The organism is Serratia sp. CY40230, assembly GCF_052168835.1.
Classification (GTDB): domain Bacteria; phylum Pseudomonadota; class Gammaproteobacteria; order Enterobacterales; family Enterobacteriaceae; genus Serratia; species Serratia nematodiphila.
Map to the genome: position 1 here is coordinate 1 of NZ_JBJNLX010000001.1, position 114,499 is coordinate 114,499.

Genomic DNA, 114,499 nt, shown 5'->3' on the forward strand with positions numbered 1-114,499 from the left:
GCCTCGGCGATCTGTTCGCGGGTCGGCAGCAGCCCTTCGCGGTTCAGGTGCGCCCAGCCGTAAAACTGGCAGGTCGCCAGCTCGACGTCGTCGGCATCCAGCTGGATCGCCAGTTCGATAATGCGGTCGATCTGGCCGATATTATGGCGATGCAACACGAAGTTGAGCACCATCGGATAGCCGAGCGCCTTGACTGCCCTGGCCATCGCCAGCTTCTGCTGAAACGCCCTGGCGGAGCCCGCCAGCGCGGCGTTCAACGTTTCGTCGCTGGCCTGAAAACTGATCTGAATATGATCCAGCCCGGCGTCGGCGAAGGTTTGCAGCTTTTTCTCGGTCAGGCCGATGCCGGAGGTGATCAGGTTGGTGTAAAACCCGAGATCGCGCGCGGCGGCGATCAGCTCGGGCAGGTCTTTACGCACCAGCGGCTCGCCGCCGGAGAAGCCGAGCTGCACGCTGCCCATCGCCCGCGCCTGGCGAAACACCTCTATCCACTGCGCGGTAGTCAGCTCTTTTTCCTGCGCGGCAAAATCGAGCGGGTTGGAGCAGTACGGACACTGCAGCGGGCAGCGGTAGGTCAGCTCCGCCAGCAGCCAGAGGGGCGGATTCACCGCCGGCGCACGTGGTTCAGTCACGGAAGGTCACCCATTTTTGTTCGTAGGCGCGCTGGAAAAACTCCAGCACGTCGTCCGCCAACCCGTCGGCGCCGGGGAAGCGGGCGTTCAGCTGGGCAATGATGCCGTTCAGCGTGGTGTGGCCGTCGACCAGCTGCAAGATGGCGGCGGCGCTGTCGTTCAGCTTGGCCATGCCTTCCGGGTAGAGGATCACGTGGCTGTTTTGCACCGGCTCCCATTGCAGGCGGTAGCCACGGCGGAAGACGGGGGTGTGTTCAGGATTCAGCGTCATTACACCAGCCTCTGGTTGTGCCAGACCCGCGCGGCGGTCACGCTGTGGTAAGGCGGGCGGTTCAGGGTGTAGGCCATGCTCATGGCGTCCAGCATGCTCCACAGAATGTCCAGCTTGAACTGCAGGATTTCCAGCATGCGCTGCTGCTTTTCAACGGTATCGCAATAGTCCAGCGCCAGCGCCAGGCCGTGTTCCACGTCGCGGTTGGCCTGGCCGAGGCGGCTGCGGAAATAGTCGTAACCGGCAGCGTCGATCCATGGGTAGTGTTGCGGCCAGCTGTCGAGGCGCGACTGGTGGATCTGCGGCGCGAACAGTTCGGTCAGCGAGCTGCAGGCGGCTTCCTGCCAGCAGGCGCGGCGCGCGAAGTTGACGTAGGCGTCCACCGCAAAGCGCACGCCGGGCAGCACCAGCTGTTCAGAAAGCAGGGCGTCGCGCTGCAGGCCGACGGCCTCGCCGAGGCGCAGCCAGGCCTCGATGCCGCCTTCACTGCCGCCGTAGCCGTCGTGATCCAGAATGCGCTGCACCCATTTACGGCGAGTGTCCGGCTGCGGGCAGTTGGCCATGATCGCCGCATCCTTGATCGGAATGCTGGTCTGATAGTAGAAACGGTTGGCCACCCAGCCCTGGATCTGCTCACGCGTCGCTTCGCCGTTGTGCATTGCGATGTGGTACGGGTGGTGGATGTGGTAATAAGCGCCTTTGGCGCGCAGCGCCGCTTCAAATGCCTGCGGCGTCAGGGGGCGTGGTTGCGTCATGGCGATTCCCTACAGTTCGATGTTCATGCCGTCCCAGCTCACTTCGATGCCGGCGGCGGTCAGACTTTGCCGCTCTGCCGAGTCTTCATTGAGGATCGGGTTGGTATTGTTAATGTGGATCAGGATCTTGCGTTTGGCGGGCAAGGTGCTGAGCAGGGCCGCCAGCCCGTGCTCTTCCGCCAGCGCCAGGTGCCCCATGTCCTTGCCGGTGTTGCGCCCCACGCCGGCGTTGGCCAGCTCGTTGTCGCGCCACAGCGTGCCGTCGATCAGCAGGCAGTCGGCGCGGCGCAGCCAGGGCATCAGTGCTTCGTCCGGTTCACCGAGGCCCGGCGCATACAGCAGGCCGACCCCGCGCGCGATATCTTCGATGAACAGCGCCACATTGTGGCCCGGCAGTGGGCGATCGCGGTACGGCGAATAGGGCGGCGCGTTGCTGAGCAATGGAATGGCGGTAAAGCGTACGTTCGGGCAGACCGCCGTGTGAAAAGGTTCGCCGGGCGTCACCGGGTGGTGAATCAACCCGCCGTTCCAGTGAGAGAGCATGGGAAACACCGGGAAGCCGGTGCTGAGATCGTCATGCACTTCAGGGGTGCACCAGACGTGGTGCGGGCAGCCCTCACGCAAATTGAGCAAGCCCGCGCTGTGATCGATCTGGCTGTCGGTCAGCACGATCGCGCCGATACCGGTGCCGCGCAGCACGTCGGGATTGTTCAATTCGGGCGAGGCCAGCAGCTGATGGCAAATGTCCGGGGAAACGTTGCACAGTACCCAGTTTTTACCGTCGTCGCTGACGGCGATGGAAGACTGCGTGCGGCGCGTGGCGTTGATGCTGTGGCTGCGAACGCCCCGGCAGTTATCGCAGTTGCAATTCCACTGGGGAAAGCCGCCGCCCGCCGCCGAGCCGAGAACTTTTATCTGCATGTCTGAACCAGAAAAAGAAGGAAAGAAATGCCCGCGCGAAAGGCGGGCAGACGGGCGATTAACGGTTGGAAATGTACAGCGTCACTTCCAGCCCCAGACGCAGGTCAACAAACTCAGGTTTAGTCCAGGTAGTCATAGCGGTGCTCCTTTGCATGCATCGTGATAGTTCGAAGCCAATGAGAAAGATTCGCATTAGGCCGGCCCAATGTTGGCGAAATGTGACGAAGATCGCAACCTTTAAAGCGTAACCGGGTTATTCACCCCAGGTGGCGGCGAGCACGTTCAGCCAGTTGCGCCAGGTCAGCTTCTCCAGCAGCCGGTTATCGAACCCGGCCTGCGCCAGCGCTTGCGTCAGGCGCGGTAGGCCTGCGGCGTCCTCTAACGGTTGCGGTACGTTGACCCCGTCAAAATCAGAGCCAAATCCCACGCGATCTTCACCAAGTTTAGCGATCAAATACTCAACGTGTTTAACAATTTCTGTTAGGTCTGTCGTTGCACTGTCACGTTTACCGTCAGCGCGCAGGAAGGCGGTGCCGAAATTGACGCCGACTATCCCGCCGCTCTGGGCGATGGCCTCCAACTGTGCGTCGGTCAGGTTGCGCGGCTGCGGGCAGAGGGCGTGGACGTTGGAGTGGGTGGCGACCAGCGGTGCGCGGCTCAGCGCGGCGGTTTGCCAGAAGGTTTTCTCGTTCATGTGCGAGACGTCGATCATGATGCGGCGCTGGTTGCAGGCGCGGATCAGCGCCTCGCCGGCCGGCGTCAGGCCGGGGCCGGTATCGGGGGAGCCGGGGAACGGCCCGCTGACGCCGGTGCCGAAGGCGTTCGGCAGATTCCAGAATGGCCCGATGCTGCGCACGCCCAGCCGGTAGAAGGCCTCCAACTGCGTCAGCTCCGCATCGATCATGCCGGCGCCTTCGATATGCAGCACCGCGGCCATTTGCCGGTTGAGGCGGCACTGTTCTATCTCGGCGGCGGTGCGGCAGATGCGCAGCCGCCCCTGAGAAGCCTGTTCCAGCTGATAAAGGATAGCGATCTGCCGTTCGGCGATCGCCAGCGGATCGAAGGCGGCCTGCGCCTCCTCCGGCGTTTGATTACGCATCTGGGCGATATAGCTGACCGGGGGAATAAATACCGCGAACAGCCCGCCGCAGAATCCGCCGCGCTGCATGCGGGAGAAATCGAGGTGGCCCGGCGTGACGCGGGAATAAAAGGCGGCGACCGGATCGTCGTCATGCTGTAGCCACAGGTTGAGCAGCAGATCGTTATGGCCGTCGAACACCGGCCAGAGAGGGGGAAGCGTCATGGGCATTTCACTGAGTCAGGCATCGTGAATGCTATGTTCTCCCATCGCGCGAGGGGGAACAACCCTCAGGCTATGGGGGTTTTGCCGTCGGCTGGACCACTCGACGTCCGCAGGGCAAAATTTAGTGACATTGTCACTATTCGCAAAGCGGTTCCTGCACGCGTTGGCGGCAGACCGTCAGCAGTAGCTGCCGCAGCCAGCGGTGATCCGCCTCGGCGTCCAGGCGCGGATGCCACATCTGCGAGACGGTGATGGGCGGCGTTCTTACCGGCAGCTCGAAGACGCGCAGCGGGCCATCGGCAGGTTGAGCCTGCAGGAAAGAGGCGGGCAGCAACGCCAACAGGTTCGAGGCTTGCGCCACCGCCAGCGCGGCGGGAAAGCTCGGCACCACGGCGGCGATATGGCGTGCCAGCCCCAGCTCCGCCAGCGCGGCGTCTACCGGCCCGAGGATGCGCCCGCTGCGCGAGGCCACCACGTGGCCGCAGGCGGCGTAGTCGGCGGCGCCGATCTCGCGCTGCTGCGCCAGCGGATGTGCGGTTCTCATCACGCCGACGAAGCGATCGCGGAACAGCGCCTGCAGGCGGATTTCCGGGCCCATGTCACCCAGCACGCCGATCTCCAGATCGACCAGACCTTCACGCAGGGGGCGGTCGCTTTTCTCCGGCTTGGGCGCAAAGCGCAACCGCACCCGCGGCGCCTGTTCGGCAGCGGCGGCGATCAGCGCCGGGCCGAAGGCCTCGACGAAGCCGTCGTTGGCGCGCAGCGTGAAGGTACGATCCAGCGCGGCGGGATCCAATGCTCCCTGCGCCGGGCGCAACACAGCGCGCGCTTCGAACGTCGCGTGCCGCGCCCGCTCGCACAGCGTTTCGGCATAGGGCGTCAGCACCATATGACGGCCGGCGCGCACCAGCAGCGGATCGCCGGTGGCCGCGCGCAGTCGGCTGAGGGTACGGCTCATCGCCGAGGTGCTTAAACCGAGACGGCGCGCCGCGCCGGCAACGCTGCCCGCCGTCAGCAGCGCGTCGAGCGCGATCAGCAGGTTGAAATCCGGGTCGGTCATGCGTTTATCCTGTGGCGCTGGAAATAAGGGAAGGCGTTGGCTGCAGTATATCAGCGTAAACGCTGCGTCTCCTGCGATTGATGAGCAATAAAAAAGCCGATAACAAACGTTATCGGCTTTACAGGCAGGGGGACGACGTTACGCCGGCAGCTGCTGCGCGGTTTTCTCGACCAGCGCCAGCAACAGCTTGATGTCTTCCAGCGTCACGATTGGGTTCAGCAGCGTCATTTTCAGGCAGGTCACGCCATCGAACTCGGTCACGCCGACGTTGGCGCGGCCCGATTCCAGCAAGGCGTCACCGATGCGCTGGTTGAACAGGGCGACCGCCGCGTCGCCTTTCGCCGCCAGCTGCGCCGGACGGTAACGGAACAGCACGCTGGCCAGCTGCGGCTGCATCACCAGTTCCAGTGATTCCTGGTCGGCGATGTAACGCGCCACCTGTTGCGCCAGCGTGACGCCGTGATCGATGATCTCGGCGTATTGCTTCTGCCCCAGCGCTTCCAGCCCCATCCACAGCTTCAACGCATCGAAGCGGCGGGTGGTCTGCAGCGATTTGGAGACCAGGTTCGGCACGCCTTGCGCTTCGTCGAATTCGGAGTTCAGGTAGGCCGCCTGATAGCGCATCAGCTCGTAGTGGCGCGCGTCTTTCAACAGGAAGGCGCCGCAGCTGATGGTCTGGAAGAACTGCTTGTGGAAGTCCAGGGTGATAGAGTCCACCAACTCCAGGCCGTCCAGGTAGTCGCGGTACTGCTCGGAGAGCAGCAGCGCGCCGCCCCAGGCCGCATCCACGTGCACCCAAATCTGCTGCTCCGCCGCCAGCCGCGCGATATCGCGCAGCGGGTCGATCGCGCCGGCATCGGTGGTGCCGGCGGTGGCGACGATCGCCATCACCTGCTCGCCGTTAGCTTTGGCCTGCGCCAGTTTTTCCGCCAGATCGTTCACGTCCATGCGGGCGAAGCGATCGGTTTTCACCAGCGTGACGGACTGGTAGCCGAGGCCCATCAGCGCCATGTTCTTCTGCACCGAGAAGTGGGCGTTTTCAGAACAGAACACTTTCAGCTTGCGCAGATCGCCCACCAGACCGTCCTGCTGCACGGAGTGGCCCTGACGCGCGAAGAACGCATCGCGCGCCAGCATCAGCCCCATCAGGTTGCTCTGGGTGCCGCCGCTGGTGAATACCCCGGCGTCGCCGGGCTGGTAACCGACCTGGGCGCGCAGCCACTCGATCAATTTCATTTCGATCAGCGTGGCCGACGGGCTCTGATCCCAGGAGTCCATGCTTTGGTTGGTGGCGTTGATCAGCACTTCGGCGGCCTGGCTAATCACCAGGCTCGGGCAGTGCAGGTGCGCCACGCACTGCGGGTGGTGCACCGACAGGCTGTCTTTCAAAAAGTACTCGATGGCGCGCTCGATCGCCGCCTGGTTACCCAGGCCTTGCGGGGTGAAGTCGAGCTGGATGCGCTCGCGCAGTTCGGCAACGCTTTTGCCCTGATACATCTCGGGCTGTTGCAGCCACTGCACGACGGCTTCACTGCTCTGCGCGATCGCCTGGCGGTAAGCCTCGGCGCTGTGCGCCGAGGAAGCCAGAATCGGGTTTAACTTGGACATCGCGGTCATTCGCTCCACTCAGACTGGCTTGACGCCGGCGGCCAACAGCGCCTGCTCAAATTTATCCAGGAAAATACCCAGCTCATCATTGGTGATCAGCAGGGAAGGCAGCAGGCGCAGCACGCAGCCATTGCGCCCGCCGCGCTCCAGGATCAAGCCGGATTCGAAGCATTTTTTCTGCAGCAGCGCGGACAGCTCGCCATCGGCAGGGTAGCAGCCCATGTGATCCTGCGCCTCGTTCGGCTTGACGATCTCGATGCCGATCATCAGGCCCAGACCGCGGACGTGGCCGATCACCGGATAACGTTTCTGCAGCTCGGCCAGCTTGCCTTTCAGCCACTCGCCCTGAGCGGCCACTTTGTCGGCGACCTTATGCTCTTTCAGGTACTGCAGGGTGGTCAGGCCGGTGGCCATCGCCAGCTGGTTGCCGCGGAAGGTGCCGGTGTGGTGGCCCGGTTCCCAGGCGTCGAACTCTTTTTTGATGCCCAGCACCGCGAGCGGCAAGCCGCCGCCGACCGCTTTCGACATCACGATGATGTCCGGCTCGATGCCCGCGTGTTCGAAGGCGAACAGCTTGCCCGTACGGGCGAAACCGGCCTGAACTTCGTCGATGATCAGCAGAATGCCGTGTTCCTGGGTCACTTTGCGGATGCGCTGCAGCCACTCGGCCGGCGCAGGGTTAACCCCGCCTTCGCCCTGAACGGCTTCCAGGATCACCGCAGCCGGTTTACGCACGCCGCTTTCCACGTCGTTGATCAGGTTGTCGAAGTAGTAGGTCAGCGCCTTGACGCCGGCTTCACCGCCGATGCCCAGCGGGCAGCGGTATTCATGCGGATAAGGCATGAACTGCACTTCCGGCATCATGCCGTTGATCGCCGCCTTCGGCGACAGGTTGCCGGTGACCGACAGCGCGCCGTGGGTCATGCCGTGGTAGCCGCCGGAGAAGCTGATCACGCCGGAACGGCCGGTGTGCTTTTTCGCCAGCTTCAGCGCGGCTTCCACCGCATCGGCGCCGGACGGGCCGCAGAACTGCAGGCAATACTCTTTGCCTTCGCCAGGCAACAGAGAGAGCAGGTAATCGGAGAAACGATCTTTCAACGGGGTCGTGAGATCGAGAGTATGTAACGGCAAGCCGCTGGTAATGACATTTTGGATGCTTTGCAGGACGTCGGGGTGATTATGTCCAAGAGCCAACGTTCCCGCCCCGGCCAGGCAATCAAGATATTGATTATTCTCAACATCAGTGATCCAAACGCCCTGGGCTTTCGCAATTGCCAACGGCAATTTGCGCGGATAACTCCTAACATTCGACTCAAATTCGGCTTGACGCGCCAAATAGGTTTCATTGTTTCCGTTTAATGAGTTTGCAACTAAAGTATCAATACGGACTTTATCCGTCATCATATCTCTCCTACAACCGAAGGTCTCAAGACGCAACGATTGAATTAATGAATTAGAAAAGTAACTGCCTTGTGAAAAGCGCGACCAATATATGGCTTTTTCGCCTGGGACTCAATAGCCGATTTTGTTTTGAATTGTTTAGTTTTTTCTTAGGCTCATCAATATGTTGTTGATTTGTTGACCGTTGGTTTTGCCGGCAGAAAACAACATTTCTTTAACATTGCGTAAAAATCCTTTTCTGCTTTCCTTTGGCTGCTTCTTTAATGCATTTATTATTAAGGTGAATTTCCGATTAATAACATAAATAGAAAATAGCGGCTTATTTTCATCTATTCACCACCTTAAGTCCTATAGCGGTTATATACACAAAATTTGTGATGAATATAAGCGGTCGAGCGTTAAAAGCGCAGTATCCAGAGTGGTGATTTCTTGCAGATTTTACGTAGCGCGATCAAAACAGCGGGATTTTTGTGCGGTGCCGGCATGTCTGCCGGCGCCGCGGTCATTAACGTTGCTGTAACCAGGCATGATAGCGCCGCAGAGTGCGGCGGGTGCGCCACCGATCGATGAGCAGCGACCACAGCGGGGAGTAACGCACGTTGCGCGTCCGATCGCGGCTCAGAGCGTGCATGCGGCGCTTGATCAGCGCCATGCGGGCGAGCAGCGTCAGCGTTTTGTCGCGCCATTTTACCGGCGCGGGCAGCGCATGAGGGGCTTCGCCGGTTTGCCAGCGGCGCGGCAGATCGGGAATTTCCGCCATGGCGGTGGCGATGCCGACCACCGCGACGCCGCTGTTCAGCACCCGTTGCGCCACCGTCGGGCGGGTGATGCCGCCGGTGGTCATCACCGGCATGCGGGCTACTGCGGCGAGATCGCGGGCGAAGGTCAGAAAATAAGCTTCACGCGCCAGGGTACTGTCGTCTGCCGTTTCGCCCTGCATCGCCGGGCTTTCATAGCTCCCGCCCGATAACTCCACCAGATCGACCGGCAGTTCGTTGAGCATCAGCAACACCTGCCGGGCTTCGTCCGGCGAAAAGCCGCCGCGCTGAAAATCGGCGGAATTGAGCTTTACCGCCACGCAAAAACCTGGCGAGACCCGCTTGCGCACCGCGCGTACCACCTCCAGCAGCAGGCGGGCGCGATTTGCCAGCTCGCCCCCCCAACGATCGCTGCGCTGGTTGGCCAACGGCGACAAAAACTGAGAGATCAGGTAGCCATGCGCCGCGTGGATCTGCACGCCGGTAAACCCGGCCCGTTCGGCGGCGTGCGCGCTGGCGGCAAAGCGGGCGATCACCTCGGCAATCTGCGCTTCGCTCATGGCTTCCGGCTGCGCGAACGCTTTACTGTACTTACCCATGGCCATCGGAATGGCGGAGGGCGCCCAGGCGTTGCCGCCCATGTCGGCCATTACCTGGCGGCCCGGGTGGCTGAGCTGCATCCAAACCTGCGCGCCTTCCTGGCGCGCGGCCTTGGCCCAGGTTTCGAACGAGGCGAGCGGCGTATCCTGTTCCAGCACAACGCCGCCGGGTCCGGTCATGGCACGGCCGTCGATCATCACGTTGCCGGTGATGATAAGACCGGCGCCGCCGATACCCCAGTGGCGATACAAGCGCCATAGCGCGGGGCCAGGCAGTTGGCCTTCATCGGCCAAATTTTCTTCCAACGCGGCTTTGGCCAAACGGTTGGTCAGGCGGCTGCCGTTGGGCAGTGTCAGTGGGGTAAACATCGGGTTTGCGCTCCTGTCGCAGGGGGAATGGCGCTATACTAGGTTTAAAGTTAACTTTAAGGTCAATAGGGCATGAAGATCGGAGAATTGGCGGAACGGGCCGGCGTGGCTGCCTCGGCGATACGCTACTACGAGCAGCAGGGCCTGCTGCCCAAAGCGGTGCGCGGCGTTAACGGATATCGGGTGTATAGCGAAAGCGCGCTGGAGCGGCTGCACCTGATCCAAATCGGCCAGAATCTGGGTTTTTCGCTGCAGGCGATCCAACGTGTGCTGGCGCTGCAGGGCAGCGCTTATGAGGATGGGTTGATACAGGGCGTCGAGACCCGTCTGGCGGAAATCGAGCGGATGTTGGTCACGCTGAATGAACAGCGAGAAGCATTGCTGGCGACCCGACTTACCTTGCTGGAATCCGGCGTGGCGGGGTTATGCCAGGTCAAAAATGAAAAGTTGGCCGGTGCGTGGCCGGCCTGCACAGATTAGCGGCGTTTAAAGGCGGAGCGCCCGGCATATACCGCCGCGGTGCCCAATTGGTCCTCAATGCGCATCAGCTGATTGTATTTTTCGATGCGCTCGCCGCGGCACGGCGCGCCGGTTTTCACATGGCCGGCTCGCATCGCAACCGTCATATCGGCGATAAAGCTGTCGACGGTTTCGCCGCTGCGGTGCGAGATAAAGGCGCCCCAGCCGTTTGCCTGGCAAAGCTGCACGGCGGCGAAGGTTTCGCTCAGGGTGCCGATCTGGTTCAGCTTGATCAGCGCGGCATTAGCCAACCGTTCATCAATCCCGCGCTGGATATATTTCACATTGGTGACGAACAGATCGTCACCGACCAGCTCCACCTGGTCGCCCAGGGCGTCGCTCAGAATACGCCAGCCGGCCCAATCGTCCTCGGCCAAGCCATCTTCAATCAGCACAATGGGGAAATCCTGTACCAGCCGCTGGTAATAGGCCGTCATCTGGGTTGCGTCCAACTCGAGGTTCTCGCTGCGCAGGCGGTATTTGCCGTCGGCGTAGAATTCACTCGAGGCCGGATCCATGCAGATAGCGATATCTTCTCCCGGTCGGTAGCCGGCTTTCTCTATCGCCTGCACGATCAGCTCCAGCGGCTGGCGGTTTGAGGCGACCGCCGGCGCGAAACCGCCTTCGTCGCCGACGCCGACCGACAGGCCTTGTTCCAACAGGATTTGGCGCAGCGCCTGATAGACTTCACTGCCCCAGCGCACGGCCTCGCGCAGCGACGGCGCGCCCAGAGGGGCTATCATAAACTCCTGAAAGTCCGCCCCTTGCCAACGGGCGTGCACGCCGCCGTTAATGATATTCATGCAGGGCACCGGCAGCAGGTTGGCGCCGATGCCGCCCAGATAACGATACAGCGGCAACTGCGACAATTGCGCCGCGAGGCGGGCGGCGGCCAGAGAAACGCCGAGCAGGGCGTTGGCCCCCAATCGGCTCTTGTTCTCGCTGCCGTCCAGCGCGATCAGCCGGCGGTCAATCTCCTCTTGTTGGCGCACATCCACCCCGCGCAGCGCCTCATTGATCGCCGTTTTGACGCTGTGCACCGCCTCCAGTACGCCTTTGCCGCCGAAACGGTGCGGATCGCCGTCGCGGTGCTCCACCGCCTCGCGCGACCCGGTGCTGGCGCCGGAGGGGACCGAAGCCCGGGCCACGACGCCCGCCGCGCTCATTTCGACTTCGACGGTCGGGTTGCCGCGCGAATCCAGGATTTCTCTGGCGGTTACGCTTTCAATCTCATAGCTCATGGGTAGTCACCTCATTCTAGGGAGTTGGCACATGCTTTATCAGCACGTCGATGGACAAATGGTTAATGAACTCGAAGCCGAAGGAGGAAAAGACGCCGAACGGACGGTTCTGATGGCCTAACAGCAACAGATCGACGCCTTCGCGGGCAATCAGGGCTTCGACGTCTTTGAAGCGATGGATACTGACAATTGCGCGCACCTCCAGGGGGATTGAGCAGTCCTCCACCAGACGGCTGAGCATGGCCTTGGCGGCGATCACCTCGCTGGACTGGCGATCTTTGGTCAGCGAATCGCTGAGGTAGTCCAGCTCGGCATAGTCGGCGCTGATGTGCGCCACGGTAATGCGCGTATTCATCTGCTGATTGAGGCGTTCGGCATGATGCAACAGCAGCCGGCCGTCGCGTTCATCCTGTACCAGCAGTAAAGCATGTTGGTAGAGCGGCATGACTTATCTCCCTGCGTTAGCGATCTGGCGGGTTAACCACGGTAAAACCTCTTTTTTCCGGCTCGTCATGCCGGGCAGAGACACCTGACGAATGTCGAGCACCCGGTTCGGCGAGAAATACAGAGTGGAGCGACGGCAGGTGATATCGGTGACCAATAGCGCGGCCATCTCCAGCCCGGCTTCCTGCTTCGCGTGTTCAAGCGCCTGTTGCAGTGCGGGCAACAGCGGATCGATGTCGCTCATGGTCCGCACTTCTATCTGCGACAGCAGCAGCGAGACGCTCTGGATGCGGTAATTCTTGGCGTCGCGGTGCAGCAACTGCGCGGCGGATTGCCCCGAGAGATCGGTTTTGGCGGCGAGCAGCCCGGCGGTGAAGGCGTCATAGTCGACATGAGAAATTGCGCGCAACCGCGAGACCGCCAGCCGATCCTGTTCGGTGGCGGTCGGCGCGCTCAGCGCGACGGTATCGCTCAAAATGGCGCCCAGCAGCAGCGTGGCCTGGGCGGCGGAAAGCGGCATCGGCCTTTCCGCCGCCAGGATCTGCAGGATCACGGTGGCGCAACAGCCGACGGCGCGAACCCAGACATCGGGCGGGTTGCGGGTGATTAACGTGCCCAGCCGGTGATGGTCGATAACGCCGACCACATCGCTGTCGGGCAATGAGGCCGGCCCTTGTTCGACGTCGGTAAAATCGACCAGCCAGACTTTACGGTCACGGAGATCGCCTTTCAGCAGCGGAGGCGCTTGTACGCCGGCGGCGGCCAGTATGTAGCGGGTTTCCGGCGTCAGTTCGCCAAGGCGGAAAGCGACGGCCGGTTTGCCGAGGTGATTGAGCCAGTCCGCGACCACCAGCGCGCTGCAGATGCTGTCGCTGTCGGGATTTTTATGGCCGAAAACGTACAGCGGCATTTCCCGCGCGTCGGCATCGGGCTGGGGTGGAAAAGGGGTAAAGCGTGAGATTTCATTCATAGCGACTCCTGACATACCTGCCTAAAAAATAAAGCGAAGTTGTATATCAGGCGTCATCATCCGGTTCGAGCGAACGCGGCGGTTGGGAAAGGTGGGACACCATCACCTTGTGAACGACTGTAGCGCAGCGCGGTGACAAACGCAACGCCTGGCAAAGCTGGCGAGAATGCGCAATCGGATTGATACTGAGTGAGTCTATGATGGACAAGGATATTTGCCGCTAATCGACGGAAACGCTGAACGGACTCACGCGGCTATGCCGGGTCCGTCGGTGACACAATGGGAGACAACATGCTCGAACCCTGCTTCCCCGAAAACGAAGCCGAACGCCTGTCGGTATTGCATTCGCTGAACGTGCTGGATTCAAACTCGGTGGAAAAACTGGATCGCATCACGCGGTTGGCGGCGAAATACTTCGGCGTGACCATCGCGCTGGTGTCGCTGATCGACCGGGATCGCCAATGGTTTTTATCGCGTTACGGTCTGGATGCCCGGGAAACGCCGCGCAATATCTCGTTTTGCGGCCATGCTATCTTGCAACGCGAAGCGCTGGTGGTGCCCGATACCGCCAAAGACCCGCGCTTTTTCGATAATCCGCTGGTGATTGGCGGGCCGCGGATCGGTTTTTACGTCGGGCAGCCACTGCTGTCGCTCGACGGGTTGCCGCTCGGTACCCTGTGCATTATCGACAGCCAGCCGCAGCCGTTTTCCCCGGAACAACTGGCTGACCTGCACGATTTCGCTGCCGTGGTGGAGGAGTATTTGCAGAGCATTGAACGCCACGTCTATACCGAAAACCTGAAGTCCAATCTGCAACGCTCGGAAGCCCTGTTCGAACAGACCTTCGCCCAGGCGGCGGTAGGGATGGCGCTGGTGTCGCTGCAGGGGTATTGGCTGCGGGTCAATCCGCGCATCTGCGAAATGTTGCGCTATTCCGAGCGCGAGCTGATGGATCGCACCTTTCAGGACATTACCTATCCGCTCGATCTCAACACCGATCTGGAAAAACTGCAGCAGCTGCTGAGAAACGAGATCAGCACTTACTCGCTGGAGAAACGTTACTTCCGCGCCGACGGCTCGATCATCTGGGTGCAGCTGACGGTGGCGTTAAACCGGCTGCCTAACGGCAAGCCGGACCATTTCATCTCGGTTATCGTCGATATCAGCGAGCGCAAGGCGGCGGAGGCCGATCTGTTCGCTCTGCAACACGAGCTGGAACAACGCGTCGAAATCCGCACGCGAGAGCTGAATGTGGTCGTCAAGAAACTCAACGAAGAGATTGAAACCCGGGTGCTCGCCGAATGTCAGCTCAGTGCGGAGAAGGAGCGTTTGCGCGCCATTACCGACAACATGCCGGCCTTAATCAGCCAGATCGACGGCAATGAACGCTACCTGTTCGCCAACAGCGCCTACAAAACCTGGTTCGGGCTGGAGGAGGCCAGTCTCAGAGAAATGACGGTGCGCGATTTCATGGGGGAAAGCGTTTATCGGATAGCAAAACCGATGATCGAACGGGCCCTCGCGGGCGAAATGGTGAGTTTCGAGAATGAGCTCCAGACCCAGAAGGGGTTGCTGATGATCCACACCACGCTGGTGCCGTGTGAAGCGCAGGGGTTTTACATTCTGTCGATGGACATTACCGAGTTGAAGCGGCTGCAGCAGCGGCTGGAATATGACGCAACCCACGACATGCTGACCGGATTGACCAATCGCCGCGCGTTTCTGCGCCGGTTGTCGGGCACGCTGCAGGCCTGTTGCCATCAGCGGCAGATGGCGCTGTTGTTTATCGATCTCGACGGGTTCAAAACCCTTAACGACAGCTATGGTCATGACTTCGGCGACGCGATTCTGAAGACATTCGCCACATTGCTCAGCGCCTGCGCCGGCGAGCACCACAGCGTCTCGCGCCTGGCCGGTGACGAGTTCACGGTGATCCTGTGGCCGTTGACGGATCCGCGGCGCGAAGTCAGCGAATTTTGCGAAAATGTGTTGGCGCAACTGGCCAAAATTACGCAGATCGGGCCGCAGAAGGTACGGCTTTCCGCCAGCATCGGCGCGGCCATTTCCCCACGCGGCGATGTGACGGAGGAGATGCTGCTGACCCGCGCCGACGGCGCAATGTATCAGGCGAAATCGGCCGGAAAGGGGACTTATGCCATCTGCGAGCTGTGAGCGTGCAACGGTGGCGGTCTCAGGGTAAGCTGTTTTTTCTTTTCCTGTGAGCAGAACTCCGGATTTATTGCATGGCGTCAAATCATCAACATACCGACTGGCTCGAACTGCGGCGCGATGACGAAACCGGTATTGAGAGCGTCAACGCCCACTTTCAGGGGCATGCCTACGATCCTCACGATCATGATGAAATGCTGGTGGGCGTCACGCAGCAGGGCTTGCAGCGTTTCAATTGCCACCGCTCGCTGCATACCAGCCGACCGGGGCGCGCCATGCTGATCGAGCCGGGCGCGGTGCACGATGGCCATGCGCCGCAGGCCGAAGGGTTTACCTATGCGATGCTTTATCTGCCGCAGCGCTGGGTCTCCGACGCGATGCAGCGCCGCGGATTAGGGGACGCCTCAGTGCTGGAAGGCGCCTTTCACAGCACGTTGACCGACGATCCGATGCTGGCGACCGCGATACAACAGGCTTTTTTTGCGTTGCATCAGAGGGAAGGCCGGCTGGCGCGCGATCAAAGCCTGGACCAACTGCTGACGCTTTTGGCGCGGCATATACGCGTCAGGCCAACGTCCCAAAGCGATGACGCTTTGATTGAGATGAATCGTTTACGGGACTACTTGCACGAGCACATGGCGGATAATCCCAGTCTGGAGGAACTTGCGCTTCAGTGCGGCCTGGATCGTTTCCGTCTGACTCGCCAATTCACCCGCGCTTTCGGCCAGTCGCCGCATGCTTACCTGATCCGGTTGAGGCTGCGTGCCGCGCGACTGTTACTGGCGCAGGGGGAAGAGCCGGCGCAGGTCGCCATGCAGGTAGGCTTTGCCGACCAGAGTCATTTGGGCCGCTGGTTCCGGCGCGCCTACCGTTTATCGCCGGCGGCCTATCAACGCCAGTGCACAAACGTTCTATACCGCTGACTCGCTCATCGCCGATGATGTGCTTTTAACAGCACAACGGAGTAAAGCGAAACATGTTTGATACCAAGATAGCGTTTATCGTGCGTGACGATCTGCAAACCTGGCAGCGGCTGAACGTGGTGGCCTTTCTGGCGACGGGCATCGCCGCTGCGGCCCCGGAGATCATCGGCGAGCGTTACGTGGACGCGCAAGGCAGACGCTACGGCGGCATTTCCGGGCAGCCGATGCTGATTTTCGCCGCGGATCTGCCGGGCCTGCAAAATGCGCATCGTAAAGGGCTGGAACGGGAATTGACGCTGATCCCCTATGTGCACGCCATGTTCTCGACCGGGCACGATGAAGCCAACCGGCAGGTTTTTCTCGCTGAAAACGCGGACAATCTGGATTTGGTCGGCCTGGCGCTGCGCGGGCCGAAGAAAGCGGTGGATAAGGCGATAAAAGGGCTGACGCTCCACGCCTGAGAATACCGTTAACGCGGTGCGCTTCCAATACGGCGCTTAGGCCTGGAACGTCTGCAGCCAGGCGGCGAATTTTCTCACGATCTCATCGTCCCGATCGCGCAGCAGCAGGGAGTAAACGCCGGTTCGGATAGTCAACGCCGGGAAAGGCGACACCAGCCGACCGGACGACAGATGTTTGGCGCAGAACAGGTAAGGTACGACGGCCAGCCCCAGGCCGTCTTCGGCCGCCTGAATGGCGGCGAAGGTATGGTCGAGCGTGAGCGGCGGCGGTGAGGCGTCCAGCGCCGTCGGGTAGGTATTCAGCCAGCTGTGCCATAAATCTTCCCGGGCGCGAATGCGGATGGCGGTATGCTCGCCAAGCTTGTCCGGCGCACTGACCGGCATGGCGCGCAAATAGCTCTGGCTGCAGACCAGCAAGCTGTCTTCCTGCAGGAAAGGGATCGCCTTCAGCCCGGAGAAGTGCGCGGGATCGCGCCGGATCGCCACGTCAAACGGCGTATTGCGATCGACGGCGCCGGTGCTGGTGGTGATATCAACCGCGATCCCCGGATGTATCTCATTGAATGCCGCCAGCTTTGGCATCAGCCAGTGCATGGTAAACGTCGGCAGGCTGTGCACTACCAGCCGCTGCCGGCCGGCGCTCGCTTTCAGCGCGCTTTCCGCTGCAAACAATTCGCTTATCACCCGAGACGCGGTGCGCGAAAAATTCTCACCGGCCGGCGTCAGCCGCACGGACTTGTGCGCGCGATAAAACAGCGTGATCCCCAGCTGTTCTTCCAGGCTGCGAATATGGCGGCTAATTGCGCCCGTGGTGAGAAACAGCTCATCCGCAGCGGCGCTGAAGCTGCCCAGACGGGCGGCGGCTTCGAATGCGGACAGGTGTGGCAGGGAGTGAACTTTTTTCATAGGTTGAGTTTAGCTCAACCAAATGAGGGACGAAAGATCGTTTGTCAGCCGTTGATTTTGCTCACTATTATGGCGCATCCTTCCCGCGTTGCCGAGTGCGCCATGTTAAGTTTCGTCCCGTCAGTTATCCGTGTTAGTCGAGTCATCCTCACCCATCGATGGACAGGGAGGTGGCGCTGAGATGCGAGCTTTCTTTCTGCTTTGCGTAAGCCGGGCAGGCCTCTGCCTGGGCACCATGATGTTCGCCGGCGCGCTGCCGACCATCAGGAGCGAGTGGCAGCTCGACGCCGCTTCGGCCGGCACGGTGCAGACAGTGTTCAGCCTGACCAACGCCCTGGCGCTGCTGGTGGCCTCCTGGTGGTGTGATTCGTTGGGCGCCCGCCGGGTTTATCTGCTGTTCTCGTGGCTGGGCGCCGCTGCGTTGATGCTGTTCGCCGTATTTGCCCATTCTTATCTCGGCGCGTTGGTGTTGATGGCCTTCGTCGGTTTGACGCAGGGCGGGGCTTATACGCCGGCGCTGCTGTTGGCGATGGGGATGAACGGTCCGGCGCGGCGCGGTTATGCCATCGGCATGGTGCTGGCGGCCAGTTCGCTGGGGTATTTTCTGTCGGTTTTCATCGCCGGTTGGAGCGCCATGCGCTGGGGCGCCGGCGTGGCGTTTTCTCTGTGCGCCGCCGGTGCGTTACTGGGAGCGTTGGCGGGATCGTTGGCCCTGGTCGGTTATCGGGAACCGCAACCGCGCACGCTGGGGAGGAAGACGAAACGTGAAAGCTATGCTATCACCTATGCGACCCTGCTGTTGCTGATCGGGTATATCGCCCACAGCTGGGAGCTGCTCGGCAACTGGGCCTGGGCGCCCAGCCTGGTCAGCGAGGCGTTGAGCGGCTTCTCTCTGGATCCGCTCAGCGCCGGATTGATCGTCGCGGCGGTGATCCACCTGGCCGGCATGGTGGCTACATTGATTGTCGGCACCGTTTCGGACTATTTCAATCGCGCGTCGGTGCTGATGTTTATGGGCGCCGCCGGCGCATTGGGTTCGCTTTTGATGGGGTGGTCGGCGGACTGGGGGCCGGGCTGGACGCTGCTGCTCGTCAGCATCGGCAGTTTCTTCATCCTCGGCGACTCCGGCGTGCTGTCGGCTGCGATGGCGGACAACGTGCCGCCGCAACAGCTTGGCAGCGTGATGGGCTGGCGATCGTTGCTGGGGTTCGGCATCGGTTCGTTCGCCCCGTTATCCTTTGGCGTGGTGATGGATACCACCCACAGTTGGGGCGCGTCTTACGCCGTGCTGGCCTGCGGCGGCGGGGTAGCCTGTCTGGCGGCATGGCTGCTTTGGCGACAACATTTGAAATGAGGCACGGGCATCATTAATGAATGGAACATCATCACGCATTATTATCGTGGGCGCCGGGATTGTCGGGGCATCGATCGCCTATCATCTTGCGCGTCAGGGGCAGCGCGTTATCGTCGTTGAGCAGGCGTATCCCGCGGCGGGGGCCACAGGCAGCTCGTTCGGCTGGATCAGCGAAGGCGTACCTGACGGCGCTCCCGACGCGTTTCTGCGGCGCGAGATCGTGGCTGACTGGGTGCGGCTGACGCAGGAGATCCCGGAATTGTGGGTGAATTGGTCCGGCGCGCTCAGCTATGGTCAGGCGCCGGCGACGCAAAACCCCGACAATCGGCGTCTGTCCTCCGCCGAGGTAATGGCGCTGGAGCCGGCGCTCGGGCGGCCCGATAGCCAGGCCTATTTTGCGGCGCGCGATGGCGCGGTCGATCCGCAAGAGGTAACACAGCGGCTGCTCGAACGGGTAGGCGCGTTGGGCGGCGAGTTGCTTCTGGGACGTGCGGTCAGCGGATTTCTGCGCGAAGCCGGTGGGCAGATAACCGGCATCGTTACCGATGAGGGCGCGATCGCCGCCGAACGGGTCGTGCTCGCCTGCGGTACGGGGATCTCGGTGCTGCTGGACGGCAGCGAATTCTCGTTGCCGATCGAGGCGTCGCCGGCAATTTTGTTGCGCTATCACGCGGCGGCGCAGGCGGTGAACACGCTGATTGCGGGCGACGACATCGAAGTGCGTCATGCGCAAAATGGCGATCTGCTCGCGGCGGAGGATTATCCCGCTGGCGGCAATGTCAAACACGTGGAAGAGGACGCGCAATCGGCGATTCAAAGCCGCCTGCACGGCTCGGCGCCATTGCAGCTGCAGACGTGTTCGGTGGGGCTGCGCCCCAGGCCGCGCGACGGTTATCCCATCCTCGGGCCGCTGGGCGCCACCTGTCTCTATGTGGCGGTGATGCATCCGGCCGTGATGTGCGCTCCGACGCTGGGTCGGCTGGTCAGCGACGAGCTGCTGCACGGCGTTAATCCCGCCATTCCTCGCGGCTACCGCCCGGCGCGATTCACTGATCGGGCTGCTGGATAATCTTTCCGGCTACGGATTAACACCGTAATGCGCTCAACGTTGCAGCGGTTTTTTGCGCCGTCGGCGAGGCTCTTATATATTTATTAGCATGCCTGAGGCAGGTTAGGCATGAAACGGCGGTCGATCGGGCCGCTGCAAGTACGACAGTTAATCCGTTCGCCAAGAGGCTGCGAGCCTGTGCTTTCGGTAGGGACAGCCGCCAATCGTTTCTACGGCGACCGAAGGCGGAGCAGCTACTCACCGGTCACGAGGACACTTACCATGCATAAGAGAACACTGGCGTCACTGCATTACGAAAACATGCCTTACGATGGGGTACACTTTCACATTTTGAAACGGGAGACGCCTGGCCATACGGCGTTGCTGAAGCTGGATGCGGGCAGCCGGCAACCGGCGCGTTTTCATCCAGGCTGGGTGAAACTGATGGTGCTGAGCGGTGAACTGAAGGTTGACGATCAGACGTTGCAACCCCATGAGATGTTGATCATTCCTGCCAATACCGCTTATACGGTACAGGCCATCACGGAAGTGATTTGTCTGGCGATTTCCGAGCTGGACGGCGCCGAGTTGGCCCGCTGATGAGATAACAACGTTGGATGGAGGAGAGCCTAGGCGCTCTCCTTATCCCTTCAGCAGTAAGCCGTCCCCCAGGCCGAGCTACCTGCTGATTGATGCGTACACCTCCTGATTATGCCACCGCGCTTTCCCTCTCCATCACTTTCGGCCGCGTCGCCCCCGCAACGAGCCGCCATCGCGCAGCGCATGCGCAACGTCATCGCCTCCGTTTTACGCAGAACGATGAAATTTTGGTGTAAATAGTGAGTTTCTTCGCATAAGGCCCCTGGTGTGGCTTGCGAGAACGTCACTATATGGAGGATCATGCGCTCCCTCTATCAAATAAAAGACATTCGCGTTATCAAAAGGGACAAACGATCATGGGATTCGAAGTCGACAACGCCGAAACGAAACGCATTGACCTCAGCAGCCACGAAAATTCCTCGTTCGAGGTGACGGGGCTGGTGAAACACTATCCGGCGGGCTTCGTCATTCCTTACCACTCGCATAAACGCTGTCATTTGCTCTATTCGCAACAGGGCGTTATGGCGGTCGAGGCGAGCAGCGGTCGCTGGATCGTGCCGCCCACCACCGCGGTTTGGTTGCGGCCGGGGGTAGAACATCAGATCGTCATGCAGAGCAACATCTGCGTTTACGGGATTTTGGTCGATGAAATCACCGCCGCGCGTTTGCCGCTGCGCGACGGCGTATTACAGGTTTCACCGCTGTTGCGAGAACTGATCGCCCAGTTGGCGACGCTGGCGCCTGAAGGGGCGGAGACCAAACGCAATGCGCTGCTCAGAGCGTTGTTCCTGGAGGAGCTGAGCCTGCAGCCGCAGCTGGCGCTGCATCTGCCTTGGCCGGTAGAGGCGAGAATGGCCGAAATTTGCCGGCAGTTGGTCATCACGCCGGCCGACGAACGCGGTATTGAGGCCTGGGCCGATTCACTGTCGATCAGCGTAAAGACCTTTCAACGCCATTTCAGCCAACAAACCGGCATCACCTTCGGCCAGTGGAAACAACGCCTGCGGCTGCTGTCGTCCATTCCGCTGCTGCTGGCCGGCAACTCGATCATCCACGCCGCCTTCGAAAGCGGTTACGAGAGTCACAGCGCCTATTCGGTGGCGTTCAAAAAACTGTTTGGCGTTTCGCCTTCGCGCTTTACGCTATAGCCTTATGGCATAGCGCGCTTCTCCTATAGATTGAAGCAACCTAATGACGTATAAAGCAAAGCAGTCAACTTCCGAGGCCGCGTCCCGTGATAAAAATTGTCGTGTATCTGATTCTCGCCGTGACGATCGCCATTATTGCGGCAAGAGTCCTCTTTCGTTTGCCGGATATTTCGCAGCGTCTGCCGCAGGCGGCGTTGCCGGCGGATCCTGCCGCGCTATTGCCGGCGCGAGCCGCCGAACTGATGGTGGCGCATCCCGGCCTGAGCGGCGTGGTGCCGCTGGTCAGCGGCCACGATGCATTCGCCAGCCGCCTGGCGCTGGCGCGAATGGCGGAAAGGTCGATCGACGCCCAGTATTACATCTGGCATAACGATACCTCCGGGCAGATCCTGCTGAAAACCCTGTATGACGCCGCCCAGCGCGGCGTGCGCGTGCGGCTGCTCTTGGACGATAACGGCGTCGCGATGGACGAGACCCTGGCGGCGCTGAACGCCCAGGAAAACGTCGAGATTCGTCTGTTCAACCCATCAACCGTGCGCACGCCGAAGTTGGCCGGCTACGCCTTTGACTTTATGCGCATGAACCGGCGCATGCATAACAAGTCTTATATCGTCGATGGCGCTGTGGCGATCATCGGTGGCCGCAACATCGGCGACGAGTATTTCCAGGTCGGCGACGAAAACTATTTCCTCGATCTCGACGTGTTGAGCGTCGGTAACGTGGTGGCGGAAACCGCCGAGGTCTTCGATCGCTACTGGAACAGTGCTTCGGTGTTTGGCGTTGAGCAAATTATCCGAGGCAAAGGCAATCTTTCTGCTTTCCTGACGCAGGCCACCGCGACCGAAAGCAGTGACCGGGCTCGCAAACTGGCGGTGCAGCTGGAAACCAGTGCAGTGCGCTTTCGCGATGGTGCCGTGCAGCCGGAATTCACCCAGGTCGAGCTGGTGGCCGACGATCCGGCGAAGGGATTGGGCAAAGCGTCGCGCGATCGTTTGATGGTGACGCAGCTGGGCAAGATCATCGGCGGCGTCAACCAGCAGTTGGAGCTGGTTTCCGCCTATTTCGTGCCGGGCCGGGAAGGGGCGAGCTTTTTTGAATCGCTTGCCAAACAGGGGAAATCCATCCGTGTGCTGACCAACGCGATGAACACCACCGACGTGCTGGTGGTCCATGCCGGCTACGCCAAATACCGACGTGAGCTGCTGAAGGCGGGCGTCGAGCTGTTCGAGCTGAAATTGCGCGCCGGCCAACCGACGGGGCGCAAGGAGCTCAAACCGCTGGGGCTGTCCGGCGCGGCGCTGCACGCGAAAACCTTCGCCATCGATGACAAACGGGTGTTTATCGGTTCGTTCAATTTCGATCCGCGCTCGGCGCACCTGAACTGCGAAATGGGCTTTTTGATCGACAGCCCGACGCTGGCGGCCGACACCCGCCAACTGTTTGATGGCCCGCTCGAGTACGCCGCCTATCGGCCGACATTGACGCCCAAGGGTAAAATGGTGTGGAACGAAGCCTTCGAAGACGGCCACACCGAGGTGCACCAGCAAGAACCCGGCGCCGGCTGGGTAAAACGCATCGTTCTCACCGTGGCCGGCTGGCTGCCGATCGAGTGGATGTTGTAAGGGCGGCGAATGCCGCCGACACCCGTTAAGTCAACTGTTGCAAGGAAACCTATCCTGCGCTTATCGGTTGGCTTCAGCATCACCAGAGAGTTTAAAAGTAAACAACGCTGTTTCATTAACGCTGCCTGGTATCCAGCAGCTGCGTGCGATAGCGCTTTTGGTGTCGCGATAGATCTCCGGGGTGCCCGTTAGTACGATATTTCTGGCTTTACCCTTATCATCAACATCAAACGTTGCGCTCACTTCGCCTTCACGTTTTTCAGCCTTCGCAGAGGCGGAATAGTATGGCCGCTCATAAAAGACTTGGCCGTCGCATCCCAGGTTAGGCGGTTGCTTTGCCGCTGGAACATTGCTGCCTGCACGCCAGGCATAGACGCAATCGTTCACCGCACCGGCTTTTTCACAGCCATCAGGTTGCAATGGCGCGCAGCCGGCAAGTGCCAGGCTCAGCGGGATGAGGGTGAATCGTGACATGGCGTTTCCTGCATGTTCTATCAATCAGATAACGCATATTTTCGCTTAGCGCAGGGTATTTAGAAAGAGAAATTATGCGGCTTTCGCTAGGGTGTTAACCATTCTTTTCTTAAGCGATGCTCTACTCGAAAATATGAAGGTAAATAGTTTGTCGGGGTGGGGTTAATTCTTCGGTTAATTATATTTATTATTTTACTTCGCTATTGGAACTATTGCTTAAAGTGATTGCTTCACAAGAAATTAAAATAGAAAAAATAACCGTTTTGATTATTCTTTCTTGTAATTACCTCGACAGAAACCAAAGGATCTTCCACCATGCGCATGATGAAAGCCGCCGCCTTTATCGACAGGGGGAGAATAGAACTCATTGAAAAGCCGATTCCTTCTCCTGGCCCCAACGATGCTTTGCTCAAAATAACCACGACGACAATCTGCGGTACCGATATTCATATTCTTAAGGGCGAATATGCCGTGCCTCACGGATTGACCGTGGGTCATGAGCCGGTTGGGATTATAGAAAAGCTCGGGAGCAATGTTAAAGGCTTTAATGAAGGGCAGCGGGCGTTGGCCGGCGCCATTTGCCCCTCTTTTACATCCTATGCCTGCCAGGATGGATTTCCTGCCCAGGACGGAGCCTATTTGCCGGAATGCCGTTGCCACGGATATAAAGCCACGGCGGGTTGGCGCTTCGGCAATGTTATCGATGGTACCCAGGCTGAATATGTACTGGTGCCTGATGCTGAAGCCAATCTGGCGCTCATACCGGACGGTCTGACGGATGAACAGGTGCTGATGTGCCCGGATGTGATGTCTACCGGTTTTAAAGGCGCGGAAAATGCCAACATTAAAATTGGTGACACGGTGGCCATCTTCGCCCAGGGGCCGATCGGTTTATGCGCCACTGCGGGCGCTCGTCTGCAGGGCGCCAGCCTGATTATTGCCATCAGCAGCTCTCCCGAAAAGCTGATGATGGCGGGAAAGATGGGGGCAAACGTCTTGCTGAATTACAAGGAAACCGATGTGATTGATGAAATATTCAAGATTACGGCGGGGCGTGGTGTGGACGCCAGCATCGAGTGTTTGGGGACGCAAGCCACCTTCAATCAAGCGCTGCGGGTGTTAAAACCCGGCGGCACCTTATCCAGCCTTGGCGTTTATAGCGAAGACCTCCATCTGCCGGTGAGTGCACTTGCCTATGGGTTGGGCGATCATACGATCCGTACGGCTCTGAGTCCCGGCGGCAAGGAGCGGATGCGCAGAATGATGAACGTCATCCAGCATGGCGGTTTGGATCTCCGGCCGTTCGTGACGCATCGCTTTCGGCTGGAGAATATCGCAGAGGCCTACGCGTTGTTCGCGGAGAAACGCGATGGCGTGATTAAGTTGGCCATCACGCCATAAAGCCCAGCGATACGGTTAGCGGCGGATTATTCCCCGTTATCCTTGAGACTGACCGTCGCCGTGCGGCCGGCGATCAGCTCGACGCCGTGGGGAATGGTGTCGATCGCGATGCGCACCGGGATGCGCTGCGCCAGACGGATCCAGCTGAATGTCGGGTTGACGTTGGCGAGCAGAGTGCCGGCGGCGGTGGTGCGCTCGCTGTCGTTGATGCCGGCGGAAAGCCCGTCGACGTGGCCGTACAGCGGCTGCCGTTCCCCCATGATGCGGATCACCACCTTGTCACCGTTCTGGATGCGGCCCAGCTTGGTCTCTTCGAAGTATCCGGCGATGTAGAAACTGTTGGAATCCACCAACGCCATGATCGGCTGACCGGCGGTCGCGTAAGCGCCGGGGCGCAGGGAGAAGTTGGTGATCACGCCATCCACCGGCGCATAGAGATCGGCGCGCTGCAGGTTGATGCGCGCCAGCGCCCGATCCGCCAGGGCCTGATCCAGATTGGCCTTCGCCAGCGATTGGGCATCGCGGCGATTGTCGCGTTCCTGTTGTGAAATAGCCGACTGCAACGCCTGATAACGCCGGTTTTCGCGCTGGGATGACGCCAACTGGACGTTGGCGCGCTCCACGGCGGCCTCGGCCTGATCCAGCGCGTTGCGCAGCCGTACTTTGTCCAGGCTGAGCAGCAGCTGCCCTTTATGCACCATCTGGTTGTCGTGAATGTGCACGGCCTCCACCTTGCCGGAAACGTCCGTGGCCAGCGGCACCACGTCGGCGCGGATCTTGCCGTCGCGCGTTTGCGGGGCGTAGGTGTAATAAAGATAAAGCTGCCACAGCACACCTGCCGCGATCAAAACGGCAATCAGGGTCAGCGCGGGGCGTAGCAGAGCAAGGGTACGTTCACGAAACATGGGGGCCTCAGGGGGTGGTAAGCCATTTCAGGCCGTGGAAAAACAGCCCGGCCAGAATAAGAAACAGGGCGGTGTCGAACAGCGGGCGCTGCGCGACCCAGCGATAGACGCCCACCGCGTTGAGCGTCCAGGAAAGCGCCATGCGCGAGAAGAACGCGCACACCAGGCACAGCAGCAAGGGCGAGATGAATACGCCGTCAATGTTGATTTCACCGATCATGTCAGGGATTCCAGTGCAAAGCCGTGGGGAAGTGCAGCAGCCGTAGCCGGGTAAGCGGCCGCAGCGCGCGCCGATCGTTCTGCCGCCAGGCCTGTTGCAGACCGGCGTCGATCTGGCCCAGCAGCGCGGAGGGTGCCTCGGCGTGCAGAGAAAGTTGGCGGAACGCCGCCGGCAGACCGGCGTTCGGCGAAGCGCCAGGAGTGAGCCCGCCGGCCTGCTGCAGACGAATCAGGTCGATACCGGTTTTTAAGCGCATCAACAGCTGTGGGCTGCGATCGGCTTGCCCAACGACGGCCAGGCGGCTACCCAGCGCGGTGATGCGATCCAACGCGCGGGCCTGATAGCGCTGTAAGTCACGCTCCGTGATGTGGCGATTGAGGTGCAGCATCTCTTGCGCATCCTGCCGCATCAGCCGCGCTACGACTTGATCAGTGCCCCAGCGCCGGAACAGCGCGGCGCACAGGAATGCGAAATAGACGCCGATCAGCGTGCCAGTGGTGCTTTCCAGATACAACCCCATATTGTTCGGCGCATAGTGCCCCTGAAAGTTGACGTTGCTGAGCGACAGGGCGATCGCCAACGTCGCCAACGGGTTGCTCGCCGCCCACACGCCGAGCGGCAGCAAAAACAGCCCCATCACGATCAGGAAACTGCCGTAATCCCCGGCCAGCGGCAGCAGCACATAGCTAAGCAGGGCGCCGAGGACCATAGCGATAGTGGCGAAGCGGCCAAAAGTGGCGATGGTGGCGCCGGGATTGTCGCCGGCACCGAAGAAGGCGATAGCCACGATCCCCATCAGCACCATGTTGGCGCCCTGTTCCCAGCCGGTGAAATACCAGAGGCCGCACAGCAGGGCGTAGGTCGTCAAAATTCCGGCGAACATGCGCACCGCCATGCCGGTATCCGGCGGCGGCGAGAAGACGCGGCTGCGCATCATCTGCGCCTGCAGCGCCGCGGGCAGCGGCTCGCCGTCCAGGAATGCGTTCAACTGCTGTACCTCGGCCCACAGCGTTAACCACTGCTCAACCTGTTCAGCCAGCTCGTCGACGATCAGCGTTTCCCACGGCGACAGCGACGCTGCGGGTGGCAACAAGCTCACCGAGGGGGCAGCGTGCGGTGCGGATTCAACGGCCTGCCGCCGGACCTCATTCAGCCACGGCTGTAGGCGGGGGCGCAGACCGACCGGCAGTGCGGCGATGCTGCTGCCGATGGCCGAGAGCAGCGGCACGATTTGCAGTACGCGTTGCTGTATCGAAATCGCCGCCTGACGGGTGGGCTTATCGACCGAACTGTCATAGCCAAGGGTGGTCATCATCTGATTGAACGAGGCGATGTCGCCCAGCAAACGGATACGGTCCGCGTCGGCCTGGGCGTCGCCGCCCTTGCCGTCGAGGCTGTCCTCCTGCCAACGGGCCAGGTCAGACAGCCAGGCTTTCAGCCGCGTGCGCAGCACCGGCGCCAGCGACGATGGGAACAACACGCTGTCTACCAGCGTCACCGCCAAAATACCCAGGCAGATCTCCGTCACCCGCGTGACGACCATGGTGAACATCGTGTCCGGGTGATTGATGTAGGCGATGGCGACCAGCATCATGGTGATGGCACCCAGCTGGAAAAAGTAAGCGCGCGGCGTGCGATCGAGATAAGAGAGGCCCAGCATCAGTGACGATGACAGCCCAGCGGCGACGATCAACAGCACCGGCGTGTTGCTAAGCCAGGCCGAAAGGCCCAGCGTCAGCACGCCGGCGAACAGCGTGCCGCAAAAACGGTAGGTGGCGCGGGCGCGTACAGCGCCGCTGACCGGATTGCTCAGCACGCAGCAGGTCACCATTGCCCAATAGGGATTTTGCAGGCCGATGCTTTCCGCCAGCGCGAAGGCCAGCATGGCGGAAATAAACAGTTTCACGGCATACAGCAGCTGCGGTTTACCGATTCTCATGGCTCATTGCCGGCCTGTTGCAGATAGTGGCCTGCGCGCTCTTCAAACAGGCGCAGAATGCGCGTGGCGGTTTCAATATCTTCCAACGGCACGTCGTGCATCAGCTCGACTCGCAGCTTATCGGCCGCGGTTTCGACCTTTTTGGCCAGCTCGGCGCCGGCGGGCAGAATGCGCAGGGTTTTAAACCGACGATCGCCGGCCGACTCCTGCCGTTCGAGGAAGCCTAACGCGGCGGCCTGATCCAACAGACGCACCAGCGCACCGGGATTGACGCCGACTTCTTCCGCCAGATCGCGCTGATTGATGCCCTGCGGATTGCGATGCACCAGAACAACGACGGTAGCCAACGACATGGAGATGCCGGATTTGGCGATCGCCAGCGTCGCAGCCTGTTTCCACACCCGGCGAACCGGTTGCAGGGCGTTGGTGAGGGCATAGAGGGATTTTTCTTTCGATGACATGGGATACCTCGGCAAACAGTGTATATAGGTTAAATGGCAACAGTTGCTTTGGCAATTAATTTTAAACAATCGACTCAGAGACAGAAGGCAAGACATATGTGACGTCGTCACATAAAACAGAAGGGCTACATAGGCAGCCCGTTTGAAAGGTGGGTATTACAGCGCCTGAACGGGGTTCATCGCAGCGCCGGGGAAGGCCGTATCCTCACCGCGTTCACGCCACGGCGCCAGATCAGTCTGGCGATCGCCGCCATGCACGCCGAGCCGGCGTGTAACTCGACGCAGGAAGAGCTGGCCCGCATCGCCGGCTATTCGCTCAACGTTTCAAAGGGCTGGTTGGTAGCACCGCCATGGAATACCTCTCGCATTGGCGTATGCTGCAGGCGGCAGATCGCCTGCGGGCCGGTAAAGAAAACGTCGCGTCGATCGCCTACTCGTTGGGGTATGGCTCGGAAAGCGCGTTCAGCACCGTCTTCAAACGGGTGATGGCGCAGTCGCCGTTTCAGTATCAGCGGCAAATGCCGGCCGGGGCGAGTGAACCGGAGTGAAAGGGGGCGCCGCGGCCGTAGCCGCCGCGCCTGAGGCTACCTGCTGATCGTCTGCTGCAGCGCCTGAACGGAAGAGTCGATGCCGGCATCGACCGACATGGTCAAGTCTTCCATTTCCAGCGACACCCAGTCGTTGTAACCCATCATGCGCACTACCGAGAAGAATTCCTTCCACCACTGCAGATCCCGGCCGCAGCCGACGGCGACATAGTTCCAGGCCCGGCCAGCTACCTCGTCGATCGGTTTGGTCTCCAGCAGCCCGTTGATCTCGACGACGCCGCGCTCCAGGCGCACGTCCTTGCCGTGTACATGGTGAATCGCGGGTCCGAGGGCGCGGGCTACCGCGATGGGATCCGCGCCCATCCAGATCAAGTGGCTGGGATCGAGGTTCAGGCCCACCATTGGGCCAACGGCCTCGCGCAGCCGGAACAGCGTTTCCGGGTTCCACACCAGCATGGCGCTGAAGTTTTCCAGCGCAAAGCGCTCGACGCCGCACGCTTTGGCTCGGGCGACCAGCGCCTGCCAATAGGGGATCGCCACCTCATTCCATTGATAGTCCAGACAGTTTTTCACCGTAGGCGGCCAGCTGACGGTATAGGTGATCCAGTTGGGGATGGTGTCATGCGGGCTGGCCGGCGGCAGGCCGCTCATCATCACGATCTTCTTCACCCCCAGCAGGCCGGCCAGCTCCAGCGTATTGTCGGTTTGGCGCAGATGACGCTGCCCCAGCTCGCCCGGATCGAGCGGATTGCCGGAGACATTGAGCGCGGCGATCTCCATGCCGCGGCTGGCCAGCGCTTGCTGCAGCTGCCGGCGTTTGACGGGGTTGGCCAGCAGTTCCTCGGTATCCAGATGGGGCGCCGGGGACCAACCGCCGGTGGTCATCTCCACACCGCGCACCCCCAGCTCCAGCAGCCGATCCAGCATCGGCTCGAAGGGTAAATGGCCCAGGCTGTCGGTACAGAACGAAAGTTTCATGGTGCTTTCCTTATTGGTAATTAACCCAGGTGGCGCCGTTGTCGGCGGAACGAACGCAGTTCTCAATCCAGCGCACGCCTTCCAATCCGGCATCGATATCCGGATAGATCAGCGCGGCCAGCGTCTGCCGATCGCCGCGCTGACTGGCGCTGATGGCGATGGCGAACTTGAGGTAAATATTGGCCCAGGATTCGGCCAGCCCTTCGGTATGCAGCGCGCCGAGCCGCTCTTCTGCCAGCGCGCTGTCGTCCAGATAGGGCATGCCGTGGTGCAGCGTCTGGCTGGGCCGCCCCTGGATCTCATAGCGTAATTCGCCGGGTGTGGAATCACTCCATTGCAGGCTGGCGCGTGAGCCCACCACGCGGATGCTTTGGCTGTCCATCGCGCCCGCGTTGATGGCGGAGGCCCACATGCGCCCGACGGCGCCGTTTTCGTAGTGCATCAGCACCATGGCGTTGTCTTCCAGCGGGGCGCGGGAAGGGATAAAGCTCTGGCGATCGCACAGCAGGGAGGCAATTTTCATGTCGGGCATGACCAGCTGTGAGATGTAGAAGGTGTGGGTAGAGATGTCGCCCAGCACAAAGGAGGGGCCGGCGATTTTCGGATCGACGCGCCACTTTTGCGCCTCGAACGTGTCCGCGCTTTCATTGGCGTTGAAGCCATGGGTGTACTGCAATTCGACCATGCGTATTTCGCCGATGTCGCCGTTTGCACCGTAAAAACTGGCGGAGCTATGTCTGCTGTGGTGAATCTAGCTATTACAGCGGACTGTGTGTCGATGAACGCGGGATACTGCAGAAAGTGAACCCGGCATTTACCGCAGAAGATGTGCCGGTGAGATGCCGTTGTTGCACCTACACGTTCAACGAGGAACTCGTGCCCGTCACGGAAAAGAACTGGCAAAAGCCTTATGAGAAGGAGTCCTGGGAATAATCAGGTCTCACGAGTGTCATTCTGGTGCAGATTGACTGCCGGAGTTTGCCAGATTTCACGTAGCGCGATCAAAAAGGAGGGTATTTTGACCCATTTTGCAGAGTGGCACAGCCAAATCCAGGCGCTTGAGGTTGAACTGCATCAGCCGCCGGTGCGGCGCGATCCGCGGCGCGTCGCGGCATTGCTGCATGAAGACTTTGAAGAGATTGGTCGTTCAGGGCTGCGTTATGACAAACGCCAAACCGTTGCGGCGCTGGAAATGGAAACTGAACATCCGCAGATTTTTGCCGAAGGTTTTAAGCTGGCGCAAATCAGCGAAGGCGCCGTGTTGCTGACGTATAAAAGTTTTCAGCGTGATGCGCAGGGCCACGCCGTTCGTTGCACCGAACGTTCATCGATTTGGCTTCTGACAGCCAAGGCAGGTTGGCAGATGCGGTTTCATCAAGGTACGCCGACTAAGGGTTAAACTGAGATGGGGGCTTAAACATAAAAAAGGATATCCGCCTGATAAAGCCTTGGAGGTGAGGTGAGAAAGGACGGGCAGGATAACCCCGGTGCGTATCCAGCAATTCAATTTAACATAATATACATTATGCGCACCTATATGCAGGTATGTGGATTATGCCGTCCAGGCCATGATTCATGGGGTTTCACCTGTGGCCAACCAGGCCAGCGCCAACTGCTCGTGCCGTTGAATCAATTCATTTTTCAACCGGCCATAAGCCGCTGGATTTTGCCGGCAGCCTTCTGCTGCTTGGTATTTGATTGCCCTGTATTGCTGAGAACATCATAATGCTTGCGCAGATAATCTCTGAACGCCAAATGTCAGATCGCCTGTTCACTTCCCGCAATAAATGCATGCACTTGATGCGTGCGTTTGCCGTTTCCCTTGATGTCGTAACGCCTGCCGGCAATGTCGTTCTCGCCACGCGGCGTATATCCCATGTCATTCAAGCTATCCAACGCCGGCAGACTTTCAACCTCCAGCAATATATCAATCGTTGGGATCGTGATGATGCGCGCTGACATTTTCCACTCTAATAATGATGACCAGGCATGGTTTCCAATGGCGCATACCTGCCGGTATTGGCCAAAAACCCCCTGCTTTTTTGATCGCGCTACGTGAAATCTGATAAAACGTGGCGGCTACGATACTGCAGATTTCTCCAAAACGCGTCATTTAAGCGGGCAGTATTTGCACGCCAAATGCGCATTGGCGCGCGTTTCATTGCTTTCGGCGCCCACCACGGCGTTGGCTATACTGAATGGAAACATTTTTCCTCGCTCCAGGAGCCTCTCCATGTTTGATCATGTGAAATTTGGCGTCAGCGACTTTGCCCTAAGCAAAGCGTTTTTCCTCAATGCGCTGGCGCCGCTGGGTGTAAAAATCGTCGCTGAAGGCGAGCCCGGCTATGGCGTCGAACTTTGTCCCGATCGGGGGAATGTGTCATTGTGCCTGTTTCAAACCGACGAAAAGCCGGCGCATCTGCACCTGGCATTTGTCGCAAGCAGCCGTGAGCAGGTCGATGCGTTCTACCACGCCGCGCTAAACGCCGGCGGTAAAGACAATGGCGCGCCCGGTTTACGGCCCCATTACCATGCCCACTACTATGCGGCATTTGTGATCGCCCCGGATGGCCACAATATCGAGGCAGTTTGCCACAATCCGATGGAATAGTGTTTTTTCCAGTTAAAACAGCATGTTAATCGTGAGGTAATACACTGTATTTAACATAACATAATTGTGACATCGTCACTTAAAGTTACCCCGTCACGTCAATCCACTCCGCTCCCGTGATGCCGGCCAGCCGCTGCGGCGCAATTCTCACGCCTGAATTATCGCTGCCGCCTGCCGGAAGCACTTCACTGTAGCTGCACAGGCTGCGATCGCAGTAAACTCTCACCGTTGCCGGTGCGGCAAAGGGGCAAACGCCGCCGGGCGGATAGCCGGTCAGCGCCTCCACCTCCTCCGTCGGCAGCATACGTGCCTTTACGCCAAAGAATTGCTTGTACTTCTTGTTGTCGATTCTGGCGGTTCCCGCCATTACCAGCAGCACCACATCGTCGTTAACGCGAAACGAAAGCGTCTTGGCGATCTGCCCGCTCTCCACGCCAAAGGCTTCTGCCGCCAGCGCCACCGTTGCGGTGTTCTTTGCCAGCACCGTCACCGTCGTCTCCGGTGCGTGCTCGGCCAGAAAACGCTGAACGCGTTCTATGCTCATGCCCTGCCTCCTGATATTGCTAAGCCATTGATAATGCCGAAGTGATGGTTTCGGTTTTAACATCGCATGCTAAAAATGAGAATCAAAATTGTTCAAATCGGTGAATCTGAACAAAGCTTTAAGGGGCCAACGCCTTTTTTATCTATCATTTTTCATGGAGATAACCGTATGACCACGCAAACGACAGCAAGGCCTTCAACGGCCGCGGTGGCCGTCTATGAATGGCTCAATCCGATACCCTATGGATTTTTTACCGCGGCGCTCATTTTCGACATCATCTATGCCTGCACGGCGAATATTCAATGGGTCAATGGTGCCAGTTGGCTGATCGCCATCGGCCTGATTTTTGCCATTATTCCCCGGCTGATTAACCTGGTGCAGGTGTGGTTCGGCAGCGGCCGGCTACAGGGCTCATCGGTCAAGCTCCATTTCTGGCTGAATCTGTTGGCCATCGTTCTTGCCATTATCAACGCTTTCGTGCATAGCCGGGATGCGTATGCCGTGGTGCCGCAAGGCCTGGTGCTGTCTGCGATCGTGGTCGCGCTGCTGAGCTTCGCCAACATTCTGCTGGCCGTGAGCGCCCGCGCAAAATAAGGAGGTTTTCATGAAGCTATCATCCATCGCGATTGCGCTTTCGGCCGTGTTGGCGCTGGCCGGCTGCGATAACAGCGCCGTCATTTCGCCGGAACAACAAATGGGGCCGGATCCGGCGTTGCCGGCGGCGCAAGACTTCCTGATGCCACCGATGCAGGTGCCAAAGGGCGTGGGCTGGCAGCAAAACCAGATGCCGAAAGTCGCCGAAGGCTTGAAAATCGACAAGGTGGCAGACGGTTTGCTGCACCCGCGTCAGTTGCTTACCCTGCCCAACGGCGATGTTTTGGTGGTGGAGGCCAACGGGCCGGGCACGGAAGCGGTCAGCACGCCCAAGCAGCTGATCGCCGGGTTGGTTAAGGGCAAGTCAGGTAAAGGGGGAAAAGGCGGTAACCGCATCACCCTGTTGCGCCCAACCGCCGACGGCAGTTGGGAAAAGCATGTCTTCCTCGAGGGGCTCGATTCTCCGTTCGGCGTTCAGCTGATTGGCAACACCCTGTATGTGGCCAACACCGGCAATATCATGCAGTACGTCTATCAGCCGGGCGAAACGCGCATCAGCGATCCGGGTAAAGAGCTGGCCGATCTGCCGGACACCATCAACCATCACTGGACCAAGGCCTTGCTGGCCAGCCCGGACGGTAAAAAGCTGTATGTCGGCGTCGGCTCCAACAGCAACATCACCGAAAACGGCCTGGCCGTAGAGTACCGGCGCGCCGCCGTGCTGGAAGTGGACACCGCCTCCGGCGCCAGCCGCATCTTCGCCAGCGGCCTGCGCAATCCGACCGGGCTGCAGTGGGAACCGCACAGCGGCAAGCTGTGGGCCATCGTCAACGAGCGTGACGAGATCGGCGCCGATCTGGTGCCGGACTACCTGACCTCGGTGCAGGACGGCGGCTTCTACGGCTGGCCTTACAGCTATTTCGGCCAGCACGTCGATCGTCGGGTACAGCCGGCGCGGCCGGATCTGGTGGCGAAAGCTATCAAGCCGGACTACGCCCTCAGCTCGCACGTCGCGCCGCTGGGGCTGCTGTTCTACACCGCGAGCGCTCTGCCGGCCGACTATCGCGGCGGCGCCTTTGTCAGCGAGCACGGCAGCTGGGACCGCTCGCCGCTGAACGGCTACCGGGTCAGCTACGTGGCGTTTGAGCAAGGCAAGCCGGTCGGTAAACTCAAAGCGGTGGTCACTGGCTTTGTCTCCGACGACGAGAAGGAACTCTATGGCGCACCGGTTGGATTAGCGATCGATAAGGCTGGCGCCCTGCTGATTGCGGATGATGTGGGCAACACCGTTTGGCGCGTCAGCGCGAAGTGAAGTAGGAAGTCAATGAAGGGAGTTGCCTATCGGCAACTCCCTTGTTGTTAAACGGTTTTATTTCAGCTGGTTATGTTGCACTAGCTCATACTCGATGAAAGCGTTGATCATTGCCAAATAAGTTTTCTCAATAATTTCTTCGGGCAAATTGAAGTGTATTCCATTATTCCTCCTTAGCTTGTATTTATTTTAAGCGCTTGTCCGATAATATATTCATCAACAGGCCGTTGACCAGAAATAAAAGGTTTTAACATTTCGACATAAACCAGTACAATTCCCTCCCCTGTGTTAACCCTTTTTTTAGGTTGATTGTGTCGTTAATTCAGCCCCATGCATCGCGAAATCGGGCCGCCGCCTGGTTAGGGATGTTTGCCATTCTGATGTTGTTCATTGCGCCGGTGGTCTCGCGATCCCTGGAGCATGCGCGCGCCGGAAGTGCTGGAACGACCGTCATGGCGGATTGCGGCATGGATATGCCGATACATCACGAGATGCACTCGCCGCCGCCTGAACCTGAAAAAGCCGCGCCGCCGCTGATGCAGCACGGCGGCGGCCACCACAACATGGCGATGATGATGGACGACAGCGCCTGCGGCTACTGTGTGCTGTTGTTGCATGCGCCGCTGCTGGACGTGAGCCACGCCCCGCTGTTCTGGTCTCAATCTCTGGCTTCACGCCCGCCGCCGACTCATTATCTCGTTCCCCTGTTTGCCCACGTCGTCCATACCGAATTACAGCCGCGCGCGCCGCCCGTCTCTTTCCTCTGATTTAACAATAAGCCCATTGCCGTTCTCTGTATTGCCGTTGATCGCTTCAACCCGGCGGAATTAATTCGCCCAATGGTTAATCATCGAGACGACATTATTAGCCCGGTTATTTCCACGTTCAGGGAATTAACCCCCGTATTTACCGATGGTGATTTTCGCCAGGCCTCCCCGCGCCTGAATAATCCCTCGGCCAAGAACGGAAAAAGTTAGCTTAAGGAAAGATGATGTTTAAACCCGCTTATAAAAAGAACGCCGCCACCCGCGCCATTACCACCGCCATGCCGCTGTTCCTGCTGGCCGGCCACGCGGCGCAGGCGCATCAGCACCCTACCGACACACAGGTTAATGATGGCGACGTGATCACCGTCACCGCACCACTCTACTCTCCGCTGACCATCGTGACGTCACCGAAAACTCCGCGCCAGCCGGTGCCCGCCAGTGACGGTTCGGACTATCTGAAAACCATTCCCGGCTTTTCTCAGATCCGTAACGGCGGCACCAACGGCGATCCGGTGTTCCGCGGCATGTTCGGTTCGCGGTTGAAGATCCTCACCGACGGTTCGGAAATGCTGGGCGCCTGCCCATCGAGAATGGACGCGCCCACCTCTTACATCTCGCCGGAAAGTTTCGATCTGCTGACCATCACCAAAGGGCCGCAGACGGTGCTGTGGGGGCCGGGATCGTCGGCGGGTACCGTGCGTTTCGAACGTGAACGCCCGCGCTTCGACAAGCCGGGCATCAAGGGCAGCGCCAGCGTGCTGACCGGCTCCAATGGCCGCTGGGACGAGAATATCGACGCCAGCCTCGGCGCTGAGCAAGGTTACTTGCGGGTGATGGCCAACAAATCCCGCGCCAACGATTATCAGGACGGCACCCATACGCGCGTGCCGTCGCGCTGGGACAAATGGAACGGCGATCTGGCGCTCGGCTGGACGCCGGACAACGATACGCTGCTGGAAGTGACCATGGGCCGCGGCAACGGCGAAGCGCGCTATGCCGGCCGCAGCATGGACGGTTCGCAGTTCAAGCGCGAAAGCCTGGGCATGCGGGTGGAAAAATCCAACATCGGCGAGGTGCTGGATAAGCTGGAAGCGCAGGTCTACTACAACTACGCCAACCACGTGATGGACAACGTCACCCTGCGCTCGCCGGGCAGCGGCGGCATGGGTGGGCACGGCGGCCATGGCGGCATGAGCATGGGCGGCCATGGCGGGCATATGATGTCCTCCGGCATGACGATGCAGCTCGATCGCCGCACCGTCGGCGGCCGCGTGATGGGCACCTGGCAGTGGCAGGACGTGAAGCTGGAAAGCGGCCTGGACACCCAAACCAACACCCACCGCAGCATGAGCCGCGGCAGTTGGGAAAAAGACGCCCAGTTCAACAGCTACGGCGCCTTCAGCGAACTGACCTGGTCCACCAGCGAACAGGATAAACTGATCGGCGGCGCGCGTCTCGATCGCACCCTGGTGGAAAACTTCCGCAACGGCGGCGATGCGGAGCGTTCAGACACCCTGCCGAGCGGCTTTATGCGCCTTGAGCACACGCTGGCCGAGCTGCCGCTGATGCTGTATGCCGGCGTCGGTTATACCGAGCGTTTCCCGGATTACTGGGAGCTGTTCTCGCCGAAGCTCGGCCCGAACGGCAGCAAGGATCCGTTCTCCAGCGTCAAGAGCGAGAAAACCACGCAGCTTGATATCGGCGCGCAGTATAACGGCAAGCGCTTCAACGGTTGGGTCTCCGCTTACCTGGGCCGCGTCGATGATTTCATCCTGTTCAAATACGATCCGCACAACGCGCGCCTCAGCCAGGCCGACAACGTCAACGCCAACATCATGGGCGGCGAAATGGGCATGGGCTACCAGCTGAGCGAACACTGGAAAACCGACGCCAGCCTGGCCTACTCCTGGGGTAAAAACACCCGCGACGGCCGCCCGCTGCCGCAGATCCCGCCGCTGGAAGCGCGCCTGGGGCTGACCTACGAGTACGGCGACTGGAGCGGCACCGGCCTGTGGCGTCTGGTCAGCAGCCAAAACCGCGTGGCGATCAACGAAGGCAACGTGGTGGGCAAAGACTTTGCCGAAAGCGCCGGCTTCGGCGTGCTCTCCGCCAACGCCGCCTACAAGGTGAATAAAAACGTCAAGCTGAGCGCCGGTCTGGATAACATCCTGAACAAGACCTACAGCGAGCACCTCAACCTGGCGGGCAACAGTGCCTTCGGCTATTCGGCCAACAGCGCGGTGAATGAACCGGGCCGCACCCTGTGGGCCAAGGTTAACGTCACCTTCTAAGCTATTCACCGGGCGATGGATAACCGTCGCCCGGTCAGGCGATATGCGATCCGGTTCTTAGGATATGAGTTTTAAGTTTTTCCCATTCGGTTAGGCGGCGATTACTATCATCCTCAGGTTAATCATTGCCCCGGAGGGAATATGCAAAAGATCACTCGTTTTCTGGCCCTGCTCGGCGAGCTGATGATCGAAAAAGCCGAAGACACCGCACCACAGGCTGTCCAGCCTGACGATCGTGACGACGCGTTGCCACCGCGCCTTGAGCGTGGCGTTCCGCTGGCCGACCGCTTCCTGTTCATGTAATTTCCCGCGCTGTTTCCGCTCACACTGAACGCACGATATGTTCGCGCAGCCACTGGTGAGCGGGATCCCGATGCGATCGTTCGTGCCACAGCATAGTCATTTCAAAACCCGGCACCGCCAACGGCGGCTTGAGTTGCTGCAATAAAGGGTGGTTGCGCGCCAGCCGCTCCGGCAACATCGCCACCAAATCGGACTGCGTCAGTACCGAGATCACAAAGAGAAAATGCGGCACGGAAAGCACCACGCGCCGCGTCAGCCCCACGTCCGCCAGCGCCTGGTCGGTGATGCCGTAGAAACCGCCGCCGTCCGGCGAGACCATCACCTGCTCCAATTCGCAAAATTGCGCCAGCGTCAGGTTTTCATGCAGCTTAGGGTGACCGACTCTGCCCACCAGCACATAGCGTTCACTGAACAGCGTACGCTGACGCAGACCGGGCGGCGCCCCTTCGCGGGTGTGAAACGCCAGATCGATCTCTCCCTGTTCCGCCAGTTTGGCGATGCGTGCCGGCGCGGTTTCCAGCACCGCCAGCCGGGTGCCGGGCGCCGCCGAGCGCAAACCGTTCAGCGCCGGCAGCACGATGGTGGATTCGCCATAGTCGAAGGCAGCCACTCGCCAGGTATCGGTCGCTACGGCGGGATCGAACGGCGTGGCCGGCGCCACCGCCAACTCAAGCGCCGCCAGCGCCTGACTCAGCGGTTCCCGCAGCTGTTCCGCTCTGGCGGTCGGACGCATGCCGCGCGGGCCGGGCAGCAGCAGTGGATCGTCAAAGATCGCCCGCAGTTTGGCGAGATGCACGCTGACCGCCGGCTGAGAGAAATTGAGCCGCTGCGCCGCGCGCGTGACGTTGTTCTCCGCCAGCAGTGCGTCGAGCGTCACCAGCAGATTGAGATCCAGCCGCCTTAAATTATTCATGGTTATACCTGGGATAATAGTAATTCATTTCTAATATACCTTGTGACGCCCTAACCTGCAGCTCTCACCCCAAGGAGTGTTGTTATGAATGTATTGATTGTTTACGCCCACCCAGAGCCACTGTCGCTGACCGGTTCACTGAAAAACTTCGCCGTTGAGCGCCTGGCGCAGGCCGGCCATCAGGTCCAGGTGTCAGACCTGTACGCCATGAAGTGGAAAGCGGCGATCGACGCCGATGACAGCCAGGAAGGCGCATCAGGGCCCCGTTTCGATCCTTCGCTGGATTCCCGGCGCGCATTCGCCAACGGCGTGCAAAGCGCCGATATTGAACGGGAGCAGCAAAAGCTGCGTTGGGCGGACGCGGTGCTGCTGCAGTTCCCGCTGTGGTGGTTCTCGATGCCGGCGATCCTGAAAGGCTGGGTCGATCGCGTCTATGCCTATGGTTTTGCCTACGGCGTCGGTGAACATTCCGATACCCATTGGGGCGACCGTTACGGCGAGGGTATGTTGGCGGGCAAACGGGCGATGCTGATCGTCAGCGCCGGCGGGTGGGGATCCCATTACGCCCCGCGCGGCATCAACGGGCCGATCGACGATATTCTGTTCCCTATTCAGCACGGCATGCTGCATTACCCAGGCTTCGAGGTGCTGCCGCCGTTCGTCACCTACCGCGCCGGTAAGACCGACGAGACGCGCTTTGCCGAACTGTGCGAGCAGCTCGGACAGCGGCTCGATAACCTGTGGCGCACCGAGCCGATTCCGTTTCGGCGGCAAAACGCCGGTGACTACCTGATCCCGCAGTTGACGCTGAAAGCCCATCTGGCGCCGGGGCAAGACGGCTTTAGCATTCACCTGAAATAGCGCGAGCCGCTCCCCTTATCGCGGCGCTGACACAGCGCCGCCCCCAAGGAGGAGTTTGGCGCCCAATCCCATCATGACCACGCCCGTAAATCTCTGCTGCCAGACCAACAAACGGGGATTGCGGGCGAGCCATTGCCCCACGGTGCCGGAGGCCATCGCGACAGAGCCCAGTGAAAGGATCCCGGCCAGCTTCTGAATGGAACCTAAAACGAGCAATTGCAACCAAACCGGCCCGTTTTCTGGGTTAACAAACTGCGGCAGAAAAGCAAACATGAACAGCAGCGACTTAGGATTGGTCAGGCTGTTAATTGCCCCTTCTTTCACCGCCTGCCACCCGGTCATCATCCGGGGTTTCAGCACGGCATCGGAACGCTGCCGGCTTACTTTCAGCATTTTTATCCCCAGCCAGACCAGATAGGCGGCCCCAACCCAACGCAATACGTCCAACGCCAGCGGATAAGTATGCAGCAAGGTGGCGAGACCGAGCACCAGCATGGAAACCTGCACCATGCCGGCGACAAAAACCATGCCGAAAACATTGAGCAGCGCGATACGGCGGCCTTGGCCGATACCCCGGGCCAGCGTGAGCATCATGTCCGGTCCGGGAGACAGTTCCAGGAGGGTGAGTGCAACAAGAAAAGCAATAAACGTTTCGGCCGAAGGCATGGGGTTATCACCGGCTAATCATAGGAGACGGTAATCATATTCCTCCCCGGACATTCGCAACAGCACTATCAGGCGCATCCGGGGCGTGTCGTTAATTCAGGCCGGCGAGAAATGCCCGATAGCCCTGCGCGCTGCTGTCCAGCTCGTGCTGCTGAACCTGCTCTGCCGCCCCGTCCGAAGCGGCTTCCTTGCCGTAAAAGGCAAAGAACGAAGCATAGTCGGCCCGCACGTAACCGGCGGTGACTTCAAACGGCCGGAAGATTTCCTCCAGCGAGTAGCGATAGCGCCCTTCACGCGCGTAATCTTCTGCGCGCACGCCCGCCGTGACCGCCAGCGCCAGTTTCTTGTTCTGCATCTTATAGCCGCTGCGGGAACCGTAGGCCCAGCCGTAGGTGAGCACGTCGTCCAGCCATTTTTTCAGCAGCGGTGGGCTGCTGAACCAGTAAATCGGGAACTGCAACACGATGTTGTCATGCGCTTCAATCAACTGCTGTTCTTTGGCGACGTCGATCTGCCAGTCCGGATAGGCCTGATGCAGTTCGTGCACGGTATACAGCGCCGGATAGCGGCGCAGTTCCTCCAGCCAACGTTTGTTGACCACCGAGTTCGCCATATCGGGATGGGTCACGACCACCAAGGTTTTCATACTGAGTTCTCCAGTCAGGTGTTTCGACGCATCTTAGGGTATGCTGACAGAATGTAAAATACGCACACTCACGACACATACTTACCCTGGAGAAAGTGTAAATGACCGCCGAATCCCGCTGCAGCCCAACGGGCATCAGCCTCGAAGACACCGGCTATGGCTATACGCTGTCGGTGATCAACGGCAAATACAAAATGATTATTCTCTACTGGCTGGCGCTGTATAAGCCGGTATTGCGCTTCAACGAACTGCAGCGCTGTATCGGCACCATTTCGTACAAGACGCTCAGTTCGACGCTGAAAGAGCTGGAAAAAGATCGGCTAGTGGTGAGAAAGGAGTATCCGCAGATCCCGCCCAAGGTGGAGTACAGCCTGTCCGAGCGCGGGCGTTCGCTGATCCCGGTGATCGACATGATGTGCCACTGGGGGGAACAGCACCGGCCGGAACCGCCGGTGCCATAAGGGGCTAGTTGTCCGCCGCCGCTGAGGTTGCCGGAGCGGGTTCATCGTGCTCGACCAACGCGTCTGCCGGCCGGCACTGGCGCAGCGTGCGCACGCTGCAGGCCACCAGCACGCCCAACAAGGCGGCGAACGCACCGAACGACAGCACGCTCATCAACGGGGTGAACACCCTGCCCAGAACGCCGAGCCCCAGCGCGCCGATCGAATCGCCGGTCACGTCCTGTGCGGTGCCGAGGCTGTTCACCCGCCCCAGCAGATGGTCCGGCGTGTTGCTCTGGATCAGCATGAACTGCAGAAGTGAGGCGATGGCATTGGCATAGCCGTAGCACACCAGCGCCAACAGCGCCGGCGCCAGATGGCTGAACAGCCCCAGCGATGCGATGGCGGTGAACGCGACGATAGCGGCGGCCAGGATCAGCACGCCAGGGCGAGAGAAACGCCCCACCCAACCGCTGGTCAGCGCGCCCAGCATCGCACCGAGCGGCACTGCGGAGTACATCAGGCCAATTGAGGAGGCCCCGACGTGGTAAGCGTCCTGCGCCAGCGCCGGGAACAGCACCCTGACGGCGCCGACGATGCTCATCAACATCCCCAGCAATACCACCGAACCCACCACCTTATTGCGCCAGACAAACTGGAAACCGCTGCCGAGCGCGCGCAGCGGGTGTTCCGGCTCCTGCTGCTGCGGCAGCAGCGTCGGCAAGCGCACCAGCGGCACAAGGGTGCCCAGCGTCCCGGCCGCCGCGACGGCGAAAGCGAGACCGACGCCGCCGAACACGATGATAATCCCGCCCAGCGCCGGCGCCAGGATCGCGCCGATGCGCACCGTCACCATGCTCAAGGCCCCCGCCGCCGCCAGGTTTTCACGCCCGACCAGCAGCGGGATCACCGCCATCAGCGCCGTCATGCCCAGCGCGCCGAAGAAGCCGTCCCAGGCTGCCAGCAGGTAGAGCGCCCACAGCGAAGGCGCCGGGGCGAAGGCGTTCAGACTCAGGGCGACAAAACCCAGCCCACAGGTGCCGCGCGCGAACAGGATCAGCTTGCGGCGATCGTAGCGATCGGCGAGTACCCCGCCCAGCATCAGGCCGATAAACATGCCCACCCCGTCCAGCGCTACCGCCACGCCCACCTGCAACGTGGAGCCGGTCATCGCCTGGATCTGAATCGGCACCCCCACCGCCAGCATGCCGAGTGAAAACACCGACAGCATGCGGGCGCAGAAAATCGCGCGAAAATGCGCATTGCTTCTCAGCAAACTGAAATCAAGAAAAAAAGAAGGTCTGGCCATAGTGTCCTGCATATCATGTTTTAGTACGGGCCGTGGCGCACGCCCCGGCCCGGTTGCGTTATACCAACCCGTATTGCCGCGTCAGCAGTGAATGCAATAGCGGCCCTAGCGTCTCCAGCGAGGCCGGCGACAGGATGTCTGCGTGCTCGCAGCCTTGGTGATGGCAGATCAGCCCATCCAGATACGGCGCCCACATGGCGTTGATATCCATCTCTGGCGGCAGCGTCCGGTCGGCGACGAACAGCGTCGCCGTGCCGTGGAAACGCTGACTGCGCGCCTGAGAAAGAAGGCGCACCGCATCGCGGTAGTTGGCGACAATACTGTCAAACATCGCCGCCTTCTCCGCCATCAGCGCCGGATCGCCATGATCTTCCGCCATAAACTCGGCCTGCTCCTGCGCCACCTCCTTCTGCGCCTCCTCCTCGGTGGGGCCGGTCCAGTCCTGGCCTTCCGGCGGATAGGTATCCAGCATGCCGAGGAACGCCACCTCCTCCCCCTGCTGCTGCAGACGCGCGGCCATCGAATGCGCCAGCGTGCCGCCGAGCGAATAGCCCAGCAGGTAGTAAGGCCCCTGCGGCTGCAGGCGGCGCAGAGTGGCGAGATGACGATCGACCATCTGCTCAATGTCTTCGCAGGTGGCGATGGCACCATCCGGCCTTGGCGACTGCAGGCCGATGATCGGGTAACTCCCCGGCAGATACCGGCTCAGCCCCGAGTACTGCCAGGCGAAACCGGAAGCCGGGTGCAGACAGAACAGCGCCGGGCCTTGGCCGGCCCGCAGCTGCAGGCATTCGCCGACGCCGCGGCTTTCGGCCGAGTTGGCGGCCTGCGCGTCATCAAGCAGATGCGCCATCTTCTCCAGGCTGCGGGCGAACATGATTTGCCCGACGCTCAATGGCCGAGGGACGCGCCGCCGCAATTCCGACGCCAGACGCATCGCCAGCAGCGAGTGGCCGCCCAGTGCGAAGAAGTCGTCGTCGGCGTACACGTTTTCACGGCCCAGCAGTTCCCCGAACAGTGCCGCCAGCAGGCGCTCGCTGTCGCTGTGCGGCGCGCGGCCGCTCTGCGGGTTCAGCTGCGGCCGCGGCAACGCCTTGCGATCCAGTTTGCCGCTGGCGCTGAGCGGGAAGCTGTCGGTCATGACATAGCTGACCGGCATCATATGCGCCGGCAAACGCGCCTCCAGCGCCTGATGCAGTACGGCGGTATCCAGCGTCACGCCCGGTTGGGCGATCAGCCAGGCGACCAACTGCCGCATATCGGCGCCGCCCAGTCCCGTCGCGCCCTCGCCCAGTTCGATGGCGTGCACCGCCGCTTGCGCTACCCCCGGCTGCGCCAGCAGCGCCTGCTCGATTTCACCCAGCTCGATGCGCTGGCCGCGGATCTTCAGCTGATCGTCGCTGCGGCCCAAATACTCGACGCTGCCGTCCTCCAGCCAGCGGGCGATATCGCCGGTGCGATACATGCGAGCGCCGTTGCCGGCGGGATCGGCGACAAACCGCTGCGCCGTTAATCCCGGCCGATGCAGATAGCCGTCGGCCAGCTGAATGCCGCGCAGGTAGAGATCGCCGGCGCAGCCGACGGGCACCGGCCGCAGCATGGCGTCGAGAATGCTCAGTTGGGTGTTCCAGACCGGTTTGCCGATCGGCACGCCGGCGCCGCTCACCGCCGCCAATGCCTCGCCGGACGCCGGTTGATAGGTAACATCAACCGCCGCCTCCGTCGGGCCATACAGGTTATGCAGCGGCGCGGCAACCAATGCCTGATAGCGGGAAGCCAGTTCACACGACAACGCCTCGCCGCTGCAGAACACGCGTTTCAGGCTGGCGGCGGCGCGCTGCGGCGCCCGTTCGTTCAGCGCCTCAACCCAGATAGCCAACATCGACGGAACGAAATGCAGCGTGGTCACGCCATAGTCGTCGATCAAGGTCGTCAGCGCCTGCGGATCGCGGTGCGCCTCCGGCGGCGCCATCACCAGACGCGCGCCGACCATCAGCGGCCAGAAGAACTCCCAAACGGAAACGTCGAAGCTGCACGGCGTTTTCTGCAGGACCACGTCCTGCGCATCAAGCGCATACTCATGCTGCATCCAGAACAGACGGTTGACGATCGCCCGGTGATTCACCACCACTCCTTTCGGCCGCCCGGTCGAACCGGAGGTATACAGCACGTAGGCGGGATAATCGCCGTTCCCCGCCGGTGGGCACGGCGCAGGCACACGCCCGCTGTCATCCAGCGCATCGAACCGCAGCGTCGGCGCCAGCGCGGCGAAGCGGGCATCCAAGGTGCTCTCGGTGATAATCAGCCGTGGTTTGGCGTCCTCCACCATGTAGGCCAGCCGCTCGTCCGGATAGCCGGTATCCAGCGGCAGCCAGGCGGCGCCGGTCTGCACAATCGCCGTCAGCGCCAGGCTGAGGCGCACGGAACGCGGCAACGCCACCGCGACGATATCGCCCGGCTGAATGCCGGCCGCCGTCAGCCGTTCGGCCAACAGCGCGGCCTGGCGCTGCATGTCACGGTAGCTGAGACTGTGCCCGGCGTCCTGCAGCGCGATGCGTTCCGGCGTGCGCCGCGCTTGATCGGCGATCGCCTGATGCAAGGTGGTGTCCGCCACCGCCTGCCCGGTGCGGTTGACCGCCGCGACCAGCGCCTGCTCCTGCGGCGTTTGCAATTGCCAGCGCGGCAGCGGCAGATCCGGCTGCGCTATCCATTGTTGCAGCAGCGCCATCAGCCGTGCGGCGAAGCGTTCAGGCTGCGGCACCGAATCGCGGTACTCCATCAGCAGACGCAGGCGCTCGCCCGGCAGCACCAGCAGCGTCAGCGGATAGTGGGTATAGCCTTTGTTACGGATGGCATCGCAGCGCAAGGAACCTGCGCCGCCAAGCAAGGCGTCGTTGTCCGGGTAGTTTTCCACCACCAACAGCGTGTCGAACAGCGTGCCCGCCCCGGCCAGATGCTGGATCTCCCCCAAGCCCAAATCGTCGTGCTCCAGCAGTTCAATCTGCCGATGCTGCAGTTCGGTCAATTGATCCGTCAACGAACGGTCATGCTGCAGACGAACCCGCACCGGCAGCGTGTTGCTGAACAGGCCAACGTGTTCCTCAATCCCTTCTATCTGGCCAAAGCGGCCGGAAACCGGCGAGCCGAACACCACGTCCTGCTGGCCGCAACAGCTGGCCAGCTGCAGCGCCCAGATGCCCTGCATCAGGGTATTGAGCGTCAGCCCGCGTTCGCGGCACAGGGTCAGCAAGCGCCTTTCCTCGGCCGGCGGCAGCGTCATTTCCAGCTCATGCACGCGATCGTTATGCGATTCACCGAACAACAACGTCGGGCGCACATCCTGCAGCGTCTCACGCCAGAGGCGGCGCGAGGCGTCGGCATCCCGCGCGGTCAGGCGGCGCACGATATCGGCGTAGTTCGAGCGCAGCGGCGGCAACGCCTGCTCGCCTTCACGCAGGGCCAGCATCAGATCGTTGAGCACCACCGGCGTCGACCAGCCGTCGACAATCAGATGGTGTGCGTTAAGGAACAGCGTGTAGCGTTCGCTATCGCCGTGTTTGATCCGCAGCGCATGCAGCATCGCGCCCGGCTGGTTAAACAGATCGCGCTGCAGCTCTTCCTGTTCCAGTTCATGCAGCGCCTGCGCTTCTTGCTCTTCGGACAGCGGCGGCAGCTTACGGCTGTCCAGCGGCCAATGGCTTTCCTGCGGTATCAGCTGCAGCGGTTCGCCCTCGCGGTTGAACCGGGCGGCCAGCTGCGGATGGCGGCGGATCACCGCATTCAGCGCTTGCTGGAGTTGATGTTCGTCCAGCTCGCCGCAGAGGCTCAGGCGCGTCAGCGAGTTATAGCTGCCGCCCTGCTGCGCCGTCTGCGCATGGAACAGCAGGCCATGTTGCAACGGCAACAGCGGCAGCGCCGCGGCCAACGGCCCGCACTCTTGCTCCCAGGCGCGCACCGTCTCATCGTCAACGTTCGGCTGGGCGATCTCGGCCGCCACCAACGTTGCCGCCGCGCGTTCGGGATGACGCTCGGCAAACTCGCACAGTGAACGCACCGCTTGCTCTATGCCGCTGTGCAGCTGCGCAATGTCGCTCTCGCTGAAAATCGCCTCCAGCCAGCTCCAGTTGATCGCCAGGCAGGCGCCGTCGCGCCGCTCTTCGACAAAGATATTCACCTCCAGGCCATACGGCAGCGCCTGCTGCGCATCCTGCGCCACGGCGAAGGCGTCGCGGAAGCGGGTTTGGCTGCGTTGCGGCGTCCAGTGCCCCTCATCCTGGCTGAAACGCCCGAGGTAGTTGAATAAGATCTCCGGTGCATTGCGCTGCGCCAGCGCCGCCAGTTCGTCACGCTGCGGATGCAGATAACGTAGCTGGCCATAACCGACGCCGCGATCGGCCACCGCTCGCGTCGCCCGTTTCACCGCACGCACGGCCTCATTGTGCTCAGCGTCATGCAGTTCAATGTGCAGCGGATACTCCGCCGTCAGCCAGCCGACGGTGCGGGCCAGATCGAGTCCGTCGTCCAGTTCGGCGCGGCCGTGCGACTCCAGAGAGAAACGCAGCGAAGCGGCCTGGAAACGGCGGCGGCAGGCCTGAGCCAGCGCGCACAGCATGATCTCTTCAACCTGCGCGCGGTATCCCTGCGGCAATGTGCCGAGCAGCGCGGCGGTCAGCCGGCTGTCGAGCAGCGTGCGTTTTTCCGATACGTCGCCAGTGCGATCGCTAAGCGGATCCAGCGCGCGTCGCCCCAAACGCGGTGCGCCGTCCGCCAGCATCCGCCGCCAGAACGGCAGCTCGGCTTCCCGGCGTTCAGCGTCGGCTCGTAGGCGTGCAGACCACTCATAGAGCGAGGTTTCTTCCGGCGGCAATGTGATCCGCTGCCCCTGCATGGCGCTGTCGGCCACCTGCCGCAGCTCGTCGAGCAGGATGCGCCAGGAAACGCCGTCGACTACCAGGTGATGGATCGCCAGCACCAGCCCCAGGCTCTGCCCGTCGCGCTGCAACAGGATGCCTTGCATCATGGTGCCTGCAGCCGGTTCGAGATGGTCAAGTGCGGCATCAAACGCCTGTTCCGCCGCTAACTCCAGCTCACCGGATACGTTATGAACCTGCATCAGTTCACCGCCGGCGGCGGTTTCAACCACCAACTGCCCCTCGCGGATCCACGCGCCCAGCGCCGGGTGCGCCGCACGCAACTGCTCCAGTGCATAACGCAGCTGTTCCGGCTGCAGCTCAGCAGGCACGCGCAGAAAAACCCCGTGCGCGAAGCGACGATGCATATCGCCCGTCTCGGCAAACCAGTGCAGGATCGGCAGCCCGTCGATCGGGCCTTGTTGCACGCTGCGTGCAGCCTGAGAGTCTACGGCCAGCGGCTGCATCGCCTGCGCCATGCGCGCGGGGGTGTGCAGCGCGAAGATCTCGCGCGGCCGCAGCAGATACCCTTTGCGCCGCAGGGCGGTGCCCAGCCCCATCGCCGAGATGCTGTCGCCGCCGAGCGCGAAGAAATCGTCGTCGGCGCCGATGCGATCCATCCCCAGCAGCTGCGCCATGGCGCCGCAAATCAGCCTTTCCTGCTCGGTGGCCGGCTCGCGAATGCTTTGCGCCAGCGTCTCCTGCGGTTTGGGCAGCGCCTGGCGGTCAATCTTGCCATTCACGTTAAGCGGCAGCTCCGGCATCACCACCAGGATCGCCGGCACCATATAATCCGGCAGACGCTGCGCCAGCTGCCCCAGCAGTTCGCTTTGCAGCGAGGGTGAGGCACGGCGCGCGTCATCCTGCACCGAGCAATAGCCGATCAGGCGATAGGTGGCACCGATCGGCTCGGCGATCGCTACCGCCCGCCCCACGTCCGGCAAGGCGGCCAAGGCGCTTTCCACCTCACCCAGCTCGACGCGGAAGCCGCGCACCTTGATTTGGTGATCGGTCCGGCCAATGAACACCAGCTGGCCCTCCGCGCTCCAGCGCATCAGATCGCCGCTGCGGTACATCACCTCGCCTTCGGCGAACGGATTGGCGACAAAGCGCGCCGCCGTCAGATCCGGGCGCCGCAGGTACCCGCGCGCGATGCCTTTGCCGGAAATGTACAGCTCGCCCGCCGCGCCGATCGGCACCGGCTGCAGGCGGCCGTCGAGCAGCCAGACTTCGGTATTGGCGAGGGGACGGCCAATCACCGGCTGTTCGGCGGCCATGACCGGCGCGCCGAGGGTATCGACGGTGTATTCGGACGGGCCGTAATAGTTGTGGATCTCCACCTCCGGATGCTGCTGCATCAGGTTCCACAGCGTCGGCGTTGCCGCCTCGCCGCCGATCATCACGAACGCCGGCAGCGGGAACTGCCCCTTCAGCAGGCCGCAGTCCACCAGTTGCGAGAAGAATGACGGCGTGATGTCCAGCAGATCGATCGGCGTCTGTTGGGTTTGTTCGAGCAGCGCCCAGGGATCGCGGCGCAGCTCCTCATCGAAGATGACCAGTTCGCTGCCCATCATCATGCAGAACAGCGGTTCCCAGGAGGAGTCGAAAGAGAACGAAGCGGTATGGCCGGCGCGCAGGCGGCGCCCATAGCGAGCCTGGAATTTTTCGATCGCCGGGCCAAACAGCGAGGCCTGATGCGACAGGAACAGGTTCAGCAGCCCGCGGTGCGTGGACATCACGCCTTTGGGTTTGCCGGTCGAACCGGAGGTGTAAATCATATAGGCCAGATGCGCCTCGTTCAGCGGCGCACGCCGTTCGGCATCCGTTATCGGCGCAGCTTCGGCGGCCGCGCAGCGCGCCAGGCACGCTGCGTCGTCCAGGCACAATACCTGTGGCAGATCCGGCATATTGGCCTGCGTAGCGCGGTGGGTCAGCAACATCGCCGGCCGCGCGTCGTCGCACATCAGCGCCAGGCGTTCACGCGGGTAATCCAGATCGAGCGGCATATAGGCCGCGCCGCTGGCCAACACGCCGAACAGCGCGACCAGCGTGTCCACCGAGCGCGGAATGCCGATGGCGACAACGTCTTCCGCGCCGATGCCGCTTTCGATCAGCACTCGCCCCAGCTGCATCACCCGTTCGGAGAGCTGACGGTAGCTGAGGCGCACATCGCCGCAGGCCACCGCCAGCGCCTCGGGCTGCCGCTCAACCTGGCGCTGGAAAGCGTCCATGATTGACACCATGCCCGCCGGCGGCGTCAGATGCGCGCCGCGCCCCCAGGCCGCGAGCTGTTTTAACTCCCCTTCGCCGATCAACGCCAGTTGACCGTTCGGCTGGTGCGGCTGCCGCGCCAGTTGCTGCAGCCAATGGCCGATGCGCTCCGCGTGGTGATGCAAGGTGCGCGGCGAGTATTTGGCCGGGTTGGCCACCAACGACAGCGTCAGCACGCCGTTGCGAAAGCCGATCTCAAACTCGAGATCGGCGACCGGCCCCATCGCCAGCGTATGGGTAACGGCCGCCTGCCCGTCGAAAGACAAGGCGCTGTGGTAGACCTTGACGTTGATCACCGGGCCGTACAGTTCCTGATGGCCGCCGACCAGGCCGAGATCGCGTTTGATCTGCTCCGCTTCATAGCGTTGATGGCGGCGCGCCTGTTTGATTTGCGCCACGGTCGCCTGGCAGACGTCCGCCAGCGACATCTCCGGCGTCACATTCAGCAGCAGCGGCAGCACGTTAACCACCGGGCCGACCGCCGCCAGCGCCTGGGAGCCCATACGGCGCATGAAAGGAAAACCGAGTGAAAAACGGGTTTCGCCGCTCATGCGTGCCAGATACATCGCCAGCGCCGCCGTGACGATATCGGCCGGTTGCAGCGACTGCAGCGCGCCATCGCGCAGCGCTTCGTCAAACAGCGATTCCGGCAGCACCAGCGCCTGTTTGAGCGGCCGGGCGCCCGGTTCAACCTCCCGACTCTCCGTCGATAACGACAGCGGCGACGGCAAATCGCGCAGATGCTGTTGCCAGAACTCGGCCGCCCGCCGGCGCGCCGGCGACGTTTGCCATTGCTCAAACTCTTCCACCACCTTGCCGAACGGGGTAAACGGCGATGCCGCCGGCGACAGCCCGTGACGCAGCGCGCGATAGATATCGGCGATCCGGCGGGTGATGGCCTCGAAGCTGAAGCCGTCCAGGGTCAGATGATGAAAGCGCTGGTACCAGAACCAGCGATCGGCGCTGACGCGGATCACCGCATGGCGATAGAGCGGCCGTTCGCCGTCCGCCGGCAGATCCTGCGCCAGATCGTCGTTCATCAGCGCCAGCGCCGCCTGCTCGGCGTCCGGCCGCGCGCTGAAATCGAACCACTCCGGCGCCTGCACGCGTGCGGGATCGGCTATCAGCGGTAAACGCTGCACCGGCTGGCCGTCCTGCGCCTCAAAGAATCGCGCCTGAACCGTATCCGCTTCGGCCAGCCCCTGACGGATCGCGCGCTCCAGCGCCGAACGATCGATAGCGCCGTGCAGTTCGGTGTAGTGCGCCACGGCGAAGCTGTTGCGGCGCAGCGCGATTTGGTCGGCGATCCAGATCCCCGGTTGCGCAGCAACCAGCGGATAATCCCGATACTCGACCTGAGTATCCGGTAAAGAAAGCGTTTCTGACATGGTGTCTGTCCTTTCCCTCAAACGGAATATATCGATTGACTGCCAGGCGCTTAACGCGCCGCATCCGCCGCTTTCAGCGCCGCCGGCCGCATGTCCTGCCAGTGCGTTTCGATGTAGTCGATGCACTCGCCGCGCGACGCCGGCCCCATCAGCACGCGCCACCCCTGCGGCGTATCGGCAAACTGCGGCCACAGCGAATACTGCTGCTGCGCGTTGACCAGCACGGAGAAACGGAGGCTTTCGTCATCGAACGGGTTTTGTTGTTCCTGAGTCATTTTCATTACCTGTCTGTCAAAATGTGGGATTACTTCATTGCGGAAAGCAGCCGGCGCACGCCGTCCACCAGGCCGCCGCGCCAGCAGAGCGCGTCATGTCCGCCGGAATACACGCGGTAGTCGGCGCGGTGCCCGGCCGCCGTCAGCGCCTGGTGCATCTGGCGATTGACGAATTCGATGTCCGCCTCCCGATCGCCGGCCTGTTGGATCACGGTGAGCTTGGGTGCCGCCGCGTTGCGCTGCCGAACCTGGCGTATCAGCCAGCCTTCCTCCAGTTCGTGGCGTTTTTCGAACTGGGTCACAAATTGCACCGTAGGCCACCAGAAGGAGCCGGACTGGCTCAGCACGTGGCCGAAGCGCTCTGGCCAGTGCAAACCGGCGTATAACGCCGCCAGCCCGCCGTAGCTCTGGCCGGCGACCACGGTGCGCGCCCCAGTCTCGCTGAACGCTTCGCGGCGCTGCGCCTGCGGCAGCAGTTCGTCGATCACCGCCTGCCAGAAGACGGCGTTGCAGGGCAGCTCGTTTTCCCGGTATTCACCATCGATCGCATCGATCAGCAACCAGCACGCGGGCGGCAACTGCCCTTTTGCGGTTTCGTTCTCGATCACCGGCAGCAGCGCATGCCTTTCGATCCAGTTTTGGCCGTCGAGCAGCAGCACCAGCGGGCGGTTCGCTTTCACCGCCGCGTCGCCGCTGGCATACAGCCAAACGCGCCGCTGGTTACCCAGCCGTTCGCTGCGCCACTGAAATCGCTGTAGCTGCGCCTCATCCAGCGGCCGATCGGCGGCCTGCCAGGCGCTTTGATCGTCGGCATCCGGCCCTTGCGCCAGGGATACGGGCCGCGGGCGATGAGACGGCCCCAGCGAGAGCCGATTCAGCGGATCGGCGATCGCCAACGGGAACAGCGATACCCACCAGGCACGTTGCTGGCGGTCGCGTAACGTTTCGTCATCGCTGAAGACGGGGGGCAGGTCTCGCTCGGTAATGGGGATCAGGCTGTAGCTGCCGCGCCAGCGGCGATCGATAACGGCCGAGCCGTACCAAACGTCGGTGCCGGGGAGCCTGGTCAGGCTGCTGGGGGACGTGCTGTGGTGATCGGTAATGCCGTTGATATCGGCGTAAACGCGGCATATCGGCGAGTGCCGTTCATCGCCGGCGGGGTCGCGCCATAGCCAGGTCATTTTGACGTGGCGTTCGTCGAGCGCGTCGACGATGGGCGTGCCCTGCGCGGCAACCTTCTGCCACCACGCGGATTGCCCTGCCGCCTCTTCACGCAGCCATTGCGCCGCCAATCCCTCAAGGTCGTTTCCTGGCCTCTTTTCCGGCAAAAACTCCATAGCGCCCCTTACATAACATGAGTGATTTTTACAAAACCTGACAATCGTATTGATACTCATTATCATTTTCAATACTATTTGTCGGATTTTTACCGTCGTGCACATACGGCGTCTCCGCGTCGACGGGTGAATACCGCTCGCCGATATTTCGGGGTTTATCAGGGTGGCATAACACACAACGCAGGTATGCAGGAGAGATAATGAAGATTAAAAACAAAGGGATAGCTAACGGGAATGCGGAGGCGATGTCCGCCAGGCATCTGTTGCTGGGATCGGCGCTGGCGTTATTGCCCTTGGCGCAACACGCGTCTGCGGCAGCGGACGAAACGATTTTGGTGACCGCCGACGCGCAAAACAGCGTGACCGCGCCGGTCAAAGGGATCGTCGCCAAAGAGAGCGCCGCCGGCACCAAGACCGCCGCCTCTCTGCGCAAGACGCCGCAGTCCATCTCGGTGGTCACGCGCGAGCAAATGAACGACCAGGAGCCGGCGTCGGTCGCCGACGCGCTGAACTACACCAGCGGAGTGATCACCACCTACCGCGGCAACTCCAACCGCAATGACGAAGTGATCAGCCGCGGCTTCCGCTATGCGCCCAAACTGCTCGACGGTCTGCACTTTGGCCTCTCGAGCCAAAATGGCGGCGCCGGGCAGATCGACCCCTGGCTGCTGGAGCGCGTGGAGATGGTGCACGGCCCGGCCGGCGTGCTGTACGGCCAGGTCAGCCCCGGCGGCGTGGTGGTGATGACCAGTAAACGCCCTACCGCCCAGAGCATTCACGAAGTCAAATTCAGCAGCGGCAACCGCCATCTGGCGGAAACGGCGTTCGATTTCGGCGGCAAACTCAACGACGACAACACCCTGTTCTATCGCCTGAACGGTATCGCCAGAACCGAGCACGAGTTCGTCAAAGACAGCAAGCAGCAACGGGTGGCCATCGCGCCGGCCTTCACCTGGCTGCCGAACGAAGACACCAGCTTTACGCTGCTGACCAGCTACCAGAACGATCCGAAAGCCGGGTCGCGCAACTTCCTGCCGCGCGCCGGCACGCTGTTCCCGACCAGCGCGGGCTACGTGCCCTATGACTTCAACGTCAGCGAGCCCAGCTTCAACAAATCGCGGCGCGAGCAGGCGTCGATCGGTTACAGCCTCGAGCACAACTTCAGCGATGCGCTGTCGTTTACCCAGAACCTGCGCTTCACTCACCGCGATGAAGACTATAAATATCTAGTCTATAACGTAAATTCTGACGTTAACGACCACACCGTGACGCGCAGGGCGCAGCATGAAACGCAGATGACCAACGAGTTTGGCGTGGATAACCAGCTGAAGGGCCTGTTCGATACCGGCGAGGTGAAGCACACCGTGCTGGGCGGGCTGGATTACCGCTACAGCCATAGCGATTCGAAGATGTATCGCGATCGCGGCAACGATTACCCGATCGACTGGGCCAATCCGGTTCGCCCCAGCATTGATGGCAGCGCGCTGACGCTGGTTTCCAGCGAATTGAAGACGCTGAATCAGGTCGGGGTGTATCTGCAGGATCAGCTGGAGTGGAATAACTGGAACCTGCTGCTGTCCGGCCGCCAGGACTGGTCGCAGGTCAACACCCGCGATCGCACCGCCGGCGGCAAAGAGCAGACCTACAACGATGCGCAATTTACCGGCCGTGCGGGCCTGCTCTACGCCTTCGACAACGGCATTTCGCCGTATGTCAGCTACAGCACCTCGTTCGATCCTAACCTGTATCCGAGCGCGCCGGGCGCCGATCCGCTCAAGCCGACCACCGGCAAACAGACCGAGGTGGGCGTGAAGTACCAGATCCCGGGCGGCAATACCCTGCTGACCCTCTCCTGGTTCGACATTACCCAGCGCAACGTGGCGTCCTATAACCGTCTCACCTCCGCCTATGAGCAGATTGGCGAGGTGAAATCCAAGGGGATTGAGGCGGAAGTGCACGCTCAGCCGACGCCGGAGATCAAGCTGACCGCCGCCTATACCTACACCGACGTAGTGACCAAAGACTCCAACTCGGCGGACGAAATCGGCCACAGCCCGGCGGGCATCCCGCGCCACGCGGCGTCCGCCTGGGGCAGCTACAGCTTCCTGAGCGGCGCGCTCAACGGCCTGACCGTCGGCAGCGGCGTGCGTTACATCGGCGATGCGCCGGCCGACGCCACCGGCCAGTACGACGTGCCGCACTACACGCTGTACGACGCCATGGTGAAGTATGACCTCGGTCAGGCTTCGTCGGCGCTGCGCGGCGCGGCGCTGCAGCTCAACGTGCAGAACCTGACGGACAAGAAATACGTTTCGTCGTGCAGCGGCGAGTACGCCTGCTTCTACGGCAGCGGCCGCAGCATTATCGCTTCGGTCAACTACCGCTGGTAACGACAAGGGGCGGCCATCGCCGCCCCTTTCTTCCGCCTTTCTCGCCGCCTTTACTCCTGCTTCAATTCCCGCAGGTGCTTGTACACCGTGGCGCGCCCCATCGACAGCACGTTGGCGATGTAATCCGCCGCGCTTTTGGCCTTGAACGCCCCCTGATGATAGAGATCGCTGACCAGCCGCCGTTTCTGCTCGCGGCTCAGCGCGCCGAGCGCAGCGTTCTCGTGCCGCAGCCAGTCATGCAGGAAGGTGTTGATCTTCTCCTGCCAGTCGTCTTTGAACAGCTGTTGCGGCTGCGGCTGCAATCGCGTGACCGATAAAAACATGTCCAGCGCATTGCGGGCGTCCTCGAACATCGCGGTGCTCAGGTTGATGCACAGCAGATAGCTGGGCTTGCCCTGCTCGTCGCGCGCGGCGATGCTCACCGAACGCATTTTTTTGCCGTCCCAGTTCAGCTTTTCATAGGGGCCGGTCACGCCGGCGCCGCCATCGAGCTCGAAGTCTTCCAGCCCGGCGTCATCGCCCGGTTTGCGCTTCGACAGGTTGTTCGCCAGATAGGCAATCTTGTTGGTGGCCAGATCGTGGATCACCACTTCCGCATTCGGGAAAAACAGCGCGGCGATGCCGTCGGCGACCGATCGCAAAAGGTCGAGTTGAGATGAAGAGTTCGGCACGCTGGGGGTCTCCGTATAGCCCGGTTTGGTTTGCGGTTCAGCCGCTTAGCATACCGCAGTTGCCGCCGCTTGCCGAGCGGAGCGGCGGCAAGCGGCGTATCCTTCGCCGGTTATTCCGCCTCGGCGCCGCGCCGATAAAACACGTAGCTCTCGCGCGCCACGCTGTCGCGGACCCGATAGCGCCAGATCAGGCCGAGCGTGGTAAACCACAGCGGCATGCTGCACAACGCGATCAGCGTATCGCGATCGAACACCATCAGCACCAGCGTAAAGGCGAAAAATGCCAGCGTCAGCCAGGCCATCGCTACCCCGCCCGGCATTTTGAAGTGGGAAGCGGCGTGCAGATCCGGCCGCTTCTGGCGATATACCAGGTAGGCGACCAAAATCATGCCCCAGCTGTAAACCACCAGGATCGCCGCCACGGTAGAGACAATGGTGAACAGCGTCATGACGTTCGGCACCAGTACCAGCAGCAAGGTGCCGGCCACCATGCAGAAGCAGGAAAACAGCAGGCTGCGGATCGGAATGGCCGTGGTGCGCGACAGAATGCGGAACTGACCGTGGGCATGCTTTTCCATCGACAGGCTGTACAGCATGCGGGTGCTGGAATACACCCCGCTGTTGGCCGAGGACATCGCCGAAGTCAGCACCACGAAGTTGATCACTGCGGCGGCGGCCGGCAGCCCCGCCCGATCGAACAGCATCACGAACGGGCTGCTGTCCGGCGAGATGTGGCTCCATGAGGTGACGGCGATAATGGTCAGCATCGAGCACACGTAGAAGACGATGATGCGGGCCGGGATCGCGTTGATCGCCTTCGGCAGCACCTTCTCGGGGTTTTTGGTCTCCGCCGACATCGTGCCCAGCAGCTCGATGCCGGTGCAGGAGAAAATGGCGATCTGGAAACCGGCGAAAAAGCCGAAGATGCCGTGCGGCATGAAAATGGCGGGATCGGTGACGTTATGCAGCGAAGCGGTCACGCCGTCCGGCGAAGTCCAGCCGCTGAACACCATCCAGGCGCCGGTAGCGATCAACGCGACGATCGCCACCACCTTGATCATCGCGAACCAGAATTCGGCCTCGCCGAACATCTTGACCGACAGCATGTTGAACAGACACAGAAACCCCAGCGTCAGCAGCGCCGGCAGCCAGGGCGAAACGTTCGGCAGCCAATATTGCACGTAGCCGCCGCACACCACCACGTCGGCAATGCAGGTCACGACCCAGCTCAGCCAGTAGGACCAGCCGAGAAAAAAGCTGGCGCGCGGCCCCAGGTATTCTGAGACAAAATCGGCGAACGAGCGGTAATCGAGCCGCGTGAGCAGCAGCTCCCCCATCGCTCTCATCACCATGAACATGAAAAAACCGACGATGGCGTAAGTCAGTACGATGGAGGTGCCCGATAGCGCGAGGGTTTTCCCGGCGCCCATAAACAGCCCGGTGCCGATGGCGCCGCCGATCGAAATCAGTTGAATGTGGCGCGCACTCAGCCCGCGCTGCAAGGTTTGGGCACAGTGAGGCCCCTCGGCTGAACCTGGGTTCAGCCGATCGCAGTGGTTTTTTGTCATGGTGTTACCTGTCCGTCGTTAAGGCGATTAAGCAACCGATGCGCGGTTGCAGCAGGAATGAAACGCCCGCGGGCGCTCTAACCGGCAAAAAAATTGAGACCAAACGCTGCCCGCCCCGTTATGACAGGGAGGTAATAATAATGGGTACCAAGAAAATGCTCTCGTGAGCCGTCGTATCGCCCACGTTTGGCGTACAAAGCCTGAGCGTGGTGGGTAAACACTACAATATCAAATGGTTATACTTTCCCTTGTGCAACAAAAAAACGACGCCGGAGCCGTTTTAACATTAATTTAACTCTGGCGAGGGGAAATGCCATTGTCAACATGGCAGTTAAATAAAATGAAACTTTTTGATCACATTCAAGCTTCTGAAAAATAGATAAAAAGGGTTTTTATGCGCTTTATATGCATAAATTATGCATGTGATCGCTCACCGCCGACAAAAAGTAATTAACTATTCATTTACCGCTCTGCAGGCGGCGAAAAACCGTCCGCTGGCCCGATGAGAGGGGGGCTAACAACCGGCATAATTAGTGGTAAATTTAGCGTCGCAAAGTGTTATGCGCTTGCTAATCCACGGTTAAACGAAATAAATACCTCTAATATATAAAGGTTGGTTATGGAAAAGCTATCCTACGCTTCAGACAGCAGCACCACCGCTTGGGCTACATATCTGCAACAAATCGATCGCGTCGCCCCTTACCTCGGTGACCTGTCACGCTGGGTTGATACGCTGCGTCACCCTAAGCGCGCTTTGATTGTCGATATCCCGCTGCAGATGGACGATGGCACCATCCGTCACTTCGAAGGTTTCCGCGTACAGCACAACCTGTCGCGCGGGCCGGGCAAAGGCGGCATCCGCTTCCACCCTGACGTCGATCTGAACGAAGTGATGGCCCTGTCCGCCTGGATGACCATCAAGTGTGCCGCGGTCAACCTGCCGTACGGCGGCGCCAAGGGCGGTATCCGCGTCGACCCGTTCAAACTGTCTGAAGGTGAACTGGAGCGACTGACCCGCCGCTACACCAGTGAAATCGGCTTCATCATCGGGCCACAGAAAGACATTCCTGCGCCGGACGTCGGCACCAACGCCAAAGTGATGGCCTGGATGATGGACACCTACTCCATGAACCACGGCACCACCATCACCGGCGTGGTCACCGGCAAACCCATCCACCTCGGCGGCTCCCTGGGCCGTGAGAAAGCGACCGGCCGCGGCGTGTTCGTCACCGGCAGCGAAGTGGCCAAGCGTCTGGGCGTGCAGATCGAAGGCGCCAAAGTGGCGGTACAAGGCTTCGGTAACGTGGGCAGCGAAGCGGCCCGTCTGTTCGTCGGCGTCGGCGCGCGCGTCGTCACCATCCAGGACCACTCCGCTACCCTGTTCAACGCCGACGGCATCGACCTGGCCGCGCTGACCGAATACCAGGCCAAGCACAAGCAGATCGCCGGCTTCCCTGGCGCCAGCGAGATCGAGAGCGAAGCGTTCTGGTCGGTCGACATGGACATCCTGATCCCTGCGGCGCTGGAAGGCCAGATCACCCGCCAGCGCGCCGAAATCCTCAGCGCCAAACTGGTGCTGGAAGGGGCTAACGGCCCAACCTTCCCAGAAGCGGACGACATTCTGCGTTCCCGCAACATCACCGTGGTTCCGGACGTTATCTGTAACGCCGGCGGCGTAACGGTCAGTTACTTCGAGTGGGTGCAGGACATGGCGAGCTACTTCTGGAGCGAGTCCGAGATCAACGAGCGTATGGACAAGATCATGACCGACGCGATGGTCCACGTCTGGAACAAGGCCGCCGAGAAAGAGTGCAGCCTGCGCACCGCCGCTTACATCGTGGCCTGTGAGCGCATCCTGACCGCACGTAAAGAGCGCGGCATCTACCCAGGTTGATGCCCGTATTCCGGCCTGCCCCGGCAGGCCGGATTTTCCTCAGCGCAAACAGCGTTTCAACACCTTACCGGTACTGGTCATCGGCAAGCGTTCGACAAACTCGACGATACGCGGATACTTGAACGCCGCCAGCCGCTCCCGGCTCCAGGCGATCAACGCTTCTTCCTCGATCGGTTCTTCCGTTTCCTTCAATACCACCACCGCTTTGATCTCTTCGCCCAGCGAAGGATGCTCGACACCGATCACCGCCACCAACGACACCGCCGGATGGCGAATCAACGCCTCTTCAATCTCGCGCGGATAGACGTTGAACCCGCCGCGAATGATCATGTCCTTGGCCCGATCGACGATGAAATAGAAGCCGTCGGCGTCGCGGCGCGCCAGATCGCCGGTGCGAAACCAGCCGTTTTCCAGCACCTCCGCCGTCGCTTCGGGGCGATTCAGATAGCCTTTCATGATGTTGTAACCGCGCACCGCGATCTCCCCCACCTGATCGACACCGTCGATCGGCTGCCCGGTGACGTCGAGCAAGCGAACCTCCACGCCCCAGATCGGTTGGCCGATGGAGCCGGGTTTGGTCACGCGGTGCGGATGGTTAAAGGTGGCGACCGGGCTGGTTTCCGACAGCCCATACCCTTCGAGAATATTGACGCCGAAGCGGCGCGAGAAATCCTCCAGGATCTGCACCGGCAGGCTGGCCCCGCCGGACACCGCCATACGCAGCGTGCTGCGCAAGCGTTCGATATCCGTGTGCTCATCCAGCGCATTCAACAGCGCCCAATACATGGTCGGCACCCCGGCGAAAAAGGTGATGCCGTGCCGTTGCATCAGCGCGATGGCCTGTGCGGCGTCGAAGCGCTCGACCAGCACCAGGGTGGCGGCGGCGGCAAATCCGGCGTTCATCTGCACCGTCGAACCAAACGTGTGGAACAGCGGCAAGGTTACCAGGTGACGATCGGGATTCGCCTCTGAGCCGTCGAACAGCCGCACCGATCCCAATGCGTTGAGCACCAGATTGGCGTGGGTCAACTCCGCACCCTTGGCCCGGCCGGTGGTGCCGCTGGTATAGAGCACCACCGCCGTGTCGCTTTCGAGCGTTGCGGCAGACGCGAACTCAGTGGACTGTGCGGCTATCGCCTGGTTGAAACGCTCCCCCTCGAGCGGCAGCCGATCGCCGATAATAAACACCTCGCGGCATTGTTCCGCCTTCGCCGCCGCCCGCAGCGCCTCTTCCCCCAGCGGCAGAGTGCTGCTGCCTTCGAAACAGAACAGCGCCACCGCCGCCGAATCCGCCAGGTAATAGTCGAATTCGGCGCTTTTAAGCAAAATATTCAGCGGCATCACCACGGCGCCGCTTTTGAGAATGCCGTAGTAGATAGCCGGAAACTCCGGCCGGTTTGTGCAGGCCAGCGCCACCCGTTCACCGGGCTGCACGCCGCGCGCGACCAGCAAATTCGCCACCCGGTTGGCCATTTCATTCAGCGCCCGATAGCTGAGCGGGATATCGTCCTGTATCACCGCCGGCCGCTCCGGCCAGGTACGCGCACTTTCTTCAAGCAAGGCAGCCAAATTCAGCATCGGGGATCCTCCCTGGGGTTGAGCGACGAGAAAAGCGCCGCAGTATCACGAGTATAGATAGGCGCTTTGCGGTTCGCATTCCCAGGGGGGCTGGGCTATACCTTAGGCATTCCCCCTCCTGCAGGAGTTGTGATCATGAGCAAGAAAAAGATCCTGATGCTGGTCGGCGACTACGCCGAAGATTATGAAACCATGGTGCCGTTTCAGGCATTGCAGATGATCGGCCATTGGGTGGACGCCGTGTGCCCCGGCAAAGCCGTCGGCGACTATATCCAGACCGCGATCCACGATTTTGACGGCGCGCAGACCTACAGCGAGAAACCCGGCCACCGTTTCACCCTGAACGCCGACTTCGCCGCCGCCAAAGAAGAGCACTACGATGCGCTCTTGATCCCCGGCGGTCGGGCGCCGGAATACCTGCGTCTGAACCCCGACGTGATCGCGCTGGTACAGGCGTTTGACGCCGCGAAAAAACCGATCGCCGCCGTTTGCCACGGCCCGCAGCTGCTGGCGGCGGCCGGAGTGTTGAAAGGCCGCACCTGCAGCGCCTACCCGGCCTGCGCGCCGGAGGTGCGGCTCGGCGGCGGTCATTATGCGGAGATCGGCATCGATCAGGCGCACGTCGACGGCAATCTGGTCACCGCCCCGGCCTGGCCGGCGCATCCGCAGTGGCTGGCGAAGTTCGCTGAGGTATTGGAGCAGTAATGCGGCGCTAACGGAGCTGCTCGATCAGAAAATGGATGTCGTACAGCCAGCGTTTGGCGCGCGCGGAGCGCACCAGCATAGACACACACAGCGGCCGGGTGTGTTCTTTACAGGCGGAGGGAGAAAACCAGCGCCCGGTATTGCTCGGCGGCTGGAAATACAGCTCGTGGTTATAGTTGCCGCTGTCGACGCCGAAGGTGTCGAAGTAGCGGCGCATCAGCGTGTTGGAGTCGCTGAACGACAGATTGAGCACGGTGTTAATCTCGGTTTCCGGGGTGATGGCCACGCCCTTCTGCAGCCGCCCTGATGCGTTGAAGGCGGCGATAAGCGCGATGACCTGTTGCTGAATGTCTTCTGCCATGACGACCTCGAGCCGATATGAAGAAAAAGTGAGTGCAATTACCTGTCTGACTCTGCCCGCCGCGGCGAGTTCGGGCCGCCGCGCGGGTTTTCCGTTTCTTTACACTTTCCATAAAAAACGCGCGCAGCCAAACGCCCGGCGCGCGCGGTCGAAGGTTAGCGGCTAAGCGTCGTCTTGTCGGCGATGACGCCATCCCCCTGCCGCTCGGCGGCAACCCCGCCGCCCAACACTTTATACAGGGTCGCCTGATTATCGTACGCGGTCTGCTGCGCGGCGATCAGCGACTGCTGCGCCGTATACAGCGTGCGCTGCGCGTCCAGCACGGTCAGATAGCTGTCCACGCCCTGGCGGTAGCGCAGTTCGGCCAGACGATAATATTGCTGCGCCGCCGCCACATAGCCGGTTTGCGCCGCCAGCTGTTCCCGCAGCGTGGCTTTGCGCGCCAGCGCGTCGGCGGTTTCCTGAAATGCCGTCTGCACCGCTTTCTCATAGGTGGCGACATACAGATCTCTCTGCGCTTTGCTGTAGTTCAGTTGCGACGTGTTATAGCCGCCGCTGAAGAGCGGCAGGCTGATGCTCGGGGCGAATGACCAAACGCCCGCGCCATGGCTGAACAGCGACGAGAGTTCACCGCTGCCCACCCCGCCGCTGGCGGTCAGGCTGATCGACGGGAAGAACGCCGCCCGCGCCGAGCCGATATTGGCGTTGGCGGATTTCAGGTTATGCTCCGCCTGCAGCACGTCCGGCCGCGTCAGCAGCACCTGCGAAGAAACCCCGGCCGGCAGGTCGCGCATGATCCCGCCCAGCGCGTCGATGCCGCCGGGCAGCAGGTTTTCCGGCACGCTTTGCCCCACCGCTAAATCCAGCGCGTTTTTCGCCTGCGCGGCGCTGGTCGCATAGCTGGCGGCGTCCGATCGCGCCTGTTGATAAACGGTCTCCGCCGACGCCACGTCGACCAGCGACGAGATGCCGTGCTGCTGGTTCTTGCGCGTCACCTCCAGCGACCGTTTGGCGCTTTCCATCGTCTGCTGCGCCACCGCCAGATTGCTGCGCTCGGCCGCCACCGCCACCCAGTCGGTGACGATGTCGGCGATCAACGTCAGGCGGGTGCTTTTCGCCGCCTCCGAGTTCGCCAGATAGGTTTCGAACGCCGCCCGCGACAGGCTGGCGTTTTTGCCGAACAGATCCAGCTCAAAGGCGCTGACGCCGGCCTGCGCTTCGTAACTCTGGCTGATGGCGGTGGCATTGCCGTTGCCGGTCAGCGAACGCCCGCGACTGCCGTCGGCGGTGGCGTTGATCGTCGGCAACAGCGCTGCCCGCTGCTCACCGTACAGCGCGCGCGCCGAGGCGATATTGGCGATCGCCTCGCGCAGATCGCGGCTGCTGCTCAGCCCCATCGCCACCACCTGGCGCAGCCTGGCGTCCTGCACATAGTCGCGCCAGGCGACGTCCGGGTAGCTCAACGCCTGCTTGCCGGCGGCCTCGCCCTGCGGCAGGTTGGCGGGCACCGGCGCCGCCGGGCGCTGGTAGTGCGGATCCAGCGACAGACACCCGCTCAGCAGCAGCGGTAAAGTTAACATCATGACTCGTTGCAACACGTTATTCTCCTGCCTGCGACGGCGAGTTGGCGGGCCGACGGGTAAACATGCGTCGCACCAGCACATAAAACAGCGGGACGAAAAAGATCGCCAATGCGGTGGCGGTGATCGTGCCGCCGATAATGCCGGTACCGATGGCGATGCGGCTGTTGGCGCCGGCGCCGCTGGATACCGCCAGCGGCAGCACCCCGGCGGTAAACGCCAGCGAGGTCATCAGGATCGGCCGCAGGCGCATGCGCGCCGCGTGAACCGCCGCGCCAATCAGCGTTTCACCGCGCTGGTGCATTTCCTCGGCGAACTCGACGATCAGAATGGCGTTTTTTGCCGACAAACCGACGATGGTCAGCAGCGCCACCTGGAAGTAGATATCGTTCTCCAGCCCGCGCAGCGTGATCGCAAGCAGCGAACCGACGATGCCCATCGGCACCACCAACATCACCGCAAACGGAATCGACCAGCTCTCATACAGCGCCGCCAGGCACAGGAACACCACGATGAGCGAAATGGCGTACAGCGACGATGCCTGGCCGCTGGTCAGCCGCTCCTGATAGGAGAGCCCGCTCCAGGAATAGCTGCTGCCGGCGGAGAACTTCGCCGCCAGTTTCTCCATCTCGCTCATCGCCGTGCCGGAACTGACGCCGGCGGCGCCCTGCCCGGTGATCTCGAACGACGACAGCCCGTTATAGCGCGACAGGTTTTCCGGGCCGTAGATCCAGTGTGAGGACGCAAAAGCGGAGAACGGCGTCATGCTGCTGTCGCCCGCTGCGTTGGTGCCGCGCACAAACCATTTGTCGAGATCTTCCGGCTTGGCGCGATACGCTACGTCGCCCTGCATATAGACTTTTTTCACCCGGTTGCGATCGATAAAGTCGTTGACGTAGGTGCTGCCGAACGCGCTGCTAAGCGTGCTGTTGACGTCGCCGGCGCTCAGGCCGAGCGCCTGCAGTTTGCCGCTGTCGATCTCCACCTGCAGCTGCGGCGTGTCCGGCAAGGTGTTGGCGCGCACCGCCAACAGCGACGGATTGCCGGCGGCGGCGGCGACGATCTGATCGCGCATCGCCTGCAGCTCGGCGCGGGTGGTCGCCCCTTTGGCCTGCAGTTCGAAGGTGAAGCCGTCGGACTGGCCGAAGCCGTCGATCGCCGGCGGGCTCATGGAGAACACCTGGGCGTCGCGCAGCGAGGCGAAATGCGCCATGGCGCGCTTGGCGATGGCGTCGGCGGTGTTTTCGCTGCCGCCGCGCTGGCTCCAGTCTTTGAGGCTGACGAACGCCATGCCGGCGTTTTGCCCGCTGCCGCTGAAGCCGAAACCGTTGATGGTGAAAATGGTGCTGACGTTGGCCTTTTCCTGGTTGAGGAAATAGGCGGTCACCGCTTCGCTCACCGCCGAGGTGCGCGCATTGGTGGCGCCGGCCGGCAAGGTGTACTGCACCATCACCGACCCCTGATCCTCATTGGGCAGGAAACCGGTCGGCAAACGCAGATACATCACGGCGGTGGCGATCAGCAGCAGGCCGTACAGCAGCAGATAGCGCGTCGGCCGGTGGATCACCCCGCCGACCTTGTCGGCGTACTTCTCCTGCAGCCGGTTATAACCGCGGTTGAATTTACCCAGCAGCCCTTTGTCGGTCTGTTCTTCATGCGACGCTTTCAGCAGCGTGGCGCACAGCGCCGGCGCCAGCGTCAACGCCAGCACCACCGACAGCACCATCGAGGAGACGACAGTGATCGAGAACTGGCGGTAGATCACCCCGGTGGAACCACCGAAGAACGCCATCGGCAGAAACACCGCCGACAGCACCAGCGCGATGCCGACCAGTGCGCCGGTGATCTCGCGCATCGATTTCTCCGTCGCCTCGCGCGGCGGCAGCTTATCTTCACGCATCACGCGTTCGACGTTTTCCACCACCACGATGGCGTCGTCCACCAACAGCCCGATCGCCAATACCATGCCGAACAGCGTCAGGGTATTGATCGAGTAGCCGAACGCCGCCAGCACGCCGAAGGTGCCCAGCAACACCACCGGCACGGTGATGGTCGGGATCAGCGTGGTGCGCAGGTTTTGCAGGAACACGAACATCACCACCACTACCAGGACCACCGCTTCGAACAGCGTTTTCACCACCTCCTCGATCGAGATGTTGATGAAGTCGGTGCTGTCTTTCGGGTAGGCCACCTTATAACCCTGCGGCATCGCGCTTTGGTATTCCGCCACTTTGGCCTTCACCAGTTTGGCGGTGTTGAGGGCGTTGGCGCCCGCCGCCAGCTTGACCGCGATCCCCGCCGCCGGGTGGCCGTTGAGGTGCGCGCTGGCGGAGTAGTCTTCGTTGCCCAGTTCAACCCGCGCCACGTCGCCCAGCCGCACCAGCGCCCCGCTGCTGTCGCTTTTCAGGATGATATTGCGGAACTGTTCCGGCGTTTGCAGCCGCGACTGCGCCTTCACCGTGGCGGTCAGCTGCTGGTCGGCGGCGGCCGGCAGATCGCCGATTTTACCGGCGGATACCTGGGTGTTTTGCGCCTCGATCGCCGTCTGCACGTCGGAAGGCATCAGCGCATAGCTCGCCAGCCTGGTCGGATCCAGCCAGATGCGCATCGCGTATTCCGAGCCGAACACCTGAACGTCCCCCACGCCCTCGATGCGCGACAGCGGATCCTGCAGGTTGCTGACCAGATAGTCGGAAATGTCGGCCATCGTCGCCTTGTCGGTCTCGTCATACAGCCCGACGATCAGCAAAAAGCTGCTCTGGGATTTCTTGACCGTCACGCCTTGGGCGGTGACCGCGCTCGGCAAGCGGCTTTCCGCCTGCTGAACTTTGTTTTGCACCTGCACCTGCGCGATATCCGGATCGGTGCCCTGATCAAAGGTGACGTCGATGCTGACCGAGCCGCTGGAGCTGCTGGTCGAAGAGAAATACAGCAGGCCATCCAGCCCGGTGAGCTGCTGCTCTATCACCTGGGTGACGCTGTTTTCCAGCGTTTCCGCGTCCGCGCCCGGGTAGGTGGCGGAGATGGAAATCTGCGGCGGTGACACGTCCGGGTACTGCGAGATGGGCAACGAATTGATCGACATCAGGCCGCACAGCATGATGATGATGGCGATCACCCAGGCGAACACCGGCCGCCGGATAAAGAACTGCGCCATATCACTGCTCCCCGCGTTGGTTTTTGTCGACCGAGACTTCAACCGGTTTCACTGCGGCGCCGATCGTCACCTTGCTGGTGCCTTCGACGATCAGGCGATCGCCTTCGTTCAGCCCGCTGCCGATCAGCCAGTTGCTGCCCACCACCCGTTCGGCGCTGACGGTGCGCTGCGCCACTTTGTTTTGCTCGTCGACCACCAACGCGGTGGCTTCGCCCTTGGCGTTGCGGGTGATGCCCTGCTGCGGCGCCAGAATGGCTTTGGGATCGACGCCGTTATCCACCGTGGCGTGGATATACATGCCGGGCAACAGCTCATGTTCGGGGTTGGGGAACACCGCGCGCAGCGTGACCGAACCGGTAGCCTCATCCACCGCCACCTCGGTCAGCTCCAGCTTGCCGGCATGGGCATAAGACGTGCCGTCCTCCAGCTTGATGGCGACCGGCGTGACCGCGCCGCGCTGTAACGCCGCCTGTTGGCGCCGCAGTTTAAGCAGCTGGGCGCTGGACTGGGTAAGGTCGACATAGATAGGATCCAGCGCGCGGATGGTGGTCAACGCATCGCTTTGGCCAGCGGTCACCAACGCGCCCGGCGTCACCGACGAAATACCGATGCGCCCGGCGATCGGCGCACGCACCTGGGTATAGCCGAGATTGATGCGCGCCGTCTCCAGCGCCGCCTGGTACTGCGCCACCGACGCCACGGCCTGCAGATACGCGGCTTTGGCGTCGTCTGCGTCCTGTTTGGAAACGCCGTTTTCTTTCACCAACGCCGCATAGCGCTGCGATTTGAGCCGGGTGGATTGCACCGTAGCCTGGGCGTTTTTCAACTGGGCGGCGGCCTGATCGTAGCTGGCCTGATAGCTGGCGGGGTCAATTTGATACAATACCTGCCCGGCTTTCACCTCGGCCCCTTCGGTAAACAGCCGCTGCTTGATGATACCGTCGACCTGCGGCCTCACGTCGGAGGTCATGGTGGCGTTGACCCGGCCGGTCAACTCGCTGCTCAGGGTCACTGACTGGCCGCGCAGCGTGACCACGCCGACCTCCCGCTCACCGCCCGCTCCCGCCGGCGCGTCGGCGTTTTGCCCATCGCAGCCGGCCAGCAACAGCGACAGCCCCAGCGCTAAAAGCGTTTTCCTCTGCATTGCAATACGATCCTGTTGAGAATGACTATTCTCAATATATCGAATGCCGCAATGCGCTTCTGAAAGGGTTGCGTAAGGATTGCGTAAAATCTTTTCGGGCTGGAAAACGCGCAGCGCGGTGGGTTTACCCTAATCTGCGCGCAAGCGTCAGCGCCAAAATCGTGGCGATGCTGATACCCGCCGCTCCCAGGAAAACGGCGGATGAACTGCCGGGAATGAACGCCATAAAGGATGACAAGAACTGGCCGGAGAAAATCGCCATCGATAAATAGGCCAGATTTCGCCCCCGGGTGCGGGGGGAGCTTTGTTCTACGGTCATATGATTAACCAACGGCACCGAGAAGCCGAACCCGCATCCCATCAGAATGCCGCCGGCAACAAATGCCGCAGTGCCGTGCGCAGAGGCGAAGAGCAGATGCGCTGCGGCATAACAGACAAACGCCGCGCCAAGCGCGCCGTTTTCTCTGAGTAAAGCCACCAACCTGGGCATCAGCGCGGCGGCAAAAACGGCGATAAGCGAGATAAACGACAGGAAGTATCCCGTTTGCGCCGCCCCGATATTCATGTGGTGGAAATGCTGCGGGATGACAATGATCCCGGTGAAGAAGCAGATCATGGAAAGCACAGCGGAAAAATAGACCGCGGTTAATCTGCCGGCGCCGGTGGAAATGGCATCACCGCGCTGAACGTTGTCTGATTCGCCCACATCGGACTGGGGTTTGGGCACAAACAGCAACTGCATCGCCAGCAACACCCAGGCGACAAGATACAACAGGAAGGGCCAGCGCCAGCCGAGCGTCGCCAACAGCCCGCCGATAAACAGAAAGATGACGCCGCCCAGCTCGATCGACATGCCTTGCGAAGCGATCATTTTCAAGCGCGCCTGCCCGCTGTAAAAAGCAGAAATCAGACCGGTGCCGGCTGACATCACGATCGCCGTGGCGCCGCCAAGCAGCAGGCGGTCGAGCATCACCGGCCAAAAGCCGCGAAGCAACAGCCCCCCCGCCCCAAGCAGGCCATACAACAACAGCCCCCAGCTGAGCGCCGCGTAAGCGCCCGCCTTGTCAATAAAACGTCCGGCGAAGGGGCCAAATATCACCACGCCCAACGACGGCACGGTGACCAGCCAACTGGCCGCGGAAGGCGTGCCCAACTGGCTCGCGATCTCCGTCAAACCGGGAACGATCACGCAACCGACCATGATCGTCAGACAGGCCACGGCCAAGAGCGTAAACGCCGCCATTTTTCTTAATTCACGCATAGAGTGCCTCACTGAAATATCCGATATATGGATATAGTATCCACAATTCGGACGGTATTCTTGAGGCTTCTGCCCAACATGTCAACGCGCGAACTGTAAATCGAATGTCAATCCTACCCTGCCAACGTCGGCAACCCCTCAGTTATTACCTGCAATGGCTGGCCGGCGCTTTTTGGCAATCCATGCGCTTTGTCACTCAATGAGCGTTGACATCGCCCACATCCAGCAACAGAATAATAACCATTATTCGGATGAATGATCCATCATTCGGATAATTCAGAGTCAATATCAACCACACCACATCTCGCTGCCGTCAAGTCGGCGACAACCTAAGTGAGGATCTCATGAGTAAAGAAATTTCACGTCGTAATATCATCAAACGCATTCCGCTGTTGGCTGGCGGCGCCTTGCTTTCTCAATCCCTGCTGTCTTCCGCCATGGCGGCGCCATCATCCGCCCTACCGGCGGCGACGCGGAAAGGCGCGTTTACTGATGCGGGCGCATCGCTCGATAAGTCATTGATTTCCTACTATCAGGTGCCGATGCAGAAACGCTTGAAGATCAATGAGAAAGGCATTCAGGGCAAGCCCTATGCCGAGTTCTTCGACAGCAATCTGGATGCGCCCGTAGAGATGATCCGCGCGCTGGAACAGGGGCCGTTGGCAAAAGAACACATTCTTCAACCCACGAAAGCGGGCCTGAAAACCCTATTGGAACGTTTTGACGAGTTTCCGGTATCGGGTTACGCCGTCGTTGAGGATGGCGGCCCCTGCGCCTATGCGCAAAGCCGCCATATTTTTCCGGGCGTGACCACGGAGATGTTCAAGTGGTGGTTCTGCTGGCACCCGATCGAGAGCGAACGCTATTATCTGTGGTTCCCGCATGCTCATATCCACAACTCGGTTGTCGATCCCAAGCGTCTGGCAGATACCCGTCTGTCCTACACTGAGCGGCTGTACGGCAACCCGAACCACATTACCGAGTACATTGGCGATAACTATCTTGACGGCGTTATCCATTTTAATGCGCCGGAAAGCTTCGGCATCGAGAGCGAGTTGCTCAAAAAGCATCGCTTTACCTTTAACGCCAGCGGCATCATCACGCCTTATGATGCGCAATCAACGCCGCTGGTGCTGATGATTCATCTGGGACGCGACACGCCGCAAGGGATGGAAATGGTCAACCGTTACTGGATCGGCACGCATGAATCCTGGGATAGATTCGACAAGTTCCCGGACGGCGGAAAACGCTCGCGCGAATACATCGCAAAAGCGGGAATGACGAAAGCGTCGCTGGAAGGCTTTGCCTATGAAATGGCCGTCCACGATATGACGGAGTTCTCTTCGCTCGGCCGTTTTCTGCCTGAGATTTATGCCCGGTTCGGCAACAGCTGACTGCCGCCTTCCCCTCGCCAACGCAGCGCCGGGGGCGAGGCATGCTTGCCCATGCGGCGTTTAGCGCCTGCCGGGCCAAACGCCCCGGCTTGTTATGCCAGCATCGCCTCGATTTCCGCTTTGCACTGCATCAGCGAACCGAGCAGATGGTCAAACTTTTCCTCGAAGCGCATGGCCGGAACCGCAATGGATATGGCGTAAAGCTCGTTGACGCCGATATTGAGGTAAACGCCGACGCCACAGACGCCGCGAGCGTGCTCTTCGCGATCGATGGCGTAACGACGGATCCTGGTTTCCCGAATGTCCTCCAGTACGGATGAGACGGTTCTGAGGGTATTATCCGTTCTGACATCCGGCTGGCCGCCAAGCAGATCCGCAATCTTTTCGTCAGGCAGCTCGGCCAGAATGGCTTTGCCATGCGCCGTGCAGTGACACGGAAAGGCGGTGCCAACGGCTGATACGACGCGAAGTTCCTGATCGGAAACAAACTGGCCTACCGATACTGCGTGGCTGCCGCGGTAAACGCACAAATCGACAGTTTCACGCGTGCGGCGGCCAAGCGTTTCCATCGCCGGTTTTGCAAGGGTGATCACATCCGTATGCGCGGAAGCCGCCAGGCGGGCGAGCGCCGGCCCTAATTGAACGCCGCCGCTGCCCATGATGAGCAGCTGTTGCGATTCAAGCGAGGTGACCAAACGGTGTACGGTGGTGCGCGGCAGCCCCGTTTCCCGGGACAATTGAGAGATGGTCATACCCTTCGGTTGAGTTTCCAGCGCCCGCAGCAGGGTGGCGGCCCGGGCAATCACCTGTGAGCCGCTATTATCCGCATCATTACTCATCGTGATGTTCCACATTGAATGGGGTCAGGGACGAAAGAATATCACAGGTTGTCCACATATTGGATAGGTGGACAAGATCCATGGAAAATCCCCCCGCCTACCTGCCTCATCACAGATACCAGGATTTTTTAGAGCAACACAGTGAGATAAAAGCAATAGCTCCCCCCCATGATATTCAGGATGGCAGTCTGCCCATGCTTCATCATCGCGCAGGCGCCTACGCCAACAGCCTCGCGTACCTACGGCTTTTTACGGCTTCGCCAATCTGAACACCGTTTTGGTGTGCCAATAGTAGTCGATCGCCGCCGCGATATTCGGCATCCAACCGTCCGGCTCATAGGGCACGAAGCCGGAAAAACCCAGCCTGCGGGCAGAGACCTGGAACCCCGCGCCGGAGAAAATGCGCGCATAGTCGTCCAGCGAGCGATCCTGCACCACGGTATGCGTCTGTTCAGCGACCCTTGCGCGCCATTGCGGCCACAGCGGGTTGTCGGTGTGGCAACCGGTCACCGCATAGTAAACGCCGCCCGGTTTCAGCGCCCGCAGCATATCGGCGGCATGCTGCGCGATATCTTCGATCAGGTAGATGACTTCATGGCTGAAGGCGATATCGAAATGGTCATCCCAGCCTGTCAGCCGCGTGTCGGTTTGATAATCGATCGGCAGGTTTCCTTTCAGGCGATTGGCGTGTTCGACGGACTGGCGGGCGATATCGACGCCGAGCCCTTCACGAAATGGCCGGATTTGGTGCAACAGACGCAGAAAACCGCCCTGATTGCAGCCGAAGTCCAGCACCCTGACGCCGGACAGTTCGTGTTCCGGCACCAGAGTTAGCAGATGCCGCCAGATAGGCGCATGGCCTTCGGCCATGGCCTGCTCTGCGTGCGGATCGCGATACCAGGTGGGAATGCTCAAGGATGAGTCGTTCATGATGGCCTCCTTATGTTTCCACTCAGCCAACCACAGCCTATGGCGACAAACAACCGTGCGCGCATTTTTTGAACATTCACTGCTCTGGTTTGCCATGCACCGGCAGCTGGCTGGTCACGCAGTGAATGCCGCCGCCGCCGGCCGCGATGGCGTCGATCTCCAACTGCACCACCTTGCGCTGCGGATAGAGCGCCGACAACAGCGTAAATGCCGCCTTATCCGCCTGCGGGTCGCCAAATTCAGGGGCGATCACCGCGCCGTTGATCACGAAATAGTTGATATAGCCCGCCGCAAAGTCCGGATTGTTACGGCTGAAACGGCTGTCGCGCGGCGCCAGCGGCGGCGAAAGCGTATGCACCTGCAGCTTGCGGCCGTCGGCGTCGGTCGCTGCCTTGAGGATCGCCAGATGCGCCTGGGTAACCGCATGATCATAAGAGGCCGGATCGGTGTCCAGGTTGGCCACCACCACGCCCGGCCGCACGAAACGGGCATAAAAATCGACGTGGGCGTCGGTGATGTCCCGGCCTTTAATGCCCGGCAGCCAGATAATTTTGCGCAGGCCGAGCATCGCCTTCAGCTCCTGCTCCACCCGATCGCGGTTCCAGCCTGGATTACGGTTTGCATTCACCCAACTGCTCTCGGTCATGATGCCGGTGCCGCGCCCATCCACCTCAATGCCGCCGCCTTCGCCTACCAGCGCGCTGCGGCGCGGCTGAGCGACGCCGTATTTTTTGGCGGCGAACGCCGCCAGACGCGCATCCCTGGCATGCTGCTGCTTATCGCCCCAGCCGTTGAAGTTGAAATCCACCGCGCCCAGCGCACCGGCGTCGTTGACGACGAAATTGGCGCCAATGTCACGCATCCAGATGTCATCCAGCTCGGTGACGACATAGCTGACGTTCTGACTGCCGCAGGTGGCCTCCGCCAGCTGCCGTTCGTGCGCGTGGCAAAATACCGTCAGCGGCTGAAACTCGGCGATGGCGCGGGCGATGCGCCCCTGCGCTGCCTGCACGTCCGCCGTGAACCCGCCCCAGATGGCCTTCTGGGCGCCGAAGGCGAGAAACGCCCGCAGCTGAGGTTCCCCTTCGTCGGGCATCCGCCAGGCCGGATTAAGCGCAGCTTCTGCGTGACCGCGTAATAGAAAGCCCAACGATGCCGTCAAGCCGACGCCGGCCACCGCCGAAAGCTGCTTGATGAAGGTGCGACGCGTTGACATAAACAACCTCTTTTAATTAATTTAAATTCAAATGGTTAGCCGAGATCTTTACGCTCCGGCACTTGAATCTCATGCTAGTCTTCCCTCGCCACCGCGACAAACGATATATTTAGCGGATATCTGATTAGACAGGCTTATCGATAATGTTAAAACACTGGCCCCCCTTGAGCGCCCTGCGCGGTTTCGAAGCGGCGGCGCGCCTGGGTAGTTTTCATCAGGCTGCCGAAGAGCTGCACCTGACCCAGTCGGCCATCAGCCAGCAGATCCGCAGCCTCGAGGCGTTTCTGGAGCAGCCGCTGTTCTTCCGCACCGGCCGCAGCGTAACGCTGACCGACGCCGGCCACGATCTGTTCAGCACTGCGCAGGTGATGCTGCAACAGTTGGCCGTCGGCATTCGCCGTTTGGATCAGTACCGCAAACCCAATCAGCTGATCGTCAATACCACCCCGGCCTTTGCCCGCCACTGGCTCGCGCCGCGGCTGGGCGAGTTCAACCGGCGACATCCGCAGATCGATCTGTGGCTGTTCACCAGCTTTGAACCGCCGGATATGGCGACGGACAGCATCGATCTGGCGATCCGCGACGATCTCAGCGCGCAGGCGGACTGCACCTTTAACGTTCTCTGTACCGACCGGCTCTATCCCGCCTGCCACCCCAGCCTGCTGGCGTTGGCGCCGGAGCAGCGCGTGACCTTGCATGGCGAACGCGAGATGGACTGGAGCCACTGGACGGTGGCGGGCGGCGCGCACGTCGGCCAACGCGACAGCGGGCTGAACTTCTCCGATCCAGGTCTGCTGCTGGACGCCGCCTGCAACGGCCTCGGCATCGCGTTGGTCAGCCAACTGCTGGCGCAACACGCGCGCGACGTCGGGCTGCTGCAGCCGTTAACCGAGCAACGCGTGCGCGGCGCCAACTGGGCGTGGCTGCTGCACCGCGACAGCGAACACAATCCGCTCGCCCGTCACTTCTGCCAATGGCTGCAGTCGGCGCTGCCCGCCGGCGCATAACGCGTCACGTCACGATTTGCTACTCTGGTCAGGCGGCCCCGCCTGACCGCTGCTACCTTCAATAAAGCGTCGCAACAACCCGAAGAAAACGCGCTAACCTGCTGTTTCAAAATAATTAGTTGAATTCACCTGATAACTGAACATCGCTAAAAGGATCTTCTATGTCTGCCGGTTTATTGAAAACGATAGCTCTGAGCGTGGCCCTTGCCTGCACCGTTCCCGCCGCCTTTGCCGCCGATCTGGCCGCCGGCGCGGTCGCCGCCCCGGATCAGTATGGCGCCAAGGTCGCCGCGCACATTCTGCAGGCCGGCGGCAACGCGGTCGACGCGGCGGTCGCCACCGCCTTTACCCTCGCGGTGACCTACCCTGAAGCCGGCAATATCGGCGGCGGCGGCTTTATGACGCTGTACGTCGACGGTAAGCCCTATTTTCTCGATTACCGCGAAGTGGCGCCCAAGGCCGCCAGCAAGACCATGTATCTGAACGAGAAAGGCGAAGTGATCGAAAATCTCAGCCTGGTGGGCAGCCGCGCCGCCGGCGTGCCGGGCACCGTGCTGGGGTTGTGGGAAGCCCACAAGCGTTTCGGCAAGCTGCCGTGGGCCGAACTGCTGACGCCGGCGATCGGCTACGCCCGGCAAGGTTTCACCGTAGCGGATCAGCAGTATCAGTACCGTGAAGACGCCAACAAGCTGTTCGCCGGTAAAACCAACTTCGGCGACTATTTCGGCGCCATGAAGCCCGGCACGGTGTTCAAACAGCCGGAGCTGGCCGCCACCCTTGAGCGCATCGCCAAATCGGGCGCCGACGATTTTTATCACGGCGAAACTGCCCGCCTGCTGGTGGCGCAAATGCAGCGCGACAACGGGCTGATCGGCGCGGCGGATCTGGCCGACTACCGGGTGAAATGGCGCGAACCGATGCGCATCAGCTGGCGCGGCAACACCGTGTATACCGCCCCGCTGCCCAGCTCCGGCGGCATCGCGCTGGCGCAGCTGCTGGGGATAAAAGAAGATCGCGCCGCCGACTTCAAGGGCGTGCCGCTGAACTCGGCGCGCTATATCCACCTGTTGGCGGAGATCGAAAAACGCGTGTTCGCCGATCGCGCCGACTACCTCGGCGATCCGGATTTCACTAACGTGCCGGAAGCGCAGTTGATCGCCCCTGATTACCTGCAAAAACGCGCCGCCGAGATCAATCCGCAGGCGATCTCACCGACCGAGCAGGTACGGCCGGGGTTGGAAACCCACCAAACCACCCATTTCTCGATCGTCGATGCCGCCGGTAACGCCGTCAGCAACACCTATACGCTCAACTGGGACTTTGGCAGCGGCGTGGTGGTCAAAGGCGCCGGCTTCCTGCTCAACGACGAGATGGATGACTTCAGCGCCAAACCGGGCGTCGCCAATGCCTTTGGCGTGGTGGGCAGCGACGCCAACGCCATTGAGCCGGGCAAACGCATGCTCTCCTCGATGAGCCCGACCATCATCACCCGCGACGGCGACGTCACCCTGGTGATCGGCACCCCGGGCGGTTCGCGCATCTTCACCTCGATCTTCCAGGTGATCAACAACCTCTACGATTACCATCTGCCGCTGGCGCAGGCGGTGGCCGCCCAGCGCGTACACCATCAGCTGTTGCCGAAGGACACCGTCTACTATGACAGCTTTGCGCCGCTGACCGGCAAACCGGCGGACGAGCTGAAGGCCATGGGCTACACCCTCGAAGACCAGGGCTGGAACATGGGGGATATTCAGGTCATCCGCATCGATGGCCGCACGCCGGAAACCGCGTCCGATCCGCGCGGCCGCGGCGTGGGCCTGGTGGTGAAAAAGTAACGCCCCGGCGGCCCGCCTCAGGTTAGACGGGCCGCTACTTCCCCGCATTGACTGCCGCTGCGCCCTTTCTTACTCATCTATACTGAAGCGACAGGCTCGCGTTTGACGACGGCGGCGTCTGCCTTCCTTCTTAGACGATAACGACAATATTAATTTTAAATCAATCACCTGCATTTATCGTAAGCGGTGTCGGAGGCAATCAATAATGGCGAAAAGACGAGCAGTACCCGGTGTCCATCCCTACGATGGGCCCGCCGGCGGTTGGGGCGCGCTGAAAGCGACGGCCATCGCCGTGCGCACACAGATGGATACCCTGGAAGCGCCGGTGACGCTGATGCGTACCAACCAGCCCGACGGGTTTGACTGCCCGGGATGTGCGTGGCCGGATAAAGAGCATCGCTCCACCTTTCAGTTTTGCGAAAACGGCGCCAAAGCCGTGACCTGGGAAGCGACCAGCAAGCGCGTGACCCCTGAATTCCTAGCGCAAAATACCGTGACCTCACTGCTGCAAAAAACCGATTATCAGTTGGAGGACTACGGCCGTCTGACCACGCCCCTGTTTTATGACGCCGGGACGGACACCCTGCGCCCGCTGGCCTGGGACGAGGCGTTCCAACGCATCGCCGCCGTCTTGCAGACGCTGCCGCCGGAACAGGTGGAATTTTATACCTCCGGCCGGGCGTCCAATGAAGCGGCCTACCTGTTCCAGCTGTTTGCGCGTGAATTTGGCAGCAATAACTTTCCCGACTGCTCCAACATGTGCCATGAGCCGACCAGCGTTGGCCTGCCGCAGTCGATCGGCATCGGCAAAGGCACTGTCTCGCTGGACGACTTTGACAGCGCGGAGCTGGTTATTTCCATCGGGCACAACCCGGGCACCAACCACCCGCGCATGATGGGCACGCTGCATGAGCTGGCGCGCAAAAAAGTGCCGATCATTGTGTTTAACCCGCTGCGCGAGCGGGCGCTCGAACGTTTCACCGATCCGCAAAACGTCATCGAAATGGCGACCTACAGTTCGACCCCGATCGCTTCAACCTACTATCAGGTCAAAGCCGGCGGCGATGCCGCGGCGCTCAAAGGCATCGCCAAAGCGTTGCTGCAGTTGGATGATGAGCATGGCAATGCGCTGGATCACGCCTTTATTGCCGAGCACACTGAAGGGTTTACGGCTTTCGACGCCGATCTGCGGGCCACCCGTTGGGAAGCCATTGAGGCGGAAAGCGGTCTGACGCGTCAGGATCTGGAACAGGTCGCCGCCGCTTACGCGAAATCCAACGCCACCATCGTGACCTACGGCATGGGCATTACGCAGCACAATAAAGGGACGGCCAACGTGCGCCTGATCGCTGACCTGCTGCTGCTGCGCGGCAACATTGGCAAACCGGGCGCCGGCATTTGCCCGCTGCGCGGCCACTCTAACGTGCAGGGCAACCGCACCGTCGGCATCACCGAAAAACCCTCGGCCGAATTTTTGGCGAAGCTGGAAACGGTGTTTGGCTTCACGCCGCCCAAAGCCCACGGTCACGATGCCGTGAAATGCATGCAGGCGATGATCGACGGCGCTTCGAAAGCGTTGATTTGCCTGGGCGGCAACTTCGCCGTGGCGCTGCCGGACCCCGAGCAGAGCTTCCCGGCGATGAAAGCGCTGGAGTTAAGCGTGCATATCGGCACCAAACTCAATCGCAGCCATCTGTTGGTGGCGAAAGAAACTCTCATTCTGCCCTGCCTGGGCCGTACCGAGCTGGACCTGCAGGCCGGCGGACGGCAATCGGTGACGGTGGAGGATTCGATGTCGATGGTGCATGCCTCGTCCGGCAAATTAAAACCGGCGTCGGAACTCCTGCGTTCGGAACCCGCCATTGTGGCCGGCATGGCCAAAACGGTGATGCCCGCCAGCAAGGTGCCCTGGGATGAGTTGGTCGAGGATTACGACGTGATCCGCGATCTGATCGAAAAAACCATCCCCGGCTTCGACAATTACAACGCGCGCATTCGTCAACCCGGCGGTTTTCGCATGCCATTGCCGCCGACAGAACGCCAGTGGCCGACGGCGACGGGCAAAGCGATGTTCTCGGTGTTCAGCGGGTTGCACGAAGACCAGATTGCGGCGGAACAAGATACGCTGCGGCTGATCACCCTGCGCAGCCACGATCAGTACAACACCACCATCTATGCCCTGGATGACCGCTATCGCGGGGTTTTCGGCCGGCGCGACGTGCTGTTTATGAATGACAGCGATCTGCAACGTTTGGGGCTGGAGCATGGCGACGTGGTCGACCTGGAAACGGCGCTGCCCGGCAGCACCCAGCGCCTGGAAGGCATCACGGTGATCGCCTACAACATCTCGGCCGGATCGGTTGGCGCCTACTACCCGGAAGCCAACGTGCTGGTGCCGCTGCATTACATCGATGAGGAGAGCGGTACGCCTTCGTACAAATCGGTGCCAATCCGCGTGAAGCTAAGATCCAAAGAGGTGCGCGCGGTCGATATCGCCTGACGGAAGCGGTTTGAGCCTTTCTCCGCATGGAGAAAGGCTTCTCCCCTTTATACCTGCGCCACCAACACATTGACGTTGGCGGGGAAAACCAATCCTTCCAATGCATTACCGCTGTCGGAGGTCACCAGATAATCGACCTCGGGCCATTTGGCCACCAGCGTCATCGCATGCCCGCGCAGCTTGTTTTCATCCGCCAGCACGATGCATTTGCGGCTCTGCGCAATCATTTTGCGCGCGATAGCCGCCTCATTGACGTTTTGATCCATCACCCCGGTCTGCACATTAACCGCACCGGCGCCGATAATGGCGTAATCGGCGAAAAACGCTTCGATATTATTCAACGCGATCGCGCCCAGGCACGCCATTTTGGAGTCGATGAACTGCCCGCCGATCAGCACCACGTCGATGGAGTCATTTTCCAGACAGACGTTGGCGATCAGCGGCGAGTTGGTGATGACCGTCAACTGATCCACCGTCGCCAACTGCCGAGCGAACTCCAGCGTGGTGGAGCCGAAATCCACGAACACCGTATCGCCCGGTTGGATCAGCGTCACCGCTTTCTCCGCGATGGCGCGCTTCTCAGCCTCGGCGATTTTGGCCCGCTCATTGAATTCATGCTCGAACTTGAACTGGCTGCTGACCGCGCCACCGTGGATCTTCTTGATCAGCCGATAGTCTTCCAGCTTGTTCAGATCGCGCCGAATGGTTTCCTGCGAAACCTGGAATTTATCCGCCAGCTCATTCACGTAAACCCGGCCATTGGCCTGGATCAGCGCCAGTATTTCATTGCGCCTTTCCACGGAATTAGAGATATCCATTCACATTACACTCGCTGCCTTAAGTAAGAGTGACTGCTTCCGCCGAGACTCGCGGCGTTAACTGACGGAATACTACGGGTTTCATGGCGTTAGACGCAAGCCGTAGCCGCCGTTCATCCGGCGGGTTCGATGCTGATGTGCAGCGCGTCACGCTCGCCGCCGGGCGGCAAGGCGATATTGCGCAGCAGGATCCGCCGTTCCGGCAGGCAGCGATGCGTTTTGCGGTACAGCACTTTCTCCCCCAGCCGCACCACCACTGAACCGGACACCGGCTGTTCCACGCGCATATTGATCGTGACCTTGGCGGGTTTGCCGATCAGCGCCACGTTGGCAGGCGCGGTTAGGCGGATCCGCTCGTCATGCCGCACCGGGAGGATTTGCCGCGCCGGCGGCAGCGTGCGCTGCAGCGAACGGGCAACGGCTTCGCCGACGTGCAGCCCTTCCTGATAACACTGGTCGCCCATGTCCGCCGGATGCAGCATGTTACCGACGGCGAAATAGGCGGCGTCGGAACAGCGGCCGAACTGATCGGTCAGCGGGCAGCCGCTCTCCGGCCGCTGCGCCAGGTGGCTCTGGCGGATCAGCGTATACTCCCCGGTGAAGCGGCCGGTGAAGATCAGGCTGTCGCAGGCGATGCGCCGTTTCTCCCCCTGGCGATTCTCCACCTCGATGGATTCGACCCGATCGCGGCCGGCAATGTCGGTCACCCGCGAATAATAGTGAATCGGCACCCCCATCAGGCGCGCATAGAGCGCGCTCAGCCGCCAGGCGACGGGCCTGCCGCCGCTTTCAATCATGGCGACGGCGCGCACGCCGGCGTTGCGCAGCGTCCACAGCGCGGAGAAACTGACCAGCTCGGTGCCGACCACCACCGGCGCCTTGCCCGGCTGCAGCCCGCGCAAATAGACGAACTGCTGCAGCGCGCCGGCGGTCAGCACGCCCTGCGGCCGCAGGCCGCTCACCAGGCGCGGATGACGCGGCGTCTCGCGCACGCCGGTCGCCAGGATCACCCGCTGCGCTTTCAAGGTGCTGACGCCACGGCGGTCCGTGATGGTCAGCTCACCGTCTGGTTTGATGGCGAGCACCGTCACGCCGGTACGGATCTCCACCTGCCCGGCGCGCGCCAGTATTTTATCGACATAGGTGGACCCCAGCATCGGCCTATAAAACGTTTGCAGCCCAAAGGTGGGGTGCCGACAGTGCCTGGGCACGCCGCCCGCCTGCTGTTCCCGCTCCAGGATCACCACATCCTCGATGCCCGCCTGCCGCAGCGCGGTCGCCGCCGCAATCCCGGCCGGCCCGGCGCCGACAATCGCCACCTGATACTCAGTTTTCATCAATGCTCCCTACGGCCAGCGTTTGGCCAAAACGATCGCCCACCATTTCCGCCACCCGGCTGCTGCAATAGAAACCGTTGCAGCGCCCCATCATCACGCGCGTGCGGCGCCGCAGCCCGCCGATGCATTCCGGCGGCACGGCGGAATCGAACGCCGCCTCTATCTCCCGCTGGGTCACCAGCTCACAATGGCAAACGATGCCGCCGTTGTCCGGGCGCGCATAATCGCGCAGCGCATAGTCGGCAAGCATCGGCATCTGCGGCCAATGCACGGTCTGCGGCGTTGTCGGCGTGAAGCACGGCGTAAAGTGGTCACGATAGAGCTGTTCCACATATTGCGCGATGCCGAGCGCCGCCGTCAGGCCGGTGGAGCGAATGCCCGCCACGCAGATCCACTGCCGGTCGGGATAGTGCTGGATGCGGTAGTGTTTCTGTTCGGTCGCCGGGCGTAATCCGGCATAGCTGGCGGTCACGCTGTAATTCGCCAGCGTGGGCAGCAGCCGGGTGCCCTGTTCGATCAGCTCGCGCATTTTGGTTTCGTCCACCGTCGCCGTCTCGCGATCCTGCTGCTCTTCGGCGGTCGGCCCGAGCAGCAAATTGCCGAAGATGGTTTTCGACAGCAGCACCCCTTTGGTGATCGCCGTCGGCACCGGCAAGATGATGGCGTTGACCTGACCGGCGGCGGCCTTGTCGAACACCAGGAACTGCCCTTTGCGCGGGCGGATTTCAAACTCGGGCTGATGGCAGAAACTTTCTACCCGGTCGCCCTGATTGCCGGCGCAGTTGATGACGATTTTGCCGTGAAACTCGCCCCGGTTGCTGGTTAGCCGCCAGCCGGTCGGCAAGCGTTCGGCGCCGGTCACCTCGGTATTGAAGCGATAGTCGCCGCCGTGTTTGACACCTTGCGTCAGGTACGCCAGCGGCGTGCTCCAGGGATCGATCACGCTCTCTCCCGGTACCTCTACCGCCGCCAACGCGCCGGGCGCCAGCTGCGGCTCACGGCGATACAGTTCGGCGGCGTCGATCTGCGCCACGTCCAGCACGCCGTTGTCATGCGCCTGCTGCACGATCGCGGGCAGCGCCGCCAGCTGCTGCTCGTCCCACGCCACCACCAACGCGCCGGTAGGCAACAGCGGCAAATTCATCCGTTCACGGATAGCGATAAACTCCCGGTAGCCGGCCTGCATGCAATGCAGTTCCAGGCTGCCGCTCGGCGCATCGAAGCCGGTATGCAGCAGCGCGCTGTTGGCTTTGCTGGCGCCGGACAGGATATCGCCCCCCTTTTCCAACAGCAGCGTACGGGCGCCCATCAGGCAGAATTTGCGGAATACCGCACACCCGACCACACCGCCGCCAATCACGACAATGTCCCAATCCGTTTGTTCTTCCATCATGCTGATGTCCCGTTTTGATGTGATAACCACAATAAAACCACACAATAAACGCATTTGAAATGGTAAAAACAACACAACTCCCAAAAAAAGGCCGCATAAGGCGGGGGATAAGCAAAAAGTATGAGGTCGATCACGCGGGGTTATTTTATCTTGTGATTTATGTTGCTTTAATGTGTGAAATTGAAGATAGATTATTAAAACAGTCACACAACCAACACCAGGCACAATAAAAAAACAAAACCTATAAGAGAGCGAAGCAATGATGAATCAACGTTATGCCGCGATTGATCAGGGAACCACCGGCACCCGGGTCGTGGTGTTCGGCGAAGACGGCAGGCACCATTCGCCGGCCAGCATGCCGCACAAGCAGATCACTCCCAATCCGGGCTGGGTGGAACACGACGCCCTGGAGATTTTGGCGAATATCCGCCGCTGTCTCAGCCAGTGCGACATGGTGGATGCCATCGGTTTAGGGCATCAGGGCGAAAGCCTGCTGGCCTGGGACGCCGACAGCGGCCTGCCGCTGTACAACGCCATCGTTTGGCAAGATCAGCGCACCGAGCCGGAGATCCAGCGCCTGAAACGCGAAGGCGTCGAGCCGCTGGTGATGGCGAAAACCGGCCTGCCGCTCGATACCTACTTCTCCGCCAGCAAGATGGGCTGGCTGATGAACAACGCGCCGGGGGCCAGGCAGCTGGCGCAACGCGGCCGCCTGCGGCTCGGCACCATGGACGCTTTCTTCCTGTTCCACCTGTGCGGTCGGCACCTCACCGACTATAACTCGGCCTCGCGCACCTCGTTGTTCAACATTCATACCCTGCAGTGGGACGAGGAGCTGTGCCGTTTGTTCGGCGTGCCGATCGACAGCCTGCCCGAGGTCAGAGACAACATCGGCCACTTCGGCGACGTCGCGCTCAACGGCAAGCCGGTGCCGTTGACGGCCTGCATCGTCGACCAGTTTGCCGGCACTTACGGCCACGGCTGCCATCAACCGGGGCAGATGAAGATCACCTTCGGTACCGGCGCCTTTTTACAGGCGATCACCGGGCCGCGCCCGATCGATGCCGGCGAGTCCGGCCTGTTGCCCACGCTGTGCTGGAAGCTGCCCGGCAGCGAGCCGGTGTATGGCCTGGACGGCGGCGTTTATAACGCGGCCTCCGCCATTAACTGGGCAAGAAAGATAGGTCTGTTCAACGATTTCGATGAATTCGGCGATTTTCCGGCCCAGCCGGCCATCGCGCGCGGCCTGGCCTTTGTGCCCGCGCTCTCTGGGCTGGCCTGCCCGTACTGGGATCGCTCCGCCGCCGGGATGTGGGCCGGCCTGTCGCTGGAAACCGAACGCAAGGATCTGCTGCAGTCGATCCTCGAAGGCATCGCCATGCGTTCCGCCGAGGTAATCAACGCCATGGATAAACTGAAACCGATCGGCGACAGCATTTCGGTGGACGGCGGTCTGTCCGCCAACCGTTACTTCACGCAGTTTCTCGCCAACCTGATCCAAAAGCGCATCGTCTCTCCCGCTAATAAGGAGATCACCGCCCTGGGCGTGGCGCTGCTGGCGCGTAAAGGATTGGGGATGGAACATCCGCTCAAGGTGCTCAACCGTTATGAAGTGACGGAACCCGCCGAGGTCGATATGAGGGTCTGGTTTACCCGCTATCAGGAAATCATCGCGCGCTCGCGCGGCTTACGTTCACCGCAGGAGGAACACCATGGCTGAGTTCGGTAATGTCATCATCTATATCATCATGGCCGGCACCCTGATCGGCGCGCTGGCGTCGATCGTCAAGCCGGAAGGCGAGCTGGGGCGTGAGTTCGTCAACGGCATTCATGCCATCGGCCCGGTGTTTCTCGCCCAGGCGGGCATCATGGCCGCGATCCCGATCATCTCTTACCTGATCATGTACAGCATCGGCCCCTTCTTCTCGGCGCTCGGCTCCGACGCCTCGATCGCGGCGCTGGCGGTGATCGCCGTGGACATGGGCGGCTACCAGTTGGCCGACGCCATCGCCGCCAACCGCGATATGTGGATCGTCGCCATGCTGGTGGGTTACACCTCCGGCGCCAGCATCGTCTACCTGATCCCGGTCGGGCTTATCATGCTGAACCGCGACGACCATAAGTATCTGGCGTTAGGGGCCATGGCGGGTTTGATCAGCATTCCGTTCGCCGTGCTGATCGCCCTGGTGACCATCACCTTCAACAACCTGCCGGTCAGGGAGATCATCTCCACCACCTCGCCCGCCGCGCACTATCTGCAGCTGGACTTGCTGCAGGCGCTGCGGCTGCTGTCGCCGCTGTTCGCCCTGTGCTTCCTGTTGGCGCTGGGGCTGAAGCTGCGGCCGGCGGCGATGGTGAAAGGATTCCTGATCTTCGGCAAGGCGGCGGATGCCTTTATCAAGCTGGTGTTGGCGCTGTGCATCATCGAGCATTTCACCGGTGTGTTTAAAAAGGTGTTCGGCGGCTGGGTGTTCGATCCGTTATTTGCCGACAAAGACGAATTATTCCGCGCTATCGAGATTGCCGGTTACATCGGCATTATGTTGGCGGGCACATTCCCCATTTGTTATTTATTCCAGCGCTATTGCCGCAAGCCGATGCATTTCATCGGTAAAAAGCTCGGTTTATCGGATACCGGCGCGCTGGGCTTTATTATGGTATTGGCCAATATCATCGCCGTTTATCACCTGTTCAAAGGCATGCGGGCGCGCGATAAGGTGCTGTGCGTGGCCTTCGGCATCTGCGCGCAGGCCACGTTGGGCGATCACCTGGCGTTTACCGCCAACTTCCAACCTTCGCTGGTGTTGCCGATCATGATGGGCAAATTCCTCGGCGGCATGATCGCCGTGCTGATCGCCATAAAAATTTCAGTGCCGGAGGCTGAATTGCTGGAAAAAGAACAGACGCAAAGGCAATCGACGGCCATCGCCGCCGCCGCTCGCTAAATTTATCCCTAAGCCATAAAAATAAACGGGGCGCCGCCTCACGGGGAAGCTGCGCCCTTTTTTCGTCCCTGACAACAATTATTGAGAGAACAAACGCTAATGAGAAAAATATTTTTAGCCTGCCCCTACAACCACGCCGACGCCAACGTCGTGCATCAACGCTTTATCGCCTGCAACGACGTCGCCGCCGCTATCGTGCGCGCCGGCAACGCCGTTTTTAGTCAGGTCAGCATGTCGCATCCGATCAATCTCTGTCTGCAAGATCTCGACAAAACTGCCATCGGCAAGCTGTGGGCGCCGATCGACGCGCTGTTCATGGCGGCGATGGATGAATTGATCGTGCTCGACTTGCCGGGTTGGCAAGAGAGCGGCGGCATCAAGCGCGAGATGGATTCTTTCGCGGCGCGCGGTTGCCGCGTCAGCCTGTGGTCCGAGGTCGCTAGCGAGTTCAACTGAGGCGTGCGCCCCGCCGCTTCGCGCGACGGGGCAGCGGCCTATTTGCCGTTGGCCAATTCACCGTACACCACCTGGCCGCGGAAACCGCGCCGCACCTGCTGGAACAGCTCGCGGAACGCCGGGTAATCCTGCGCCTGGCACAGCGCTTCCTTGCCGCGAATGGCATTCACCTGCAGGCGGTGATTGACGGTCACCTGCTGCCCGTCGCGCCGCCATGCGACGCGATAGTCGCCCGCCGCATTGCGGAACTGCCTGTCTTGCGGAATGGCGATAATCGGCACGTTGGCCGGCAGCTGCAGACGGTAGGTTTCGTCGTAGCGCTGCGCGCTGCAGTAGAACGGGGTTTCGTTGCCCGGCGCCGCCGTGGTGGTATACAGCGTGCGGAACGATTTGCCGCCGGGCGGGTTGGGCAACGTCATGCCGCCCACCACGCCGAAATCGACGTAGTCGTCCGCCTTGAAGCGGAAGCGATAGCCGAACTGCTTTTTGAGATCCAGCGGATCGCTGTTCATCGCCACTTCGCCGTTGCCGTCGATGCCGGAAGCGGACATGATCGTCGCTTCGGCCTGCGCCCGATTCTGACGGTTGATCTGCGAGAAGTAGCCCCGCAGGTCAATCTCTTCCACTTCGCTCAGCCGGCGCTCGGTCTGTCCGCGCAGATTGCCCGCCTTGTCGAACACGAAATCGACGTTCAGCGCGCTCTTGACCGGCTGCTCATCGCTGCCCGGGGTGCGCGCCAGCCTGGCGTCGCGCGTCAGCAGCACCGGCGCGCCCAAATCGCCCTCCGGCAATTGCCCGAAACGCGCCCAGGGATTGGTGGAATCGAGGTACAGTTTGAATTCCGGCACGTAGGTGATGGCGTGATTGAAGCGGCCAAGCAGCGGCACGTTAGGCAGTATCGGGCCTTCATCCATGCCGATCAGCACCGGCGAGCTTTCGATGCCCTTGGCGGCGAGCAGCGCCTCCAGGATCACCACGTGATCCTTACAGTCGCCGTAATGGTTATCGAGAATGCTCTGCGCCGAATTCGGCTCCAGCCCGCCGTTGCCCAGGTACACCGCCACGTAGCGAATGTTTTGCGCCACCCAGCGATAGAGCGCCTCCGCCTGCTCGCGCCGATCGCTGATGCCGGCGGTAATGTTGTCCGCCAGCGCCTGAATGCCCGGCGTCACCTTCGCCGCCGCACCGGCCTTCAACTGGTAGGCCTTGGCCAACTGCGGCCACTCGCGGTAGGTGCTGGCCATGATGGTCGGGCTGAAGGTCCAGCTGTCCGCCGCCCAGTTTTGTGCCTTCATCGGCGCGCTGCGCGAATAATGCCAGCGCCAGTGCGCCTGGCCGTTACGGATCTGCGGCTGGTCCCCGCCTTCAACGCCGCGGGTGAAAATATGCATCGGCAGCTTGGCCGGCGCCTGCAGGGTCACTTCGGCGTCGTCGAACTGATCGAAAACGCTGAACGTCTCCCACAGGCCGAAATAGTCGGGGAAATACGGGGTGTTTTGCGTGCGGCGCAGCTCATACACCACGCGCGATCCCGGCGCCAGGTTGGAGAACACGATGACGCGCACTTTGCGGTCGGCATACAGCGGCGCCGTGGCGCTGGAGTAGCTCTCCTGGGTGTAGATGCGGTCGGGTGCCACGTCGTGGCGCTGGCCGTCGGCGGTCAGCGTATAGGCGGCGACCACCTCCAGCGTTTCCATTTTTTCGCTGTAGCTCAGGCGGATCTGGCTGAATTTCTCGATCGCCGCCTTGGTCTTCAGCAGCACTTCGTAGCTTTCCGTCTTCACGTTGGTGGCGTTGGCGTTAACGCGATAATCCGCGCGATAGCGCACGAAGCTGAAATCGTTGTTGGCCGTGTCGTTCTGGCCCTGATCCGCCGCGGCGGGCGGTGCAGCGGCCAACACGGTGGCCGGGTGCGTCGCCGTCAAACCGGCGAGTAACAGTATGGAAGGAATAGCGATTTTCATCTTCGGTCCTTGAAGGGCGTTAAGCAGCGACACCGGGCCATACGTCCGTCCCGGCGTCAAAACAGGCGGGCACACTAATATAATTGAGAATCATTTTCAATAAACGAACCGTCAACGCCGTGCTAGCCCTGCTCGATCAACATGACGGCGGTGGTCTCCGGCTCCAGCGCTTCGAAAATATGCTCGCGATCGGCCGAGTAACTGATGTAATCCCCGGCGCTCAGCTCCAGCGGCTGATCCGCCGGCCCCAGGCGCGCGCGCCCGCTGCTGATGATCACATGCTCGACGGTGCCCGGCGGATGCGGCCGCGAGCATTTCGTTTCACCGGGTTGCACCCGCAGCCGGTAAATGTCGCGCTGCGCGCCCGGTGGACAAGTGGCCAACAGCGTGGCGGCGTAGTTGCCCTGCTCCGACAGCGCCGGCGTTCCCTCATGGGCGCGGATCACTTGCACCGGCCTGCTCGGCTGTGAAATCAGCCGGCTGACCGGCACATCCAGCGCCATCGCCAGCGCCCACAGCGTTTCCAGGCTGGGATTGCCGCTGCCGGCTTCGAGCTGCGACAGCGTGGACTTGGCGATACCCGCGCGCTTCGCCAGTTCGGTAACGGACAGGTTCAATCGCTCCCGCTCACGGCGGATTGCCGCCGACAAGAGGCCAATCGGCGTGATGTTCTGCATTAGGCTCTCGCTCATTGTTCGTTATACCATTCAGTTGTTCGACTTGACGAACAGCATCAACCGTGTTCATCATAATGTCCGATTGTTCATTTTAATGATTAAGCGACTTCACCACAAGCACGGTCAGGCCGCGAGGGAAACAATATGAAAACGAAAACGCGCGGCGCAGTGCAAATGATCCTCGCCATGACGATCTCCGGCACCGTCGGTTGGCCGGTACTCGTTTTAGGGCAGCCGCCCGCCACGGTGGTGTTTTGGCGCTGCGCGTTCGGCGCGCTGGCGATGCTGGCCACCTGCGCCGCGCTTGGGCAACTGAAATCAGGCGCCATCAACTGGCGGCAGCTGGCTTTCGCCGTCCTGGGAGGCCTCGCGCTGGTGCTCAACTGGACGCTATTGTTTGCCGCCTATGCGCATGCCTCGATCGCTGTCGCCACCGTGACCTACCATGTTCAACCGTTTATGTTGGTGGCGCTGGGAGCGCTGCTGTTCGGCGAAAAACTGACGGCTAATCGGCTGGGCTGGCTTCTGCTGGCGTTCGCGGGGATGGTGTTGATCGTCACCGGCCGGCAAAGCGGTGGCGGCGATGGCGACTATCTGTTCGGCGTGGCGCTGGCGCTGGGGGCGGCCCTGATGTACGCCCTGGCGGCGGCGATCGTCAAACAGCTGGCTGCGTTGCCGCCGCAGCTGATCGTGTTGATTCAGCTGACCGTCGGCGCGCTGGCGCTGGCCCCGTTCGCCGGGCTGGCCCACCTTCCCGCAGATTCGTTCGACTGGCTGCTGCTGGCGACCCTCGGTTTGGTGCATACCGGGTTGATGTCCACGTTGCTCTATGGCGCGATCCAGAAAATCCCCACCGCTCTGGTCGGCGCGCTGTCGTTTATCTACCCGGCAGTGGCGATCGTGGTGGACTGGGCGGCGTTCGGGCACCGTCTCAGCCTGTTGCAACTGCTGGGCACGCTGGCCATTCTCGGCGCGGCGGCGGGCATGAACTTCGGCTGGCGATGGCCGCCCGCCGCGCACCGGGCCGGTAAAATCGGTTAATCCCGCCTGACGGGCAAGCTATGCACAATAAGGCATTCGCCTTGTGTCCGGCGCGGTGCTATTTATTTAAACCGTGTAGGGTAGAAGGAGTGTTCTATGTGGCATCACCGCCTGCAACGGCGCATCCGTTTCAGCTACTGGAACGAACTGTGCGTCACAAAAAAATAAGGGAAGGCGCAAGCCTTCCCTTTTGTCATTCACCGCTCGGGTCAAAAACTGTCGGTTTTCACCACCTCGTCGAACGGCAGCTTGCCGATGCGCGGGTAAGGTTGCCCCGCCGCCTTGCCGATAGCGACCATCAGCGCGATCTGATAATGCGCCGGCTTATTGATAATCTCGCCCACCGCGTCGAAATCAAAACCGTCCATCGGGCAAGAGTCGTAGCCCTGCGCCTTGGCCGCCAGCATCAGCGTCTGGGCGAAGATGCCGCTGCTGCGCATCACCTCGTCGCGCTGCACCTGCGGCTTACCGCGATAATACTGATCGACGGCCGGGATCATGAATTGCTGCACCGGCTCCGCGGCCTCGGCCCAGACGGTTTTTACCTGTGACTCCCAGCTCGACAGATCGCCGCACAGCACGACCAGCATCGACGCGTCGGTCACCTGCGCCTGCCCCCACGCCGCCTCGCGAATTTTCTCGCGCTGCGCGCGATCTTCGATCAGCAGCGGGCGCCAGTGCTGCAGGTTAAACGCGCTGGGCGCGCCCTGCAGCGCGATAGTCAGCAACGCTTTTTTCTCTTCGAGCGTCATCACGTGCTGCGCATCGAACTGCTTGGTGGCGCGGCGCTGGCGGATTGCGTCTAACGTATTCATTTTACTGCCTCTGTCCATGTGAAAAGCTCTATTGTCGCCAACGCGGCGTGGCTGTCCAGCCCCCGGCGGCTATTTCTGCGCGGTTTCGGCGCGCAAGCGGCCGACCTGCGCCGCCAGGTCCGGCCACGGCGCCTGACCGGCGTAATGCTGCCGCAGGTAGTTGAGCAGGATGGCGATCTGCGCGTCATTCAGGTTATGGCGAAAGCCTGGCATATAGCCCAGCTCGGCGTTCGCCGGCCGCTGTATGCCGTCCAGCACCACGCGAATGGCGTTGTCCGGCGCCTCGGCGAACAGGTTGGTATTCAGCGCCAGAGACGGGCGCACCCCCGCCATCTGCGCGCCTTTTTCCTGCGCATGGCACGCCATGCAGGCACCGGAAAACAGCCGCGCCCCTTGCGAACTCAGGGGCTCGACCTGGCGCTCCGCCTGAGCGTTCAAAGTTGCCGCCGCGGCCTGCGCCGCCGCTTCCGGATGATAGCTGCGCAGATAGACGGCGATCGCCTGCAGGTCGGCCTGCGGCAAGCGCGACAGCCCTTCTTCGATCACCGGCGCCATCGGGCCGGCGGCGACGCCGTGGTTGGCCGAGTAGCCGGTGCGCATGAAATCGACCAGATCCTGCTGTGACCAGGCGAGCGGCGCGGGCGAGCGGCCGCTCAACGCCGGCGCCGTCCAGCCTTCCGCCACGCCGCCGGCCAGGTGCTCGCCGCCGGTTTTCTCGCCGAACAGCACGTTGCGCGGTGAGTGGCAGGCGCTGCAGTGCCCCAACCCTTCGACCAGGTACGCGCCGCGGTTCCAGTCGGCGCTTTGGGCTGACTGTTCCGGCAACGCCCCCGGCGTCAGGAACAGCAGGTTCCAGGCGAAGATGCCCTGGCGAATGTTGAACGGAAAGTGCAGATCGGTGGCCGGCGGCCGGTACTTGACCGGCGGCTGCGACATCAGATAGGCATACAGCGCCTGCAGATCGTCGTCGCGGGTGCGGGTAAAGGCGGTATAGGGAAACGCCGGATAGAGATAGCGGCCCTGGCGATCGACGCCGTGGCGCATGGCGCGTTCGAACGCCGCGTAGCTCCAGCTGCCGATGCCGGTTTCCACGTCCGGCGTGATGTTGGTGGTGTAAATGGTGCCGAAGGGGATCTCCATCGCCAGCCCGCCGGCGTTGCGCTCGCCGCCCGCACGGGTGTGGCACACCGCGCAGTCGCCGAGATCGGCCAACGTTTTGCCGCGCGCGATCTGCGCCTCGCTGAAACTGTGGGTCGCATCGGCGGCGAGCGGCGCAATCTCCGGCTGCCAACTGGCGACCACGCCGGCGACCACCACGGCGATCACCGTGACGCCACCCCACCCGACGATTTTTTTCATCTTACTCATCTTTGCTGTCCTTGTTCGTTACGGGGGGTTAATGGCCGGCCTGAGCGCGCAGCGCGGCGAGCACCCGCGCCGGTGTGAACGGCACCTCGCGCAGGCGCACGCCGAGGGCGTCAAACAGCGCGTTGCCGATCGCCGCCGCACTCGGCACCGAGGCGGACTCTCCTGCGCCCATCGGCGCTTCGTCCGGGCGGTCGATCAGCTGGATATCGACCTGCGGCAATTCGTCGAAGCGCAGGATCGGATAGCCGCCCCAGTCCAATGACGTCACGCCCGACGCGTTGAAGGTCACAAACTCTTTCAGCACCCGGCTGGCGGACTGGATAATGTTGCCGTGCACCTGATGGCGCACCCCGGCCGGATTGATCATCCGGCCGCAATCATGCGCCACGAAGATTTTATCGAGCGTGATCTGCCCGGAAAGGCGATTGACGCTGAGATCGCACACCCAGGCCGCCCAGGCGGCGCCAAAGCCGGGAAATTTGCTGTGGAAATAGCGCGCATAGGCGAAGCCGCGGCCGCTCACCACTTCGGCGCCGGCGGCGCGTGACCGGTGCGCCGGGCCGTCTTGCCAGTTCGCCTGGCGCTTCAGGGCCTCAATCAAGGCCACCGCGCGCGGATCGTTCAGGTAACGCAGGCGAAACGCGATCGGATCCTCGCCGGCACGCCAGGCCAGCTCGTCGATCCAGGACTCATGGGCGAACACGTTGGGCAGCGCCGAAACCCCGCGCATCCACGAGGCCCGCACGATCGGCGCGGCGTCCTGGCAAATCACCCGCATGTGCGGATACTCGTATTGCGGAATGGCGGTGCGATCGCCCATCTGTTGCACGTCAGCCCGGTTGGCCACCTTGCCGGTCAACACCAGCGGCAAGGTCACCGCATTGTTGGAGGGATAGCTGGTTTTCAACTCGTAGGCCGCCACTCGGTTTTGCGCGTCGAGGCCGCCGCGCACCCGGATCAACTGACCGGTGCCCTTCGGCTCCCAGCCGGATTCCTGTTCGCGCATCAGCTGCACCCGCACCGGGCGGCCGGTCGCCCGCGCCAACAGCGCCGCGTCCGCCGAGACGTCGTCGGCGCAGTTGCGGCCATAGCAGCCGGAGGCCTCCATGCGGGTGATATGCACCTGCTCAGACGGCAACTCGAGCAGCGTGGCGATATCTTTACGCAGATCGTGCGGGTTTTGCGTGCCGGACCACACCTGCGCCCGCCCGTCTTTAACCTCCGCCACTGCGCAGGAAGGGCCGATCGAGGCGTGCTGATGGTAAGGCCAGACATAGTCCGCCCGCACTTCGGTATGCAGCAATGCCAGCGCGTCGTCCGTGCCCGCATCGTCGCGCAGCACGCGGTCGGTTTTCGGGTTGGCTTCCAGCGCGGCGGGCAGCGCCTCCGGCGACAGGTCCGGCAGGCCGGCCCAGGGTTTCCATTCGGTTTTCAGCCGGCGCATGGCGGCGATCGCCTGCTCTTCGCGCTCGGCCACAATGCCGATGAAATCGTTGATCACCACCAGTTTCACGATGCCCGGCAGATGCGCGATCGAACTTTCATCCACCGACAACAGGCCGCCGCCCAGCGGCGCGCTGCTGTCGGCGCCTGCGTAAGGCGGGCGCACCACCCGGCCATGCAGCATGCCGGGCAAACGCAGATCGTGCACGTAGGTCAGCGCGCCGCTCACTTTGGCCGGAATATCGACCCGGGCGACGGTGCGGCCGACATAGCGGTTCTGCTGTTCACCGTTCAGCGGCACGTTTTTATCCAGCGCCACGTGCAGATTCTGCCCGCTCGCCAGCTGCGCATAGCTCAAGGCGCGCCCCGGATTCTTGGTCACAAACACCTGCCCCGCCGCCGCCGTCAGCTGGTCGGCCGGTAGTTCGAATGCTTTGGCCGCCAGCGCCGTCAGCATATGCCGCACCTGCGCCGCCGCCTGGCGCAGCGGCACCGACGTCACCTGAAGGGTGGCGCTGGCGATAGTTGGCCCCTGATCCGGCGTGCGTTGCGTATCGCCGAGGATCATCGTGACGTGCTCGAACGGCACGCAAATTTCGTCGGCGACGATCTGCGCCAGCGCGGTGCGAATGCCGGTGCCAAGATCGACGTGGCCGTTGAAGGCCGTCACCCGGCCGTCGGCGGTGAGGCTGATAAAACTGTCTACCCTGTCCAGCGGCAGATCGGCGGGCGTTGAGGCGGGTTCGGCGGCGAAGGCGTTAAACGGCGCGGGCAGCAGGCTGCTGACCATCACCACACCGCCGGCCTGCAGCAGCTGGCGGCGGGTCAGTTCGAGGCGGCTCATGCTTGCCTCCGTGCAGCCAGCAGCGCGCGGGCGCGTTCGGCGGCGCGCAAGATCTCAAGATGAGTGCCGCAGCGGCACAGGTTGTAGGCCAGCTCTTTCTTGATCGCCTGTTCGTCCGCCTCGGGTTCACGTTCGAACAGCGCGACCAGCGTCATGATCATGCCGCTGACGCAGTAGCCGCATTGCGCCGCCTGCTCATCGATAAATCCTTGCTGCACCGGGTGCGGCGTTTCCGGCGTGCCCAGGCCTTCCAGCGTGGTGACGGACTTGCTTCCTACCGCGGCCAGCGGCATTGAGCAGGAGCGAGCGGCGACGCCGTCGATAAGAACGGTGCAGGCGCCGCACTCCCCCAGGCCGCAGCCGTATTTGGGGCCATTCAAGTGCAGATCGTTGCGTAACACGTACAACAGCGGGGTCTCGGGCGAGATATCGCCGAGTGGAACCACCCGGCCATTAACATTGATTTCCATGGTGAAACTATCCCTTAAACAAACGGATTTAATCCGTAACATCACTGCGTCGAATAATTGAGCAGCATGCTAATAATTATCATCAAAAGACTTGATAATGTTAAGGGAATGTAGCCGCCATGGCTTTAACGAAAAGTGGGTATTTTCTATAAATTTCCGATAGATAAGCCCGGTTTTATGATTGCGTCCCGTGATTATTGGCGTTCGTCAACGCGGCCTCGGCACCGTCGACCAACAGCCGCACGCTGGCTTCGAACAGCGCGTCTGCGCCCTTATCCTGTAAAGTTTCCCAGCCTTCGCACAGCAGCGGGTAACGCTGGCGATCGGCGTCATTCAGCGTATCGTCCGGCTGCATTTGCTGCTCTTCCAGCACCCAGCCTACGACGAAGCGCCCGACGGCGAACAGCAAATTCACCGCGCGTTCAGGCGTCAAGCCCGCCCGGCACAGCAGCGCCACCTTGGCCTCGATAATGGCGAATTGCGGCTCCTGCGGCCGGGTGCCGGCATGCAGACGCGCGCCGTCGCGGTAAGCCAGCAGAGCCCGACGGAAATTGCTCGCATTGGTGACGACCCAATCCTGCCAGGCCATATCGGCGGGCAGTTCTTCACGGTGATCCAACATGATGGTTTCCGCCATCGCTTTCAACAGCTCGGCTTTGTTCTTGAAATGCCAATAGAGCGTGGGAGATTGCACGCCGAGATGTTGCGCCAGGCGACGGGTGCTCAGAGCATCGATGCCGATTTCATTCAGCAGCGCCAGCGCTCCGCGCAGGACGGTTTCACGCGTTAAACGTATCGCAGTATTTTTTTCGCTCATCTCTCTATCACTGATAGGGTAACTGTGGAATACTCAATACTCTATCACTGTTAGAGTCACAATCTTGAAAAAACCTATGCTGGTTATTTTGTTGACGGTGTTGCTGGATGCGGTGGGCATCGGTCTGATCATGCCGATCCTGCCGGCGCTGTTGCGCTCGCTGGGCGGTCTTGACGCCGGCAGCCTGCATTACGGTGCCCTGCTGGCGGCCTATGCGCTGATGCAATTCCTGTTTTCACCGATCCTCGGCGCGTTGAGCGATCGCTTCGGCCGGCGGCCGGTGCTGTTAATTTCACTCGCCGGCGCCGCGGCCGACTACCTGCTGATGGCGTTCGCGCCGACGCTGGCCTGGCTCTATCTGGGCCGGTTGCTGGCGGGCATCACCGGCGCCAACATGGCGGTCGCCACCGCTTACGTTACCGATATTACTCCTGCCGGCCAGCGCGCGCGGCGTTTCGGCCTGGTGGGCGCGGTGTTCGGCGTCGGCTTTATCGTCGGCCCGCTGCTCGGCGGTTCGCTGGGCGAGTGGCATCTGCATGCGCCCTTCCTGGCGGCGGCGGCGATGAATGCCCTCAACCTGGCGCTGGCATTTTTCCTGCTGCCGGAATCGCGTAAACCCCGCACCCGCGCCGCCGAGAAAATCCGCCTCAATCCCTTTTCGGCATTGCGACGGCTGCACGGCAAACCGGGCCTGCTGCCGCTGGCCGGCATTTACCTGATCATGGCGCTGGTTTCACAGGCGCCGGCCACGCTGTGGATTTTATACGGCCAGGATCGTTTCGGCTGGAGCATGATGGTGGCGGGCCTGTCGCTGGCCGGTTACGGCGCTTGCCACGCGCTGTCGCAGGCCTTCGCCATCGGCCCGCTGGTCGCGCGGCTCGGCGAACGCAAGGCGCTGCTGATCGGCCTGACCGCCGACGCGCTGGGCCTGGTGCTGTTATCGATCGCCACGCGCGGCTGGGCGCCCTTTGCGCTGCTGCCGTTCTTCGCCGCGGGCGGTATGGCGCTGCCCGCGCTGCAGGCGTTAATGGCGCAAAAGGTGGACGACGACCATCAGGGCGAACTGCAAGGGACGCTGGCCAGCATGGGCAGCCTGATCGGCGTCGCGGGGCCGCTGATGGCGACGGCGCTGTATGCCGCCACGCGCGATGTCTGGCCCGGCCTGGTCTGGGCGTTGGCCGCCGCCCTCTATCTGCTGGTGCCGCCGTTGCTGGCGCGTTCGCGCGAGCGTGACGCGGCATAGCGTAGAGATCCCCTTCTCCCGCTTAAGCTGATTTATGGCTAAGCAAGGCATTATTCAGCATAAGCGGGCGCTTTACACGCCAGTGCGCCGCTCATTATCATCGCCCTTATCCCGCCGCAGGAAAATTTAAATGCCGTTTCATGGCGTTACGCCCAGCGCGTATCGCTATTGTTCACTTCGCCTATCGGAAAATCAGGATGAGAAAACTCACAACGCCGCTGATCGCCGCCCTGCTGCTCGGCCTGCTTAGCCTGCCGGCCGGCGCGCAGGAGAAACCGCAACAAATCACCATCGGTTACCAGAAAGCCAACATTTTTGCGCTGCTGAAATACCGCGGCACGCTGGAGAAAACCCTGGAGCCGCAGGGCGTCAAGGTTCGCTGGATAGAATTCCCCGCCGGCCCGCAGATGTTAGAGGGGTTGAACGTCGGCAGCATCGATCTGGCGGCGACCGGCGACGCGCCGCCGGCCTTCGCGCAAGCCGCCAAGGCCGATCTGGTTTATTTGGCGCATTCGCCGCCCAGCCCGAAAACCGAAGCCATCGTGGTGCCGCAGGATTCGCCGATCCGCTCCGTGGCCGATCTGAAAGGCAAACGCGTGGCGTTGAACAAAGGGTCTGACGTCAATTACCTGCTGGTGAGCGCGCTGGAACAGGCCGGCTTGAGCTACAAGGACATCACGCCGGTCTATCTGCCGCCGAGCGATGCCCGCGCCGCCTTCCAGCGCGGCAGCGTCGACGCCTGGGTGATTTGGGATCCCTACTACGCCGAGGTGGAAACCCGCGCCAACGCCCGCCTGCTGAAAGACGCGGAGGGCCTGGTGCCGCACTATACCTTCTATCTCGCCAGCCGCCGCTTTGCCGAAACCTACCCGGACAGCGCCAAACAGGTGATTCAACAGCTCGGCGCGCTGAGCGACTGGGCCAACGAGCATCCACAGGAAGCGGCGGCGATCCTCGCTCAGAGCACCGGTCTGGATCAGGCCATTTGGGCCAGAGCCATCGCCCGCATGCCGTTCGGCAGCCAGCGCATGTCGCCGGAGGTGTTCAGACAGCAACAGCAGTTGGCGGATAAATTCACCGCCATCGGGCTGCTGCCGGTTAAGGTGGATGTCAACGCCGCCCGCTGGTCCGAAGATAAGCCCGAGGCGCCGTAGCCTTTGCCGCGCTTTGGCTTTAGAAAGCAGAAACCGGCATTTTGCCGCCGGCATCAGCTGGCCTATGCTAACCCTGTGTGATGAAACGCGTTTTCATGGCATGTCTTCCGGAACGTTTTGCTTTATTTGTTCGTCGTGAACCCTGGGCCGCCCCTGACTGGTGCGGCTTTTCTTTTTGTTCGGCAGTGTCGGCGGCGGCGAATTTTGCTATGGTAACCCGCAGATAAATGTCCCGTTTTCAGCCGCCGGATCGACCCATGTTTACCCATAAAGCAATCGCCGAGCTCAACGCCCTGGAGCTGATGGTTTATAACTACGTCAGCAAACACAAAAATCAAGTGATGTACATGACCATCCGCGAGCTGGCCGAGGCCGCCGGCGTATCCACCACTACCGTGCTGCGATTTTGCAAAAAAATGGGTTGCGACGGTTATTCAGAATTTCGCATCCGTTTCAAACTGTATCTGGAGCAAAGCGATGCGCCGCCGGTCGATTCCGGCATCGGCGAAATTCTCAGTTTTTTTAAAAGCGTCAGCAACGACGAATTTAATCAGTTACTCGATGAAGCGGCGCATCATATCGCCGCCGCCGAGCGGATTATTTTCGTCGGCATCAGCACCTCTGGCGCCTTGGGGAAATATGGCGCGCGTTTCTTTTCCAACGTCGGGAAATTCAGCACCCATATCGACGATCCTTATTATCCCGTCAACAGCGATATGTATAAAAACGCGGTGGCGATCATGCTGTCGGTTTCCGGCGAAACCGAAGAGATCCTGCGGCTGGCCAGCCAATTCAGTCTGCACCACTGCAAGATCATCAGCATCACCAATAACGAAACCTCTTCGCTGGCGCGGCTGGCGGACTTTAATCTCTCCTACCACGTGCCGCAGCATTTGATCGGCGGCCATCACAATATCACCACGCAGATCCCCGTGCTTTACATTATTGAAACCATCGGCAAACGGCTTGGGCATATTAATTCGGCAAAATAAAACAGGCTGTTTTTTTATTGTGACAAATCACTTTGTCCGGCGATTTGTTATATCGTGACATTTCTTTTGGTCTTGTTACTCTATTGGCAATGCGAACGTTATTATCCTTCATTAAATAAGATGAGACATTGACGATGAAACAGTTGCCGAAAGATTTTCTGTGGGGAGGCGCGGTCGCCGCGCACCAGGTTGAAGGCGGTTGGGATCGGGGCGGCAAAGGCCCAAGCATCGCCGACGTGCTGTCCGGCGGTTCGCACGGCGTCGATCGCGTTATGACCGACGGCGTGCTCGACGGCTACCGTTACCCCAACCATGAAGCGGTGGACTTCTACGGCCGCTACAAACAGGACGTGGCGCTGTTCGCCGAGATGGGCTTCAAGTGTTTTCGCACCTCGATCGCCTGGACGCGCATCTTCCCGAACGGCGACGAAGCAACGCCAAACGAGGCCGGCCTGCAGTTTTACGACGATCTGTTCGACGAGTTGCTGAAATACGGCATCCAGCCGGTGATCACCCTGTCGCACTTCGAAATGCCTTACCATTTGGTGAAAACCTACGGCGGCTGGAAAAACCGCCGGGTGGTGGAATTTTTCGTGCGCTTTAGCGAAGTGGTGATGCGCCGCTACCGCGAGAAGGTGAAGTACTGGATGACCTTCAACGAGATCAACAACCAGAGCAACTACCGCTACCCGCTGTTCGGCTACTGCTGTTCCGGCGTGGACTACACCCAGGAAGACAACCCGGAGCAGGCGCTGTACCAGGTATTACACCACCAGTTCGTCGCCAGCGCGCAGGTGGTCAAACTCGGCCATCAGATCAACCCGGAGTTCAAGATCGGCTGCATGCTGGCCTGCGTGCCGTTCTACCCTTATTCCTGCAAGCCGGACGACGTGATGTACGCCGTGGAGGCGATGCACCAGCGCTATCTGTACACCGACGTGCAGATGCGTGGCTACTACCCAAGCTATCTGCTGCGCGACTGGGAACGCAAAGGGCTGAAGATCGAGATGCAGCCGCAGGACGCACAGATCCTGCGCGAGGGCTGCACCGACTACATCGGCTTCAGCTATTACATGAGCAACGCGCTGCAGGCCAACGCAGTGGAAGGCAGCGACGGCATGTTCGGCTTCCCGGGCAACGTGCCGAACCCGCACGTCAAGGCTTCCGACTGGGGCTGGCAGATCGATCCGGTCGGGCTGCGCTACTCGCTGAACGTATTGTATGAACGTTACCAGAAACCGCTGTTTATCGTGGAGAACGGCTTCGGCGCCTTCGACAAGGTGGAAGCGGACGGCCAGATCAACGATGACTATCGCATCGACTATCTGCGCGCCCATATCGAAGAGATGAAAAAAGCGGTGATTGAAGACGGCGTAGACCTGATCGGCTATACGCCGTGGGGCTGCATTGACTGCGTATCGTTCACCACCGGCGAGTACAGCAAGCGCTACGGCTTTATCTACGTCGATAAACACGACGACGGCACCGGCACGCTCGAACGTTCGCGCAAGAAAAGCTTCGACTGGTATCGCCGGGTGATCGCCAGCAACGGCGAACAGCTTTAACCGCACGGCAGACCAATCAGGGGCGATGTTCGCCCCTTTTTACTTTATTGCGCCTTACTCCGCCGTCTGCCCGGCGGCGAGGTACTTCGCCATTTCCGGCGGCGGCACCATGCCGCCGCCGGTCGCCCACACCAGATGCGTCGCCTGCGCCAGGCTTTCCGCGCTCACCCCTTGCCCGCTAAGCTGTTGCGCATTGGCCTCCATGCGCCACGGCCCGGCCATGCCCGCCAGGGCGGAGGGTTCCAGCTGGATATGCTCGTGCCTGTCCAACAACCCGAGCAATGCGAACATCTCTTCGTCGCTCAGCGTGTAAAATGCGCTCAGCAGGCGCTCCATCGCCCGGCCGACAAAACCCGAGGCGCGCCCCACCGCCAGCCCATCCGCCGCCGTGCGGTTGTCGATGCCGAGATCTTGCACCGCAATGCCGTCATGCAACCCGCTGTAGACGCCGAGCAGCATGCAGGGGGAATGGGTCGGTTCGGCGAAAATGCAGTGAACGTGATCGCCGAACGCCAGCTTGAGGCCAAAGGCCACACCGCCCGGCCCGCCGCCGACGCCGCACGGCAGATACACGAACAGCGGATGCTGCGCGTCCACCACAATACCCTGTTCAGCAAACTGCCGCTTCAGGCGGCCACCCGCCACCGCGTAGCCGAGGAACAGGGTTTGCGAATTTTCATCGTCGATAAAGAAGCAATTCGGATCGTTCGCCGCCTGTTGGCGCCCTTGCTCGACCGCCACGCCGTAATCGTCAGCGTATTCCACCACCGTCACGCCATTGTCGCGCAGCTTCTGTTTTTTCCACTCTCGCGCATCCGCCGACATGTGCACGCTGACATCAAATCCCAGGCGGGCGCTGATGATACCGATGGATAATCCCAGATTGCCGGTTGATCCGACGGCGATGCGGTACTGGCGGAAGAACTGACGAAACGCGTCGGAACACAGCCGGGCGTAGTCGTCGCCGATCTGTAGCAGCCCCGCCTCCAGCGCCAGCTTCTCCGCGTGCGTCAGCACCTCATAGATGCCGCCGCGCGCTTTGATTGAACCGGAAATCGGCAGATGGCTGTCCTTTTTCAATAGCAGACGCCCGCCCAACGCCTGCCCATAGCGCCGATCCAACGCGAGCTGCATGGCCGGGATCGCCACCAGTTCGGATTCGATGATCCCCTTTGTCGGTTGGGTTTCCGAGAAGGCCGCGGCAAGATAAGGCGCGAAACGCGCCAGGCGCTGCTCGGCTTCGGCCACGTCGGCGGCGGTCAGGCCGACATGGGGCAAGCCGGCGGCCAGCGTTGTCGCGCGCGGATTGAACCAGGTGATCGGCGCGAGGGCGACCATTCGTTGCAACAGCGGATGCTGCGCAACCCGCGGTTGGATCTGTGATTTTTGCATAAGAGTCCCTGACTGATTTGGCGTTGCCGTCACCATGCCGTGAACGCCGGCGGCTGACAAATGATAAATTCTGAGTTTGAGGTGCAATAGATTGATGCAAACGCGGCGTTAGCCTGCCGTCACGCCAAACAGCATGCCCACGCCTGAGGAGACCGCCATCGCCAGCGCGCTCCAGATCAGAATACGCGCCACCCCCGGCAAGATCGGCGCCCCGCCGGTTTTCGCGGCGATGCCGCCGAGAACGCCGAGGGAAATCAGCGCCGACGCCACCAGCGCCGGTCGCGTCCAGGCAACCGGCACCCACAGCGCCACCAGCAGCGGCAACAGCGCGCCGAGGGAGAAACTCAGGGCCGACGCCAACGCAGCCTGCAGCGGCCGGGCGCGGGTGGCGGAGGAAATGCCCAGCTCGTCGCGCGCGTGCGCCTCCAGCGCATCATGCGCCATCAGCTTTTCCGCCACCTGCCGGGCCAGCGCCGGATCCAGCCCGCGATGCACGTAGATTGACGTCAGTTCGCGAAACTCCCCCGGATAGTCTTCGAGCAACTCCGCCTGCTCTTCCGCCAGCGCGGCCTTTTCGGTATCCGCCTGCGACGAGACCGACACATACTCACCGGTCGCCATCGACATCGCCCCGGCCACCCACCCGGCGACGCCGGCGATCATCAGCGCGGAATGCGAGGCGCTGGCCGCCGCGACGCCCAGCAGCAGGCTGGCCGTTGAAACGATGCCGTCGTTGGCGCCGAGCACCGCCGCCCGCAGCCAGCCGATGCGTTCAATACTGTGCCGTTCTCGGTGCATCCGTTCTCTCCCTCTGTGACTGTTGCGCTACTCGCGCGCCGCCGCTTCCAGCCCGGCGATGTCGATTTTGCCCATCAGCAGCATCGCTTCCGTGACCCGCCGCACGCGGGCGGCGTCGGGATCGTTCATCAACTCCGTCAGCCGCCGCGGCACAATTTGCCAGCACAGCCCCCAGCGATCGCGCAGCCAGCCGCACTGCTCCGCCTCGCCGCCTTCGCTCAAGGCATCCCATAGCCGGTCGACTTCCGCCTGATCGTCACATTCCACCATCACGGAGAAACTGTGGTTGAACGGATCCAGCGGCCCGGCTTCGATCGCCGCGTAGCGCTGGTCCCCCAGCGTGAAAGAAGCCAGTTTCACGCTGCCGGCCGGGCCGCTCGGCGTATCCGCCGGCAGGTCGGAAAACCAGTTCACGGACGAACCGGGGATCAGCGCGACATAGCAATTCAGCGCCGCTTCCATGTCCTTTTCAAACCACAGATGTTGCGTAATTCTGGCCATTTGCGCCTCCTTTACGCATCGAGGATCGGCGCGAACCCGCCAAAGATCATGCGTTTGCCGTCGAACGGCATCTCACCCAGCGCCTTCATGCGCGGATCGTTCATCATTTTCTCGTTGGCGGCGTCGCGCACCGCTTTGGAGGGGTACTCTATCCAGCTGAACACCACCACTTCACCTTCTTGCGCCTTCACCGCGCCACGAAAGTCGGTGAGCTTGCCGTCGGGCACGTCATCGCCCCAGCACTCCACGATGCGCGTGGCGCCAAACTCTTTGAACAGCGGCGCTGCCGCCGCCGCCAACCGGTGATAAGCCTCCTTATTGGCGGCCGGCACTGCCACCACAAACCCGTCTACGTATTTCATCCTGGTATCCTCTTGTCTGATTAAGGACAGTCGGTTCAGCGCGGGCGACGTTGCCTGCGCCCCCTACCAGTTTAGACGGCGGGCGCGCAACCCGGATCGGAAGTTCAGCGCTCAGGATCGTTCGGAGGGTAAGAGTCCGGCGTGGCGACCCGGTTACGGCCGGCGTTTTTCGCTTTGTATACCGCCAGATCCGCCAGTTTGAGCAGGTCGGCCAGGCTGTGGCCAGAACCGCCCGGGCAGGTCACCATGCCGATGCTGACGGTGATCTGCAGCGGATGGCCGGCCGGCATGGTGATCGATTCCGCCTCAATGCGTTGCCGCAGCCGTTCGGCCAGCTGCAACCCTTGCTGTGGCTGGCCGAGCGTCGAGACGATAGCGAACTCTTCGCCGCCCATGCGGCCGAACAGATCATCGACGCGCAAATCGGCGGCGATCGCACGGGTAAAGGCCATCAGCGCCTGATCGCCGCCGGCATGGCCGAAACGGTCATTAATCGACTTGAAATAGTCGATATCGAGCATCATGACGCACACCAGCTCGCCCTTTTGGTCTATCAACCGTTCGCCGCGCTGCATAAACGCATTGCGCGTCAGCACGTGCGTCAACGCATCGTGATTCGCCACGTGCTCCAGCGTGCGCAGCAGCGCATTGCGCGCATAGTTCATGCTGGCCACGGCGATGGGGCCCAGCGCCAGCAGCGCGATGCCCAAACGCATCGATACCGCGTTTTGCAACACCTTCATGTCGAGCGTCGAACTCAACAGCCCGAAATCGATAGCCAGATGGCACCAAAGCACATAGATCAGCACCGCAATCATGGTGCAGAACAGTGAGAAGGACATCGCCAGCCACAGCAGCACCGGCATGGGAAAGATCACCGCCCCGGGGCCGCCGATCAGCACGCTGCACACCGCCGCCAGCAACAGCAGCGCCAACACCGTGAGTTTTCGCCCCGCCCGCGGCCATTGGCTGCGCTGGGTGAACATGGCGCCGGCCGCCGCAAGGCGACGTCGCCAATCGCCGGGAAACGCCAGAATAAACGGCATCAGCGTGACGTAATTGGTGAACTCGGACGAGAACCACAGCGCCAGCGAGGTCAGATAGGGTCTGCCGAACAGCCACTGCGAAGTTGCGGCGCCCACCGCGCCGGTCGCGGCGGCGGCGGCCAGGCAGATGCCGAACAGGTACATGCTGGACGTGCCGCGTTGCAACATGCGCGCCGGCGGCGACAGCCGCATGAACAACAGATACCCCACCACGACGCCGGTCAGATTGGCGACGTTCAGCAGCAGCGTCTTTTGCAGCGAACTGCCGGTCAACAGATCCGCCGCCAGATAGCCCAGCACCGCCATGCCCCAGCCGGCCCGCGTAGCCCACTGTGGCCGACGCACCAAAACGGCCAGCAGTACGGCGTTCACCGGCCAGAATATCGCCAGAAAGCTGCCGGGACGACTCACGATGCCCAGCAGACACAGGGTGAACACCAACAAAAAAATGATGAGCGCGGGCCAGATTTTCCGGGTATCAGACAACGAGGTGGTTTGCATCTTGGATCCAGAGACTTCTGCTGCGTAAGGTGACAATCTGTTCGTGTCACAACCGTCGGCGGTGAGGCGAAGATAAACGGCCGACCCGCCTATTATTGCCAGTTTTGCCTGCCCGGACACCTGTTTATTCATCAAGGGAAAATATATTTGTGTATCAATATATTGACAGAAATAACCCTTCCGGCGAACAAACTGCCACGCCCCTCCCGTCACTTCGATCGTTATTGCCATCCATCCGACTTTTTACCGGCAAAATCGCCGCCTTTTTCCCTAATGGCAAAATTAAATCGCGCAATGAAGGGATACCGGCATTCCCTCTCTATTCAAAACCTATAAATGATAATTATAATGATAATCGTTACTATTTATTATTTTTTCATGGAATTATATGCACCAGTCAGTTCTTCGCCACCCCACTAAAAGAAATAAAAATCACGTTCTTCGCACGCTGCCCCTGATTGCCGGTTTGTTCCCCGCGCTGGCGATCGCCGCCGTGCCCGGCGCAAAAACGGAGGAATCCATTACGGTGACCGCCGCGGCCCAGCCTTCCGGCAGCTATAGCGCCGACACCGCCTCGACCGCCGGCAAGACCGCCGCGCCGATCGCCGAGGTGCCGCAATCGGTCAGCGTCGTCACCTCTCAGGTCATTGACGACTTCCAGGTCAAAAGCGTCAATGAGGCGATGAAGTTCGTCAGCGGCGTCACCCAGGGCAACACGCTCGGCGGCACGGAGGATGGCTTCGTCAAGCGCGGGTTCGGGGTTAACTCCGACGGCTCGATCTTCATCGACGGCGTGCGCAGTAACCAAGGGCTGAGCATGGACGCCACCACCGATCGCGTCGAGGTCCTGAAAGGTTCCGCGTCGCTGCTGTATGGCATCCTCAGCCCCGGCGGCGTCATCAATCTGATCGGTAAAAAACCGCAGTATGACTGGAACACCCGTATCAGCGGCGCCACCAACAGTTTTGGCGGCGGCAGCGGCAGCGTCGATGTGACCGGCCCGCTGGGCGGCGGCTTCGCCTTTCGCCTGATCGCCGAACGCCAGCACGCAGATTACTGGCGCAATTTCGGCAGCGACGAACACACGCTGATCGCCCCCTCGCTCAGTTGGTTCGGCGACCAGGCTTCCTTTAACATCGCCTACAGCGAATACAAGTACGACATTCCTTACGATCGCGGCACCGCATTTATCGACGGGAAACCGGTCGATGTACCCTATGACCGCCGCTTGGATGACTACGCGAACCATGCCTGGGGCAAGAACAAACGTCTGAACGCCCATTATGAGTACGCGCTCGATCCGATCTGGACGACCCGGTTCAACTACGCCTGGCTGCAACGCCGTTACGACAGCAACGAAGTGCGCGCCACCGCGGTCGACACCACGACCGGCATCGTCTCGCGCCGCGCCGACGCCAACCGCGGTTTCAATCATCAAACCCACTATTACTCCTGGGATCTGACCGGTTCGCCGCAGCTGTTCGGCATGCAGCACGATCTGCTGCTGGGCGTGGACTACGAGAAAAATCAGACCTACAAGGCCTATTCCTACCGCGGCAAGGTCTCGAAGACCTTCAACATGTACGATCCGGTGTATGGCGAAACGCCGGTCACCGACAGCACCACCTACAGCGACGCGTCAAGCAACCTGCGCGCCACGCTGTTCAGCCGTTCGCTGTACGCCAAGGACAGCATTCATCTCACCGATCAATGGATCGCGGTGCTGGGCGCGCGCTATCAGTCGTATTACCAGAACAACAGCAACGGTTTCCAGAAACCGAAAAATACGCTCAATGACAAAGACGACCAGTTTTTGCCACAGGCGGGGTTGGTGTATAAGCTAACGCCGAGCCTGTCGCTGTACGGCAACTACAGCCGTTCGTTCACGCCGTCCACCGCCATCGACGACAATGGCGACGTCGCCACGCCGGAAACCGGCACCACCTATGAGGTGGGCGGAAAATGGCAGATCACCCCGGCGTTTGACGCCACGCTGGCGCTCTATCGCATTGATGAAAGCAACATGTCGATCTTTATCAACGGCGTGACCCGCAGCATCCCCAAAGCGCGCTCCACCGGCGTCGAACTGGAGTTGAACGGGGAAGTGGCGCGCAACTGGGATCTCACCGCCAACTACAGCTACGACAAGACCGAAATTGTCGAAGACAACCTCAACCCGGACAACGTCGGCAATCGGCTGGTCAACGCCCCAACCCACATGGGCGGCCTGTACCTCAGCCGCCGCATGACATTGCCGGTGGTGCCCGGCGAAGTGCGCATTGGCGGCGGCGCGCGCTACGTCGGTCGCCGCGCCGGCGATCCGGAGAACAGTTTCACCATGCCGGCCTATACCGTGGCGGATGCCTTTGTCGCCTGGGACAGCAAGCTGCTTGGGAAACATACCCAGCTGAAACTGAATGTGAAAAACCTGTTCAACCGCGAGTACTATGCCTCCAGCGCCGGTAATTTACGCGTGATTGAGGGTGAACCGCGCAGCCTGAGCCTGCAGGCGACGGTCGATTTCTAACCTGTCATGCCTTGGGCGCCGTTTGGCGCCCATTTTCTTTGCGTCGGCTGCGGCACATCACATCGGCGAGAAAATCCAGCAACGCGCGGTTGAACAGCGCGGGCCGCTGCAGCGGCGCGAAATGGCTGACGCCCGGCAGCGTCGTCAAACGGGCGCCGGGAATGCTGCGGCTAAGATAGGCGGCATGTTCGGCGCGGATAAACTCATCGTGTTCGCTGTGAACGATCGTCACCGGCACGCGAATGGTCGCCAATTCCTGCGCGGTATAGTTCGGCTGGCTGCTCATCATCAGGCTTACGGCGGAGACGAAGGGAGCGAAATCCTCTGGCGTCGGTGACAAGGCGGCATAGTCCTGCGCATGGCGCGCAAAGCAACGCTCGACGAGCAGACTGGACGGCGGCGGTTTAACCCCGCTGGCATCCATATTGCAGCCGAAGAAAAAGACGCCGTCCACCCGCTCGGGCGCCCGATGGGCGGCGATGAGCGCGACGCAGGCACCGTCGCTCCAGCCCGCCAGCGCGGCGTGGGGGATTTGCAGCGCCGCCATCACCGCCAACAGATCATCGGCCATCCGATCGTAACGATACGGCCGGGCGTCGCGCGTGCTGCGCCCGTGCCCGCGGCTGTCGATGACCAGCACGCCATACCCGGCGGCCAGCAGCGCCGGCAGCTGATACCCCCAGTTGCCGCTGTGGCCCAGGCCGCCGTGCAACAGGATCAGCGTCGGATCAGCGCCATAGGCCGCATACCAGATGTGCGCGCCATCGTGTTCGACAAAGCCCTGCCTGGAACCGGGCGGCAACGGCGGCGCGCCCTGCGCGGCAAAGCGGGTCAAATCGTCGTCGGTTTGCATCTTTCTCCCCTCATTCGCCGAGGTTGAGCATCAATACGGCATCCAGGGAGTATAGTTCGCAGCGGCAAGCGGTGCCGTTCGCTTTCCCGGCATATACTTAAAGGAGGAATCGCAATGGAGGACGGTGAGATGAAGAAGATAATTCTCGTGTTTTTGACGTTGATGCTGAGCGGTTGTATCGGCGGAGGCGGCGGCCCATCGAATGCGCCTTCGGCATCGCCAAATGAACCTTACACCTGCACCAAATCCAGCGCCAACAGCGACTGCTCGCAATCGGTGGAACCATCGATGTACTAGCCGCGTTCGGCGGGCCGTTGATAAACGACCCGCCGCCTCATGGCAGAACTAGGAAGAGTGTTCCTCTTCGTTAGCCTGATATCGTGTCGCCTGCTGCTTCATGAACACCACCTCCTGCGGGCTGGACAGGCTCACTTCCTGTGCGCGCAACAGCTTGAGGATATTGAACAGCAGTTCACTCTTGGTAGCGCCGACCATGCGCGGGCTCGGCACATAGCCAGTCACGCTCAGGATAATGCCGTCCGGCCCCAACTGGCTGAAGCGCACGTAAGGTGCCGGCGTCTCCAGAATGGTTTCGTACTCGTTGTAAGCGCTCAGCAGGATATTGCGCACCTGCTCCGGATCGATCGAGGTCGGGAACGTCAGCGCAATGGTCACCACGCCTTGCGCGTTGCCCATGGTGGCGTTACGCACATTCTGTGAGATCAGCTGCGAGTTCGGTACGATCATGGTGGAGCGGTCGCTGAGCTGAATTTCGGTGGCGCGTACGTTGATGCGCCGCACGTCGCCTTCCACGCCGCCGATGCCGATCATATCCCCGACCTTCACCGGGCGTTCGGTCAGCAGGATCAGGCCGGAAATAAAGTTCTTCACAATCTCCTGCAAACCGAAACCGATACCGACCGACAGGGCGCTGACGATCCACGCCAGGTTGCTCCACTGGATGCCCAGCGCCGCCAGGGTGATCAGAATGACCAGCACATAGCCGATATTGCTGAACAGCGTCACCAGCGAGGCGCGAATGCCGACGTCCGAAATGGTCTTCGGCAGCAGCTCAGAGCCCAGCCAGCGCCGCACCGCCCGCAGGATGTAGATGCCGATCGCCAGGCAGATCACGGCGTTGAGCAGGTTGCCGGGCACGATGTTGAAACGCTGCAAGCCTTCGCCGGTCAGGATGGAGACGATTTTCTCCATCAGCGAGCCCGGCGTGGTGCTGCCAAACGAGCCGTTGAACAACGCGACGATCATCAACAGCAACAGTGAACATTTGGCCAGCGCGGTGGTGATGATCGCCACCTGCTCCAGATGGCGATCCTTGAAGCTGAGCGTTTTCTTCAGCATCTTGCCGCTGACGGTCTGCGGCGAAAACAGCGCGGCGCACAGGTCAGTGGCGAACAGCACCATGAAGTAGAACGCCATCAGCACCAGCACCACCCAGATCAGCTGGTAGGTCAGGAAACGGGCGAAGGCGATGTAGCCGATAAGCAGGGAAAGCAGGATCACCACCGAACACACCAGGGTGACGATGTGCACCAGCCCGCCGACCAGCGTGCGTTTTTCCAGGTGCGCGCCCTGCTGCTCCAGACGGCGACGAATGCGCTGGCCGCGCAGCGGCGCCGCCAGCAGCACCATGCCGATCAGCCCCGCCACCAGGCCGTTGCCGAAGATGGTGGTGGCCAATGAGGCGCTGACGACGTTGTTGATCAGCTCCACGGTGCCGAACGCCAGTGCCAGGCCGGCCAGCAGCGGCGAGAAGTAACGCAGCCCGGCGGCCACTTCATTGTCCAGCGCAGCCAAACGCCAGGACGGGCGATTCAGCGACAGCGCCGCACGCCCCAGCCCGGCGATCAGCGCGCAGAAAATCCCCAGACGGTTAAAGCCTTCGGCGAAGTCTTCCAGCATCACCGGCAGCGGCTGCACGCGGATAAAGACGTAATACAGCAGGTTCAGCGCAATCGAGGTGGTGATCACCGTCACCGCCACGGTAATGATGGCCATAAAGCTGCGGCGCAGGCGCCCGTCCGGCAGGAAGCGAATGCTGACCCAGGCGAGGAAACGCTCGGACAAATAGCGCCCCCAGGACCAGACGATCACCGCCAGCGCCAGCAACGCCAGCGAGCCGTACCGCCATTCGTCCTGCCAACTGGCGTCCCAGGCCGCTTTCATCTCGGCGTTGAACTGGTCCAGCCGCTGCACGTCATCCGCTGACGGCTGCACGACCGGCGTCCAGAATTTGACGCCCAAAATGCTGCCGGTGTTCAGCGCCAGCTGGGTTTTGAACGCCACCCGGCGCAGATCGCTGATCTGCTGGCCCAGATCGAATGCGCTGGTCTTGATGGCCTGCGCGCGTTTTACCGCATCGTCCAACTGCTTCTTGCTGCTGTTCAGCGCATTGCGCTGCTGGGCGACGGCCGGGGTTTCCGGCAGCGCGCCGGCCGCCGGGGCCGGCCCCAGCACGTCCAACTGCGCCTGCAGTTTTTCCTGCACCGGCTGCAGATCGGCGGACAATTTATCCATGCTGGCGACCAGATCGTCCGTCGCCAACCGCAGCTTGCTGAGCTGGGTGTCGGTCGTCGCTTTGGAAACCAGCTGCTTCATGCTGTCCAACTGCTTTTGCGCGGCTTTCAGCTGCGTAGCGGGATCGGGCGCGCTTTCGGCGGCGGGATCATCCTGGGGGGCGGCGACGGCGGCGAACGGCGTCAGTTGCATACCCAACAGCAATAATAACAACAGCAGGAACGGGCGAGGCTTTAACATAAATTCAGTGCTCAGCATCATTATCTGATAGACAGACGAACGGGCGGCGGATGAACCGTCGCTTAACCATAAACGCTAATTATAATAGCTGCTTAATGTCGGCCGAAATACAGTAATTATTCCCATTGTGTGCCACGCGCCCGCGCTCGCCTTAGCTTGCTGATTATTCAGGCGCTTTTACACTGGCGATACGGCATAAAGCGCTCTATAATCCAGCCACCGATTAACCTGCAACCAACAAAAGGAGACTTACTATGCTGACGTGTGAATTGGTTTTTCACTCACACTTCTTTGGTAATCGTCGCCGCTCAAGCATTACCGGTATCGCGCTGCGATAACCCAGCTTGAGCGAAGCTTACTAAATCCAGGATCTTCCCTCCGGCTTACCGGGTTGTCGTCAGCAATGTTTGACGATAGGCATTGTCATGCCTGTAACTCTTGAGTAAGCAATGAGCACATTACTGTCTGCACAATCTGTCGGTTACGACAACGCGTTCGGCGTCCTGCTGAGCGAGATTTCCTTCAGCCTGAAAAAAGGCGACCGCATCGGTTTGATCGGCGATAACGGCTGCGGCAAAAGCACCCTGCTGCAAATTCTCAGCGGCGACCTGCCTGCGCACACCGGAACGGTGACATTGTCACATCAATGTCTGATGGCGCGCATCGAGCAGCACCTGCCGTCGGAGCTGCACGCCAGCACCCTGCTGGATGCGGTACTGGCGCGGCTGCCTGCGGGCCAACACCTCAGCGAACGCTGGCGCTGCGAAGCGCTACTGGCCGAGCTGGGGTTTGAACCGGCGAGCTGGACGTTGACCGCCGGGACCCTCAGCGGCGGCCAGCATACGCGGCTGCTGTTGGCGCGCGCGCTGATCCGCCAACCCGATCTGCTGCTGCTCGACGAACCCAGCAACCACCTGGACCTGCCCACGCTGCTGTGGCTGGAACAGTTCTTGCGTAACTGGACCGGCAGTTTCGTGCTGGTGTCGCACGATCGCTACCTGCTCGACCAGGTAACCAACTGCACCTGGATCCTGCGCGACAAAACGCTGCAGTTCTTCCGTTTGCCCTGCTCTGCGGCGCGCACCGCGCTGGCGGAACAGGACGCCGCGGACGAACAGCGGCGCCACGCCGAGCAAAAGGAAATCGACCGGGTGGAAAAAAGCGCCAAGCGCCTGGCGACCTGGGGCAAGGTCTACGACAACGAAGATCTGGCGCGCAAGGCCAAGCAAATGGAGAAGCGCGTCGATCGGTTGAAGGAAGAACAGACCACCCTGACCGCCGGCAGCCCGTGGCGGCTGCGGCTGCAGGGAGAAGCGCTGGACGCCGATCGCCTGCTGGCGCTGCCGCACTGGGCGGTGCGCCCGGCGCCTGATGCGCCGGTGCTGTTCAGCCTGGAACATCTGCGCGTGAAAAGCGGCGATCGCATCGCCATCGTCGGGCGCAACGGCTGCGGCAAATCGTCGCTGTTGCGCCTGCTGTGGCGCGAGTATCAGCAACAAACGCAGCGCCCGGCGCTGTTCCATCCGCGCGTGCGCATCGGCTATTACGATCAGAGCCTGCAACAGCTGCGCGATGAAGACACGTTGAGCGAAGCGCTGGCGCAGTTTGCGCCGCTGACCGAGGAACAGCGGAAAATGGCGCTGATCGGCGCCGGGTTCCCTTACCTGCGCCACCATCAGCAAATCCGTTCGCTGAGCGGCGGCGAGCGTTCACGGTTGCTGTTTGTCGGCCTGACGCTGGCCAACCATTCGTTGCTGCTGCTGGACGAGCCCACCAACCACCTGGATATGGCGGGCAAAGAGGAGTTGGCGGAAACGCTGCGTCAGTTCCCCGGCGCCGTCATGCTGGTCACCCACGATCGGATGCTGATCGAACAGAGCTGCAACCGCTTTTGGCTGATAGACCAGCAAAAACTGGAGGAGTGGCACGATCTGGCGCCGGTGTACCAGCGTCTGGCGGGTGAAACGCCGGCGCTGGCGCACGAGGCCAACGCAGACGCCCCGACGCCAACCCCGCAGTTGGAAGGCGAAGAGGCGTTGCTGACCGCCCTGTTTGCCCTCGAAAGCAAACTGGAGGCCGACCTGGCGCGTAAACCGAAGCATCAAAAACCGGAGCTTCAGGCGCGTTGGCGCCGCGAGATTGCCGACATCACCGCCCGGTTGAGTCTGGGTTAATCTTGACAGGCCGCCATCCGGCGGCCTGTTTTTTGACGGAGTGCGACATGGCATTTTCCCTTGAGCAAGCCTCACTCGCGCAGCGCCCGCTGCTGGCGGCCATGCTGTCCGATTGCCTTCGCGAGCTGGGCGTCGATGGGGATTACCCCTATTTGCCGCTCTACTGGCGCGAGGCCGGCCGCTACCCCTATTTGATGTTGAGCGATCGGCAAACGGCCGGGTTCGCGTTGGTCAGGCGTCTCGATAGCGCCACCGTCGAAATGGCGGAGTTCTACATCAAGCCCGAATGGCGACGCAACGGGCTTGGACAACAGGCTGCCCGCGCCTTGTTCGCGCAGCATCCCGGCGGTTGGTCGCTGTCGGTCAGCCAGGATAATCCGCGCGGGCTGGCGTTTTGGCGGGCGGCGATACCAGCCGAGGCTCTACATATGCAACAAAGCACCAGGCTCACGTTCTCTTTCGTTATTCGGTAATGGCAGACGGCGAATATTGCCAGGCCAAAAGAAACGCGGTGATAGCCGCTTCGGTCATTTGTTGCAATTGTTCCGGCGTCGGCCACTGGTCGGATAGCAAAACCGCGGGCAACGGATACCCCATAACCGCGCCCAGAAATGCCATCGCCTGCGGCTGCGCATGGACAAATTGGATTTGCCCATGCTGCCGCGCCTGTTCCAATATCCTCGCTAACGCCTGAAGCACTCGCCCGGCATTGCGTTCGCGCAACGTGGCGTACAACTCAGGTTTCTGCAACA

The 114,499-nt window shown here is 61.2% G+C and carries 96 protein-coding genes, 2 pseudogenes and 1 riboswitch (1 of these 99 cut by a window edge); of the genes and pseudogenes, 39 read left to right on the top strand and 59 right to left on the bottom strand.

Going from position 1 to position 114,499, the window contains the following annotated elements:
• The 10 genes from ACJ8IJ_RS00005 to ACJ8IJ_RS00050 form a co-directional block, all read right to left on the bottom strand.
• The coding region (locus ACJ8IJ_RS00005; protein ID WP_176329585.1) for a radical SAM protein at positions 1–632 on the bottom strand (632 nt) is incomplete at its 3' end.
• Positions 625–903, bottom strand: coding sequence for a pyrroloquinoline quinone biosynthesis peptide chaperone PqqD (gene pqqD, locus ACJ8IJ_RS00010; RefSeq protein ID WP_166445108.1), 279 nt, complete (start codon positions 901–903; stop codon positions 625–627). The genes pqqD and ACJ8IJ_RS00005, both read right to left, overlap by 8 nt.
• Positions 903–1,658 carry a pyrroloquinoline-quinone synthase PqqC gene (pqqC, locus tag ACJ8IJ_RS00015; protein ID WP_015376769.1) on the bottom strand — a complete coding sequence of 252 codons (756 nt, stop codon included), beginning with the start codon at positions 1,656–1,658 and terminating at the stop codon, positions 903–905. The genes pqqD and pqqC overlap by 1 nt, the downstream gene beginning before the upstream one ends.
• 9 nt (positions 1,659–1,667) lie before the next feature.
• Complete coding sequence (pqqB, locus tag ACJ8IJ_RS00020) at positions 1,668–2,579, bottom strand: pyrroloquinoline quinone biosynthesis protein PqqB (RefSeq protein ID WP_049188739.1); 912 nt, start codon at positions 2,577–2,579, stop codon at positions 1,668–1,670.
• A 58-nt stretch (positions 2,580–2,637) separates the two neighbouring features.
• Positions 2,638–2,715: a pyrroloquinoline quinone precursor peptide PqqA gene (gene pqqA / locus ACJ8IJ_RS00025; protein ID WP_004937827.1), complete on the bottom strand. Its 78-nt coding sequence runs from the start codon at positions 2,713–2,715 to the stop codon at positions 2,638–2,640.
• Positions 2,716–2,832: 117 nt separating this feature from the next.
• A complete protein-coding gene (locus tag ACJ8IJ_RS00030) occupies positions 2,833–3,882 on the bottom strand; it encodes a dipeptidase (protein ID WP_442518132.1) in 1,050 nt (349 codons plus the stop codon).
• A gap of 136 nt (positions 3,883–4,018) precedes the next feature.
• A complete protein-coding gene (locus ACJ8IJ_RS00035; RefSeq protein WP_442518133.1) occupies positions 4,019–4,942 on the bottom strand; it encodes a LysR family transcriptional regulator in 924 nt (307 codons plus the stop codon).
• 138 nt (positions 4,943–5,080) lie between these two features.
• Complete coding sequence (locus ACJ8IJ_RS00040; RefSeq protein ID WP_131164659.1) at positions 5,081–6,550, bottom strand: pyridoxal phosphate-dependent decarboxylase family protein; 1,470 nt, start codon at positions 6,548–6,550, stop codon at positions 5,081–5,083.
• Positions 6,551–6,568: 18 nt separating this feature from the next.
• On the bottom strand, positions 6,569–7,951 hold the full coding sequence (locus ACJ8IJ_RS00045; RefSeq protein WP_004937838.1) for a diaminobutyrate--2-oxoglutarate transaminase: 1,383 nt from the start codon (positions 7,949–7,951) through the stop codon (positions 6,569–6,571).
• 505 nt (positions 7,952–8,456) lie between these two features.
• On the bottom strand, positions 8,457–9,677 hold the full coding sequence (locus ACJ8IJ_RS00050) for an NADH:flavin oxidoreductase/NADH oxidase family protein (protein ID WP_004937842.1): 1,221 nt from the start codon (positions 9,675–9,677) through the stop codon (positions 8,457–8,459).
• 72 nt (positions 9,678–9,749) lie between these two features.
• On the opposite strand from ACJ8IJ_RS00050, the gene ACJ8IJ_RS00055 reads away from it, so the two are divergent.
• Entirely contained in the window at positions 9,750–10,157 is a 408-nt protein-coding gene (locus tag ACJ8IJ_RS00055; protein ID WP_004937845.1) for a MerR family transcriptional regulator, read from the top strand.
• Here ACJ8IJ_RS00055 and eno read toward each other — a convergent pair.
• The 3 genes from eno to ACJ8IJ_RS00070 are packed head-to-tail and all read right to left on the bottom strand — an operon-like array spanning position 10,154 to position 12,851.
• Positions 10,154–11,437 carry a phosphopyruvate hydratase gene (gene eno, locus ACJ8IJ_RS00060; protein WP_275095940.1) on the bottom strand — a complete coding sequence of 428 codons (1,284 nt, stop codon included), beginning with the start codon at positions 11,435–11,437 and terminating at the stop codon, positions 10,154–10,156. The two genes, ACJ8IJ_RS00055 and eno, sit on opposite strands and share 4 nt — an antisense overlap.
• 16 nt (positions 11,438–11,453) lie before the next feature.
• Positions 11,454–11,882, bottom strand: coding sequence for a hypothetical protein (locus tag ACJ8IJ_RS00065; protein WP_004937850.1), 429 nt, complete (start codon positions 11,880–11,882; stop codon positions 11,454–11,456).
• A 3-nt stretch (positions 11,883–11,885) separates the two neighbouring features.
• Positions 11,886–12,851 carry a DHHA2 domain-containing protein gene (locus ACJ8IJ_RS00070; RefSeq protein WP_442518134.1) on the bottom strand — a complete coding sequence of 322 codons (966 nt, stop codon included), beginning with the start codon at positions 12,849–12,851 and terminating at the stop codon, positions 11,886–11,888.
• Between the two features lie 40 nt (positions 12,852–12,891).
• Positions 12,892–12,967: riboswitch (Fluoride riboswitch) on the bottom strand.
• Positions 12,968–13,142: 175 nt separating this feature from the next.
• Between ACJ8IJ_RS00070 and ACJ8IJ_RS00075 the strand changes: the two genes are divergently transcribed.
• From ACJ8IJ_RS00075 to ACJ8IJ_RS00085, 3 genes are all read left to right on the top strand, one after another.
• Positions 13,143–15,023, top strand: coding sequence for a diguanylate cyclase domain-containing protein (locus ACJ8IJ_RS00075; RefSeq protein WP_131164663.1), 1,881 nt, complete (start codon positions 13,143–13,145; stop codon positions 15,021–15,023).
• Positions 15,024–15,094: 71 nt separating this feature from the next.
• Entirely contained in the window at positions 15,095–15,943 is an 849-nt protein-coding gene (locus ACJ8IJ_RS00080; RefSeq protein ID WP_015377873.1) for an AraC family transcriptional regulator, read from the top strand.
• 53 nt (positions 15,944–15,996) lie between these two features.
• Positions 15,997–16,404, top strand: a complete 408-nt coding sequence (locus ACJ8IJ_RS00085) for a DUF2000 domain-containing protein (protein WP_021503689.1) — start codon at positions 15,997–15,999, stop codon at positions 16,402–16,404.
• Positions 16,405–16,440: 36 nt separating this feature from the next.
• Here the strand turns inward: ACJ8IJ_RS00085 and ACJ8IJ_RS00090 are convergent, their stop codons facing one another.
• A complete protein-coding gene (locus ACJ8IJ_RS00090) occupies positions 16,441–17,310 on the bottom strand; it encodes a LysR substrate-binding domain-containing protein (RefSeq protein WP_261125468.1) in 870 nt (289 codons plus the stop codon).
• A gap of 181 nt (positions 17,311–17,491) precedes the next feature.
• Between ACJ8IJ_RS00090 and ACJ8IJ_RS00095 the strand changes: the two genes are divergently transcribed.
• The 5 genes from ACJ8IJ_RS00095 (at position 17,492) to ACJ8IJ_RS00115 (ending at position 23,082) form a co-directional block, all read left to right on the top strand.
• Entirely contained in the window at positions 17,492–18,664 is a 1,173-nt protein-coding gene (locus tag ACJ8IJ_RS00095) for an MFS transporter (RefSeq protein WP_230199802.1), read from the top strand.
• 16 nt (positions 18,665–18,680) lie between these two features.
• Entirely contained in the window at positions 18,681–19,733 is a 1,053-nt protein-coding gene (locus ACJ8IJ_RS00100; protein ID WP_442518135.1) for an NAD(P)/FAD-dependent oxidoreductase, read from the top strand.
• 261 nt (positions 19,734–19,994) lie between these two features.
• The gene (locus tag ACJ8IJ_RS00105; protein WP_015377878.1) at positions 19,995–20,312 is read left to right on the top strand and encodes a cupin domain-containing protein; all 318 of its coding nucleotides are present in this window, start codon (positions 19,995–19,997) and stop codon (positions 20,310–20,312) included.
• 356 nt (positions 20,313–20,668) lie between these two features.
• Positions 20,669–21,460 carry an AraC family transcriptional regulator gene (locus ACJ8IJ_RS00110; protein WP_004937878.1) on the top strand — a complete coding sequence of 264 codons (792 nt, stop codon included), beginning with the start codon at positions 20,669–20,671 and terminating at the stop codon, positions 21,458–21,460.
• 86 nt (positions 21,461–21,546) lie between these two features.
• Positions 21,547–23,082, top strand: a complete 1,536-nt coding sequence (locus tag ACJ8IJ_RS00115) for a phospholipase D family protein (protein ID WP_442518136.1) — start codon at positions 21,547–21,549, stop codon at positions 23,080–23,082.
• Positions 23,083–23,142: 60 nt separating this feature from the next.
• Here ACJ8IJ_RS00115 and ACJ8IJ_RS00120 read toward each other — a convergent pair whose 3' ends face one another.
• Positions 23,143–23,556, bottom strand: coding sequence for an energy transducer TonB (locus tag ACJ8IJ_RS00120; protein WP_442518137.1), 414 nt, complete (start codon positions 23,554–23,556; stop codon positions 23,143–23,145).
• A gap of 315 nt (positions 23,557–23,871) precedes the next feature.
• Between ACJ8IJ_RS00120 and ACJ8IJ_RS00125 the strand changes: the two genes are divergently transcribed.
• Entirely contained in the window at positions 23,872–24,957 is a 1,086-nt protein-coding gene (locus tag ACJ8IJ_RS00125; protein ID WP_442518138.1) for an NAD(P)-dependent alcohol dehydrogenase, read from the top strand.
• Between the two features lie 26 nt (positions 24,958–24,983).
• On the opposite strand, the gene ACJ8IJ_RS00130 is transcribed toward ACJ8IJ_RS00125, so the two are convergent.
• From ACJ8IJ_RS00130 to ACJ8IJ_RS00145, 4 genes are read right to left on the bottom strand one after another with little or no spacing between them, the layout of a single operon-like run.
• Complete coding sequence (locus ACJ8IJ_RS00130; protein WP_118892030.1) at positions 24,984–25,862, bottom strand: efflux RND transporter periplasmic adaptor subunit; 879 nt, start codon at positions 25,860–25,862, stop codon at positions 24,984–24,986.
• Positions 25,863–25,869: 7 nt separating this feature from the next.
• A complete protein-coding gene (locus ACJ8IJ_RS00135; protein ID WP_038871631.1) occupies positions 25,870–26,082 on the bottom strand; it encodes a DUF1656 domain-containing protein in 213 nt (70 codons plus the stop codon).
• Position 26,083: 1 nt separating this feature from the next.
• Positions 26,084–28,021: an FUSC family protein gene (locus ACJ8IJ_RS00140; RefSeq protein WP_049188894.1), complete on the bottom strand. Its 1,938-nt coding sequence runs from the start codon at positions 28,019–28,021 to the stop codon at positions 26,084–26,086.
• Positions 28,018–28,482, bottom strand: coding sequence for a MarR family winged helix-turn-helix transcriptional regulator (locus tag ACJ8IJ_RS00145; protein WP_015377885.1), 465 nt, complete (start codon positions 28,480–28,482; stop codon positions 28,018–28,020). Before ACJ8IJ_RS00145 ends, ACJ8IJ_RS00140 begins: the two co-directional genes overlap by 4 nt.
• 293 nt (positions 28,483–28,775) lie before the next feature.
• Between ACJ8IJ_RS00145 and ACJ8IJ_RS00150 the strand changes: the two are divergent.
• Positions 28,776–29,030: pseudogene (locus tag ACJ8IJ_RS00150) on the top strand (helix-turn-helix domain-containing protein); the annotation flags it as partial.
• Between the two features lie 36 nt (positions 29,031–29,066).
• Here ACJ8IJ_RS00150 and ACJ8IJ_RS00155 read toward each other — a convergent pair.
• Positions 29,067–30,008 carry a sugar phosphate isomerase/epimerase family protein gene (locus ACJ8IJ_RS00155; RefSeq protein ID WP_442518139.1) on the bottom strand — a complete coding sequence of 314 codons (942 nt, stop codon included), beginning with the start codon at positions 30,006–30,008 and terminating at the stop codon, positions 29,067–29,069.
• A gap of 10 nt (positions 30,009–30,018) precedes the next feature.
• Positions 30,019–30,720 (bottom strand): annotated as a pseudogene (locus ACJ8IJ_RS00160) (Gfo/Idh/MocA family oxidoreductase); the annotation flags it as partial.
• Between the two features lie 306 nt (positions 30,721–31,026).
• Between ACJ8IJ_RS00160 and ACJ8IJ_RS00165 the strand changes: the two are divergent.
• Complete coding sequence (locus ACJ8IJ_RS00165) at positions 31,027–31,407, top strand: nuclear transport factor 2 family protein (RefSeq protein WP_280631593.1); 381 nt, start codon at positions 31,027–31,029, stop codon at positions 31,405–31,407.
• A 359-nt stretch (positions 31,408–31,766) separates the two neighbouring features.
• On the opposite strand, the gene ACJ8IJ_RS00170 is transcribed toward ACJ8IJ_RS00165, so the two are convergent.
• Positions 31,767–31,970, bottom strand: coding sequence for a GrpB family protein (locus tag ACJ8IJ_RS00170; RefSeq protein ID WP_442518140.1), 204 nt, complete (start codon positions 31,968–31,970; stop codon positions 31,767–31,769).
• Between the two features lie 271 nt (positions 31,971–32,241).
• On the opposite strand from ACJ8IJ_RS00170, the gene ACJ8IJ_RS00175 reads away from it, so the two are divergent.
• The gene (locus ACJ8IJ_RS00175) at positions 32,242–32,619 is read left to right on the top strand and encodes a VOC family protein (RefSeq protein ID WP_049188899.1); all 378 of its coding nucleotides are present in this window, start codon (positions 32,242–32,244) and stop codon (positions 32,617–32,619) included.
• Between the two features lie 85 nt (positions 32,620–32,704).
• Here the strand turns inward: ACJ8IJ_RS00175 and ACJ8IJ_RS00180 are convergent, their stop codons facing one another.
• Complete coding sequence (locus ACJ8IJ_RS00180; protein ID WP_176325917.1) at positions 32,705–33,163, bottom strand: YbaK/EbsC family protein; 459 nt, start codon at positions 33,161–33,163, stop codon at positions 32,705–32,707.
• A 168-nt stretch (positions 33,164–33,331) separates the two neighbouring features.
• Between ACJ8IJ_RS00180 and ACJ8IJ_RS00185 the strand changes: the two genes are divergently transcribed.
• The 5 genes from ACJ8IJ_RS00185 (at position 33,332) to ACJ8IJ_RS00205 (ending at position 38,430) form a co-directional block, all read left to right on the top strand.
• The gene (locus tag ACJ8IJ_RS00185; RefSeq protein ID WP_197753118.1) at positions 33,332–33,757 is read left to right on the top strand and encodes a DUF2231 domain-containing protein; all 426 of its coding nucleotides are present in this window, start codon (positions 33,332–33,334) and stop codon (positions 33,755–33,757) included.
• A 10-nt stretch (positions 33,758–33,767) separates the two neighbouring features.
• Positions 33,768–35,069, top strand: coding sequence for a PQQ-dependent sugar dehydrogenase (locus ACJ8IJ_RS00190; RefSeq protein ID WP_286094168.1), 1,302 nt, complete (start codon positions 33,768–33,770; stop codon positions 35,067–35,069).
• A 365-nt stretch (positions 35,070–35,434) separates the two neighbouring features.
• The gene (locus tag ACJ8IJ_RS00195) at positions 35,435–35,836 is read left to right on the top strand and encodes a DUF2946 domain-containing protein (protein ID WP_442518141.1); all 402 of its coding nucleotides are present in this window, start codon (positions 35,435–35,437) and stop codon (positions 35,834–35,836) included.
• A 224-nt stretch (positions 35,837–36,060) separates the two neighbouring features.
• Complete coding sequence (locus ACJ8IJ_RS00200; RefSeq protein WP_442518142.1) at positions 36,061–38,127, top strand: TonB-dependent copper receptor; 2,067 nt, start codon at positions 36,061–36,063, stop codon at positions 38,125–38,127.
• Positions 38,128–38,268: 141 nt separating this feature from the next.
• On the top strand, positions 38,269–38,430 hold the full coding sequence (locus ACJ8IJ_RS00205; protein ID WP_442518143.1) for a hypothetical protein: 162 nt from the start codon (positions 38,269–38,271) through the stop codon (positions 38,428–38,430).
• A gap of 19 nt (positions 38,431–38,449) precedes the next feature.
• Here ACJ8IJ_RS00205 and ACJ8IJ_RS00210 read toward each other — a convergent pair whose 3' ends face one another.
• Positions 38,450–39,343 (bottom strand): LysR family transcriptional regulator, encoded by an 894-nt coding sequence (locus ACJ8IJ_RS00210; protein ID WP_442518144.1) that lies wholly within the window; start codon positions 39,341–39,343, stop codon positions 38,450–38,452.
• Positions 39,344–39,427: 84 nt separating this feature from the next.
• Between ACJ8IJ_RS00210 and ACJ8IJ_RS00215 the strand changes: the two genes are divergently transcribed.
• A complete protein-coding gene (locus ACJ8IJ_RS00215; protein ID WP_049188906.1) occupies positions 39,428–40,204 on the top strand; it encodes an NAD(P)H-dependent oxidoreductase in 777 nt (258 codons plus the stop codon).
• Positions 40,205–40,219: 15 nt separating this feature from the next.
• On the opposite strand, the gene ACJ8IJ_RS00220 is transcribed toward ACJ8IJ_RS00215, so the two are convergent.
• Together ACJ8IJ_RS00220 and ACJ8IJ_RS00225 are read right to left on the bottom strand one after the other, a co-directional pair.
• Entirely contained in the window at positions 40,220–40,870 is a 651-nt protein-coding gene (locus ACJ8IJ_RS00220; RefSeq protein ID WP_075201139.1) for a LysE family translocator, read from the bottom strand.
• 91 nt (positions 40,871–40,961) lie between these two features.
• On the bottom strand, positions 40,962–41,516 hold the full coding sequence (locus ACJ8IJ_RS00225; RefSeq protein ID WP_131164679.1) for an NAD(P)H-dependent oxidoreductase: 555 nt from the start codon (positions 41,514–41,516) through the stop codon (positions 40,962–40,964).
• Between the two features lie 101 nt (positions 41,517–41,617).
• Between ACJ8IJ_RS00225 and ACJ8IJ_RS00230 the strand changes: the two genes are divergently transcribed.
• Positions 41,618–41,977 carry a winged helix-turn-helix transcriptional regulator gene (locus ACJ8IJ_RS00230; protein WP_004937947.1) on the top strand — a complete coding sequence of 120 codons (360 nt, stop codon included), beginning with the start codon at positions 41,618–41,620 and terminating at the stop codon, positions 41,975–41,977.
• Positions 41,978–41,981: 4 nt separating this feature from the next.
• On the opposite strand, the gene entS is transcribed toward ACJ8IJ_RS00230, so the two are convergent.
• The 4 genes from entS to fes are packed head-to-tail and all read right to left on the bottom strand — an operon-like array spanning position 41,982 to position 53,446.
• Complete coding sequence (entS, locus tag ACJ8IJ_RS00235; RefSeq protein WP_442522405.1) at positions 41,982–43,265, bottom strand: enterobactin transporter EntS; 1,284 nt, start codon at positions 43,263–43,265, stop codon at positions 41,982–41,984.
• 58 nt (positions 43,266–43,323) lie between these two features.
• A complete protein-coding gene (locus tag ACJ8IJ_RS00240; RefSeq protein WP_442518146.1) occupies positions 43,324–51,834 on the bottom strand; it encodes an amino acid adenylation domain-containing protein in 8,511 nt (2,836 codons plus the stop codon).
• A 50-nt stretch (positions 51,835–51,884) separates the two neighbouring features.
• Positions 51,885–52,109 (bottom strand): MbtH family protein, encoded by a 225-nt coding sequence (locus tag ACJ8IJ_RS00245; RefSeq protein ID WP_004937955.1) that lies wholly within the window; start codon positions 52,107–52,109, stop codon positions 51,885–51,887.
• A 29-nt stretch (positions 52,110–52,138) separates the two neighbouring features.
• Positions 52,139–53,446, bottom strand: a complete 1,308-nt coding sequence (gene fes, locus ACJ8IJ_RS00250) for an enterochelin esterase (protein WP_442518147.1) — start codon at positions 53,444–53,446, stop codon at positions 52,139–52,141.
• A gap of 200 nt (positions 53,447–53,646) precedes the next feature.
• Between fes and ACJ8IJ_RS00255 the strand changes: the two genes are divergently transcribed.
• Positions 53,647–55,836, top strand: coding sequence for a TonB-dependent siderophore receptor (locus ACJ8IJ_RS00255; RefSeq protein WP_442518148.1), 2,190 nt, complete (start codon positions 53,647–53,649; stop codon positions 55,834–55,836).
• Positions 55,837–55,886: 50 nt separating this feature from the next.
• Here the strand turns inward: ACJ8IJ_RS00255 and ACJ8IJ_RS00260 are convergent, their stop codons facing one another.
• Together ACJ8IJ_RS00260 and ACJ8IJ_RS00265 are read right to left on the bottom strand one after the other, a co-directional pair.
• Complete coding sequence (locus ACJ8IJ_RS00260; protein ID WP_442518149.1) at positions 55,887–56,507, bottom strand: helix-turn-helix transcriptional regulator; 621 nt, start codon at positions 56,505–56,507, stop codon at positions 55,887–55,889.
• 110 nt (positions 56,508–56,617) lie between these two features.
• On the bottom strand, positions 56,618–58,075 hold the full coding sequence (locus tag ACJ8IJ_RS00265) for an amino acid permease (RefSeq protein WP_442518150.1): 1,458 nt from the start codon (positions 58,073–58,075) through the stop codon (positions 56,618–56,620).
• A gap of 619 nt (positions 58,076–58,694) precedes the next feature.
• Between ACJ8IJ_RS00265 and ACJ8IJ_RS00270 the strand changes: the two genes are divergently transcribed.
• Positions 58,695–59,969, top strand: a complete 1,275-nt coding sequence (locus ACJ8IJ_RS00270) for a Glu/Leu/Phe/Val family dehydrogenase (protein ID WP_004937972.1) — start codon at positions 58,695–58,697, stop codon at positions 59,967–59,969.
• A 39-nt stretch (positions 59,970–60,008) separates the two neighbouring features.
• Here ACJ8IJ_RS00270 and ACJ8IJ_RS00275 read toward each other — a convergent pair whose 3' ends face one another.
• Positions 60,009–61,547, bottom strand: coding sequence for a long-chain-fatty-acid--CoA ligase (locus tag ACJ8IJ_RS00275; RefSeq protein WP_442518151.1), 1,539 nt, complete (start codon positions 61,545–61,547; stop codon positions 60,009–60,011).
• A 135-nt stretch (positions 61,548–61,682) separates the two neighbouring features.
• On the opposite strand from ACJ8IJ_RS00275, the gene ACJ8IJ_RS00280 reads away from it, so the two are divergent.
• The gene (locus ACJ8IJ_RS00280; protein WP_004937978.1) at positions 61,683–62,252 is read left to right on the top strand and encodes a DJ-1/PfpI family protein; all 570 of its coding nucleotides are present in this window, start codon (positions 61,683–61,685) and stop codon (positions 62,250–62,252) included.
• 7 nt (positions 62,253–62,259) lie between these two features.
• Here ACJ8IJ_RS00280 and ACJ8IJ_RS00285 read toward each other — a convergent pair whose 3' ends face one another.
• The 5 genes from ACJ8IJ_RS00285 to ACJ8IJ_RS00305 all read right to left on the bottom strand — a co-directional run bounded on the left by ACJ8IJ_RS00285 (position 62,260) and on the right by ACJ8IJ_RS00305 (position 69,755).
• Complete coding sequence (locus tag ACJ8IJ_RS00285; protein WP_004937980.1) at positions 62,260–62,613, bottom strand: DUF1493 family protein; 354 nt, start codon at positions 62,611–62,613, stop codon at positions 62,260–62,262.
• A gap of 155 nt (positions 62,614–62,768) precedes the next feature.
• Positions 62,769–64,211, bottom strand: a complete 1,443-nt coding sequence (locus tag ACJ8IJ_RS00290) for an efflux transporter outer membrane subunit (RefSeq protein ID WP_442518152.1) — start codon at positions 64,209–64,211, stop codon at positions 62,769–62,771.
• A gap of 1 nt (position 64,212) precedes the next feature.
• A complete protein-coding gene (locus tag ACJ8IJ_RS00295; RefSeq protein ID WP_442518153.1) occupies positions 64,213–67,350 on the bottom strand; it encodes an efflux RND transporter permease subunit in 3,138 nt (1,045 codons plus the stop codon).
• Between the two features lies 1 nt (position 67,351).
• On the bottom strand, positions 67,352–68,494 hold the full coding sequence (locus tag ACJ8IJ_RS00300; protein WP_197753124.1) for an efflux RND transporter periplasmic adaptor subunit: 1,143 nt from the start codon (positions 68,492–68,494) through the stop codon (positions 67,352–67,354).
• Between the two features lie 124 nt (positions 68,495–68,618).
• The gene (locus ACJ8IJ_RS00305) at positions 68,619–69,755 is read right to left on the bottom strand and encodes an MFS transporter (protein WP_442518154.1); all 1,137 of its coding nucleotides are present in this window, start codon (positions 69,753–69,755) and stop codon (positions 68,619–68,621) included.
• A gap of 344 nt (positions 69,756–70,099) precedes the next feature.
• Here ACJ8IJ_RS00305 and ACJ8IJ_RS00310 point away from each other — a divergent pair, with 344 nt between their 5' ends.
• Positions 70,100–71,149: a DAPG hydrolase family protein gene (locus ACJ8IJ_RS00310; protein WP_280631581.1), complete on the top strand. Its 1,050-nt coding sequence runs from the start codon at positions 70,100–70,102 to the stop codon at positions 71,147–71,149.
• A 92-nt stretch (positions 71,150–71,241) separates the two neighbouring features.
• On the opposite strand, the gene ACJ8IJ_RS00315 is transcribed toward ACJ8IJ_RS00310, so the two are convergent.
• The 3 genes from ACJ8IJ_RS00315 to ACJ8IJ_RS00325 all read right to left on the bottom strand — a co-directional run bounded on the left by ACJ8IJ_RS00315 (position 71,242) and on the right by ACJ8IJ_RS00325 (position 74,134).
• Entirely contained in the window at positions 71,242–71,988 is a 747-nt protein-coding gene (locus tag ACJ8IJ_RS00315) for an IclR family transcriptional regulator (protein ID WP_004938000.1), read from the bottom strand.
• A gap of 249 nt (positions 71,989–72,237) precedes the next feature.
• Positions 72,238–72,918 (bottom strand): class I SAM-dependent methyltransferase, encoded by a 681-nt coding sequence (locus ACJ8IJ_RS00320; protein ID WP_021503722.1) that lies wholly within the window; start codon positions 72,916–72,918, stop codon positions 72,238–72,240.
• Between the two features lie 76 nt (positions 72,919–72,994).
• The gene (locus ACJ8IJ_RS00325) at positions 72,995–74,134 is read right to left on the bottom strand and encodes an agmatine deiminase family protein (RefSeq protein WP_442518155.1); all 1,140 of its coding nucleotides are present in this window, start codon (positions 74,132–74,134) and stop codon (positions 72,995–72,997) included.
• Between the two features lie 143 nt (positions 74,135–74,277).
• On the opposite strand from ACJ8IJ_RS00325, the gene ACJ8IJ_RS00330 reads away from it, so the two are divergent.
• The 3 genes from ACJ8IJ_RS00330 (at position 74,278) to ACJ8IJ_RS00340 (ending at position 79,476) form a co-directional block, all read left to right on the top strand.
• Positions 74,278–75,141 (top strand): LysR substrate-binding domain-containing protein, encoded by an 864-nt coding sequence (locus tag ACJ8IJ_RS00330; protein ID WP_325961831.1) that lies wholly within the window; start codon positions 74,278–74,280, stop codon positions 75,139–75,141.
• Positions 75,142–75,302: 161 nt separating this feature from the next.
• Complete coding sequence (ggt, locus tag ACJ8IJ_RS00335) at positions 75,303–76,976, top strand: gamma-glutamyltransferase (RefSeq protein WP_437188860.1); 1,674 nt, start codon at positions 75,303–75,305, stop codon at positions 76,974–76,976.
• 202 nt (positions 76,977–77,178) lie between these two features.
• On the top strand, positions 77,179–79,476 hold the full coding sequence (locus ACJ8IJ_RS00340; protein ID WP_442518390.1) for an FdhF/YdeP family oxidoreductase: 2,298 nt from the start codon (positions 77,179–77,181) through the stop codon (positions 79,474–79,476).
• 47 nt (positions 79,477–79,523) lie between these two features.
• Here ACJ8IJ_RS00340 and ACJ8IJ_RS00345 read toward each other — a convergent pair whose 3' ends face one another.
• From ACJ8IJ_RS00345 to ACJ8IJ_RS00355, 3 genes are all read right to left on the bottom strand, one after another.
• Positions 79,524–80,294, bottom strand: coding sequence for a DeoR/GlpR family DNA-binding transcription regulator (locus ACJ8IJ_RS00345; protein WP_004938020.1), 771 nt, complete (start codon positions 80,292–80,294; stop codon positions 79,524–79,526).
• 113 nt (positions 80,295–80,407) lie between these two features.
• Positions 80,408–81,631, bottom strand: a complete 1,224-nt coding sequence (locus ACJ8IJ_RS00350; protein ID WP_004938022.1) for an FAD-dependent oxidoreductase — start codon at positions 81,629–81,631, stop codon at positions 80,408–80,410.
• A complete protein-coding gene (locus tag ACJ8IJ_RS00355) occupies positions 81,621–83,024 on the bottom strand; it encodes an NAD(P)/FAD-dependent oxidoreductase (protein WP_004938024.1) in 1,404 nt (467 codons plus the stop codon). The genes ACJ8IJ_RS00350 and ACJ8IJ_RS00355 overlap by 11 nt, the downstream gene beginning before the upstream one ends.
• A gap of 259 nt (positions 83,025–83,283) precedes the next feature.
• Here ACJ8IJ_RS00355 and ACJ8IJ_RS00360 point away from each other — a divergent pair, with 259 nt between their 5' ends.
• From ACJ8IJ_RS00360 to ACJ8IJ_RS00370, 3 genes are all read left to right on the top strand, one after another.
• Entirely contained in the window at positions 83,284–84,744 is a 1,461-nt protein-coding gene (locus ACJ8IJ_RS00360) for an FGGY-family carbohydrate kinase (protein ID WP_154870363.1), read from the top strand.
• Entirely contained in the window at positions 84,737–85,969 is a 1,233-nt protein-coding gene (gene eutH / locus ACJ8IJ_RS00365) for an ethanolamine utilization protein EutH (protein ID WP_049188926.1), read from the top strand. Before ACJ8IJ_RS00360 ends, eutH begins: the two co-directional genes overlap by 8 nt.
• A 99-nt stretch (positions 85,970–86,068) precedes the next feature.
• A complete protein-coding gene (locus tag ACJ8IJ_RS00370; RefSeq protein WP_442518156.1) occupies positions 86,069–86,425 on the top strand; it encodes a DUF1937 family protein in 357 nt (118 codons plus the stop codon).
• A gap of 38 nt (positions 86,426–86,463) precedes the next feature.
• Here ACJ8IJ_RS00370 and ACJ8IJ_RS00375 read toward each other — a convergent pair whose 3' ends face one another.
• Both ACJ8IJ_RS00375 and ACJ8IJ_RS00380 read right to left on the bottom strand, forming a co-directional pair.
• Positions 86,464–88,389: a DUF3857 domain-containing protein gene (locus ACJ8IJ_RS00375; RefSeq protein ID WP_442518157.1), complete on the bottom strand. Its 1,926-nt coding sequence runs from the start codon at positions 88,387–88,389 to the stop codon at positions 86,464–86,466.
• Between the two features lie 122 nt (positions 88,390–88,511).
• Positions 88,512–89,081 (bottom strand): helix-turn-helix domain-containing protein, encoded by a 570-nt coding sequence (locus tag ACJ8IJ_RS00380; RefSeq protein ID WP_031299653.1) that lies wholly within the window; start codon positions 89,079–89,081, stop codon positions 88,512–88,514.
• Positions 89,082–89,210: 129 nt separating this feature from the next.
• On the opposite strand from ACJ8IJ_RS00380, the gene ACJ8IJ_RS00385 reads away from it, so the two are divergent.
• Positions 89,211–90,107, top strand: a complete 897-nt coding sequence (locus tag ACJ8IJ_RS00385; protein WP_442518158.1) for a DMT family transporter — start codon at positions 89,211–89,213, stop codon at positions 90,105–90,107.
• A gap of 209 nt (positions 90,108–90,316) precedes the next feature.
• Here ACJ8IJ_RS00385 and ACJ8IJ_RS00390 read toward each other — a convergent pair whose 3' ends face one another.
• The 5 genes from ACJ8IJ_RS00390 to tetR form a co-directional block, all read right to left on the bottom strand.
• Positions 90,317–90,922 carry a nitroreductase family protein gene (locus ACJ8IJ_RS00390; protein ID WP_442518159.1) on the bottom strand — a complete coding sequence of 202 codons (606 nt, stop codon included), beginning with the start codon at positions 90,920–90,922 and terminating at the stop codon, positions 90,317–90,319.
• A gap of 69 nt (positions 90,923–90,991) precedes the next feature.
• Positions 90,992–92,290, bottom strand: coding sequence for a c-type cytochrome (locus tag ACJ8IJ_RS00395; protein ID WP_442518160.1), 1,299 nt, complete (start codon positions 92,288–92,290; stop codon positions 90,992–90,994).
• 28 nt (positions 92,291–92,318) lie between these two features.
• Positions 92,319–94,577 (bottom strand): molybdopterin cofactor-binding domain-containing protein, encoded by a 2,259-nt coding sequence (locus ACJ8IJ_RS00400; protein ID WP_442518161.1) that lies wholly within the window; start codon positions 94,575–94,577, stop codon positions 92,319–92,321.
• Entirely contained in the window at positions 94,574–95,047 is a 474-nt protein-coding gene (locus ACJ8IJ_RS00405) for a (2Fe-2S)-binding protein (protein WP_442518162.1), read from the bottom strand. The genes ACJ8IJ_RS00400 and ACJ8IJ_RS00405 overlap by 4 nt, the downstream gene beginning before the upstream one ends.
• Before the next feature lie 175 nt (positions 95,048–95,222).
• Positions 95,223–95,864, bottom strand: coding sequence for a tetracycline resistance transcriptional repressor TetR (tetR, locus tag ACJ8IJ_RS00410; protein ID WP_004938056.1), 642 nt, complete (start codon positions 95,862–95,864; stop codon positions 95,223–95,225).
• A gap of 64 nt (positions 95,865–95,928) precedes the next feature.
• Between tetR and tet(41) the strand changes: the two genes are divergently transcribed.
• From tet(41) to ACJ8IJ_RS00430, 4 genes are all read left to right on the top strand, one after another.
• On the top strand, positions 95,929–97,107 hold the full coding sequence (tet(41), locus tag ACJ8IJ_RS00415; protein WP_442518163.1) for a tetracycline efflux MFS transporter Tet(41): 1,179 nt from the start codon (positions 95,929–95,931) through the stop codon (positions 97,105–97,107).
• Positions 97,108–97,304: 197 nt separating this feature from the next.
• The gene (locus tag ACJ8IJ_RS00420) at positions 97,305–98,261 is read left to right on the top strand and encodes a sulfonate ABC transporter substrate-binding protein (RefSeq protein WP_171403682.1); all 957 of its coding nucleotides are present in this window, start codon (positions 97,305–97,307) and stop codon (positions 98,259–98,261) included.
• A 257-nt stretch (positions 98,262–98,518) separates the two neighbouring features.
• Complete coding sequence (locus ACJ8IJ_RS00425) at positions 98,519–99,253, top strand: MurR/RpiR family transcriptional regulator (RefSeq protein WP_004938065.1); 735 nt, start codon at positions 98,519–98,521, stop codon at positions 99,251–99,253.
• A 128-nt stretch (positions 99,254–99,381) separates the two neighbouring features.
• Complete coding sequence (locus tag ACJ8IJ_RS00430; protein WP_031299656.1) at positions 99,382–100,818, top strand: 6-phospho-beta-glucosidase; 1,437 nt, start codon at positions 99,382–99,384, stop codon at positions 100,816–100,818.
• Between the two features lie 54 nt (positions 100,819–100,872).
• On the opposite strand, the gene ACJ8IJ_RS00435 is transcribed toward ACJ8IJ_RS00430, so the two are convergent.
• The 5 genes from ACJ8IJ_RS00435 to ACJ8IJ_RS00455 form a co-directional block, all read right to left on the bottom strand.
• Positions 100,873–102,210, bottom strand: coding sequence for a D-serine ammonia-lyase (locus tag ACJ8IJ_RS00435; RefSeq protein WP_442518164.1), 1,338 nt, complete (start codon positions 102,208–102,210; stop codon positions 100,873–100,875).
• A gap of 108 nt (positions 102,211–102,318) precedes the next feature.
• A complete protein-coding gene (locus ACJ8IJ_RS00440) occupies positions 102,319–103,008 on the bottom strand; it encodes a VIT1/CCC1 transporter family protein (RefSeq protein WP_044031195.1) in 690 nt (229 codons plus the stop codon).
• A 27-nt stretch (positions 103,009–103,035) separates the two neighbouring features.
• On the bottom strand, positions 103,036–103,509 hold the full coding sequence (locus tag ACJ8IJ_RS00445; protein ID WP_004938077.1) for a VOC family protein: 474 nt from the start codon (positions 103,507–103,509) through the stop codon (positions 103,036–103,038).
• A gap of 11 nt (positions 103,510–103,520) precedes the next feature.
• Positions 103,521–103,871 (bottom strand): DUF1428 domain-containing protein, encoded by a 351-nt coding sequence (locus ACJ8IJ_RS00450; RefSeq protein WP_004938082.1) that lies wholly within the window; start codon positions 103,869–103,871, stop codon positions 103,521–103,523.
• A gap of 104 nt (positions 103,872–103,975) precedes the next feature.
• Complete coding sequence (locus tag ACJ8IJ_RS00455; RefSeq protein WP_049188938.1) at positions 103,976–105,418, bottom strand: GGDEF domain-containing protein; 1,443 nt, start codon at positions 105,416–105,418, stop codon at positions 103,976–103,978.
• A 388-nt stretch (positions 105,419–105,806) separates the two neighbouring features.
• Here ACJ8IJ_RS00455 and ACJ8IJ_RS00460 point away from each other — a divergent pair, with 388 nt between their 5' ends.
• Positions 105,807–107,945: a TonB-dependent siderophore receptor gene (locus tag ACJ8IJ_RS00460; protein WP_442518165.1), complete on the top strand. Its 2,139-nt coding sequence runs from the start codon at positions 105,807–105,809 to the stop codon at positions 107,943–107,945.
• Positions 107,946–107,949: 4 nt separating this feature from the next.
• Here ACJ8IJ_RS00460 and ACJ8IJ_RS00465 read toward each other — a convergent pair whose 3' ends face one another.
• Positions 107,950–108,798, bottom strand: a complete 849-nt coding sequence (locus ACJ8IJ_RS00465) for an alpha/beta fold hydrolase (protein ID WP_265260696.1) — start codon at positions 108,796–108,798, stop codon at positions 107,950–107,952.
• A gap of 114 nt (positions 108,799–108,912) precedes the next feature.
• Here ACJ8IJ_RS00465 and ACJ8IJ_RS00470 point away from each other — a divergent pair, with 114 nt between their 5' ends.
• Positions 108,913–109,095 (top strand): hypothetical protein, encoded by a 183-nt coding sequence (locus ACJ8IJ_RS00470; protein WP_004938091.1) that lies wholly within the window; start codon positions 108,913–108,915, stop codon positions 109,093–109,095.
• Positions 109,096–109,143: 48 nt separating this feature from the next.
• Here the strand turns inward: ACJ8IJ_RS00470 and ACJ8IJ_RS00475 are convergent, their stop codons facing one another.
• Positions 109,144–111,573: a DUF3772 domain-containing protein gene (locus ACJ8IJ_RS00475; RefSeq protein WP_265260697.1), complete on the bottom strand. Its 2,430-nt coding sequence runs from the start codon at positions 111,571–111,573 to the stop codon at positions 109,144–109,146.
• A gap of 449 nt (positions 111,574–112,022) precedes the next feature.
• On the opposite strand from ACJ8IJ_RS00475, the gene ACJ8IJ_RS00480 reads away from it, so the two are divergent.
• Positions 112,023–113,747 (top strand): ABC-F family ATP-binding cassette domain-containing protein, encoded by a 1,725-nt coding sequence (locus ACJ8IJ_RS00480; RefSeq protein ID WP_442518166.1) that lies wholly within the window; start codon positions 112,023–112,025, stop codon positions 113,745–113,747.
• 47 nt (positions 113,748–113,794) lie between these two features.
• Positions 113,795–114,220: a GNAT family N-acetyltransferase gene (locus ACJ8IJ_RS00485; protein ID WP_171403690.1), complete on the top strand. Its 426-nt coding sequence runs from the start codon at positions 113,795–113,797 to the stop codon at positions 114,218–114,220.
• Here the strand turns inward: ACJ8IJ_RS00485 and ACJ8IJ_RS00490 are convergent.
• Positions 114,210–114,499, bottom strand: the 3' portion of a protein-coding gene (locus ACJ8IJ_RS00490) for a TetR/AcrR family transcriptional regulator (RefSeq protein ID WP_265260700.1). 343 nt of this gene lie beyond the right edge of the window; 290 of the gene's 633 nt are visible here — the last part of the coding sequence; its start codon lies off the right edge, out of view; it ends in the stop codon at positions 114,210–114,212. The two genes, ACJ8IJ_RS00485 and ACJ8IJ_RS00490, sit on opposite strands and share 11 nt — an antisense overlap.

What these genes read in the sequence shown, in the direction of transcription:
- ACJ8IJ_RS00425 (WP_004938065.1), top strand. Translation starts at nt 98,519, where the DNA reads ATGTTTACCCATAAAGCAATCGCCGAGCTCAACGCCCTGGAGCTGATG.
- ACJ8IJ_RS00220 (WP_075201139.1), bottom strand. Translation starts at nt 40,870, where the DNA reads ATGCCTTCGGCCGAAACGTTTATTGCTTTTCTTGTTGCACTCACCCTC.
- ACJ8IJ_RS00215 (WP_049188906.1), top strand. Translation starts at nt 39,428, where the DNA reads ATGAATGTATTGATTGTTTACGCCCACCCAGAGCCACTGTCGCTGACC.
- ACJ8IJ_RS00275 (WP_442518151.1), bottom strand. Translation starts at nt 61,547, where the DNA reads ATGCTGAATTTGGCTGCCTTGCTTGAAGAAAGTGCGCGTACCTGGCCG.
- pqqC (WP_015376769.1), bottom strand. Translation starts at nt 1,658, where the DNA reads ATGACGCAACCACGCCCCCTGACGCCGCAGGCATTTGAAGCGGCGCTG.
- ACJ8IJ_RS00225 (WP_131164679.1), bottom strand. Translation starts at nt 41,516, where the DNA reads ATGAAAACCTTGGTGGTCGTGACCCATCCCGATATGGCGAACTCGGTG.
- ACJ8IJ_RS00355 (WP_004938024.1), bottom strand. Translation starts at nt 83,024, where the DNA reads ATGATGGAAGAACAAACGGATTGGGACATTGTCGTGATTGGCGGCGGT.
- ggt (WP_437188860.1), top strand. Translation starts at nt 75,303, where the DNA reads ATGTCTGCCGGTTTATTGAAAACGATAGCTCTGAGCGTGGCCCTTGCC.
- ACJ8IJ_RS00035 (WP_442518133.1), bottom strand. Translation starts at nt 4,942, where the DNA reads ATGACCGACCCGGATTTCAACCTGCTGATCGCGCTCGACGCGCTGCTG.
- entS (WP_442522405.1), bottom strand. Translation starts at nt 43,265, where the DNA reads ATGGCCAGACCTTCTTTTTTTCTTGATTTCAGTTTGCTGAGAAGCAAT.
- ACJ8IJ_RS00390 (WP_442518159.1), bottom strand. Translation starts at nt 90,922, where the DNA reads ATGAATACGTTAGACGCAATCCGCCAGCGCCGCGCCACCAAGCAGTTC.
- ACJ8IJ_RS00085 (WP_021503689.1), top strand. Translation starts at nt 15,997, where the DNA reads ATGTTTGATACCAAGATAGCGTTTATCGTGCGTGACGATCTGCAAACC.
- ACJ8IJ_RS00105 (WP_015377878.1), top strand. Translation starts at nt 19,995, where the DNA reads ATGCATAAGAGAACACTGGCGTCACTGCATTACGAAAACATGCCTTAC.
- ACJ8IJ_RS00080 (WP_015377873.1), top strand. Translation starts at nt 15,095, where the DNA reads ATGGCGTCAAATCATCAACATACCGACTGGCTCGAACTGCGGCGCGAT.
- ACJ8IJ_RS00055 (WP_004937845.1), top strand. Translation starts at nt 9,750, where the DNA reads ATGAAGATCGGAGAATTGGCGGAACGGGCCGGCGTGGCTGCCTCGGCG.
- ACJ8IJ_RS00140 (WP_049188894.1), bottom strand. Translation starts at nt 28,021, where the DNA reads ATGAGAATCGGTAAACCGCAGCTGCTGTATGCCGTGAAACTGTTTATT.
- ACJ8IJ_RS00170 (WP_442518140.1), bottom strand. Translation starts at nt 31,970, where the DNA reads ATGTCAGCGCGCATCATCACGATCCCAACGATTGATATATTGCTGGAG.
- ACJ8IJ_RS00380 (WP_031299653.1), bottom strand. Translation starts at nt 89,081, where the DNA reads ATGAGCGAGAGCCTAATGCAGAACATCACGCCGATTGGCCTCTTGTCG.
- pqqA (WP_004937827.1), bottom strand. Translation starts at nt 2,715, where the DNA reads ATGACTACCTGGACTAAACCTGAGTTTGTTGACCTGCGTCTGGGGCTG.
- ACJ8IJ_RS00125 (WP_442518138.1), top strand. Translation starts at nt 23,872, where the DNA reads ATGCGCATGATGAAAGCCGCCGCCTTTATCGACAGGGGGAGAATAGAA.
- ACJ8IJ_RS00450 (WP_004938082.1), bottom strand. Translation starts at nt 103,871, where the DNA reads ATGAAATACGTAGACGGGTTTGTGGTGGCAGTGCCGGCCGCCAATAAG.
- ACJ8IJ_RS00370 (WP_442518156.1), top strand. Translation starts at nt 86,069, where the DNA reads ATGAGAAAAATATTTTTAGCCTGCCCCTACAACCACGCCGACGCCAAC.
- ACJ8IJ_RS00305 (WP_442518154.1), bottom strand. Translation starts at nt 69,755, where the DNA reads ATGCGTGAATTAAGAAAAATGGCGGCGTTTACGCTCTTGGCCGTGGCC.
- ACJ8IJ_RS00210 (WP_442518144.1), bottom strand. Translation starts at nt 39,343, where the DNA reads ATGAATAATTTAAGGCGGCTGGATCTCAATCTGCTGGTGACGCTCGAC.
- ACJ8IJ_RS00385 (WP_442518158.1), top strand. Translation starts at nt 89,211, where the DNA reads ATGAAAACGAAAACGCGCGGCGCAGTGCAAATGATCCTCGCCATGACG.
- ACJ8IJ_RS00295 (WP_442518153.1), bottom strand. Translation starts at nt 67,350, where the DNA reads ATGGCGCAGTTCTTTATCCGGCGGCCGGTGTTCGCCTGGGTGATCGCC.
- ACJ8IJ_RS00240 (WP_442518146.1), bottom strand. Translation starts at nt 51,834, where the DNA reads ATGTCAGAAACGCTTTCTTTACCGGATACTCAGGTCGAGTATCGGGAT.
- pqqB (WP_049188739.1), bottom strand. Translation starts at nt 2,579, where the DNA reads ATGCAGATAAAAGTTCTCGGCTCGGCGGCGGGCGGCGGCTTTCCCCAG.
- ACJ8IJ_RS00200 (WP_442518142.1), top strand. Translation starts at nt 36,061, where the DNA reads ATGTTTAAACCCGCTTATAAAAAGAACGCCGCCACCCGCGCCATTACC.
- ACJ8IJ_RS00440 (WP_044031195.1), bottom strand. Translation starts at nt 103,008, where the DNA reads ATGCACCGAGAACGGCACAGTATTGAACGCATCGGCTGGCTGCGGGCG.
- ACJ8IJ_RS00120 (WP_442518137.1), bottom strand. Translation starts at nt 23,556, where the DNA reads ATGTCACGATTCACCCTCATCCCGCTGAGCCTGGCACTTGCCGGCTGC.
- ACJ8IJ_RS00315 (WP_004938000.1), bottom strand. Translation starts at nt 71,988, where the DNA reads ATGAGTAATGATGCGGATAATAGCGGCTCACAGGTGATTGCCCGGGCC.
- ACJ8IJ_RS00325 (WP_442518155.1), bottom strand. Translation starts at nt 74,134, where the DNA reads ATGTCAACGCGTCGCACCTTCATCAAGCAGCTTTCGGCGGTGGCCGGC.
- ACJ8IJ_RS00135 (WP_038871631.1), bottom strand. Translation starts at nt 26,082, where the DNA reads ATGATCGGTGAAATCAACATTGACGGCGTATTCATCTCGCCCTTGCTG.
- ACJ8IJ_RS00285 (WP_004937980.1), bottom strand. Translation starts at nt 62,613, where the DNA reads ATGGCAGAAGACATTCAGCAACAGGTCATCGCGCTTATCGCCGCCTTC.
- ACJ8IJ_RS00405 (WP_442518162.1), bottom strand. Translation starts at nt 95,047, where the DNA reads ATGGAAATCAATGTTAATGGCCGGGTGGTTCCACTCGGCGATATCTCG.
- tetR (WP_004938056.1), bottom strand. Translation starts at nt 95,864, where the DNA reads ATGAGCGAAAAAAATACTGCGATACGTTTAACGCGTGAAACCGTCCTG.
- ACJ8IJ_RS00205 (WP_442518143.1), top strand. Translation starts at nt 38,269, where the DNA reads ATGCAAAAGATCACTCGTTTTCTGGCCCTGCTCGGCGAGCTGATGATC.
- fes (WP_442518147.1), bottom strand. Translation starts at nt 53,446, where the DNA reads ATGGAGTTTTTGCCGGAAAAGAGGCCAGGAAACGACCTTGAGGGATTG.
- ACJ8IJ_RS00280 (WP_004937978.1), top strand. Translation starts at nt 61,683, where the DNA reads ATGAGCAAGAAAAAGATCCTGATGCTGGTCGGCGACTACGCCGAAGAT.
- ACJ8IJ_RS00030 (WP_442518132.1), bottom strand. Translation starts at nt 3,882, where the DNA reads ATGACGCTTCCCCCTCTCTGGCCGGTGTTCGACGGCCATAACGATCTG.
- ACJ8IJ_RS00270 (WP_004937972.1), top strand. Translation starts at nt 58,695, where the DNA reads ATGGAAAAGCTATCCTACGCTTCAGACAGCAGCACCACCGCTTGGGCT.
- ACJ8IJ_RS00110 (WP_004937878.1), top strand. Translation starts at nt 20,669, where the DNA reads ATGGGATTCGAAGTCGACAACGCCGAAACGAAACGCATTGACCTCAGC.
- ACJ8IJ_RS00195 (WP_442518141.1), top strand. Translation starts at nt 35,435, where the DNA reads ATGTTTGCCATTCTGATGTTGTTCATTGCGCCGGTGGTCTCGCGATCC.
- ACJ8IJ_RS00345 (WP_004938020.1), bottom strand. Translation starts at nt 80,294, where the DNA reads ATGGATATCTCTAATTCCGTGGAAAGGCGCAATGAAATACTGGCGCTG.
- pqqD (WP_166445108.1), bottom strand. Translation starts at nt 903, where the DNA reads ATGACGCTGAATCCTGAACACACCCCCGTCTTCCGCCGTGGCTACCGC.
- ACJ8IJ_RS00480 (WP_442518166.1), top strand. Translation starts at nt 112,023, where the DNA reads ATGAGCACATTACTGTCTGCACAATCTGTCGGTTACGACAACGCGTTC.
- ACJ8IJ_RS00175 (WP_049188899.1), top strand. Translation starts at nt 32,242, where the DNA reads ATGTTTGATCATGTGAAATTTGGCGTCAGCGACTTTGCCCTAAGCAAA.
- ACJ8IJ_RS00065 (WP_004937850.1), bottom strand. Translation starts at nt 11,882, where the DNA reads ATGCCGCTCTACCAACATGCTTTACTGCTGGTACAGGATGAACGCGAC.
- ACJ8IJ_RS00400 (WP_442518161.1), bottom strand. Translation starts at nt 94,577, where the DNA reads ATGAGCCGCCTCGAACTGACCCGCCGCCAGCTGCTGCAGGCCGGCGGT.
- ACJ8IJ_RS00190 (WP_286094168.1), top strand. Translation starts at nt 33,768, where the DNA reads ATGAAGCTATCATCCATCGCGATTGCGCTTTCGGCCGTGTTGGCGCTG.
- ACJ8IJ_RS00300 (WP_197753124.1), bottom strand. Translation starts at nt 68,494, where the DNA reads ATGCAGAGGAAAACGCTTTTAGCGCTGGGGCTGTCGCTGTTGCTGGCC.
- ACJ8IJ_RS00075 (WP_131164663.1), top strand. Translation starts at nt 13,143, where the DNA reads ATGCTCGAACCCTGCTTCCCCGAAAACGAAGCCGAACGCCTGTCGGTA.
- ACJ8IJ_RS00485 (WP_171403690.1), top strand. Translation starts at nt 113,795, where the DNA reads ATGGCATTTTCCCTTGAGCAAGCCTCACTCGCGCAGCGCCCGCTGCTG.
- ACJ8IJ_RS00350 (WP_004938022.1), bottom strand. Translation starts at nt 81,631, where the DNA reads ATGAAAACTGAGTATCAGGTGGCGATTGTCGGCGCCGGGCCGGCCGGG.
- ACJ8IJ_RS00445 (WP_004938077.1), bottom strand. Translation starts at nt 103,509, where the DNA reads ATGGCCAGAATTACGCAACATCTGTGGTTTGAAAAGGACATGGAAGCG.
- ACJ8IJ_RS00045 (WP_004937838.1), bottom strand. Translation starts at nt 7,951, where the DNA reads ATGACGGATAAAGTCCGTATTGATACTTTAGTTGCAAACTCATTAAAC.
- ACJ8IJ_RS00245 (WP_004937955.1), bottom strand. Translation starts at nt 52,109, where the DNA reads ATGACTCAGGAACAACAAAACCCGTTCGATGACGAAAGCCTCCGTTTC.
- ACJ8IJ_RS00180 (WP_176325917.1), bottom strand. Translation starts at nt 33,163, where the DNA reads ATGAGCATAGAACGCGTTCAGCGTTTTCTGGCCGAGCACGCACCGGAG.
- ACJ8IJ_RS00100 (WP_442518135.1), top strand. Translation starts at nt 18,681, where the DNA reads ATGAATGGAACATCATCACGCATTATTATCGTGGGCGCCGGGATTGTC.
- ACJ8IJ_RS00375 (WP_442518157.1), bottom strand. Translation starts at nt 88,389, where the DNA reads ATGAAAATCGCTATTCCTTCCATACTGTTACTCGCCGGTTTGACGGCG.
- ACJ8IJ_RS00070 (WP_442518134.1), bottom strand. Translation starts at nt 12,851, where the DNA reads ATGAATGAAATCTCACGCTTTACCCCTTTTCCACCCCAGCCCGATGCC.
- ACJ8IJ_RS00320 (WP_021503722.1), bottom strand. Translation starts at nt 72,918, where the DNA reads ATGAACGACTCATCCTTGAGCATTCCCACCTGGTATCGCGATCCGCAC.
- ACJ8IJ_RS00145 (WP_015377885.1), bottom strand. Translation starts at nt 28,482, where the DNA reads ATGTCATCGAAAGAAAAATCCCTCTATGCCCTCACCAACGCCCTGCAA.
- ACJ8IJ_RS00455 (WP_049188938.1), bottom strand. Translation starts at nt 105,418, where the DNA reads ATGCAAACCACCTCGTTGTCTGATACCCGGAAAATCTGGCCCGCGCTC.
- ACJ8IJ_RS00265 (WP_442518150.1), bottom strand. Translation starts at nt 58,075, where the DNA reads ATGACAAAAAACCACTGCGATCGGCTGAACCCAGGTTCAGCCGAGGGG.
- ACJ8IJ_RS00255 (WP_442518148.1), top strand. Translation starts at nt 53,647, where the DNA reads ATGAAGATTAAAAACAAAGGGATAGCTAACGGGAATGCGGAGGCGATG.
- ACJ8IJ_RS00360 (WP_154870363.1), top strand. Translation starts at nt 83,284, where the DNA reads ATGATGAATCAACGTTATGCCGCGATTGATCAGGGAACCACCGGCACC.
- ACJ8IJ_RS00090 (WP_261125468.1), bottom strand. Translation starts at nt 17,310, where the DNA reads ATGAAAAAAGTTCACTCCCTGCCACACCTGTCCGCATTCGAAGCCGCC.
- ACJ8IJ_RS00130 (WP_118892030.1), bottom strand. Translation starts at nt 25,862, where the DNA reads ATGTTTCGTGAACGTACCCTTGCTCTGCTACGCCCCGCGCTGACCCTG.
- ACJ8IJ_RS00155 (WP_442518139.1), bottom strand. Translation starts at nt 30,008, where the DNA reads ATGAAACTTTCGTTCTGTACCGACAGCCTGGGCCATTTACCCTTCGAG.
- eno (WP_275095940.1), bottom strand. Translation starts at nt 11,437, where the DNA reads ATGAGCTATGAGATTGAAAGCGTAACCGCCAGAGAAATCCTGGATTCG.
- ACJ8IJ_RS00475 (WP_265260697.1), bottom strand. Translation starts at nt 111,573, where the DNA reads ATGTTAAAGCCTCGCCCGTTCCTGCTGTTGTTATTATTGCTGTTGGGT.
- ACJ8IJ_RS00470 (WP_004938091.1), top strand. Translation starts at nt 108,913, where the DNA reads ATGGAGGACGGTGAGATGAAGAAGATAATTCTCGTGTTTTTGACGTTG.
- ACJ8IJ_RS00095 (WP_230199802.1), top strand. Translation starts at nt 17,492, where the DNA reads ATGCGAGCTTTCTTTCTGCTTTGCGTAAGCCGGGCAGGCCTCTGCCTG.
- ACJ8IJ_RS00310 (WP_280631581.1), top strand. Translation starts at nt 70,100, where the DNA reads ATGAGTAAAGAAATTTCACGTCGTAATATCATCAAACGCATTCCGCTG.
- ACJ8IJ_RS00185 (WP_197753118.1), top strand. Translation starts at nt 33,332, where the DNA reads ATGACCACGCAAACGACAGCAAGGCCTTCAACGGCCGCGGTGGCCGTC.
- ACJ8IJ_RS00050 (WP_004937842.1), bottom strand. Translation starts at nt 9,677, where the DNA reads ATGTTTACCCCACTGACACTGCCCAACGGCAGCCGCCTGACCAACCGT.
- ACJ8IJ_RS00040 (WP_131164659.1), bottom strand. Translation starts at nt 6,550, where the DNA reads ATGTCCAAGTTAAACCCGATTCTGGCTTCCTCGGCGCACAGCGCCGAG.
- ACJ8IJ_RS00420 (WP_171403682.1), top strand. Translation starts at nt 97,305, where the DNA reads ATGAGAAAACTCACAACGCCGCTGATCGCCGCCCTGCTGCTCGGCCTG.
- eutH (WP_049188926.1), top strand. Translation starts at nt 84,737, where the DNA reads ATGGCTGAGTTCGGTAATGTCATCATCTATATCATCATGGCCGGCACC.
- ACJ8IJ_RS00230 (WP_004937947.1), top strand. Translation starts at nt 41,618, where the DNA reads ATGACCGCCGAATCCCGCTGCAGCCCAACGGGCATCAGCCTCGAAGAC.
- ACJ8IJ_RS00435 (WP_442518164.1), bottom strand. Translation starts at nt 102,210, where the DNA reads ATGCAAAAATCACAGATCCAACCGCGGGTTGCGCAGCATCCGCTGTTG.
- ACJ8IJ_RS00330 (WP_325961831.1), top strand. Translation starts at nt 74,278, where the DNA reads ATGTTAAAACACTGGCCCCCCTTGAGCGCCCTGCGCGGTTTCGAAGCG.
- ACJ8IJ_RS00460 (WP_442518165.1), top strand. Translation starts at nt 105,807, where the DNA reads ATGCACCAGTCAGTTCTTCGCCACCCCACTAAAAGAAATAAAAATCAC.
- ACJ8IJ_RS00395 (WP_442518160.1), bottom strand. Translation starts at nt 92,290, where the DNA reads ATGAGTAAGATGAAAAAAATCGTCGGGTGGGGTGGCGTCACGGTGATC.
- ACJ8IJ_RS00465 (WP_265260696.1), bottom strand. Translation starts at nt 108,798, where the DNA reads ATGCAAACCGACGACGATTTGACCCGCTTTGCCGCGCAGGGCGCGCCG.